The organism is Pectobacterium nicotianae (assembly GCF_023272715.1).
Classification (GTDB): Bacteria; Pseudomonadota; Gammaproteobacteria; order Enterobacterales; family Enterobacteriaceae; genus Pectobacterium; species Pectobacterium brasiliense.
Genome location: NZ_CP096821.1, coordinates 2,364,536 through 2,479,878, shown reverse-complemented (window position 1 = coordinate 2,479,878; position 115,343 = coordinate 2,364,536). Strand labels below are relative to the sequence as shown.

Genomic DNA, 115,343 nt, shown 5'->3' with positions numbered 1-115,343 from the left:
GAGAACATCTGGCTGCCGTTGCCCTTCTTCCGTTTTAATCCACCGCGCACCTTCATGGGCGGTCCGGATAACTGGGCGCGAATGCAAATTCTTGCGTTAGATAAGCCCGACCAGGACGGCAATACGCACCGTATTTGTCTGGCGTTCGATACCAAAACTTATCCGGAAGGCCACGAGTACGAGTCGCTGGCACCTAATGCCAATGACATCAAAACTGGCGGGAGTTTCGCGCTGGCTTATCACAGCGACGAACTGGGTGAATTCCTTGATGAAACCTGGGTCGACGGCTGGCTGCGCGAAGTCTTTACTCAGCGGGTTAAAGCGCTGGAAAACCGCGATAGCCACGATGTAAAAGTGGCGCTCAGAGGGTTTGAATATCAGGCACATTACCTGAATGTGTTGGATATGCTGGGAAATCAACTCGAAATACCGGAAATCCGCATCAATACCAGCACGCTGCAGGAACCGGCGGTCAACGTTGACCTGATTTTGGACGTCGGTAACTCGCATACCTGCGGCATTCTGGTTGAGGATCATGCAGACGAAAGCAACGGTCTGAAGCAGACCTATGAGCTGCAATTGCGCGATCTGAGTGAGCCACATTATCTGTACAACGAACTGTTCGAGAGCCGCGTAGAGTTCTCGCAGGCAAAGTTCGGTAAAGAAAACTTCTCGGTAGAAAGCGGTCGTGATGACGCCTTTATCTGGCCCTCAATCACCCGTGTCGGACGCGAAGCCAGCCACATGGCGCTGCTGCGTCAGGGAACGGAAGGATCGAGCGGTATTTCCAGCCCGCGCCGCTATCTGTGGGACGAAGAAAGCTATGCGCCAGGCTGGCGTTTCAGCCAGACCGACGCGCATTCGCAGACCGAACCGTTAGCGACAGCCATGCCGTTGACTATCATGCTGAATGATGAAGGTCAGCCGCTCTACAACCAGCCGCTGGAAGAGCGTTTACCGGTGTTTTCACCGCACTACAGCCGCAGTTCGATCATGACATTCATGCTCTCCGAATTGCTGGCACAGGCGCTGATGCAGATGAACAGCGCCGCTCAGCGCTTGAAGATGATCCACAGCAGCGCGCCGCGCCAGTTGCGAAATATTATTCTGACGCTACCTTCCGCGATGCCGAAACCCGAGCGTGAAATTTTCCGTCGCCGTATGCATGAAGCCATCGCGCTGGTCTGGAAAGCGATGGACTGGCATCCGATGGATGAGGATTTCACCACGCCAGCCGACAAGCAGCAGAGCCGGGTTCCAGTGCCTGACGTGCAAATCGAGTGGGACGAGGCCACCTGCGGACAGATGGTTTACCTGTATAACGAAGCGCAGGTGAACTTTGGTGGCCGTGCGGAAGATTTCTTCGCCAGTATGGCGCGCCCCGATAAAGAACTCGATGAGGGCGAACCCGCTGGCAAAACGCTGCGCATTGCCTCAATCGACATCGGCGGCGGCACCACCGACCTCGCCATTACGCAATATCTGCTCGATGACGGCGTCGGTAACAACGTTAAAATCATTCCCCGCCTGCTGTTCCGTGAAGGCTTTAAGGTCGCTGGCGACGATATTCTGCTGGATGTGATTCAGCTTTATATCCTCCCCGCGCTACAGGCTGCGCTGAAAACCGCCGGAATGGCCAGCCCGGATGCGCTGATGGCGAAGCTGTTTGGCAATGAAGGTCGTATGGACGCACAGCTCACGCTGCGCCAGCAGGTGACGTTGCAGGTCTTCATCCCGATCGGCCGCGCGATTCTGGAAGCCTATGAGCGCTTTGATCCGCTGGACACCAGCGCCGAGATCGAATCTACCTTCGGCGAATTGCTGGAACAGGCGCCAACGGAAAAAGTGCTGGAATACATCAATACAGAAGTGCAACGCGAGCTGCCAGTCAGCGACAAGGTCTTCGATATTTTGCAGGTGCCGCTGATTCTCAAACTGAGCAAGCTGCACGGCGAATTCCTGTCTAACAAGATGAACATCACGCAGAATCTGCGCCTGATGTCTGAAGTGGTATCGCTGTATTCGTGCGATGTGCTGCTGCTGACCGGTCGCCCTTCGCGCTTCCCGGGGATTCAGGCACTGTTCCGCCACCTGCAGCCGCTGCCGATTAATCGGATGCTGTCGCTGGATGGCTATCACACCAATGACTGGTATCCGTTTAACAAACGTGGGCGCATCGATAACCCGAAATCCACCGCCGCCGTCGGCGCGATGCTGTGCCTGCTGGCGCTCGATCTGCGCCTGCCGGGCTTTTACTTTAAGGTCGGTGATTTCCAGCCTTATTCTACGGTGCGCTACCTCGGCATGATGGACAGCAGCAATGCACTGACGCTGGATAACGTTTACTACAGCGATATCGATCTGGATGCGCCGGATTTCGAGCTTGACCCGACACTCAGTTTCCAGGTGCGTGGCTCACTCTGCCTCGGCTTCCGCCAATTGGACAACGAGCGCTGGCCTGCGTCCTCACTTTATATGCTCTCAATCGTCGATCAGGATTTGGCGCGTAAGGTCGTCGGCGACAGTAAGCTGCGTGTCCGACTGGCCGTAACGAAAGGCGACGATCAAGACAGCCCCGAACGCTTTGAGATTGCCGATGCGGTGCTGGAAGACGGCACCCGCGTTCCACCACAGCATTTACGACTCAAATTGAACACATTATCCGCTAACGGCTCAGGTGCGACCCATTATTGGATCGATAGTGGGAGTGTATTTAAAAAATGAAACGATTAACGCCAAAACAGCTCTCTACCCGACTTCACGGCCAGCTACAGGCCGTCGCGCAAGGTGTTGAACAGGCCATCGACTGGGTTGAAAGCACACGCCAGAACGCCCCGCGTCTGGATATCGAAGCCGACCGTCTGATCGTCAAACTGCGCCGTAATCACAATAAAGCGCAACACCTGTCCGACGTGGCGCAGAAAGAGATCGCCATCGGCTTTTTTGGCCTGTCTCAGGCGGGAAAATCTTACCTGATCGCGTCGCTGGCCGGAGGCGAAAACGGCAAGCTGGAAACCGCTTTTGAAGGGCAACAGCTGGATTTTATCGATCACATTAATCCGTCCGACCGCGCAACCGCCCTCGTCACGCGCTTTAGCCGACAGTCGGGCGTGAAGAACAAATCATTTCCCGTTCAGCTGCAACTGCTCAGCGAACTGGATATCGGTAAGATCATGGCCAACGCGTTTTTGAACGATCTCAATCAAGAGACCACGTTTGAAGAACTGGACGAGCGCCATATTGCCGAACACATTAAAACGCTGTTGATGCACCGTCAGCCAGAACCCGTTGAGGGGATGAGCCGCGATGAAGTCGTCGAACTCTGGGACTATCTCGCGCGTCACGATGTTAAACGGCAAAAACAGCTGGAAGCCCACTTCTGGCCGGTTGCGATTGAATTAGCGCCTTACCTCACCGTTGACGATCGCGCCCAGCTCTTCTCCGTACTGTGGGGCGAGCTGAATTCACTGACCACCGCATATCGTCATTTCAGCCACACGCTGCAACACCTGTCCGGTACGCGCAAGCTGTTAGCGCCGCTGCGGATACTGGTGGATGATGAGTTAAATCCGGCAGACGGTCTGATAGACGGTTCGGCGCTGGAACGTTTGCACAGTGCCGACGATCCCGGCGTGTTAGTGCGGCCGGTTCAGAATGGCCGTGCGGGGAAAACGACAGAGCTTTCGCTGGCTGAATTAACAATGCTGACAGCAGAACTGCTTATCCCGCTGCACTTGCCGCCTAAAGAAGCGCTGTTCGAGCAGGTTGATGTGCTGGACTTCCCTGGCTTTGGTGAGATCCGCGAGGCGCGGAACGAGCCACCAGCAAGACAGCAAAGCACACAGCATCCACTGGCGCACACGCTATTGCGAGCGAAACGCGCCTATTTGCTGGAGCGCTATACCGATAATCAGGAAATGAACGTACTGATGGTATGCAGCGCCGCGGGCAACCGCGCTGACGTTAAAGTGGTCGGCAAGGCGCTGGACCACTGGGTTAAACAGACGCAAGGCGAAAACGCACAGGTTCGTAGCCACCGTAAGCCGGGGCTGATTTGGGCGGTCACCCGTCACGATCGCCGTATTACGCACGGGCAAAACTATGATGCCGCGGTACAGCGCTATGTCGGTAATCCGGGTGACGCCTGGGGAACCATGCTGGCGATGGATAAACGCGGCGTGGCGCGGATGGCAACGTGGCTGGGTGCGGAAGTTCACCGGGATGTAAAACTGGGGCGCATCAGCGAACAGCTTAGCGAACTTCAACGAGAACTCAGCGATAACCTGCTGGGTAATTGGTATCTGCCCGTTGATGTTGACGATCCGGCGGAAAAACAACGCATTGCAGAGACTTTGCTCAAATCGCTCCAGACCCGCACCGGCGTGCACGGTGAACTGCTGGAACGGTTGCTGCCTTCGCGTGATGAGCTGCGCCGCCTGTACCTGCAGCAGAAAGGGGCAAACTATGGCGGTTTCCACGCTGATGCCGAAGACCTTTCCGCCCCGTCAGCGCATAGCGATCCATTTGGTGTCGGGATCGAAATCGATCTGTTCGCTGATGAACCGATCGCTATCGATCAGCCAGCACCGCCGATTTTGACAATCGATCACGGCTATGAGGCAGACTACGCGCACAGCGTTTATCGTTACTGGGTTAACTATCTACGTGGCCTGCCGGAAAATGCCCCGCTTCTCGATTTGCTGAACGTGCCGAAAGCGACGATCGAAATGCTGGTTGAAGAATTGATTACCGGCAGCATCCGTTTGCGGATCGAAGAAGCACTGGTCGATATGCTGGTCGACGGCGAGCAGTTGGGCATCAACCGCGAGAATAAAGCTGACCGTCAGGTTTCACGCGTGCTGACCATTCTTGGTGACTTCGTTGCCTGGCTCGGCTTCCAGCAGCTCGATGAATCCCTGCGCCCTGCCAGCCGCATTAATCGTGGTCATAAGATTTTCGCTAAACCTGAAAAGCAGGCTGTCAGTTTTGGTGCCTCACAGCGCTTAACCAAGTTGTCGCTCACGCCGACCAACAATACCGCATTTTATATCTATGACTGGCTGGTGGGCCTGAATGAAATGATCATCCAGAATGCGGGCTATTCCGCTGCGCGAGAAGTCAGCGATGAACAGCGTGAGCAGTTGGGCACGATTCTGGCGTTGATTAAGCCTGCTGAGAAATAACATTCGGCCTATTGCTGTCGCCCGAGGAAACATGGCGTGACATTGTCACTAAATTTTACGCCATGTTTTCTTTTTCTCTGTAATACCTTCCCTCTACGTGCCTTTACCGCCCCCTATCGTTCTGAAAAATCTTATTGACGAACGGTGGATTCAATCTATACCTAAGTTGATATCTTTCAATCAATAAGCATGGGCGTCCCTCTGGTTGTACGCCATTTTCCCTGCGTGAAAATTGGCAACCTTAACAGGAGTGATCATGATGACAGAGCAAACAAGTGAGGAAGATGACATTTCGTTAGAAAGTAGTGAGTACGACTCTATTCTACTGAAAATAAAAACGTTTTATCGTTCGTTAACACGCGAGGGATTAACCGACCTGGGGGATATCTATCATCAGGATATTCACTTTATCGATCCCGTTTCCAGCCACAATGGATTGAATGCGTTACATCGCTACTTTTCCCATGCACTGAAACATCTGAGTTATTGCCAGTTAGAGATTACCGATATCCATACCTTCCGCGGCGGTGCGATGATGTTCTGGACGATGCACTATGCACACCCGTCGTTAAAGCGTAACGCACCGCTGACATTATCTGGCTGTAGCCACCTGCTCTTCGCCGACAACAAAGTGATCTACCACCGTGACTATTACGATATGGGCGAGATGCTTTATCAGCATGTTCCCCTGCTTGGTTCGCTTATTCGCTACCTGAAATCAAGAATTCAGTCATGAAACAGCAGCAGCGTGAACGTAGTAATGGGCACAACCGCAGCGGGTTTTGTTGTGCCTATAGGTACAACGGTTTTCACAAAAATGGCGCCAGCCACCTCCATCAGAGCGTGCAAGATGAATAGCGCCTTATATGTTGGCAAGGTTCGTCATCGACGCTTCACGCCCGTCACGCATCGTTTCGACTATGCGTTATTCATGACGTTAATCGATTTAGATGAGATTCCCGCTTTGCCGCATGTCGGCATTGCGCTGGAGCGCTTTTCCCCTGCGTCATTTTGTCGTGGCGATTACCTCGGTGGCGGCGATATCAAAACCAAAGCGCAGGATCGGATTGCAGACCTAACCGGAGAACGCCTCACGGGGAAGGTGCTATTGCTGTGCCAGCTACGGTACTTGGGCTGCTATTTCAACCCGGTGAATTTCTATTATTTGTACGATGAGCATAACGAACTACGCTGGTTATTGGCAGAAGTGCGTAATACGCCCTGGAACGAACGCCATACTTATGCCGTCGTCCCCGATGGTTCTACGCCGGTTTCCAAAGCGTTTCATGTGTCGCCTTTTAACCCGATGGAGATGGTGTATCACTGGCGACTCACGCCGCCCGACGCGCGTTTGCGGATCCACATCGAGAACCACAGGCAAGGACGCGAATTTGACGCGACGCTGGTGCTGCATCGTCAGCCGCTCACTCGTGCCGCCCTGCGCGCTCAGCTTTGGTCTCTGCCGTTAATGACGATGAAAACCGCCTGTACCATATATTGGCAGGCTTTGAAACTGTGGATTAAACGCTCGCCCATTTATCCTCATCCGCAGTCTGGAAAGAAGGACAACCCATGAGTTCAACGGAAACACAGCTGGTTCGTCACCCGAGCAATACCGCTCGCTATACGCGGGCCAGAAAAGTGGTATTTCTTCTGCTTAGTCGAATCGAAGGCGGAGGGTTGCGCCTTCACGAACCAGAAGGCAATGAAACGTTATTCGGGGATCGGCACGCGGTACTGCAAGGTGACATCACGATACATAACCACCGTGTTTATCGCCGTGTCTTGCTGGGTGGCAGCATCGCTGCGGGTGAAAGCTATATCGATGGCGACTGGAGCTCAAGCAACCTCACGCTCGTCCTCCAGCTTTTGGCGCAGAATCAGGCGCTAGTCGATACGCTTGAAACGCGCTTTGGCTGGCTGACGGGGCCATTTCATCGTGTCATCCACTGGTGCCGTCGTAATCGTCCTCAGCAGGCACAGAAAAATATTGCCGCCCATTACGATCTGGGTAACCATTTTTACCGCAGCTTTCTCGATAGCGAGATGCTCTACTCCAGCGCCTGGTATCAGCAACCCGACATGACGTTGGAAGACGCACAGCGCGCCAAGCTGCGTCGCCTCTGCGAACAGTTGGCGCTCTGTGAAACGGATCACTTACTGGAAATTGGCACTGGCTGGGGAGGATTAGCCGAGCTGGCCACGCGTGAATATGGCTGCCATGTCACCACTACCACGCTGTCGCAACAGCAGTATGACTACGCGGTTGAGCGCATTCAGCACGCAGGGCTGAGCCATAAAGTCACGGTACTGCTACAGGATTACCGCGCCTTAACCGGCCAGTATGACAAACTGGTGTCGGTCGAAATGATTGAGGCGGTCGGAAAGGCTTATTTGCCCACCTTCTTCAAGCGCTGCCAGCAACTGTTGCGTCCACAAGGCCGCATGGTGCTTCAGGCGATCACGATTGCCGATCAGCGCTACCGTCACTACAGCCGCAATGTCGATTTTATCCAGCGTTATATTTTCCCCGGCGGTTTTCTGCCCTCGATTACTGCGATGACCACCACCATGACGCGGCATACCGACTTTATCACCCGCGACCTGTTTGATATCGGTCAGGACTATGCCCGCACCCTCAGCGAATGGCGGCAGCGATTTTATCAACAGTGGCATATGCTGAGTGCTCAGGGCTTTGATGAAACGTTCCAACGCCTGTGGGTGTTTTACCTTTGCTATTGTGAGGCGGGCTTTCGCGCACGCACTATTAGCACGGTACAGCTCACCGCAGAAAGGCCATGAGCACAAAGCATCGCGACTGATTCTCTACACTCAACCCTAAGAGGCAAAAGACAATGAAACTGAAGGCACTTATCCTGACAGGCGTGTTCTTTTCCTGTTCCACCTTCGCGGCAAGCACCACGGTGACGCTGAATGAAGCACTGCCAACGGGCACGGGTGGAAGTATCGGTGAGGTATCCATTGCGGAAACGCCGTACGGCCTGCTTTTCACTCCGAATCTGAAGGGATTAGAAGCGGGTATTCATGGGTTCCATGTACATGAAAATGCCAGCTGTGAACCTGCCGAGCAAGACGGCAAACCGGTTCCCGCTCTGGCGGCAGGTGGCCATCTCGATCCGAAAAAAACCGGCAAACACCTTGGCCCGTATAACGATCAGGGACATTTGGGCGACCTGCCCGGTCTGGTCGTGAATGCAGATGGCACGTCAACCTATCCGATTTTGGCTCCCCGGATAAAATCACTCTCTGAGGTGAAGAACCATGCGTTGATGGTTCACGTTGGCGGTGATAACTACGCGGACACGCCAGCAAAACTGGGCGGTGGCGGAGCCAGAATGGCGTGTGGTGTGATTAAGTAAGGCGTAACGTTTAAGACGTGCGATGCCATCTCGTTCCGACATGGCATCGCACATTAACAGCGGTAGTTAGCGGATCGCACGTTTTAATATACGGTTAGCGCTGTTCAGGAAATCATCGGCAACCTTATTCACCTCTCCGTTACCGTAATCCAGTTTTTGCAGACTGCTTGTCCACAGCTGGACCAATTCCTGATTTTCCATAAACGGTGAAACAGGCACCTTAGTCGCAGGCTGCTCCGCTGCCGCCCGATAGGCATTCGCTAACAGGTTACCGGGGTTGATCACACCGATATCCTCCAGCAGTTTTTGCGCTTTCGGGTTAGCAGGCATCCCGTTTTGCAATCCTAATGCCTTCACGCCCTCCGGGTTACTCAGCATGAAACTCATCAGCATCGCCGCCTCTTTAGGATGCTTACTGTTCTTGCTGATGGCGAACAGTGAAGACGGTTTGGAGATCAGCCCCGAATCTTTGGCATTGGGCATGGTGAGGAACGGCCCTGTTTCCAGCACCGCATCTTTCGGCATATTGCTGGAATAGGTATAGATGGCCGAATCCCATAAATACATCCCGGCTAACTCGCCGTTAATCCAGGGGCGAATTTCATAGACGTTGGTACGGCCGAATGAGGAGAAATAGCGCTGATCGGGTATCACATGGGAATCAACCAGCTTTTTATAAAAGCCGAAGAGTTCCCGTACCTGATCGCGGCTATAGGCAATGCTCTGCTTCTTCTCATCGATCATATCAATGCCGTATTTCTGTGCCATGTAACTACGGCCAAGCGTCAGAATATCCAGCACATCGCTTGAACCTTGAGCAACGCCAAGCGGATAATAATTGTCGCCTAGTTTTTGTTTAAACACCGGACCAGCGGCAAACAGCTCATCCCAGGTTTGCGGATAGGCGATGCCTGCTTTATCCCAGGTGGTTTTATTGTAAATCATGCTGCGGGACGTCATCGAAATCGGGAGACCTTGTAGCTTCCCTTTTACGTCTGCCGTTTTCAGGGCGTTAGGCGGAAAATCTCCCAGCCCCAGAATATCTTTTTGTTTATTCAAATCATAAAAGCCGTCGCCATTGCGGGAAAACTGCGGCAGCCAGTTCCAGTCGATACGAATCACATCAGGCTCTTGCCCCCCTGCCATCTGGGTTGACAGACGGGAAAGGTAGCCATCCCAGCCAGCATATTCGGCTTTGACGGTAATCGTCGGGTTGGCTTTTTGGAACGCGTTAATTGCCGCGAGTGTCGCCTCATGCCGCTGATTGCCCCCCCACCAGGAGATACGGATCTCGGCGGCGTCAGCGGAGTGAGAAAATGCCGCGCCCACGGGCAGCGCAGCACAGAGCAGGAGTAGGTGAGATAATTTGTTCCGTGTTTTCGCCATAATAGAACCCTTATAATAGTATTCGGAGGTTTCCACCTGTCTGCCGGTATGCGGACAGACAGGTACTACGGATGCGGAAGCATTTTCTGCCTGAAATGGCAGGTACTCTGATTAATTCCCTCTTTTCAGGTTAACGGCCAGTTCGCTTATTTTCACTGGCAGTTCGGTGCGTAATGATCGATTGGCAGCGATGCCAGTTAAAATAGACATGGCCCCATCACGATAATCTGCTGCGCGATGTAATGGATCGGGTTCCGGTGTACCAAACAGATCGTTCAACATGACCTGATCGCCGCCGCCGTGTCCGCCGGCTTTAAATTCAACCGGTACGACATAAGGCTCGTCAAACATCGGATAGATCTTTATTTCACATTCATTCAGCGCACCTTCATCCTCTTTTTGTCCGCCTCCGTTTACATAAGATTTTTCTACCAGTTTCATTTCTAACCGGCCCTTGCTGCCATTAAACACCACGTTCAGCCCTTCCCAGGGTAAATAGGCGTTTAATGAGTACGTCATGATAGCTTTGCTCTTATAGCGCACCATCACACCCAGTACATCTTCAATATTAATACCGTCATCGAACACGCTTTTATCGCGGTAATAACCGTCTTCATGTTCGGCGTCTAAATATAAGGCGGTCAGCTGTTCGCTTTTATTCATGTGTAGCGCAAACGGGTCGTTTTCTGCCGCCGCGCTATTATGTGAACGGGAATAAAATTCTGTGACACCGCGCGCTTCGGCATTCGCTTTACCGTAAAAACGTAAATCACCCTGCGCATAGACCGTTTCCGGTTCGCTATTCAACCAGAAATTCACCAGATCAAAATGGTGCGTGGATTTGTGCACCAACAGTCCGCCGCTATTGCGTTTGTCACGGTGCCAGCGACGGAAATAATCCGCCCCGTGCTCGGTATTCAGCAGCCATTCAAAGTGAACAGAATAGACTTCGCCAATCACCCCGGCAGCAATTAATTCACGGACTTTACTGTGATGCGGGGCGTAGCGGTAATTAAAGGTCACGCGCAATTTACGGCCAGTACGGTTAATCGCATCAATAATCGCCTGGCATTTCTCTTCATCAATCGTCATCGGTTTTTCACTGATGACATCACAGCCTAATTCCATTGCCCGGATAATATAGTGATGATGCGTCCGATCCAGAGACGTCACAATAACCACATCCGGCTTGGTTTCCGCAATCATCTGTTCAAACTGTTCGGCGCGGTAAGTTGGCACATTATCGTGTCCATATTTATGGACAATCTGGTTGGCGTAATTCATTCGCGTCTGGTTTGTATCGCAAAAAGCAACAAACTGTCCCTGATCCTGATAATCCCTGGCGATCGACTCCAGATAAAGGCCCGCGCGGCCTCCCGTTCCCACTACGGCATATTTTTTTTTCATTCTGCGCATTTCCTCCAAATAACGTAGGACACATAGCTATTCGTACATAAAAACAGGACGCTAAAACGTTTACCGGATTGACTGGCAAGGAGCTGGCTGAGTGATTTTCATTATGACAAGCCATACCCACACGCTTATGCCTTTGCCATAAAAAAATAGAGCATCCCAACATCGTTCACCTTCATATTATTGCCATGTGATGATGTTGTCTGGCAGTAGGATGAAGATTGGCATGTTCCATCTCTCATAAATACAAATTGAGCATTTCCTACATTAACGATTGATTTTATTGGCAATGTTAGCTGGAGTGCATCCCCATACCTTATGTTAGATGTGCATTGCCTCTCTTAAGTATTCGTACGTCAACGGGATTCGCTCCCACATAGTGCTACCCAACACGAGTAACGAGCGTGACGGTTTTCTCTTTTTTCACCTTACCGCGTGACATATCTCGCATTTTATTTTCAATCCGTCGGAGGATGCCGGATAATCAGCACGTAACTCATGAGAGAAGCAAGAAAGCGATAAGCGCGTAAGGAATCACTATGCAGATTTTTTTTCAGGACACTATGGCAACTCCGCTTGGGGAGTTATTGATTATTGCGGATGAAAATAATCATTTGCGTGCCGTCGAGTGGCGCGAGTATGAAGATGATTTATTTCGCCTGCTCAATCGCAGTTATCGAAATGATCCCTTTTCGTTACAGCCGCGTCATAATCCCGGTGGCCTGACAGAGAGCCTGCAACGCTATTTTGATGGTGAATTAGCGATTATTGATACGCTGCCCGTTGCTTCTGTAGGGACCGAATTCCAACAGCAGGTCTGGAAGGAATTACGTCGAATCCCCTGTGGAGAAATTACTACGTACGGCGAACTCGCAACGCTACTGGGACGCACCGGCGCAGCGCGTGCGGTTGGCATGGCAAACGGCTCCAACCCTGTCAGCATCGTGGTTCCGTGCCATCGCGTCATCGGTACAGGCGGTGCGTTGACGGGTTATGCAGGCGGCATTCACCGTAAACAGTGGCTACTCGCTCACGAAGGTTATTTACCTCGACAGCTATTTACCTAGACGGAATAGTTTACCGTTATAATTTTTACGCTTCGCGACACGCGAACATGCCCTCCGAATTGCTTATCATCGTAAGCGATTCGGATTAATCAATGTGTTAACCGTACTGTAACGTAATAGACAAAAATATTACCTCCGCACGGGCCTTATATATCGGAATATTTCCCAGAAAAATCGAAAAATTATAGTTAGTTCACTATTTATTGGTCTATTCCGGTGATTGCCGGTCTTATCAGAGCCGATAAAAGCTGTTAAAATTGACCAATATCAATTATTGCCTGAGCAAAGCCTATGATCCCGGAAAAGCGAATTATCCGACGCATCCAGTCTGGCGGTTGTGCAATCCACTGTCAGGATTGCAGTATCAGTCAGCTATGCATTCCTTTCACCCTGAATGAACACGAGCTCGATCAGCTCGACAACATCATTGAAAGGAAGAAGCCTATCCAGAAGGGGCAGGCGTTGTTTAAGGCTGGCGATGAACTGAGGTCGCTGTACGCTATCCGCTCCGGTACGATAAAAAGCTATACCATCACGGAGCAAGGCGACGAGCAAATCACTGGCTTTCATCTGGCGGGTGACCTGGTGGGCTTTGATGCTATCGGTACAGCCCAACACCCGAGCTTCGCACAGGCGCTGGAAACCTCAATGGTTTGCGAAATTCCTTTCGAGACGCTGGACGATCTCTCTGGGAAAATGCCTAACCTGCGTCAACAGATGATGCGCCTGATGAGCGGCGAAATCCGTGGCGATCAGGACATGATTCTGCTGCTGTCGAAGAAGAATGCTGAAGAGCGTCTGGCGGCGTTTGTCTACAACCTTTCCCGCCGTTTCGCTCAGCGCGGTTTCTCGCCGCGTGAGTTCCGTCTGACCATGACGCGCGGTGATATCGGCAACTATCTGGGGCTGACCGTTGAAACCATCAGCCGTCTGCTGGGGCGTTTCCAGAAAAGTGGTACGCTGGCGGTAAAAGGAAAATACATCACGATCGAGAATCTGGATGCGCTTTCCGAATTAGCAGGCTCTTCACGCAAGTAATCTTTCCAGCCTAACTATTTGACGTTGCCGCATTTTTACTGTGGCAACGTCAATGTTATCCCCCTCTTTTCCTCCCCATCCGTGATATTTCCTATTTTGTTATTCTGCGGCTTATCTCTGTTGTCCAAAACGATTCCATTGCGGTACTCTTGAATGACAGGCTGTGGAGTAACAGCTGTTTGGAGGAGCTATGGCAAAGTATCAGAACTTACTGGTAGCTATTGACCCAAATCAGGATGACCAACCAGCGCTGCGTCGGGCGGTTTACCTGGTTCAGCGACTTGGCGGCCGTATCAAGGCATTTCTGCCGATTTATGATTTCTCTTATGAAATGACAACCCTGCTTTCTCCCGATGAACGGGTGGAAATGCGTCAGGGCGTTATTCAGCAACGAACCGAGTGGATTGCGGAACAGTGCAAATACTACATCGAAGCGGGCGTTTCGATAGAAATCAAAGTGGTGTGGCACAACAAGCCCTTTGAAGCCATTATTCGGGAAGTGATTTCCGGTCAGCATGACCTGTTGTTGAAGATGGCACACCAGCACGATCGGCTGGAAGCCGTTATCTTTACGCCAACCGACTGGCAGCTACTGCGCAAGTGCCCTTGCCCCGTGTGGATGGTAAAAGACCAGCCTTGGCCAGTCGAAGGTCGCGCGTTAGTTGCCGTCAATCTGGCTAGCGAAGACCCGTATCACGATCCGCTCAATATCAAACTGGTATCGGAAACGCTGGAGCTGGCACAGCATGTTGATCAGACTGAGGTTCATCTGGTCGGTGCCTACCCTGTTACCCCCATCAATATCGCCATTGAACTGCCTGATTTCGATCCCAGCGTCTATAACGATGCAATTCGAGGGCAGCACCTTATCGCCATGAAGTCGCTACGGCAGAAATTCGGCCTGGATGAACGCGTAACGCACGTGGAAAAAGGGTTGCCGGAAGAAGTGATACCCGATCTGGCGGAGCATCTGCAGGCGGGAGTCGTAGTGTTGGGGTCGCTGGGCAGAACCGGCCTTTCCGCTGCCTTTATCGGCAACACCGTCGAGCATGTTATCGATCACTTGAAGTGCGATTTACTTGCCATCAAACCCGATGATTTCGTGTCACCGATTACGCTCGAAGACGGTGATAACAGCTGATTGCTCGCATCATCACGCTCAACATCAAATAATGCCAGCCTCAGTGCTGGCATTATTTTTTGGCGATGCTGCGCCTCACTATATTTGAGACGTAAAAAAGGGGCGACTTCGCCCCTTTCGTTATCGACTTCCCGTCACGCTTACAGCGCTTTCAGAATCGCCTCAACGCTGTCTTTGGCATCGCCAAACAGCATCTGCGTGTTCTCTTTAAAGAACAGCGGGTTCTGTACGCCAGCATAACCGGTATTCATGGAACGCTTGAACACGATAACATTCTGCGCTTTCCACACTTCCAGCACTGGCATGCCAGCGATTGGGCTGTGTGGATCTTCTTGCGCCGCCGGGTTAACGGTATCATTCGCGCCAATGACCAGTACGGTATCGGTATCGGTGAAATCATCATTAATTTCATCCATTTCCAACACGATGTCGTAAGGGACTTTTGCTTCAGCCAACAGCACGTTCATGTGACCAGGCAGACGCCCTGCAACTGGGTGAATACCAAAGCGAACGTTAATGCCACGTGCGCGCAGTTTTGCAGTGATGTCATGCACAGGATACTGCGCCTGCGCGACGGCCATACCGTATCCCGGCGTGATGATGACGGAAGTTGAGTTCTTGAGTAAATCAGCCACGTCTTCTGCTGAAGCCTCACGGTATTCACCGACTTCTTCACTCTCACCAGAGGACACGCCATCCGTACCAAAACCACCGGCAATCACGCTGATAAAGGAACGGTTCATCGCTTTACACATGATGTAAGACAGAATCGCACCCGAAGAACCCACCAGAGCACCGGTCACGATCAGCAGGTCATTGCTCAGCATGAAGCCCGCTGCCGCTGCCGCCCAACCGGAGTAGGAGTTTAGCATAGAAACAACGACCGGCATGTCCGCACCACCAATCGATGCAACCAGATGCCAGCCAAATACCAGTGCAATCGCCGTCATCAGGATCAGCGCCAGTACCTGCAATGCCACGCTGCCCGTATTGACGAAAACCAGCAGCAGCAGGAAGGACACAACCATCGCCGCCAGATTCATTTTATGGCGATGAGGCAGCATCAACGGCTTGGAAGAGATCTTGCCACGCAGCTTACCGAAAGCAACAACGGACCCCGTGAAGGTTACCGCACCGATGAAGATACCCAGAAAGACTTCCGTCAAATGGATATTGACCATCACCGGATCGGTAATTTCACCGTGATCGAGGAAGCTGTTAAAGCCAACCAGTACCGCAGCCAAGCCCACAAAGCTGTGAAGAATCGCGACCAGTTCTGGCATTTCGGTCATTTCGACCTTACGCGCCAGATAAATACCGATTGATCCACCGATCGCCATGGCGACGATGATCCAACCCACGTTGCCAGAATCCGGCCCCAGAATCGTCGCGACCAGCGCAAGCGCCATCCCGCTGATACCAAAGATGTTCCCTTGTTGCGACGTTTCGTGCTTGGACAACCCAGCCAAACTGAAAATAAAGAGAATTGCGGCAACAATGTATGCAGCAGTTACTAATCCACCAGACATGTGTTACCCCTTAGTTTTTACGGAACATTTTCAGCATGCGCTGAGTCACGGTGAAACCACCGAAAATATTGATGCTGGCGATCAATACGGCAATGAATGAGAAGAACGACACCCATCCGCCGTGGCCGATCTGCAACAATGCTCCGACAACGATAATGCCTGATATTGCGTTAGTGACTGACATCAATGGCGTGTGCAAGGCGTGGCTGACATTCCAGACAACGTAATAACCCACCACGCAGGACAGCGCAAAAACGGTAAAGTGAGACAAGAACTCTTTAGGCGCAACATCGGCCAGCCAGCCAAACAGCAGGATGGCGATCACAAGGAACGCATATTTCTTCCACGGCGACGTCGGCTTGGCGTCTTCCTTCACCGTTGCAGCGGCAGGTTTTGCCTGCTGTGGCTGTGCGGAAACCTGAATAGGCGGTGCCGGCCAGGTGATCTCACCTTCTTTAATGACGGTCACGCCACGAATCACGGTATCGTCAAAATCGACGTCGATCTCGCCGTCTTTCTCTTTGCAGAGTAATTTCAGCAGGTTAACCAGGTTCGTACCGTAAAGCTGTGAGGATTGCGTCGGCAGACGGCTAGGTAAATCGGTGTAACCGATAATTTTGACGCCGTTTTCCGTCACGGTGACGCGATCGGCTACGGTCAATTCACAGTTCCCGCCCGTTTGTGCCGCTAAATCGACAATCACGCTGCCGGGCTTCATGCTGAGCACCATTTCTTTGGTGATCAGGCGCGGTGCCGGTTTTCCAGGGATCAGTGCGGTAGTGACGATAATGTCGACTTCTTTTGCCTGAGCGGCAAACAGTTCCATTTCGGCTTTGATAAAGGCTTCAGACATGACTTTGGCATAACCGTCGCCGCTGCCAGCTTCTTCTTCAAAGTCAAGTTCGAGGAACTCAGCCCCCATGCTCTTAACCTGCTCTTTTACTTCAGGGCGGGTATCAAAAGCACGAACGATAGCACCTAAGCTACCTGCGGCACCGATCGCAGCCAAACCGGCCACGCCAGCCCCGATAATCATAACCTTAGCAGGCGGAACCTTACCTGCGGCGGTAATCTGCCCGGTAAAGAAGCGGCCAAACTCGTGAGCAGCTTCAACGATGGCACGATAGCCCGCGATGTTAGCCATCGAGCTGAGCGCATCCAGTGACTGCGCGCGCGAAATACGCGGCACGGAATCCATCGCCATCACCGTCACCTGACGGGCAGCCAGCTTCGCCAGCAGCTCTGGGTTCTGCGCTGGCCAGATAAAGCTGACAACCGTACTGCCCGCTCGGGTCAGTTCGATTTCATCATCCTGCGGCGCATTCACCTTCAGGACGATATCGGCTTGCCAGACTTCCGAACTGTCAACAATCGACGCACCTGCTTCTTCGTATGCCGCATCGTCAAAACTTGCCAGTTTTCCCGCTTCACGTTCTATCGAGACCGTAAAGCCCAGTTTCAGCAGCTGTTCAACCGTTTTCGGCGTCGCTGCTACACGGGCTTCATTGGCCAACCGCTCTCTTGGTACACCAATACGCATGCTGATACCCTTTTCGCTTATTTTAACGAAGGTTATTATTCTCACCCTATTCTGTTATACGAATTCGCCGAGACCTACTGCACCCTGTAACCCCGCATTCACGCGGTAGGAAGAAGGTCTTATCATCTTCTTACCACTCGTTTTTTGAGGCGTCTCACTGTAGGCGAACTCATTTATAACGTACTGAAAATGTGATCGATGATCCATAAATAAAATGAATTTCACAGAAAAGCCGAGTTATCACAGGTCCTGTCAGCCTTTCTTGGTCGAAAATCATGCTCTTCTCTGCCTTTTGTAGCATTATTACAGAAGTATTTTTCTGGGCTGTTTCACAAAAACGATGTGTTACAAGGTTGTTAATGCGATAAATTGTATAAATATCCCTTATGATGTTAAAACAATCATTAACCGTTATTATTAGCACTTTTCTTGTTGCAAGCCGAAGTATCATGGCTTTTCAGCCCGCTGAAAATGCTAAAGCACAAGAATTTATTCCGTGCGATAATCAGCCCTATTCCGTTACAGGTTGATTGCTATACCTTAAATAATTCGAGTGGCAGGAAGGCGAAAGGATTTTTTATGAAGCTGAAGACTACTGTTATTGCATCTACATTGTTGTTATCACTCTCGGCATTTTCAGCGCAGGCTGCACAGGAACTGACGCCTGAACAGGCAGAATCCCTGCAACCCTTTGAACGAATTACGTTTAAAGGACGTTTTAACGCGATCAATGAAGCGGTAGCCGCAGCCTCAAAACGCGCCGACAAGCTGGGCGCAGAGTCGTTTTATGTACAAGCGATGGATGACGCTAATTCGAGCGGCAACTGGAATGTCACGGTCGACCTGTATCGCAAAGATGCGCCAAAGGCGAATCAGGATGTCCAATTCCGCACCTTCTACGGTGTGAAAGAGCTGCCGAAAGATGTGGCGTACGGGTTAGAACCCTATGACACAGTCACCGTTGGCGGATTCTTCCGCAGCCAACCGGACGTGAACGACGCCATTGCGAAAGCAGCAAAAGAGAAAAATGCCGATTCGTTCTACATCGTTCGTCAGGTTGATGTGAACTCGAATAGCGGTAACCAAAAAATTACTGCCTACATTTATAAAGCCGACGCACCGAAGCGCCAGACCCAGAGCACCGACGTCATCCCTGCGGATTCTGATGCAGGCCGTGCGGCACTGGCTGCGGGTGGTGCAGAAGCCGCCAAGGTGGAAATCCCTGGTGTTGCCAGCTCTGGCAGCCCTAGCCGCAACGTAGGTAATTTCTTCGAAACACAATCGTCAAAAGGCGGACGTTACACGGTAACGTTAGCGGATGGTTCCAAAATTCAGGAACTGAACAATGCCACGGCAGCGCAGATGGTGCCTTTCGATTCGATTAAATTCCGCGGCAACTACACCAACATGACGCAGGTGTCTGAAGCCGTTGCTAAACGCGCAGGCGAGAAAGGTGCCAAGTACTACCACATTACCAGACAGTGGGAAGGTAAAGGCAACAACCTCACGATCAGCGCCGACCTTTATAAATAACAGCCATCGCGCTGTGTCGTAGAAAACGACGAACGTTATAAACACAAAAACCCGCGATATCGCGGGTTTTTTTATGGCGAGCGTCCTGCCCGCCACCCTGCGGGCCGTCGCAAGCGACGTTGAAAAACGTTCCCTACGTTTTTTTATGTCAGTAATCAATCTACCGTGAGTAAGATTACTTGCTGGTATCCAGTTCTGGGAAGCTTTTCACCAGATCGTCAATCGCTTTGATCTGTTGCAAGAACGGCTCCAGTTTATCCAGCGGCAGCGCAGACGGACCATCACACTTCGCATTCGCAGGATCCGGGTGAGCTTCAATAAACAGTCCTGCCAGACCGACGGCCATACCGGCACGCGCCAGCTCAGTTACCTGTCCACGACGGCCACCGGACGCCGCACCAAACGGGTCGCGGCACTGTAGCGCATGCGTAACGTCAAAAATCACCGGCGCGCCGTTGGAGGCATGCTTCATGACATTGAAGCCCAGCATATCGACAACCAGATTGTCGTAACCGAAGTTGCTACCGCGATCGCACAGAATCACCTGATCGTTGCCACCTTCGATGAATTTATCGACGATGTTCCCCATTTGACCTGGGCTAACGAACTGCGGTTTTTTCACGTTGATCACCGCACCGGTTTTCGCCATCGCTTCCACCAGATCGGTTTGGCGCGCCAAAAATGCAGGAAGCTGGATCACATCAACCACATCGGCAACGGGCTGAGCCTGATGCGATTCATGCACGTCAGTGATAATTTTTACACCAAAGGTCTGTTTCAGTTCCTGGAAGATTTTCATCCCTTCTTCCAGACCAGGACCTCGGTAAGAGTGAATAGAGGAACGATTAGCCTTATCGAATGACGCCTTGAACACGTAAGGAATGCCCAACTTCTGCGTGACCGTGACGTAATGCTCACAAATGCGCATCGCCAGATCGCGTGATTCAAGAACATTCATGCCGCCAAACAGCACAAAAGGCAGATCGTTGGCGACGGGGATATCCCCTATCTTGACCACTTTATTCGTCATACTTTTACCTTCATGTCGGGAAATAAATTAACGTAGCATTGCTGCAAAACGGGTTCTTAATGTAAGACTGTTTTTTTAATGCAAGACAATCTGTTTCTGCTCTATCGAGTGAATCTGCACTTTTATCATTTCACTCACCGGATCTTCCGGGCACTGTTCAACGAAATAGTTAAGATCGGATAGCGCAATATGGTCGCAGTCCAGTTGAGCATAAATCAGGCCGCGATCGCGGATTTCATAGGGATCGTCCGGGTCAAACTGCAGCACCGCTTCGCTGGCTCTCAACGCCAGCTCCATCTGTTTTTCTTCCATCAGGGCGACTTTCAGCGTGTCGAGCATTTTACGCACGATCAGGACGTTCTCAGCTTCATCCAGGTCTTCATCCAGCAGGCGGGTTGACGGGCCGATATTACCTTTCAGCCAGACTTCCAACACATGCTCGCTCAACGTATCGCCATTTAGCGGATTGATCAGCCACATCTCTTCATCGAGCCAATCGGCACGTAAAATCAGCTGCGTCGGGAAAATCACCGGCATCAGCGGCAGGCCAAGCTCATTGGCGATATGCAAAAAGATAACGCCAAGCGATACAGGCATACCCTGACGAGATTCAAGCACCTGATCCAGCCACAGCGCATCAGAAAGACGATAAACACCGCCCGCACCGCCGAATCCCCAGGTGTGATAAAACAGCTCAATCAGCTTTTCAAGCTGAAGATCTTGCTCAAGGTCGTCAGGAATAGCAGCCCGAGCGTTCTCAACCAGCTGTTGCAGATTTTGCCGCACATCCTGAGCGGGAAAGTCGCGGCGAATCGCCTGTGAAACCAACACGACACCATCACTTAGCAGTGACTGGTTGAATTCAAAATCAGCAATAGCACTCATAATTATTCCATCAGCAACGGTGACTGCGTCAGTGCCAGCAGCACGACCACACCAAAGCATATTAAAGCAGATACAAACGCCAACCAGCGAACGTTCTGGCTACGGGGGCGTTTCCCCAAGGCGATAGCGCCAAGAAGGATATAAATGATAACGCCAAACAGTTTTTCCGTCAGCCAGCTTTGCTCGGGAGTAAACGGATACGTATGGCTAAGCGTGATTAAACCAATACCGCTGATTAATAACAAGGTGTCGTTAATATGCGGCAGGATTTTCACCCAGCGCTGTTGCAGCATAGCGGATTGTCGGCACAGCCAAAAAAAACGAATCACAAACAGGGAAATACTAATGCCAACCGTTGCCAGATGCAGATATATCGTGGCTGGATAAAGAGTTATCACGTCCATTGCTCCTAATAAATTGGGGTATCCGACCAGCGTCCTAACGACACACGGTCATTGCCACCATAGTCCTGACAGGTTTCTATTTGTGTAAATCCTCGGGCCTGCAATAGCTGACACACCGCATCAGCCTGCTGCCAGCCATGTTCCAGCAGCAGCCAGCCACCGTCGTCCAAATAATGCGGCGCAGATTCAATAATGGTGCGTAAATCCGCCAGGCCATTGTCGGCGGCAATCAGCGCGCTGGCAGGTTCAAAACGGACATCGCCCTGCGACAGATGCACATCATCGGCATCAATATACGGGGGATTACTGGCGATAAGCGCAAAGCGTTTGTGATCAAGCGGCGAATACCAGCTTCCGGATAAGAAATGGGCGTTGTCGAGCCCCAATTGCTGGGCGTTTTTTGTCGCTAACGCAACGGCATCGGGTTGAACATCGACGCCAGTCACCCGGCAATCACGCCGTTCACTCGCCAGCGCCAGCGCAATCGCGCCGGTTCCGGTGCCCAGATCCAGCACGGCACACGGCGTTTGAGGCAGGCGTAGCAAGGCTTGTTCGACCAGACATTCGGTATCGGGACGAGGAATCAGCGTGGCGGGCGACACGGCCAACGGCAATGACCAGAACTCACGCACGCCGACCAAATAGGCGATAGGTTCCCCCTGTTCACGACGCAGCAGCAGCCCAGTTAACTGCTGCTGTTCAGCCGCGTTCAGCTCAGTTTCACCAAACGCCAGCAGGAACGTGCGGGACTTGCCAGTCACAAATCCCAGCAAAATTTCCGCATCTCGCTTCGGACTTTCTCCCGCCGCGAGCTGCGCCGCGGCAGAGATTAACCAATCCTGATACGTCATTATTCCTGCTCGGACAACGCAGCAAGCTGATCGGCCTGGTATTCCTGCACAACTGGTTGAATTAGCGTGTCCAGCTTCCCTTCCATGACTTCATCCAGCCGGTACAGCGTCAGGTTAATGCGGTGATCGGTCACCCTTCCCTGTGGGAAGTTGTAGGTCCGGATACGGTCAGAACGATCGCCGCTGCCGAGCAGGTTACGACGAGTTGACGCTTCTTCCTGCTGACGTTTCTGCACTTCTGCGGCACGAATACGCGCCCCCAGCACCGACAGCGCTTTGGCTTTGTTTTTGTGCTGTGAACGCTCGTCCTGACACTCCACGACAATACCGGTTGGCAAGTGGGTAATACGGATAGCAGAATCGGTGGTGTTAACGTGCTGACCGCCCGCGCCAGAAGAGCGGAAGGTATCGATGCGTAAATCCGCCGGGTTGATGTCCGGCATCTCCGCTTCCGGCACTTCCGCCATCACGGCGACCGTACAGGCCGAGGTATGAATGCGTCCTTGAGATTCCGTTGCGGGAACGCGCTGAACGCGATGACCGCCAGATTCAAACTTGAGCTGACCGTACACACCGTCACCGGAGATTTTGGCGATTACTTCTTTATAGCCGCCATGTTCGCCATCGCTGGCACTTACCACCTCAACGCGCCAGCGGCGTGATTCAGCATAACGGCTGTACATACGGAACAGGTCACCGGCAAAAATCGCCGCTTCGTCGCCGCCCGTTCCGGCGCGCACTTCCAGAAAACAGCCGCGCTCATCGTCGGGATCTTTCGGCAACAACAGCACCTGAAGCTGCTGCTCCAGTGCGTCAATTGTCGCTTTGCTTTCTTTCAACTCTTCCTGCGCCATATCGCGCATTTCAGGATCGTCCAGCATCATTTCTGCGGTTTGCTGATCCTCTTGCGCCTGCTGCCATTGCTGGAAACAGCGGGTAATATCAGTGAGCTGCGCATATTCTCGCGACAACGTGCGAAAGCGATCCATATCAGCGATGACGCTGGGCTCACCGAGTAACGCCTGGACTTCTTCATGGCGTTCTTGTAACGCTTCCAGTTTAGCAACAATAGAAGGCTTCATGCGGGCGGTTAAATCCTGTAATAGAGATGAATGCTAGTCCAGCCCAAGGCTGTCACGTAAAATTTGTAACCGATTTTGGTCGCCGTCACGAGCGGCTTGCTGAAGGGATTTGGTCGGCGCGTGAATCAGACGGTTGGTTAAACGGTGTGTCAGTTCCTGAATCACCGCTTCAACGTCATTGCCTTGTTGGATGGCAGCCAGCGCTTTGGCCGTCATTTCCGCACGCAATTCATCGGCCTGAGCACGATAATCGCGAATGGTCTCCACCGCGGACTGCGCACGCAGCCACGCCATGAAGTCAGAGCTTTCCTGCTGCACGATAGATTCAGCCTGAACCGCCGCCGCTTTGCGCTGCGCGAGGTTATGCTGAATGATGGCATGCAGATCGTCCACACTGTAGAGATAAACGTTCGGCAATTTGCCGACTTCCGGCTCAATATCACGCGGAACCGCAATATCCACCATCAGCATTGGCTGATTCCGTCTCGCCTTCAGCGTCCGTTCCATCATCCCTTTTCCGATAATCGGCAACGTACTTGCCGTTGAACTGATCACGATATCGGCCTGAACGAGCTGTTCGTCCAGCTCTGCCAGCGTGATGACTTCTGCGCCCACTTCCGTTGCCAGCGCCTGTGCGCGTTCACGGGTGCGGTTCGCAATCACCATTTTTTGTACTTTGTGCTCGCGAAGATAGCGAGCAACCAGTTCAATGGTTTCTCCGGCACCAACCAGCAGCACCGTGACATCCGACAGTGATTCAAAAATCTGCCGCGCCAGCGTACAGGCGGCAAATGCCACCGACACCGCGCTGGCACCGATATCCGTTTCCGTACGAACACGTTTGGCCACGGTAAAAGATTTCTGGAACAGGCGCTCCAGCTCGCTGGACAAGGAATGACCACGCTGTGATTCAGCAAATGCCTTCTTCACCTGCCCCAAAATCTGCGGTTCGCCTAACACCAGAGAATCCAGACCGCTGGCAACACGCATCAAATGACTAACGGCGGCATTATCCTGATGCCAGTACAGGCTGCCGTTGACCTCTTCCGGGCGCAATTGGTGATATTCACACAGCCAGCGAATCAGCTGCTCACGCTGGTTTTCCTGTTCGTCAACGCTAAGGTAGAGTTCCGTGCGATTGCAGGTAGACAGCACAACGCCGCCCTGCACCAGCGGTTGCTGTAGCAGACTGTCGAGGGCCACCCCGAGTTTATCTGGTGAGAACACAACACGTTCACGCAGAGAAACCGGTGCGGTTTTGTGATTAATACCAAGCGCAAGCAGGGTCATTAGGCTGTTTCTGAGTAATACCGGTCTTAGTATGGGTTTCGTTTGAACCGCATTCTACTTGATGCAGGAGTGCAAGAAAAGCGACAGCACGCGATACACCTCGTCTGAGGTAGTCACTTTTTGACAAAAAACAATAAACGCCATTAACGAATAACAATCATTGACGCTGAGCGGTAAGCCCGTTAGCGTGACGTATTTCACGGACTTCGTTCATTTACAGGATACGACCGACATGCCAACCAAAACCGTCCGATGCCTGCGTTTACTGCCTTTAGCCAGCGTATTGCTTGCCGCCTGTAGCATTAATCAACCGACCCAAACGGGTAAAAGCCCTACCTCGCCAGAGTGGCAACAGCATCAGCAAAAGGTCCAGCAGCTCAGCCAATATCAGACACGCGGCGCTTTTGCCTATATCTCCGATAGTAAAAGAGTATCAGCCAATTTCTTCTGGCAGGACACACCGCCGCAGCGTTATCGACTGCTGCTGACCAACCCGCTCGGCAGCACCGAATTAGAACTGCGTGCCCAACCTGACGGCGTGCAAATCACCGACAATCAGGGTAAGCGTTACGTGGGTAAAGATGCCGAATACATGATTCAGCAACTGACCGGCATGGCGATCCCGCTGAATAATCTGCGCCAGTGGATCCTCGGCATCCCAGGTGACGCCACCGAATTCACGCTGGATGAACGCTATCTGCTGAAAACCATCACTTATCGTCAGGGCAATCAAAACTGGAACGTCAGCTATCAGAGCTACAACACCGAGTTAACGCCTCCGCTGCCAACCAGTCTGGAGCTGGTTCAGGGTGAACAGCGTATTAAGCTGAAGATGAATAACTGGATGGTTAAATAAGCGATGCAACCGACGGTTATCGAGACATGGCCTGCCCCCGCCAAACTGAACCTGTTTCTTTATATTACCGGCCAGAGAAAAGACGGGTATCACCTGCTGCAAACGCTATTCCAGTTTCTGGATTACGGTGACACCTTGACGATTCGGCCGCGTGATGACGACCAGATTAACCTGCTTACCCCTGTCGACGGTGTAGAGAACGAGCAAAACCTGATCGTCCGCGCCGCACGCTTATTACAGCAGCACTGCGAACGCTACGATATTCGCCCTGCTCGGTTCGGCGCAGACATCAGTATTGAGAAATGTCTGCCGATGGGCGGTGGGCTGGGCGGGGGTTCATCCAATGCAGCGACCGTGTTGGTCGCTCTCAACCATTTGTGGCAAAGCGGGCTGAGCGTGGATACGTTGGCCGAACTGGGGCTGCAATTGGGTGCAGATGTTCCCGTCTTTGTTCGTGGGCATTCTGCCTTTGCCGAAGGCATTGGCGAGCAGTTAACCCCAGCAAATCCGCCAGAAAAATGGTATCTGGTCGCTCACCCTGGCGTGAGTATTGCCACGCCGTTGATTTTCGGCGATCCTGAGTTGACGCGGAATTCGCCAATTCGTGATTTAGAAACTTTATTAAACCAGACCTTCGTCAATGATTGTGAAGCTATCGCAAGAAAACGTTTTCGTGAGGTTGAACAGCTACTTTCATGGCTGCTAGAATATGCCCCGGCGCGCCTGACTGGAACGGGGGCTTGTGTGTTTGCAGAGTTTGACACCGAGTTCGCAGCCCGTCAGGTGCTTGACCAGGCCCCGGAATGGTTAAACGGTTTCGTCGCGAGAGGTGTTAATATCTCTCCGCTACACCGTACGCTTTCTGGGCAACGTTAGGTTTTGCCACACACCGGCTGCCATGCGGCCAGTCTGTAGCAAACTTAATTCATACACCCGTATGCATGTTGTACCTGTTGTTCTTCCTTGCTTGGCAGGTGCAATATTTCTCTGGACGCAAGCCTGAGGTTCTTCTCGTGCCTGATATGAAGCTTTTTGCTGGTAACGCCATCCCGGAACTAGCACAACGTATTGCCAACCGTTTGTACACTAGCCTTGGCGACGCCGCTGTCGGTCGTTTTAGCGATGGCGAAGTCAGCGTGCAAATCAATGAAAATGTACGCGGTGGTGATATTTTCATCATCCAGTCCACCTGTGCACCCACCAATGACAACCTGATGGAACTGGTTGTGATGGTCGATGCTCTGCGTCGCGCTTCCGCGGGACGTATTACCGCCGTTATCCCCTACTTCGGCTATGCCCGTCAGGATCGTCGCGTGCGTTCCGCACGTGTGCCAATCACCGCGAAAGTCGTTGCTGACTTCCTGTCCAGCGTGGGTGTTGACCGTGTTCTGACTGTGGATCTGCACGCTGAGCAGATTCAGGGTTTCTTCGATGTCCCGGTAGATAACGTATTCGGTAGCCCGATCCTGCTGGAAGACATGTTGCAACAGAATCTGGAAAACCCGATCGTGGTTTCTCCAGATATCGGTGGCGTTGTGCGTGCCCGCGCAATCGCTAAACTGCTGAACGATACCGACATGGCGATCATCGACAAGCGCCGTCCGCGTGCCAACGTTTCTCAGGTGATGCACATCATCGGTGACGTCGCTGGCCGTGACTGTGTGCTGGTTGACGATATGATCGACACCGGCGGCACACTGTGCAAAGCGGCGGAAGCGCTGAAGGAACGTGGGGCTAAACGTGTATTCGCTTATGCCACACACCCGATCTTCTCAGGCAATGCTTACGAGAACATCAAGAACTCTGTAATTGATGAAGTGATTGTCTGCGATACCATTCCGCTGGCGGAAAACATTCGTTCACTGCCGAATGTTCGTACGTTGACGCTGTCCGGTATGTTGGCCGAAGCGATTCGTCGTATCAGCAACGAAGAATCCATTTCTGCAATGTTTGAACATTAATCGCCGCTGATCGAGTAATCGATCAAAAACGATAATGAGAAAGCCACCTGTAACAAGGTGGCTTTCTTATTTCTCTACACGTCATACTTCAAGTTGCATGTGCGTTGGCTGCGTTCACTCACCCGAATCACTTACTTAAGTAAGCTCATCGGGATTCCTTCCCTTGCCGCTTGCCTGAAACTCGAATTATTTAGTGTATACGTGATAAAAAACAAAAAACCGCCATAGCGAGGCTACAGCGGCTCTATTGTTCATTTTCATTAATGCTTATAGCGTATTAATACTTATGGGTAATTAACGGTTATTGATGGCGTTGGCGGCGACAACGCTTATCAAAGTGTTTAACCCACCAGTAACGATCCGCGACTTCTTCACGCCCGCTAATACGAGCCCCCGCCAACCAAAATATTGCGCCAGAAAAAATACTGACCAGATCAATGTAAGTCATATATTCAGGAACATTCAGTTTCGGGAACTGGCTGGCGATAGAAAAACCGATGCCGCCAATCATCATGATCATCCCGATACCCATCAATACATTACCTAGTACTGTCACGTTCTTGCGTTTCATCTGCCACCTCCAGATTAATTCTGTGGATGAATCGGAGTGCCATTACTGTTTACTGTCTTATTATTGATGTAATTATAGACAATAACGTACTTAGATGATTGCGGGAGGGATCACAGATAAGGGGAATGATTAATATTTTTTTACGTTTAAACAAACAAATAGACAAAAATCCGAATAATCACACCACTAAACAAATAACATTATTTTTACATTCCAACACCGATATTTGGCTATACCTCATGCGGTGTGTAAACTAACGCTTTCGTTTATCACGCTACCCTGCGTCAGTTTAAGCACGTAATCTGGAATATACCGTGAGCAGCATTAAATTAATTGTCGGCCTGGCGAATCCCGGCGCTGAATACGCCGCCACCCGCCATAATGCGGGTGCCTGGTTTGTCGATCGTCTGGCGGACGCTTACCGTCAGCCGCTGAAAGAAGAAAGCAAATTTTTTGGTTACACCTCTCGCCTGAATCTGGCTGGGCAAGATGTACGTCTGCTGGTTCCCACCACGTTCATGAACCTGAGCGGCAAAGCCGTCGCGGCAATGGCCACCTTCTACCGCATCCAGCCTGATGAAATTCTGGTGGCACACGATGAGCTGGATTTATTACCGGGAATTGCCAAACTTAAGCTGGGCGGCGGACACGGCGGCCATAACGGTCTGAAAGACATCATTAGTAAATTGGGTAATAACCCAAACTTCCATCGTTTACGCATCGGTATCGGCCATCCGGGTGATAAAAGCAAAGTGACCGGCTTTGTGCTGGGCAAACCGCCGACGAGCGAACAGACGCTGATCGACGATGCCATTGACGAAGCCGTACGCTGCACAGAAATCCTGATGAAAGAAGACATGATCAAAGCGATGAATCGCTTGCATGCCTTCAAAGCGGCATAATCTGGTCAGAATGCGGATGGCAGATCGAGATAAATCGCCATTCCGTGTATAATCGGCCGAAATATTTCCATTCTGACAGGCAAGAGATAGTAATTGCCTGATTAATAAGTTATTTAAGGTGATATAAACATGGGATTCAAATGCGGTATCGTTGGGCTGCCTAACGTCGGTAAATCCACTCTGTTCAATGCGCTGACCAAAGCCGGCATCGAAGCGGCCAACTTCCCGTTTTGTACCATCGAGCCGAACACTGGCGTAGTACCGATGCCCGATCCACGTCTGGACAAGCTGGCTGAAATCGTTAAGCCACAGCGTATCCTCCCTACCACCATGGAATTTGTTGATATCGCCGGTCTGGTAAAAGGCGCGTCCAAAGGTGAAGGTTTGGGTAACCAGTTCCTGACCAACATTCGTGAAACGGAAGCCATCGGCCACGTTGTACGCTGCTTCGAAAACGACAACATCATCCACGTCAACAATAAAGTTGATCCAGCTGATGATATTGAAGTCATCAACACTGAATTAGCTCTGTCGGACCTCGACACCTGTGAACGCGCCATTCATCGTGTGCAGAAGAGAGCCAAAGGCGGCGATAAAGATGCTAAAGCTGAGCTGGCCGCGCTGGAGAAATGTTTACCACAATTGGAAAACGCTGGCATGCTGCGCTCGCTGGATTTAAGCGATGAAGATAAAGCAGCCATCCGCTACCTGAGCTTCCTGACGTTGAAACCAACGATGTACATCGCCAACGTCAACGAAGACGGTTTCGAAAACAATCCATACCTCGATAAAGTGCGTGAAATCGCGGCCGCTGAAGGTTCTGTCGTTGTGGCCGTCTGCGCCGCCGTTGAATCGGATATTGCCGAGCTGGACGATGCTGACCGTGAAGAATTCATGGCTGAGTTAGGGTTAGAAGAGCCGGGCCTGAACCGCGTAATTCGTGCGGGCTATGAGCTGCTGAACCTGCAAACTTACTTCACCGCTGGCGTGAAAGAAGTTCGTGCCTGGACTATCCCTGTCGGCGCTACCGCCCCGCAGGCCGCTGGTAAGATTCACACCGACTTCGAAAAAGGCTTCATCCGCGCCCAGACTATCGCCTATGAAGACTTCATCACCTACAAGGGTGAACAAGGCGCGAAAGAAGCCGGAAAAATGCGCTCAGAAGGCAAAGAATACATCGTTAAAGATGGCGATGTGATGAACTTCCTGTTCAACGTCTAATTTGATTTTGTTGTCTCATGCGATATCAATGCATCGCATGAAGACTGGCAAAACCTATAAAATCCACGCAACTGCGTGGATTTTCTTTTCATAACGTCTCGTCCCCTCTCGAAAGCTCATCTATATCGCAAACGACCTGAACGTAGACCAGATGATTTCCGTTGGTTAAGAATCATTACAATCAGATTGTTGACCCGATTGTTAAAGATCATATCGTTGAGAGCATCAAATCATTCGATCCTCAGGGCCTGAATGTGTCTTAGCCACGACATAGAATGTCCATACAGGAAGGGAATAGAATGCCTCTACGTTCACTGCAAGCGCTTTGCCTGCTAAATTTTTTTATGGCCGACGTGCGTGACGGACTTGGCCCTTTTCTCGGTATTTTTCTTGCACAGCAGCACTGGCTCCCAGGGGAAATCGGTCTTGTCATGACATTAGGAGGCGTTGCAGGACTACTGGCTACGATTCCCGCGGGGTTGACCACGGATTCATCTCACCATAAACGACAGATGCTGTTGATTGGATGTGTGATGATCACATCGGCCACTTTACTCTTGTGGTTCAATCAAAAGCCCTGGGTTACAGGCATCTCTCAGATAATCAACGGTATTGCCGCAGCATTTATTGGGCCGATTCTCACCGGGTTAACGTTGGGCCTGACCGGGCAAAACGGTTTTAAACAGCAGATGGGGAAAAATGAAGCCTTTAATCACGCAGGGAACATGACAGCCGCAGTTATTGCAGGGGTTTCCGTATGGTACTGGGGCATGGGTGCAGTATTCATTCTTATGACAGCAATGGCTTTCCTGTCAGCGTTAGCGCTAATGGGTATCCGTGAAAATGACATAAACCATAACGCGGCCCGTGGTATTGATTCCAATGTCACAAGAAAACCGATTTCATGGCCATCCCTATTGATAAGTCATTCGTCTCTTATGACAATCGGCATAACGCTACTTCTTTTTCATCTTGGGAATGCGGCGTTGCTACCCATGCTTAGTATACGTGTCGCTTCAGAACCCAGTTCAGTGAATCCTGGTCTCTATGCAGCGGCGACAGTGATTATCTCTCAGGCCGTCATGATCCCCGTTGCACTTTGGACGGCCAGTCGCGCAGAAAGATTAAGCTACCGCCAACTTATTATGATCGCATTACTGATACTTCCCATCCGTGCCGCGTTGGCTGCCACCTTCACATCCCCCTATTCCATCATGCCGGTCCAAATCCTGGATGGCGTCTCTGCGGGTATTCTTGGCGTCGCGGTTCCTGGCTATATCGTGAAAGAACTACAAGGAAGCGGCCATATCAACGCAGGACAGGGTATCGTTATGTTTATGCAAGGCGTTGGAGCCTCAGCCAGTCCGGCGCTTACCGGTATTGTGGTAGGGAAGTATTCATATAGCACAGCCTTCTCAGCGCTCGGTGCTATTGCCCTCCTTGCTTTGTTCATCTGGTGGCAGGCAAATCGGTCGATAGATTCATCCGTCACCCGTTGATGATAAAAAACTAAAAACAGCCACATCGGCTTCCATCTTAATATTTGTTCCAGAGAGATATAATGCGCGAATTGCTGACTCCATTTATGCGTGACAAATTTCTTCACGCTCTTGTGGTACTGGGGATCATACTCAGTTTCTTTGCTGTATTTAAAACAGACGAACTCACCGCTTCTGTTGACTGGAAAACCATTCTGACGCTGACAACATTACTTATGCTCACCAAAGGTATTGAACTCAGTGGGTATTTTGACAAGATGGGTTTGAAACTGGTGAATAAGTTCAGGAAACAGAAAACGCTGGCATTATTTATCGTGACGTTAGCAGCGTTATTATCAACGTTCCTCACGAATGATGTTGCGCTGTTCATTACGGTGCCACTCACGCTGTCGTTATCTAAATCCTCTGAGTTTCCCGTTGGACGATTAATTATCTTTGAAGCCCTCGCCGTTAATGCTGGCTCTTTACTCACGCCTATTGGCAATCCACAAAACATTCTTCTCTGGAGTAAGAGTGGATTAAGTTTTATGGAGTTTGTGATGACAATGCTCCCCCTGAGCGCCCTGCTGTTTATTGCATTACTGGTCTTAACCGCGTGCAGTTTCAGTAATAAGGAGATCGCGATACCGGATAACTCTCTCGGGGGAGATTATCGTCATGGTCTGCTTTTAGGTACGCTGGTGTTGTACGTGCTGTTTATCGTGGCACTTGAATTGGACAGAACCCTACCGATACTGATTCTTGTCCCGCTGTTTTATCTGTTGTGCGCGCGACGTGTACTGCTACAGCTTGACTGGGGCTTACTGGCCGTGTTTGTTTTGATGTTTATTGATGTATTCCTCCTGACGAAATTACCGGCCCTTAGCAACCTTATTGCATTAATACCGCATTGGAGTGATGGTGCGCATTTTCTGCTGGCGATAGGCCTTTCACAAGTCATCAGTAACGTACCTGCGACCATATTTCTGCTTCATGCCGTCCCTTCATCGGTTCTACTAACATGGGCTGTGAATATCGGTGGTTTTGGATTACTTCAAGGTTCAATGGCCAACCTTATTGCGTTGCGTATGGCAAACGATCGCCGCATTTGGTGGCAATTTCATCTATTTTCGATACCCGCACTTTTCTTCGCGATGATTGCTGGCTGGCTAATGCTTTATTGATGACTTACCAAACACAACACGGACTCTGTCATGAATACCGCCGAATGGTGAAACTCCACATTACGCCCGCTGCCTGGTACTCGCACCTGCTAACCGTTCACGCAGTAAGACGAATACCGGGCAGACTGTCAGTGCGGCGATCCCTGCCAATACGTACAGGTTGGTGGTGAGGGCGTCAATCAGATAGAAAACCCATTAGTCTGGAGTTCTTTGCGAACCCAGTCAGTGAAGGCCTTTATCTTTGGCGTTCGTTCATTCACATGCGGCATGACGATATGATGTGCATTAACAGGAATGGCATAATCTTCAGAAAGGACAGGCACCAGGGAACCTTCACGAAGGAAATCTGTGCCTAACATTTTACTTTCCAGAATAAAACCCAATCCCATTTTTGCGGCTTCAAAACTCATAAATGAACGGTCAAAGCTGAGGCTGTGATTGATATGTGACTTGGATAAATTATGGTAAGAGAACCATTTATCCCAATTAATCAGTGTACTTGTTGAGCTAATGAGTTCATAGGTCAACAAATCTTCTGGGTTTATCACCGGATGCTGTTTTAAATATGCAGGGGATGCCATAACAATCATCGTGTCTTTCTTTATCGTCAATACCTTATAGGCATCCCAATCGGCTATACCATGCCTGATATCAATGTCGATATTGTCACGGGAGAACTGAAGATTCTCATAAGAACATGTCAAATTTAGCGTAATATCAGGATATTGATCTCTAAAATAACCTAACCGCCTCATGAGCCAGGTTAATCCAAACGTTGGTGAGGAGTGAACGCGAAGGATTTCCTTCCCGCCTTCATTAATGATTTGATCTGTTGCCCGCCCTATTTCGCTTATCGCACCAGATACATCACGCAAATATTTCTCACCGGTTAACGTCAATTTAACACCCTTGCCATTGCGAATAAATAATTTCTTCCCGATAAATCGCTCAAGCGTTGATATTTGATGACTAACGGCCGATGGCGTGATGTTAAGCTGTTCTGCGGCAGTATTTATACTGTTGCAATTGGCAACCTGAAGGAAAGATTGAATATTCCTCAAAGAGGGAATGGGCAGGTTCTCGTTATTCTCTTTTTTCATGATGATAACTGGTTTTTATTTGAAGTAATAAACAGCAATAGTACCTATTTTTATAAATGGCGAATTTCTTTAGCCATAGGTTTGTGATGGATATCACAATTTATCCTTTCCATGTGTTTTCTTGCGGCTAAACAGAGCCATTTTTATGATCCAATTCATGATAAAAATTTTTCTCAACTACAAATGAGTTTTATTTAATTCCATTTTTTCATCCTGTCGTTATAGTCAGCAGTGAACCCACTTAGTGGTCCTAATAAAAATAGTTGTTCATACCATGAGGTAAAAAATGTCTCGTATAGAACAAAGCGTACCCTACTCAGAAATAAAGAAAACCAACTACCGCTTTGTGGTACTGGCATTGATTTTCATTGTCTATACAATAAATTATGCCGATCGTACAAACATTGGGGCTGTACTTCCTTTTATTATCCAAGAATTTCATATTAGTAACTTCGAAGCCGGTGCCATAGCCAGTATGTTTTTCCTGGGTTATGCACTTAGCCAGATCCCTGCCGGTTTCTTTATCGCCAAACGGGGAACACGCGGGCTCATCTCTGTATCCATTTTCGGGTTCTCAGCCTTTACCTGGTTGATGGGAACGGCAACGTCGATCCTCGGACTTAAATTCATACGTCTGGGGCTCGGGCTTACCGAAGGCCCATGTCCTGTTGGGCTGGCGTCGACAATCAACAGTTGGTTCCCTAAAAAGGAAAAAGCAACGGCAACGGGCGTCTATATTGCTGCAACCATGTTCGCGCCAATACTGGTTCCGCCATTAGCGGTATGGATCGCTGTCACATGGGGCTGGCGCTGGGTATTTTTCTCATTCGCCATTCCGGGCGTCATTGCGGCAATCGCCTGGTATTTGTTGGTGAAATCGAAACCGTCCGAGAGTCGCTTTGTCTCAGAAGCCGAGCTCGATTATATCAATTCAGATAAACAGGAAGCCTCACATCGGGAAAGCAATATTGTTCCTGATAAAAAGTTCATAACGTTGGATAAAATAATCCGCGTAAAAGCGCTGGAACCTGTTTCGACAGTAAAAGGCCTTTTGACCTCAAAAAATATAATTGGAGATTCTCTGGCCTATTTTATGATGGTCAGTGTGTTATACGGGTTATTGACCTGGATACCGCTTTATCTTGTGAAAGAAAAAGGGTTTGATTTTATGAGCATGGGGTTTGTCGCAGCCATGCCCTGCATCGGCGGATTTATCGGGGCCATCTTTGGCGGGTACGTTTCGGATAAAATATTAGGTCGCCGCAGAAAACCCACCATGATATTTACCGCTATAAGCACGGTGATTATGATGGTCATCATGCTGAATATACCGAGCAATACTTTAGCGGTATGCACAGGTTTATTTTTTGTTGGTCTCTCTTTGAATATTGGATGGCCTGCATTTACAGCCTACGGAATGGCCGTATCTGATACGAAAATCTATCCCATCGCCGCCTCCATCATTAATACTGGTGGTAACCTCGGAGGATTTGTTTCTCCCATGCTCGCAGGATTTATCCTGGACTCAACGGGAAGTTTTAATACCGTATTCTCTTATTTTGGAATTTGCGCCGCACTGGGTTTGGTTTTTATATTAATGATCGACGAACCTAAATAACCTTCTGATTATCTGAACGAAAAATGGAGTAAATAATGTTATTAAAGAATAAAGTCGCTGTTATTACAGGGGCAGCCTCCCCACGTGGTTTGGGCTTCGCTACCGCAAAACTATTTGCAGAGAATGGTGCCCATGTTGTCATTATTGACCTCGATGAAGCGGCAAGTGAAAAAGCAGCAGCGTCCCTTGGCGACAAACATTTAGGTTTGAAAGCTAACGTGTCTGATGAGCAGCAGGTACATGCAGCGATTGAACAAATCATTGCTAAGTTTGGGCGTATAGACGTTTTAGTAAACAACGCTGGCATTACACAGCCAATTAAGACGCTCGATATTAAGCGTGACAATTATGATGCGGTTTTAGATGTTAGCCTGCGTGGCACTTTATTGATGTCACAGGCCGTGATCCCTGTTATGCGGGCACAAAATAAAGGCAGCATCGTTTGTATTTCTTCCGTCTCGGCACAACGTGGCGGTGGCATTTTTGGCGGTCCACACTACAGCGCAGCAAAAGCAGGCGTTCTTGGCCTGGCTAAAGCGATGGCTCGTGAGTTCGGGCCTGATAATATTCGCGTGAACGCCATCACCCCCGGTCTGATTCAAACGGATATTACTGCCGGGAAATTAACCGATGAAATGAAAACCTCTATTCTGGCCGGGATTCCACTTAACCGACTCGGCGACGCGATTGATATTGCACAGGCCGCATTATTCCTGGCAAGCGATCTTTCCTCCTATTCCACCGGTATTACGCTTGATGTCAATGGCGGCATGCTCATCCATTAATGTGAGGACAGATAAATGTCACAAACCGATTTTCAAAAAGTGGCGACTGCCGCCTGGCGTATCCGCCGTTACGCCCTCTTGATGGGGGAAGTACAAGGCCAGGGTTATATTGGACAAGCGTTGGGGTATGCCGATGTCCTCGCCACCGCATTCGCCCATATCATGAATTACCGCCCAGACGAACCAGAATGGGAAGAGCGCGACCGTTTTCTGCTCTCACACGGCCATTACGCTATCGCTTATTACGCGGCACTGATTGAAGCCGGCATTATTCCTCGGGAAGAACTGGAGACTTACGGTTCTGACGATAGCCGTTTACCGATGTCGGGTATGGCAACGTATACCCCGGGAATGGAGATTTCAGGCGGCTCGTTGGGGCAAGGACTGAGCATTGCTGTCGGCATGGCGCTGGGCCTTAAGCAGAAGCAAAATTCGGCGCTGGTCATCAACTCGATGTCCGATGGCGAACTGGATGAAGGCTCAACCTGGGAAGCGGCCATGTCTGCTGCCCACTACGACCTGTCCAATCTCATCAATGTCGTGGATGTTAACAAACAACAGGCTGACGGCGATTCCCGGAAAATACTGGGCTTTGAGCCACTAGAAGACAAATGGTCCTCCTTTGGTTGGTATGTTCAGCGTATTGACGGAAACGATCTCGCTGCTGTGATTAAGGCGTTTGATAATGCGAAGAGTTACCCAGAAAACAAACCACGGGTGATCCTCTGCGACACACTGATGGGCAAAGGCGTACCGTTCCTGGAAACACGAGATAAAAACCATTTCATTCGCGTTGATGCTGACGAATGGCAGAAAGCGCTCTCAGTACTTGACGAAAACAAACCTGAAGGAGTGTTGTAATGAGCCAGACAGCGCAGGCCAAACCTCGTTTAACGACATCCGCCATGATTGCCTCCATTGCCGATGAAGGTCAGGAAACGGTAGCGGCCCCCTTCGGTGTCGCACTGTCAAAACTCGCGGCAGAACGACGCGAAATCGTTGGCATGACGGCCGATTTGTCCAAATACACCGATCTACATATTTTTGCTAACGCATTCCCAGAGCGCTTCTTTCAGATGGGGATGGCAGAACAGCTGCTAATGGGGGCGGCTGGCGGAATGGCAAAAGAAGGATTCATTCCATTTGTGACCACCTATGCGGTCTTTGCGACGCGTCGTGCTTATGATTTTATCCATCAGGTCATTGCAGAAGAAAATCTGAATGTGAAGATTTGTGCCGCCCTGCCAGGATTGACAACCGGATACGGCCCGAGCCATCAGGCTACTGAAGATCTGGCAATCATGCGCGGTATTCCGGGGATGACGATCATTGATCCGTGCGATGCGTTAGAGCTTGAGCAGGCCGTTCCAGCAATCGCAGAACATCAAGGCCCAGTCTACATGCGCTTACTGCGCGGAAAAGTTCCACTTGTACTGGACAAATACGACTACACGTTTGAGCTGGGTAAAGCAAAACTTCTGGAGGACGGTAATGATGTGCTGATTATCTCTTCAGGGCTGATGACAATGCGCGCGCTGGAGACAGCTGAAAAGCTACGTAAAGACAACGTCAGTGCGGCGGTACTCCACGTTCCCACGATCAAACCGTTGGATGAGAAGACGATTCTTGCTCAAGCCGCTAAGCCCGGACGGTTGGTCATCATCGCCGAAAACCACACTTGTGTAGGTGGATTAAGCGAAGCCGTTGCCGCCCTGCTGATGCGCAAAGGCGTGCACTGTGAACTGGATGTCATCGCATTGCCCGATGAGTTCTTGCATGCGGGCGCACTGCCAACCCTGCACGATCGCTATGGTATTTCCACTGCGGCGATGGTAGAAAAAATCAAAAAACGCCTCGGTTAATCCTGCAACACCGTAATGATATAGGTTACCCAGCTCTGCGCAGAGGAACCTATCAGGGACAGGAGATGTTTTCTGTCCCTGACGCTCGGGGTCTCCCTCATGCCATTTAGGCATTCCACCACTGACTAAACGTCTGCTGTGGGTTATCGACCTGAACGCGTTCACCAATGCGGGGCGTCATCAGTCGCCAGTCTTGACTTTCACTCGCCTGAGAAATGCGCTCCAGCGGATCGTTCCAGCGGTGGTGCGCCAGCTTAAATTTGCTGTTATGGCTCGGTAGTACCGCTTTAGCCTGCAAATCACTGGCCGCCTGCGCGCTCTCTTCCGGCGTCATATGAACGTGGGGCCAGTCCCGATCGTATTGCCCGCATTCCAGTATCGCGATATCGAATCCGCCCAGACGCTCAGCGATCGCTTTGTAATGCGCACCATAACCGCTGTCCCCGCCGAGATACAGACGATGTTGTTCCGTAATCAGCGCAAACGAACCCCACAGCGTTTGATTATGCTTGAGGAGTCGGCCAGAAAAATGCTGTGTCGGAAGCACATGGATATCGACCCCGTTCTCTTTCAGACAACTGAACCAGCCGCCTTCCGTAATGTCTTTCTGCGGGAAACCCCATTTTACAAAATAGGACCCCACGCCCGTTGGCGTGACAATTCGGCGGATTTTCCCGCGTAGCGCGTTCAGCGTGGGATAATCCAGATGATCCCAGTGATCGTGGGTGATCAGCAGATAGTCAATGGGGGGAACGTCATCCGGTGAATACACATTGCTGCCCTTGAAGGCGACGTTGGTGCGTGGCACTGGCGAGGCGTTGTCGCTAAATACCGGATCCAGCAGGAACGTTTTCCCTTCCAGTTGAATGAAATAGCTGGAATGGCCCATCCAGATGATGACGTTATCCGTTTTACTCAACTGGTGCAGATCAGTTTTTTCCGACGGCAAACGGGTATCTGGCAACGCGCCAGCGTCTTTCTCGAAAAGAAAGCGGTACAGCAGCGCGAATCGGTTCTGGCTATCGACCGTCGGGCGAGCCACTGGGTTATGAAATGCGCCATCGCGAAAGAGTGGGTTTTCCGGTTGGGGCTTGACCTCTGGTGATACATACTGCGGCTGTTTTAACCAGCCGTAAACGGCGACTACAATCACAGCCAAAACGAGTAACAAAAGCATAGCGTTTATCCGGTGTCGTTTCGTGATGAATATATTTCGTAATGAACGTCGTTTTGTCATGCCTGATTTCAGGCATCGACCCTTTGGCATCGGCAGTTATGCACGAACGTTAAGAATCTGGCAAGGGAGAACCGAGGGATTTTTGGTGCAAAAAAAGCGAAGGTATTCGCCTTCGCTCAGGAATGTTGATGAGAAACCATGGCGGCCTGTCACCGCTGACGTTTGCCTGCGGCGTCAGTACGGATTACTTTTTAAGCGCCAGCAGCGTTTTTCCCATCCCGATAACAAATTCATTTTGTTGCCCGATAACCTTATTCAGCCCGGCTTCATCCTGAATATTTTCAACTGTATTGATTGCCTGCACTTCCAGCACGCGCCCTTTAATCAGCGTCGAACACAGCGAATGCAGAACCTTGTTATTCAGAATCGTTTGTAAGCAGCGAAAAGGCGTCGCATCATCAATTTTTCCCGCGCGCTGGTCGGGCTTAATGCGCTGGCGCAGCATCTCTTTTTCGGTACTGGCAATCACTGCATCCAGATCGCTGGGCTTGGAGGCAATCGGGACATTGCCATCTTTATCAGGCGGCAGCATGAACAATGAAACCAACGCCTTATTGCCTGTCGTAGGGTCAACATACTCGGTCTGCACCATGTGGTTTGCCGCATCGACCACTTTCTCTCGCTGAATCATGTTCAATAGCTCCGCAGGTAATGCATCGGTAAGATCCTGCGTGGTATAGCCGACGAACAAATCTGGATCTTTTGTCTCTGCGACACCGTACAGCGGCAGCACCAGCAACAGACCCACAATCCCTTTTTTTATCACACTGATTTTCATCATATTCCCCTGCTATTCATTGTATGCATTCCCCTATCCCATCACTCGCTATTCTTATCACGCTAACGTCGATAGCCCTGGCCCTTTTACCACGTTTACACGCGACAACGCATTCTACAACTACAGGAAAGAATAGCATTTTTTATACAAAAACTTGTTGCCGGAGAATTCCTTCGCTAGAATCGCGCCGTTTACTCACCCCCAATGTGTCATTTGGAGCCCTAAAGTGCCCTGTACGTCAGCCCCCCACTAACCGCCGACGACTGCATTAAGCAGCCTCGATTCGGCGCAGTCTGCGCCAGCGTTGGCTGCGGTACGAGTTTCCTGTTTTCCCCGCTATTGTGCGGAGCAGAAAACGAACCTCCCGCTTCCTCCCCCGCGACTCTGACCTCTGGAATGCCAGTGGACAGTCTATTGACTCGCGCCAGAACACGCTCGTCGGCCCTCTTTTTTACCGTAGATGGGCCTGGCTGTGCCAATAACGCAGCAGGCGAAAAACATGTATTTACATTCAATACCGTTATTAAAGTATCCACGTACCCCGCATCTGGAAGGTTCGCGTTTACAGTCTGGCGATGATGCGTCGGACCAAATTGCACTGAAAGCGCTGGCAGGCCGTTACGTCGTGATCGAAGAAAAGATCGACGGCGCGAACAGCGGCTTGTCTTTCAATGAAACGGCGGAACTCCTGCTCCAGTCGCGCGGCCACTATCTGGCTGGTGGCTCACGGGAACGGCAGTTTAACCAATTCAAGCTCTGGGCTACCGCGCACGAAATGCGTTTTCTTGAGCTGCTGGAAGACCGTTTCGTGATGTACGGCGAATGGGCGTACAGCAAGCATTCTGTGTTTTATGACCGGTTGCCGCACTACTTTCACGAATTTGATATTTACGATCGTCGTGACGGCATTTTTTTATCGACGGCACGCCGACACGCGATGCTGGCCGGTTCGCCCGTGTTGTCCGTTCCGGTACTTTACGCCGGGGAGATGCCAACGAATCCGGCATTGCTGTGGAAGCTGGTGTTCCGTTCGCTGGCGAAAAGCCAGAACTGGAAGACCGCGTTTGAATCCACCGTGCAGCGTGAAGGTTTGCCGCTCGCGTTGTGCTGGCAGCAAACCGATAAATCGGACCGTTCGGAAGGCCTTTATTTAAAAGTTGAAGATGATGAACAGGTACTGGCACGTTACAAGCTGGTACGCCATGACTTCATCCAGACCATTTTGGACAGCGGCTCGCATCATTCCCGACGCCCGATTTTGCCGAACCAACTGGCTGACGGCGTTGATCTGTACGCGCCCTGTCCAATCGTATCTTGGGAAATGCTGGGGCTGAATACGCTGCGTTCTTTAGACGCGCTCGTCGCCGCGATGCCCGATAAGTAAGGAGTATGATTATCATGGATTGGAATATCATCAGGGGATTGGTCCCCGCCTCTGGCGCACAGCCAGATTTTGCTGACTGTCTGGACGCGTTTCCAGTGCTTCAACGCGCTAAAGAGACGCCGCAGGAACCGCGTTATCACGGTGAAGGGGATGTCTGGACACACACCATCATGGTGGTCGAGTCGCTCTTGCAGCTTCCTGATTACCAGACAGCCACGCGCGAGCAGCAGGAAATTTTGTTTTTTGCCGCGTTGCTGCATGACGTTGCAAAATACCGCACGACAGTGATTGACCCGGTAACGGGTCAGATTGGTCAGCCGGGACACTCGCGCAAAGGTGCTATCGACGCCCGGGTGCTGCTGTGGGATGCAGGCGTTCCGTTTGCGATTCGGGAAGCGATTTGTCGCTTAATTTCGGTGCATCAGGTGCCGTTTTACTGCCTTGAGGATGAACGTCGTCGGATGTCGCCGATCTTTACGATTCGCGAACTCTCCTGGCAGTTGAGCATTCCGCTGCTGGCAACGCTGGCAGAAGCCGATATGCGTGGTCGCATCTGTCAGGATCAAGCGCGCGTGCTCGACAGTATCGAGCTGTTCCGCGAGCTGGCGCGGGAAGAAGGCTGTTACGGCCAACCGAGATCGTTTGTCGATGCTCACACGCGCCTGAGCTATTTTCGCGGAGCCGATGTGCATCCAGATTATCCGTTGTTTCAGGAGCCGGGTTCGAAAGTCACCGTGATGTGCGGTTTGCCCGCATCGGGAAAAGACACCTGGGTGCGGACGCATCGGCACGATTTACCCGTGGTTTCTTTCGACGATGCGCGAACCGAGTTGGGATTGAAACACGGCGAAAACGAAGGAAAAGCGGTGCATTGGGCGACCGACAAAGCGCGTTCACTGCTGCGAACGCATGAATCGTTCGTGTGGAACGCCACACACCTGAGCCAGCAAATGCGCACCCGCACATTGGATCTGTGCTACGCCTACGGTGCAGAAGTGGAGATTGTCTATCTGGAACGTCCGCGTCAGGAATTACTGCGCCGCAACGGGAAACGGGACACCACACTGAGCAATAAAACGCTGCAAGGTATGCTGACGAAATGGGAGCTTCCCGCACCGACGGAAGCGCATACGGTTAGCTATGAAAGCTAACGCAGCCGCAACGTACTCCAACGCGAAAGCGCAGTAAATGGGATCTCGTATTCCGTAGTACCGTTTATTTCTGCACCAAGATACTGTTTTTCATAGATCAGTTTATCGTCCTCGAAACGCATGGGGACGATAAATCCTCCTGCAGCCTGAGAAACCTGGCATTGCCTTTCTTCGAGTACATCAACACAGAGTAAAGCCGTTTGCGGGCCGTCGCGTTCCGCCGTAGAGAGCCATTCTTGCACCACAAGATAACGCGAATCCGGCGACCACAGCATGTCCTTGCCGAACACACGATCGTCCAGTGCTTTCCCGTCGATGGAGAGCGAAAAATAAGGCGGACCGAACCGAATTTCACCAGCGTAAATCAGCATCGCGGTATGTTGCCGATCGAATGAAGGCATGTGCAGCATACGAAAATTCATTGTGTGCATTCCCCCTATCCCAATTCAGGCAACATCGAGTCATTAATAATACGGTTGCTCATATTCAGTCAGTGGCATCTGGCGACGCAAGCCATGTCGACATTTACTGTTATAAAACATTTCGATGTAATCAAAAACATCGGCAGGGATTTTTCCTGCACTCAGTAGATTTTTTATTGGGTTGATTTTCATACCGTACTCAGCTTTTGCAGTAAAAGGCGTCGTAGATATTTACATTCATTAATGTGATGTTATAACATTTCACTTGTTGGCGCTAAAATGGAACATTACTGAGATGACGGATTTTGCAGTACGGCTCGAAGAACTAGCCCTTGGTTACGATGGAAATCCAGCATTGAGCGCTGTCAGCGGTTCGGTACACACTGGCTCCCTGACGGCGGTCGTCGGACCAAACGGTTCAGGTAAATCAACACTCCTGAAAGGGATTGCCGGAATACTACAACCCCTATCGGGCTTCTGCCGTATCGCATCGGGTGCACGCATCGCTTATCTACCACAGCTGTCGGAACTGGATCGTAGCTTTCCTGCTAGCGTCCGCGATCTGGTATCGCTGGGGCTCTGGCAAGATCGAGGTTTGCTATGCTGGCATCGCCATGACGATCGAGTGCGTATATCTCAAGCGCTTACCGCCGTCGGGCTGGCTGGTTTTGATAATAAGCCACTCAGCGCCCTGTCCGGCGGGCAGTTTCAGCGTGCTCTGTTTGCGCGGGTGATCGTCCAGAATGCCAGTATCATTTTGCTCGACGAGCCCTTTAATGCCATTGATACAGCGACCACACAAGAGATGCTGGCGCTGATTAAAAGCTGGCACGCCCAACAGCGTACTGTCATCGTGGTGATCCACGATCCTGAACTGGTACTTCGCCATTTTCCTGACACATTGATGGTCAACGGCACGGTGGTCGCCTGGGGGAAAACCGAAGGGGTGATGAAGCATAGCCCGAATTCGCCCGTCTTCTGCCAGCATAATACCGCACGGTACGCGGCAGGGGGTCGATAATGCTCTGGCTTTACGATCTACTCGTTAATCCGTTTGTTGAATTTGGCTTCATGCGTCGAGCGTTAGTGGGTGCATTGCTACTGTCGCTCAGCGCGTGTCCGGTGGGCGTATTTCTGACCCTACGTCGTATGAGCCTGGTGGGGGATGCCATGTCCCACGCTGTGCTGCCCGGTGCCGCTATTGGTTTTCTGCTCTACGGGTTGGAAATCATTCCGATGACGCTCGGCGGCATGGTCGCCGGATTAGTGGTAGCAATAGGTGCCGGAGCCGTATCACGGCTGACGGTACAAAAGGAAGATGCCTCAATGGCGGCGTTTTACCTTATTTCGCTGGCGCTCGGGGTACTTATCGTCTCGCTACGTGGATCGAGCGTTGACTTGATGCATGTTCTGTTTGGTTCCGTTTTGGCGCTGAATGCGGAGGCGTTGATTCTGATCGCCTCAGTGTCTGCTGTTTCTTTGCTGGCACTGACGCTGCTGTGGCGTGCGCTCATTGCCGAGTGCCTGGATCCGCTGTTCCTACGCGCCGTGTCCCGACTCGGATCACCGGTTCATTTTCTATTTCTCACGCTGGTGGTGATAAACCTCGTGGCAGGCTATCAGGCGCTGGGCACGCTGCTGTCGGTAGGTTTGATGATCCTCCCTGCCGTCACCGCTCGCTTCTGGACTCGGCGCGTCATCACACTTTGTCTGGTTTCGGTGTTGATTGGCATGGTGGCCTGCATTTCCGGCCTGCTGTTCTCCTACCATTATTCGCTGCCATCAGGCCCAGCCATTATTCTCGCCAACGGCGTTTTCTATCTGGCCTCAACCGGCGTAGCGATGATGAAAAACGCCCGACGCCGTCCTCACGCTTCCTTAGTTAACACGCGCCCTTCCCGCACGGAGTAAATCATTATGAGAATTAGCACGACGCTTGGCGTCGCCGTTCTGCTTTCCCTGTCGTTGCCGCTACAGGCTAGCACCAGGCTTAACGTCATCGCCAGCTTCTCCATCCTTGGCGATATGGCGAAGAATATCGGTCAGGATCGTATTGAACTGCGTACCCTCGTCGGCCCCGACAGCGATGCGCACGTCTATGAGCCATCCCCAGCGGATGCGATTGCCATGGCCAAAGCTGACGTGATCTTAATCAACGGATTACAGTTCGAGGGCTTTATCAACCGCCTCATTCAGGCCAGTGAGAGTAAAGCGCCGGTCATTGAAGCGACAAACGGTGCGGAAATTATTCGCGACCCCGCCGGTGGTCATTACCATTTCTACAATGGCAAAGCCGTGTTTCACGCCGCGCCTTTCGATCCCCACGCCTGGCAGTCGTTGCCCAATGCGCATATCTACGTGAAAAACATTACCGCCGCGTTTTGCGCAGCGGATAAAAGCGGCTGCGAAACTTATCAGGCGAATGCTAAAACCTATGAGGAAAAACTGACCAAACTTGGCGTAAATATTAATAACGCGCTAGCCCGTATCCCAGAATCACGCCGTACCGTCGTGGTCGGTCACAATGCCTTTCGCTATTTCGAACACGAACACGGCATTCACTTTTTATCCCCTCAGGGAGTATCGACTGAGTCTGAAGCCTCTGCCGCAGATGTCGCCGGTATTCTGCGCGAGATAAAGAAAAATCATGCCGCTGCGGTCTTCGCTGAGAATATCTCAAACCCACGTCTGGTGGAGCAAATTGCCTCCGAAGTCGGTTTATCCGTCGCGGGTGTGCTCTATTCCGACGCACTCTCCGGCCCTTCTGGCCCAGCCCCGACCTATATCGACATGATGCAGCACAACGTCAACACCATCGTGTCTGCGCTGACGGACGGCAAACACGTCCCCTAACCTCATCCAAATTCGGACTATTTTATAATGGAGAACTACATGAAAAAGCGTTTATTACCGCTGTCCATTTCAGCGCTTTTGCTGGGCTCAGTTGGCTCGGCAATGGCAGCAGAAGAGGACGTTACCGCCTGGCGTTTGTTCGTTACCGATCACGATAAGCCCGTGGTGAATGTGATTGACGCCCTTGATGGCGACAAACTGACGTCCTTCGATCTGAAAGGGCCCGCGGCGCTCTATCGCAGTGAAAGTGGGGCTACGGTATATGCCGTTCAGGGCAGCGCAGGCACCGTATCGATGATCGGCTCTGGGATTTCGTTTCACGATCACGGCGATCACGCTGATATTGACATCGATGAACCCAAGCTACTGAAAACTCAGCTAACTGGCGGCAAACCGGGTCACTTCGTTGAGCGTCAGGGTAAGGTCGCTCAATGGTTTGACGGCGAACGCTACACGATGGTCTATAGCGAAGCCGCCGCGCTGGATGGCGTCAATGATGCGAAACGCGTGTTCGTCAGCGCCCCGCATCATGGTGTTGCCGTGCCATATGACAACCATGCCGTTGTCTCTGTCCCGAATCCAGAAGACGCGTCCAAACGCCCGATTGGTGCCCGAGTGATTAGTCTGGATAGTAAAACTGTCGGCAACAATGTGGCCTGCCCGGGTCTGCATGGTTCTGCCGGTTCCGGTGACACTTATGCCCTGTCCTGCGAAACCGGTCTGCTGCTGATCACTCAGAAAGGCGATACGCCTGAAATACGCCATCTGCCTTACTCCAGCACATTACCGAAAGGCAGCGTCTCCACGCTTATCGGTGGCAAAGGTATGCAGTATTTCATCGGTAACTATGGTCCAGATCGTATTGTGCTTATCGACCCAACCGAAGCCCAAAGTTTCCGCCTGGTGCAACTACCGACCCGCCGCGTACATTTTGCCGTCGACCCAGTACGTCCGAAATTCGCCTACGTCTTTACGGAAGATGGCAAGTTAAATCAGGTTGATGTGCTGAAGGGGGAAATTACCAAGTCAGTGCGCGTCACCGAGCCATACTCTATGGACGGTCACTGGAACGATCCGCGTCCACGTATCGCGGTTGCGGCTGACAACATCTACATTACCGACCCTCTGAAGAGCAAAATTCACGTGCTGAACGCCGCGGATTTGAAAGAAACCAGTACGATTACAGTACAGGGACATCCTTTCAATATTGTTGCCGTTGGCGGTTCAGGCAAAGTGCATGAACACGGTCACTCCCACGACCATGAGCATGGCCATTCCCATGACCATCAGCATTAAGACTTAGACGGCCCCCCAGCTAAGCTGGAGGGTTCTAGACACCATGAAGAAAGCCCGCGAAATATGCGGGCTTTAGACGTTGTCACCGCTCTGAAAGGTTGCCGCATGGCTACGACCTTTTCATCACGTTTTCTTACTTAGAGACTTTACCTGTCACCTTCACGCCATACAACGCGAGGGATTTACCCGCTGTGCCCGCAGTGTTCCACGGATAGATCCGGATATACAAGGATTTGCCTGACGGCACCTGAATGGCAAGGTTGTCATACTCGACGTATGTCATCACATCTTTCGCTGAAGACAAGGGTTTGCTCCCATTAAGGCGCGTCCACTTGATGTTATCGGTCGAGTACTCCATATCGGCTTGCACTGTCGAACCGCCGCTTGTCGCGTAATGCATTGATATTTTGTTCGCGTTCAACGAACCTGTCGGTGTCGCCATGAATTGCAGATATTTTGTATTGTCACGCGATGTCCAGGTATCCACGACATAGCGAACTACGCTCGTATCTTGACCATCGACTGCCATCACCTTGGCCGCGGTGGTCGTTAGATTGCTTACTGTGGCATCCGTTGCCGTCAGTATTCCATCTGTGGTAGGTGCCAGAGATGAACCCGAGCTAAACCAGGACGCGTAAGAATCAAGACCTGCTCCCGCCGGTACTCCCTTGCCCGATACGGCTAGAGAACCGATGGTAGACGACCCAAGAGTAAACGAGATTACCTTGTTGTAATCTACGGCATCGGACGGCTTGAAACGGACATACACGGTTTTTGTAAAAGAACCATTAGTGTATGGAATGTTGAGTGACGACTTCCACGCCGTTTGATCGAACGACAGTTCAAAATTCTTAGAAGGAGACTGAACCGTCACCGCGCCCACATCCGGGTTCAGATCGAAGGCGGAAACCGTCATTTCCTTAGTCGTCGCAACCCCTGTGTAGCGCGTACCCCATGCAAGAGGGTTCGGGCTGGCGATCAGCGAAGTAACAGACACCATGTAATTCTTCAAGATGCCCAACCTGGACATTCCCTCGACGGCGCGTTTGGCAATCAAATTGGCGAACAAAATTTGTGGGTGTGTACTATCCGCCGCAATATATAAATTTGCCTTGGCGGCCGCATCACCGTAAGCCTCTACTATAGTTTTGGTTTCCGTCGTGAGGTCGACGATCGGCACATTATATTTGGCAGCAACCTTTTTCATCGCTGCCGGGTAATTGCCTCGTTCATAGATCTCGCCATTCTTGACACCCACATTGTGGAGGCCTTCTGGCTTGATCGTCGTGCCTGCAAAGTATTTGCGTACAATCGGCGTCATCAGAATAGGGTATGCGCCTTTCGCTTTAATCGCAGTAATATACCTTTTCAAAAATTGATAGTACGAGTGCTCCGATTTATCTACTGTCGGATCAATTGCATCCGGCGCTCCTGAACACTTCTCACCATCGGTTGTTCCATCGCTACAATATGCATAAGTACCGTATGCAGCATAGCTAGCGTCCGTTTTTTGGTCATTGTGCCCAAACTGTATAATGACATAATCGCCAGCCTTAATTTGAGGCAAGATCTCTGGCCAACGCGTGGCTTCGTAAAAGAAACTGCGCGAACTACGCCCGCCAAGCGCCCAGTTTTTAACGGTGACGTTTGAATTGAAGAATTGGGGCATCGCTTCACCCCATCCCATTTGCGGCCTGCGGGCATCCGTATAGTGTGTCATTGTTGAGTCACCAAGCATGTGGATCGTGACGGCTTTTTGATTGCTTGGTTTAGTGGCGCTCACGCTAGATTGCGAATTGGAATAACTCACTATCGAGGAATCCCCATTACCGCCTGCTGCGTAGGCATTAACGAAAACACTCAGGGCTAATGCTCCAAATAAAGTAGGATACTTCATGTAATATTCTCTCCATTTTTTAATTATATTGTCATCAATGACCACACTGGCTACCGCTATTAACGCGTTGCCAAAACCATTATGCTGATTCACTGGAGGTCATTCACCAGTATATTCGTGCAGTCAGAGTGCGCCATAATATTTCACGATATAACTTATTATTATGTGGCGAACATCACTAAAAATAGATATCCCCTATTTTTCATATTGTTGCAGAAGCATTTCATTAGATTGCTATCCAATGCATCGTGTTTTATGGCATTCACCGTGCTACCGCTTGCGTATGTAATGACTATCCTTGGTAGAAATGGGATATGGCTTGGGCAATTGACTAATAATCACCGCAATCATTTCCGTATATCAATGATGAGGTGGCGTTCTCGTATCGTTCGCCGTGCACGAAGGCGATAATTTTATTTTTAAATAATCGTTATACAGACTGAACTAATAATAAAAACAATGATTTTTATTATTCAGCGGTAAATGTAATAAGTGAATTCATCATTAAGAAAATAAAACGACTATTTTCTTCCGAATTCAATCTGGAATGCACCTTACTCGTTGTGAAGAAGGGTTACTCTGGCACAGCCGCAGCGCGGTAAACGATATCTCGTATTCTGTGATATCGTTTTTTCTGCACCAAGCTGCAATTTTTCATCGGAAAACTTATCGTCCTCGACACGCACGGGGACGATAAATCTTCCACTACCTCATGGTGTTACATAGCTGTTCATTACAGTACTTTGCAGATGTTGGCCAACCGTATTTGCTCTAGCATGCGCAGGATGGATAACTGTAGATAATGTTGAGCTCAGAATCAGCGCAGATAGATAGAATCACCAATGGTTCGTTATGTCTGTGACCTGTTCCTCATTATCTCCAGGGATTGCTGCCAATTTACCTTTCTACTCAATAGGTTGCTCAATAGTCCTCAAAACCAGACAGGCATAAGAGAGAAATCCATCTCAATGACCAGCATATTGTGATTAAAACAACTAATAATATTAATGAACAAACGTCTGATAGACAGTCATGTCTGAAACATTTCTTACTGCATACAGGTTGAATATGCAGCCCCTGGTAAGCATAACGTTCCAGGGGCACTTTGCGATGAAGGATATTATTACAGCGTAAATTCGTTTCCGGGTTCAGTGCTCAGGTTATTTACTATATAAACATCTATTCTCTGACCATTAAATCTCCAGCAGTCAATGGCAAGATCCATCAGCAAGCGCTGCCTTGCGGTGATGTTTTCTGCGGACCAGTATTGATATTCATAACCATATTTCTGCTTAAAGCGATTTAATGCAGTGTTATCACCAATTGAGTACTGAGAGTGGAGTAATCGAGTCATGATAATTTCAGAGTTTAAATATTCCGTTTGTTTTTTCACAAACCAGTCTTCACTCAAATCATTGCAGTTATTGACAGACTGGTTAATTGTACCCTCTAATAATGTTACATTACCAAGTTTGTAGAGATAACTTGTTCGATTTGCATCAGAGAACTCCCCATTTTCAGGGACGTTTCGTACCGTCTGAGGAAGAATATGCTCAATTTGCATCTGCTGAATCGCCTGCTGACTCTTTTCCGGAAAACCGCAAAGATGGCGGATGTGATTCTCTAATCTACCCAATACATAACGTTGGCGATACTGAGGGGTAAAATTATAGTCATTAATAATTGAGAACCGCTCTTTAAATTCATCTAAACGCTCCGCAACAAAAGGGATAAGTGTTGCTGAAACAACATTTGCAACCTCTGCTTTCGTTTTCACTTCCCGAAGCTTTACTGCCCATTGAGTAAAGCGTTGCTCATATGTCTTCGATTGAATAGCCATTGTATTTGTAAAGAATAAAAAACTCTCAAGTTGGGCCCCTAAGAAATCCATTACATCATCAGAACAATTAATTTCCAATGCCATCAGTAAAACTAAATGCTGACGTGAACGATATTTATTAATATATCCGATGTTACTTACATTTGGAAAACGGGCATTTTCGCTCCAGTAGGCTGCTTCATTTGTTGCATTGACCAAGTTAGCGTATCGTTCTGATAACTTTTCCAATTCTTTGACGAGAGCCATCGGGTGTGTCTTATACTGCAACGACAGTTCTCCCTCAGCTGAAATGATCCATTTATATATATCATCTTCACGCAAAATCCCGTGATGATATCGTGCCATCAGAAAGTAACGCAAAAAACGAAGCGGGTTATCATTTTCGCCACAAGATTCCAGATTATTAGTGATTGATTTCCATGTTGTCTTTATTGCCGAAAACTGTTCCTCTTTTATCTGACTGAAAATCAAATTTTTAACAAGATCCATAGCATTAAGGCTGGCACCACGCTGATTGATCGTTTCGAAGATCTTTAATGCGCTACTTAAGTTCTCAGATTCAATGACAACCAGCTCAACTTTTGTTAAAAAAAAGCGAGCGAAGGAGATTAATCCATTCAAGCTATCTTGCAATTGGTATTTAAGATAATCACGAATGTGGTCATACGCATCAGCCATTTTTTTTACTGAAGCCGTTTCCGTAAAGGTATTGGTATGCCCTTCAATTAACCGAGAAATAAACTCTTGACTCTCTTCATATTGAAGATCTAATCGAATTAGATTTTCCTCACTATTTATATCATAACTAGAGAGCCATTCCTCGATAGTTTTAAGGTATTCCTGCCCTTTTTTGTCAAGTGTATCCAATCGTTCTTTTAATAGATTCCGTAAAGCACACATAGTGATGACAATAGTGGTCAATCTCTGCTGTCCGTCAATAACATCATGCTTTTCCCCATTCTTTACGATAATAATCGAACCGAGAAAATAACCACTTTGATCTTTCTGCTCTGGTTGGTATTCATTGTCTAAATCCATGATAAACTGTTCAACCTGATCATCAACCTTCCATACATACTCACGTTGATAATCGGGAACTAAAAAGTAATAATCACTCAATTTCGATATATTTTTTACATCAGCTTCTATTTTCATTTTATATCCTTACTTAGCTAGACGAATGCCACAGATGATACTGATCCCAGATCAAATTCACAAACGAACAGGAGAGTAGACCCCTTCTACATTACAACTATCTCCGTCATCAAACGTCAATTCTCCTGCCCTATAACCATTCATGGACAAAATAGCCTTTTCATTGAGAGCCAGACTAAGGCACATTGATGTTTTTATCATATTATCTGTACCATAAATCTCATACCAGTTATCTTCTTTTTTTGTGATTTCTACTTCATACTTTCCTGAGTCAACATTAACCATACTAAATACATTAGCTACATCACATGAATCCTTGCTATCTGTAAAAATTATTTTTTTATCATAACCATCAACCCTGAGATATGCATCTTCAGAATAAGCATAAACATAACAATATTTAGTATTAACAAAAACATCCCTCCCAGTGATTTGATACATATTACTATCTTTTCTTGTGACATTTATTTCCCACGTATCAGCATGAACATAACCTGGAGTCAAAAACAGGGTTAATAATAACAGTCCAACCTTGGCTTTAAAGTTTCTAAAGATTTTGGAAAACATAAAACGCCTTTTTATATGGTTCTGTAATATTTTAATTTAGCTGGGCTCTTACTACTAATCAGCCAACAACATCCGCGCCATCCCGTCCAGCCGTTTTTTCACTTTTTCTCAATCTGGCATAACCAGCACCATTAGTCGATAAAACTCTTTGCTGTGGTTGTGCTCAGCCACGTGGTATAACTCATGCAGTAAGACATAGTCGATCCATTCTGAAGATGCTTTTACCAGCCATGGATTTAAGGTCAGACAGCCTTTCGCAGAACAGCTTCCCTATTATGTTTGCACCGCTCGCAAACATATCGACGGACGTTCATTGACCCAAAGGATCTGGGGTATCAATATATCAAATCTGCGTTGAAAAACATCCTTGGAGCGTTTCCGGCGCCATTCAACCAGCAACACTTCTTTTTCTGCCGATTTTTGTCTGACGGCCACTTCCAGACTCCACCGCTACATTTTCATTCGTTGCGGTACTGCAGCATCTTCCATCACTTTCAACTGATACTGCTTGCCAAGATAGTAATGACTTGCTCCGCTGACATACTGACGCAGGACGATATGCGTCTGTTGCTCACTGAAATCACGGAGTTGCTGGTATATCCAGCGACTTCGTTTTTCAGCGAGGAAAAAACCTCATGCTCCGGTGTTCCTGGCGGTACAAAGGCCCCCTTGCTGTCAGGATGCGCCTTGATGAACACCTTGCCCTTAACGACCTTACGCGGAACACACTGTACGACGATGGGCTGATCACCATAAACAATGTGTACTGCTTTCATTGATAGTGACGTTTTTCCATTCATGATTTTATCAAACCAACACGCAGGATCTGGATAATAGTTTCCACAATACGGTTTACCTGATTCATTCCTGCCCCAACCTCCCGACAGGCAGTAAACAGCTGTGGCAACAGACTTATCTTAACGAGTGTCTCAATATCCTGAGGATTTAGGGAGTTTTCTGCCACCACTTTGACGATAATCCTACCCACGTCAAAGGCGAGTTTCGTCCACTTATTCTGCACCTGGACGTCGTTTACTGCAAAAACCTCGGGTATGCACAGGGTACAAAAAAACCACCCGGAGGTGGTTTCACGATACTGCTTATTACTTTAATTATTCTTGTCTTTCCCATGACAGCCGGAGTGAGATTTGAATTCACACAGCGCGAACGCCGAGGGATTTTAAATCCCCCGCGGCCTGAAAAATCAGGCCCTTTTACCTTCCCCACACGTTTATGACGCAAACCAGGGCTCGATCGGGTCTGGATAATCTACCCACACCGCCAGACCTTCGGTCATTTCTTTGTCCGTCAGCAGTGCAGCCTCCAGGCGGGTTCGCAGCGCGTGTTCATCCATATCGATACCGATAAAGACCAGTTCCTGCCGCGCATCGCCCACGCCATCCACCCAAATGGAACGAATGTAATCCAGCGACTCGCTATCTGTTGGCCATCTTTCTTTCGGCGCACTGACCCACCATGAACCTGCCAACCCCTGACGCGCTACGCCACCTGCCTGAGACCACGATCCGGCATATTCCGGACGGCTTGCCAACCAAAAATAGCCTTTAGATCTGACAACCCCGGTGAGCGAATTTTCCATGACCTGCGCGAAACGGGCAGGATGAAACGGCCGACGCGCGCGGAAAACAAAACTGGTGATGCCATATTCCTCAGTTTCAGGCGTATGCTCGCCGCGTAGCTCTTTCAACCATCCGGGAGCCTGCGCCGCTTTGTCGAAATCAAACAGTCCCGTGTCGAGCACCTCGTTCAGCGGCACAGCGCCAAATTGTGCATGAAGTATTTTTGCTCCCGGATTCAGTGAACGAATAATCGCGACCAGCTTCTGCTGTTGCGCCGCATCAATCAGGTCGGTTTTGTTGAGGATAATGACATTGCAGAACTCGATCTGGTCGATCAGCAAATCCACAACGCTGCGCTCGTCACCCTCTCCTAACGATTCTCCGCGTGAATGGATGCTGTCCACTGACGTGTAATCTTTTAAGAAGTTATATCCGTCGACAACGGTCACCATCGTATCCAGCCGAGCCACTTCAGAGAGACTTTCCCCATCGTCACCCGCAAACGTGAATGTCTCCGCGACCGGAAGCGGTTCCGCAATACCGGTTGATTCAATGACCAGCTGATCAAAACGCCCTTCTTTCGCCAGCCGATTAACTTCGATCAGGAGATCTTCACGCAGCGTGCAACAGATACAGCCGTTACTCATTTCAACCAGCTTTTCGTCCGTCCGTGAAAGCTCAGCGCCGCCCGCCCTCACCAGTGCAGCATCAATATTCACTTCTGACATGTCGTTGACGATCACCGCGACGCGGCGGCCAGCACGATTATTCAGAATATGGTTAAGTAACGTGGTCTTTCCCGCGCCGAGAAAACCGGATAGTACGGTTACAGGTAGTCTTGCATCTGCTTTCTGTCGAGCTACAACGTCAGCCATATTTCACACTCTCTAATGATTTGCATTGTTACTTTTCTGCTTCGGAATGATTCATCACCACGAATGTTTCGCTTTTAAACACGCATTGCGATAATCTTTTCACGCGTTATTTGATATGTTATAACATAACAATTAAATCATGGAAAATCATTGAGGGTTTGATTTTGTCTAATAATATTAAGAAACTTGTACTCGCCTTGGGGGCGCTCTTCGTAGCCGGTCAGGTCGCCGCGCATGGCGATCATTCGCATAGTCATTCTCATGGCCATACTCACGCTCATTCACATGGTGCGCCCATGACCGACATTGAAAAGAAAGCATCCAATGGCGTTTTCAATGACAGCGATGTAAAAGACAGAGCGCTTACCGACTGGGAAGGAATGTGGCAATCGGTCTACCCGATTATGCTATCGGGTGAGATGGATCCCGTGTTCAAAAAGAAAGCTGAAAATGATAAAAGCAAAACATTTGAACAGGTTAAAGATTATTACCGCAAAGGTTACGCCACCAATGTTTCAGAAATAAAAATCGACAATGGCGTAATGGCGTTCTACAAAGATGGCGAAGTGACCTCATGCCATTACGACTATTCTGGGCATAAGATCCTGACCTATGTATCGGGTAAAAAAGGCGTTCGCTATCTGTTTGAATGTAAAGATGCCCAGTCAAAAGCACCGAAATACGTTCAGTTCAGCGATCACACCATTGCGCCACGTAAATCCGCCCATTTCCATATCTTTATGGGCAATACGTCGCAAGAAGAGATTCTCAAAGAAATGGACAACTGGCCAACGTATTACCCCTATCAACTCACCAGCGATCAGGTTGTTGATGAGCTGCTGCATCATTAACAGACGTTGAATCCCTTATCAGAAGGCATGGTCCGTTTCAGGCTATGCATTCTGACCCAACGCCAGAATGTGACATCACGTTCAGTGAGTCATATCTGATTGCAGTACCCTTTTCGCTGATATGCCATCAATTGACAGAAACACAACCCCCATCGCACCAACGTTTCTTTCTTTAACTGTTCAAACTTTATCTAACTGGGCAAGCGAGCTACTTGGTGAGAATGTTAAGATAGACGCAGCAAGAGTTTGCCGTAGACAGAGATTAATGCGGTTTGTTGTGAAAGCTAAGCCATTACTTAAGGAGCGAAAAATGGCACGTGGTTCAGTAAATAAAAATCATCAAGTCGTCTCACCATTGCTTTCATCACACGATATCACGTGTCTTTTACAGCCCATTGCGCAGTGTATTTCGGATGAATATCCTTGGGTAAGCAATGATGAAGAGGCAATCGAAAAATATTTTAAAGGGGTTTGTGCGCAGGTCATGCGCCTGACCAACACCAAATCAAGAATAGAATGGAATCACTACGGTTCCGGCTATGCCTCTTTTATCGAAGCCTGGTTTTATAAAAACACACCGGATTTTGACGTCAAACGTCCGCTTTGCCATGGCGAAGAACACATAGGATTAACCGTTTTATTAAGCCGCTTGTCGCCCTATTTCGTTTTTATGGAGAGCGAGAAAAACTGGCACGCTCACGGTGGTTCTCAGGCGCTTCCTCAACTGGAAATGATCGATAGGCTGGAGACACCTGCCGTTATTGCATTGAGCCAGCAGGTTCAATCAGAACTGGAGAAGTGTGGGCTTGTGCGCGCTTATAAAGAACAATTGACATCGCTGCTACCCACCGGCACTCACGTGCCGACGGTTCTCACAGATCGCGGCTTCACACAGTTCGATGCACTGTTTCATTGGGAAGATTGAGTCGTTAATGTAGCTTCAACCCGCGCCAGCGTAGAATGCGCGGCAAACGGGAGCTCGTTTCGGGGGGAAGGTAAAACATGGAAACGTTGGTAAAATCGTATATACAAATACTGAAGGAGCTTAACGTCCGGTCATTCAACCTACAGGAGGATAAATATTCTGGAGTATTTTTACCTGTTCCTTCCGATGAATACTGGCGATCCACAGTAAAAATCATGCTGGTTGGACGTGAAACCTCGGGATGGAATACCTTAACTGGAAATAATACAATTTCCCGAATTCTGGGACTTATACCTAATGTCACTACAGAGCAGGCGATTGAAGAGGCTATAGCTCGTTACTGGCAGCATCTGACGGAGACACTTAATCTCAAATCACGTAGCCGCTTCATACAGTATCATTTCAGACTAGCTAGTGAGTTGAACATGGTCCCTCAGGCAATCTTATACGCCAACCTACTGGCGTGGGATTACGACCGTCTGACTCCGCTCACTCGTCCTGAGAATGAAGTACAGGAAGTGATATCGGCCTCACTGAAGCTGCTTGCTACACAAATTAGATATCTGGAGCCTGATTTCATTATCTTTGCATCCGGAGCCCGGCGAACAGACTACATCATCAAACAATTGCTTACTGGGTTAGGCGGCTATGAGACATCTTCCGTCATTCCGGGGAAGCTATGGGAATTTAAAGTGGGTAATACTATCTGTTTCAGAATAGCTCATCCGAGAGCGATGCGCGGACATCAGGAGTTCAGAGGGATGGTGATTAAGCGCATTAAAGAGGTCTGCGACCAAGGTAGATAGTTGCATCAATAGTTATGAAAATCTGATTCTATTCCACACCTCCCCTGAGGAGTACCGGCAAGGCGGCACGGTTCTTTATGGTTAGACGCAACACACCCAGTTTTACATCACTAGGCTGCAGTTTGCTTTCGTTTCATCCCATGAAGGGACTTGAACTCTCACTGCGCAAACTCCGAGGGATTTAAAATCCCCCGCAGTCTGAGAAACCTGACATTGCCTTTCTTCGAGCACATCAATACAGAGTAAAGCCGTTTGTGGGCCGTCGCGCTCCGCCGTGGAGAGCCACTCTTACACCGCGAGATAACGCAAATCCGGCGACCACAGCATGTCCTTGCCGAAAACACGATTGTCCAGTGCTTTCCCGTCGATGGAGAGCGAAAAATAAGACGGACCGAACCGAACTTCACCAGCGTAAATCAGCATCGCGGTATGTTGCCGATCGAATGAAGGCAGTTTATGCAGCATACGAAAACGTGCCGAATCAGTCTGAGGTTATCTCAATCAGGTTACCATCTGGGTCGCTGACGATCGCTTCGTAAAATCCGTCTCCCGTCATTCGCGGTTGGGCAACCAGAATGCCGCGTTCCGCTGCTTTGCTGGCTAATGCTTCGACATCCGCTTTGCTCCCGACCGAAATTGCGACGTGCGCCCAGCCGCAGCCTTCTTTATTGGTTAGCGCTTCTGCCAGCACCGGCAGCGTCATCAGCTCAATAGATGCGCCTTCACTCAGTTGAACAAAATGTGATTCAAAACCGGGGCGATTCCGGCTCACATACTTTTCCCCCACCTGAGCGGAGAAGAATTCTTGCCAAAATTCCGCCTGCGCGGCCAGATCGGCGGTCCATAACGCCACGTGTGCTACTTTCATCATGATTCCTTATTAACCGTTGTCTTTTACTGGTTTTACAAACAAGCGGTTATGACCGCGTTCCATTCAGAATGGCTAACACCTGTTGGTGTAGCTCGGGGTTACCGGTTGCGACTACCGTGCCGCCCGCTTCAACTCGTTGTCCGTTGAGATCGGTAATGATGCCGCCCGCCTGCTCAATAATCGGGATCAGCGCAACAATGTCGTAGGGCTGCAATGCAAATTCCACGCAGATATCAATCTGGCCTGCTGCCAGCATCGCCATCGCGTAACACTCGCCGCCGTAGCGCGTCATGAGCGTGCTCTCTGCCAGATCTGCGAAGCGAACTGCGGGGTGCATAGCCAGCGCTTCCGGCGCGGTGGTGTGAAGAATGGCCTGTTCGAGCGACACGCCTTTACGCGTGCTTAAACGCATTTCCCCATGCCAATCGCTGCGCCACGCCTGTGAACCATCGGCCCAGAAGCGCTCTCCGGTAAACGGCTGGCTCATCATCCCCATCACGGCGCGTTCATGGTGCAACAGGCCGATGAGCGTTCCCCACACGGGTAGCCCACATAGGAAAGGCCGGGTTCCATCGACGGGATCTAAAACCCAACGCATCGGACCTTCCCCGCTCAGGCCAAATTCTTCGCCCATAATCGCGTGATCGGGGTAATAGCGCGTGATGTGCTCACGGATGACTCGCTCAGCCTCCCGGTCGGCTTCCGTGACCGGATCAAAGCGAAAGCCCTCTTTTGGCTTCGTCTCAATTTGATTGGCGGTAAGGGAACGAAAACGCGGTAACGTTTCCTGACTCGCCAGCGTGGCGAGTTCATGAAAAAAGGCAATATCGGGAAGCGACTGACTCATGGTGTTTTACCTTCCTATCGCGTTGGCATAACGGCATTGTTGAGTACTGACGATGATAAACCGCAATGCTCACTATAGCTCGATTATGCGCTATTTTGCATAATTAACTCGCTCGATTATGCACAAAGAAGCAGGCCGCCACAATTCACGTTCTTCGCATTTTTGTAAAAAAATAGCCCCCAGACGTCTCCGTCAGGGGGCTATAGCAGGAATCGCCGAGCGGCCTTATTGCCTTTAGCTCAGGTCAGCACCGTTGCTGGCAATCACCTTTTTATACCAGTAGAACGATTTCTTTTTCTTTCTGGCTAATGTGCCTTCACCTTGGTCATCGCGATCGACATAGATAAAACCGTAGCGTTTGCTCATTTCGCCGGTGGAGGCAGAGACCAAATCGATACAGCCCCATGAGGTATAGCCGATGACCGGAATACCGTCGCCGATGGCGTCCGCCATCGCGCTGATGTGCTCGCGCAGGTAGCTGATGCGATAGTCATCATCAATCTCGCCCTGTGCGTTAATCTCGTCCTTCGCACCCAGCCCGTTCTCTACCAAAAATAACGGCTTCTGATAGCGGTCATACATCATGTTCATGGTGATGCGCAGGCCCAGCGGGTCGATTCCCCAGCCCCATTCACTCGCCTTGATGTGCGGGTTCTTTAACGACTTCACGATGTTCGCCGCGCTGCTGTTGTGCTCATTCATATCCGCAGAGGCGCAGCGGGAGGCGTAATAGCTGAAGGACACAAAGTCTACCGTGTTCTTGAGAATCTCATCATCGCCCGGCTCAGAGGCAATCGTGATGCCCTTCTCTTTAAACAGACGACCGGTATACGCCGGATAGGTACCGCGTGCCTGCACATCGATAAAGAACAGGTTTTCCCGATCTTTATTCAGTGCCGCCCAGACATCTTCCGGTTTGCACGACCACGGATAGAAATTACCACCGGCCAGCATACAGCCGACCTGATTTTCCGGGTTAACTTCATGCGCAATCTTCGTCGCCAGCGCGCTCGCCACCAGTTCATGGTGCGCCGCCTGGTATTTCACCTGCTCCTGGTTTTCCCCTTCGGCAAAAACCAGCCCCGCGCCAGAAAACGGACTATGTAGCAGAATATTAATTTCATTGAACGTCAGCCAGTATTTCACCAGCCCGTCAAAGGCTTCAAAACAGGTGCGAGCATAGCGGGCGAAAAACTCCACCATTTTGCGGTTGCGCCATGAACCGTAATCGGTGACCAGATGCATCGGCACATCGAAATGGCACAGCGTCACCAGCGGCTCGATGTTGTACTTCTTGCACTCGGCAAATACATCGCGATAAAAGGCGATGCCGTCCGCGTTGGGCGTCAGCTCATCGCCGTTCGGATAGAGTCGACTCCAGGCGATGGAGGTACGGAACACCGTGAACCCCATTTCCGCCATCAGCGCGATATCTTCTTTATAGCGATGATAGAAATCGATCGCCTGATGGCTGGGATAAAACTCATCCTCGCGCAGCGCGAAACGTGGTTCTTGCCCCAGTTTCACCGGCAGACGATTCACGCCATGGGGAATCATATCTACCGTCGTCAGCCCTTTACCGCCTTCAAGGTACGCGCCTTCTGCCTGATTGGCCGCAATCGCGCCCCCCCATAAGAACCCATTGGGAAATGTTGATGCAGACATACGCTCTTCTCCTTCGTACTTCAGCTAATTAGTGCTTAATTTAATTCGTGTTCACTGCGTGCTGCGGCGCGGAAACCTCATCGCCCTGTACGCGTTTCTCTTCCGGTTTTTCTTCGACTGGGATGTCTTCAAAGCCCAACAGCAAGGTGACGAAGAAAGAAATCACGACGGACAGAAGCATGACACCGAATACCCAGGCAATGCTCATCGGGTTGGTCGGATCAAAGAACTGCACGCTGGTAAACAGCCCCGGCGACGCCATTGAATGGCTTGCCAGCCCACCGATACCGGCAACGGCACCACAGATAAAACCAGTAATTAAACAGGCGATCAGCGGACGCTTCAGACGCAAAGCCACACCGTACAGCGCCGGTTCAGAGATCCCGGCAACAATGGCCGAGGCGGCGGCCGCCAGCGCCGTCTGGCGCAGTTCCGGGTTTTTGGTGCGCCAGGCAACCGCCAGTGAAGAACCGCCAAGCGACAGGTTTGCGCCGATTTCAGACGGCATTACCATGCCTTCTTTACCCGTTTCAGCGATGGTTTGAATGATAGTCGGGGTAAACACGCGGTGCATACCGGTCATTACCAGCAGCGGCCAAATAGCGCCCATGATGGCAACGGACAGCCAGCCCAGATAGTCATGTACGGTATACACCACCGCAGAAATACCGCTACCGATCCAGATCCCAATCGGGCCAATCAGCATAATGGCAATCGGAGAGGCAATCAGCACGATTAACATCGGTTTCAGGAAGTTTTTGGTCACCGCTGGCGTAATGCGGTCTACCCATTTTTCAATGTAAGACAAAATCCAGGTCATACACAGCGCCGGAATCACGGTGTAGGTATACTTCACCGCCGTGACGGTCAGTCCCATGAACACCACCTGCTGACCCTGCGCCGCTTTTGCCATCAGATCGATAAACGTCGGATGAACCAACACCCCGGCGATAGCAATCGCCAGCGACATATTGGTTTTGAATTTTACCGCTGCAGACGCCGCCACCATGATCGGCAGGAAGAAGAACGCGCCATCACCAATCACGTTCAGAATTGTTATCGTCGATGCACCCTTCTCAAACAGCCCGGTCATGTCGAGGATCATGGCAAGCAGTTTCACCATCGAGCCGCCGATAATCGCTGGAATGAGCGGTGACATCGTGCCAATCAGCGCATCCAGAATCCCCGCGCCGATGCGTCGCAGCGTAATTTTATTGTTCACCGGTACGGTTTTTTCAGCTTCCACACCTTCCGGCAGCAGTTTCACCACTTCGGCGTAGGCCTGAGAAACGGTGTTGCCGATGATGACCTGACACTGGTTATCATTTTTCACGACGCCCAACACGCCGCTTATCGCCTTCAATTCGGCCACATTCGCCGCATCATTATCTTTCAGCACAAAGCGCAGACGGGTCATACAGTGCGTCACGGCAGCGATGTTATCAGCACCACCGATGGCATCGACGATCGAACGGGATACAGCCGCATAATTCTTTGACATGGATAGACAATCTCTCGTAATCGCGCGCGCTACACCCAATTCAACACACCGTTCAACACGACCAAAACGGCAATATCACTTGATGCACGCACATTTATTATTCAATTTCATACAGTTATGAAAGTATTCATGCCGGTATCCCTGCTCCATGCAACGTGATGAAACGTCGATGGGTAACCGGTTCCACATGATAGTGTTTATATATGAATGCAATTTCAATAATTTTGTTATGAATATTTTTCTTATGTGATCGCGATCGTCATGAATAGCGTGTTATTCCCCTCGATCGCTTCGGTTCTGCACTCATCCCCCTGCTACCGGTCCATATCCTAAATAATTCGAGTTTCAGGCAGGCGGCAAGCGAAGGCATCCCGATGAGCTTACTCAAGTAAGTGATTCGGGTGACAAATCTGCCGGGAGCAGATTTGAACGCTGCTTGCAGCGGCCCTTCAGGGCGAGGCCCACGACGGGCCGAGTATTTGAGCGCAGCCAACGCACATGCAACTTGAAGTATGACGGATATAAAGTGTGTAAAATGACGGGAGTATTCAACGTCTCAGGATGTCCCATGTCGACAATGCAGGAAGTGGCGAAGAAAGCAGGCGTATCGAAAGCGACGGTGTCGCGCGTGCTATCGGGCAAAGGCTATACCAGTGAAGAAACCAAAACGCTGGTCTATCAGGCCATTGAGGAGACGGGATATCGGCCAAATTTACTGGCGCGGAATCTGGCGACCAGCAAATCCGCCTGTATTGGTTTGGTGGTAACCAACACGCTCTATAACGGCAGCTATTTTAACGAGCTGCTGTCACAGGCCGCCAAGAAATTGGAAGACAACGGGCGCCAGCTAATTCTGGTCGATGGCAAACACAGCGCCGATGAAGAGCGCGCCGCGATTCAATTCCTGCTGGGGTTACGCTGTGATGCGATCATCATCTATCCCCGTTTTCTCACCGTGGATGAAATGGACGACATCATCGAGAAGCACAAGCAGCCGATCATGGTGGTTAACCGTAAACTGCGTAAACACCAGAGCCACTGCATCTGCTGCGATCACAAAGGTTCCAGCTATAACGCGACGCAACATCTGATTGCGCGCGGTCATAGAGATATCGCGTTTATCACCGGTTCGCTGGATTCGCCGACCGCTATTGAACGTCTTTCCGGCTATAAAGACGCCCTGACGGCGGCCAATATCGCGGTACGGGATGAATTGATTGTGAAAGGAAAATGGACGCCGCGCAGCGGGTCGCTTGCCATTAACGCCCTGCGCGATAACCGGGTCTCGTTCAGCGCCGTTCTCGCCAGCAATGACGATATGGCGATTGGCGCGATAAAAGCGTTGGATGACGCTGGCGTTGCCGTACCGCACGACGTTTCTGTCGTCGGGTTCGACGATATTCCCACCGCCCCGTTTTTGAAGCCGTCGCTCTCCAGCGTCAAAGATCCGGTGAGCGATATGATCAACGAAGTGATTAACCGCCTGATCGCGATGCTGGATGGCGGCTATTTCTCGAAAGACAATCTGTTCTTGTCAGAGCTACAGGTCAGAGATTCCATTCAGAACGGGCCGTACAGTAACCCGCCCGTTTGAGTCCGCTACGGGGTCATTTCAGACCCCGTTTTTCACGGCAACAAACTTAGAATTGCCACTGTACACCCACGCTATAGCGCGTTTGATCGCCATCCCGATGACCGAAACGGCTACCGATTTCGGAATACAGATTCAGGTTCTCTGCCGCAAGCCACTGTACACCGACCGTCGCCTGACCAAAGTTCTTATCCTGTTTCCCTACCGCAATGCGGCGATTTGCACCATCGACGCGATCTTTCACCGTAAAGCTGGAATCAAGCCCGTCGGCCAATTCACGCACCCACGCCACCGTGGCATAAGGCTGCAACGACATTTTATTGCTGAATGCCATGTTGCCGCGCACACGCCAACCCAGACTGGCTTCCAGCGAGTCGACATCCTGTTTTTCATACCGTACGCCAGTCCGCAGATTTCCTTTATCATCAAACGCATTGATGCGATAACGTGCGTAATCCAGCCCGACAACTGGCCCGGTGCGCAGGCTACCCAGCGGGAGGTCATAACCGCCCGTGATGCGGGCACCGATGAACTGCGCTTCGGTGTTGCCGTCCAGCGTGTTGTCCAACAGAACCGGACCGCCCGCAGATTGCAGATACACCGAACGGCGGGATTCAATAGCTGCTCGCCCCACCGTCACTTCACTGCCCAACCAGGCTGGCCCGCCCTGATTCAACAAACCATAGATGCCAGCTTGCCAGGTATCGCTTTCAATATGCCCATTGCGTTCACGTTTATCTTTGCTGCGCAGCAGGCTCAGACTGCCACCAACAGTGACGTTGTCACGCAATTGATAATCCACCAATGCGTAAGCCATCGCCTGACGGGAACGCTGCGACGGCGCGCGGTCAAAGCCCTTTGACGGAATCACATCGCCCTCAATCCCAATCGCGGTATCCAACGTACCCGCGCTGCGAGTGGTATTTTGCAGCAGCAGCCAGCGCTGATTGTGCAAGTCACTCAGCGACTGGCGCTGACGTTTCAGGCTCTCTTCCATCGCCTGTTGCATCGCGGCGGCGGAATACGCCGAATGCAGTAAATCGGTATTGGAGATTTCCAGCAGCAGTCGTGTCACTACTCGCGAAACGTCACGCAGGCGCTGTTCGACACGTTCCTGCCCCAGCGCGCTGGTCAGAAAGGCTTCGTTATCAACCGTGGGGTCATGCCATGTCGCGCCACCCGGCACCGCAGGATTTGTGGTTTGCGTATAGCCGTCCTGATCGCCGATATCCCAGTTGGTCGCCTCCATATAGAGCACGGGAATATCAAACGCCGCATTGAAGCTATCACCGTCGCTGCAACAACCCGTTCCCGCCGGATACCCTGCATTCAATCCCGGATTGGTCAACAGTTCGATGCCCAGTTCATTCGCAATACGTAGCGTCTGTTCACGCAGACTTGCCAGTTCAGGATTCGCCACGCTGTTATCGCCAGCGTGAGCGTAGAGTTTGTCGCCAGTGATCATACTGTCCATATTAATCATGGCCTTAAGGTCGCCCGCAGTTCCCTGTGCAATCAGTTCGTTCACCATCGCACGCGAACCGCGCAGTCCTTCTTCTTCTGCGCCAAACGCTGCAAAGACCAGCGTTTTTTCGGTCTGAATACCGCTAAAATTACGCGCGACTTCCGTCAGGATCGAGGCGCCGGACGCGTTGTCATCCAGTCCTTGTAGCGTTGGCCGCCCGAAGAAAGTATCAAAGTGCGCGCCAGTGATAATGTATTCGCTGCTCAGCCCGACATTAGAGGCAAGCACATTCTGTGACGAACGCGTCGTACCGCCTGCCGTCCAGGAGAAATCCTGCCTGACGGTGGTGTAGCCGGGTGCCATACGCTGTGTCATCCAATCCGCCGCGCCAGCAAAATTTGCCGTACCGCGATAGCGCCCCGGATAATCATTAATGAGCGTATCCACGGTCTCTTTCGCATAATCGCCGTAATCATAAGCCCAGGCCGGCACACATAAACACGCCATCCCTACCGCCACTGCCACTTGCTTAAACATGCACACCACTCCCTTTTCTCATTATGAACATTGGTCATTCTCGCCATTTATCATTCTTAACAACGGCACCAGAGGAACCTTATTCAGGTCATGTCTTTGTTAAAGAAAGGAAAATAGCAGCAATATTCATTCCAATGCTATGGCATAGAAGAAATTGTGATGAAATATGTCAATAAGCGACAAGATGAAAGCAAGTGCTCGTTAGTGTGTATTTATGATTAATCATAGGGTTAAGCACGTATGACATCGGGGGCGGTAAGTGGCTAACAGGGAAGAAAAAGAATGGAAACGCGACGGGTTTGGTGAGGATACTCTGATGAAGAGGCTTTAATGAAAAAAAGAAGGCAACCTACGCACCGAAAACGATCGTTTACAGCACGTGATTGCCCATTTTATCCGTCTGATACCATCTTAAACGTAAACGTTAAGCTGGTTATTTTCCGTTGGGCGATTAACCCCATCGGCTATCGGTGGCTTAAAGACCGACGCGCTATTGTCGTACGTCGTCCGGGTTCGGGTAGACGCGTCCTGATTAGGGTAACCAGACAGCTGCGACGAGCGGGAAATGCCCTGAACATGATCAGGTTTGTCAGGCATGGTGCTATATGACACTGGAGAAACTAGGTTAAGACCAAGCATTTTTCTTCCCCCTATTCATCTCATCTGCCAGTAAAACTTATCTTGCTTACTACTGAGTATAGAACAATCAAGCAGGGGGAATATGTAAGGTTTTGTCTGAAAAAACACCGCGGCCGACGCTAACAAAAGGGACGAGAAGACAAACCATCAGTCCTTTCTTTTTTATTATCTATCAGTTGGTTACCTTATTTTCTCCCACGCGCGCAGTCGCCCGGCCGCATTTTTATAAGGCGAGGCGGTATTGAACTGAATCATCCGACCGCGCGTCCACTTACCGTACCAGCATTCGCCATAGAGCTGTGCATCGGTATAGCGCTCCACCAGCGCGATGAGTTCCCGTTTATTCGCGACAAGCCGAGCGACCAGTTCAGACCAATCGGTAATGTGAGCGAAGTCCTGATAGAATTTTTGCGCCAGTAAACCAAGCTGATTCCACTGGTAGCCCGTTTCTGGAAAATCGATGGCTTTACCCTGCTCTTCCTGCTGATGCCATTGCAGCACCAGATTGCCCCAGCCCAGCAAATACGCCACCAGATTTGCCGCGCTCATCTGTGTTCCCTGCGCATGTCCTGCCATTTCTGGCGAGAATGCGCGATCGACGGGAACGGCCTCGATTCGCTTCATTAACAGCGCAAACTGACTGTTGATTGCCTTAATCAAGGCTTCCTTGCTCTCTGGCACCGCCATTATTTTCCCCGATTATGTTGATATAGACAAAATCAGGTTACTGCTCAAACAGCGGCACCGCGTTGTCATTGCTCACGTTTTCAACGCTGCGCCAGCAGCCGAATCGACGCCTCACGCTCGCGTGGGGATGTCACGGGCGTATGGATGATGAACTCATCTACGCCAAAACGCTGATGGTAACTTTCCAGACGCTGATGAATGTGCTCTGGCGTACCGTAAAGCACATTGCGCGGCTCCTGCACAATACGGAAATCCGTCGCGCCCGCTTGCTGAACGAAGTTATCAGCCTGTTCCTGGCTGCCTACCGTCAGCGGCGGTTTGTTCTCAATGTAAACTTTATAGTTATGCTGCGTGCTGGCCAGCGCCTCCGCATCCTCATGGCGCTCGGCGGCAATCACCGACAGCGACAGCAGCGTCTGGGCGTTGGCGGGTTTCAACTCCCTATAACTCAAGAGAGATTCCGTCAGCAGCGTTTCACTGGCATTGATGAAACCGGCGAAGACAAAACTCCAGCCCAGCGAGGCGGCTAACCGCGCACTCTCCTGACTGGCACCCAGCAGAAAGCGCTGCGGCGTATGTTCAGGTAATGGCGTCGCATTCAGGCGCTCGCCCGTCTCGTCATGACTGTCGAGAAAGCGGTTTAACTGATGTAGCTTCTCCGTAAAGGCAACCCGCTGCGTCTCACCGATCTCCTGCTGTAGCGCCCGCGTCGCCAGCGGTAATCCGCCCGGCGCTTTGCCGATCCCCAAATCCACACGCCCGCCCGCCAGAGCGCTGATCACATGAAAATTCTCCGCAACCTTATACGGGCTGTAATGCTGCAACATCACGCCGCCGGAGCCAATGCGCAGCGTTGTCGTGTGTGCCAACAACCAGGTGATCAAGACCTCGGGAGACGATCCCGCCAATTCATCGGAATTATGGTGCTCGGAAACCCAAAAACGGTAATAGCCGAGTGCTTCTGCCACTTTCGCCAGCGACACGGTTTGCGCTAACGCCTGCGCCGCATTCATTCCTTCGGCGATCGGACTTTGATCTAATAAACTGAGCGTATATCCCACGATGTTTCCTTATTTTCAGCGATTATCCGTTAGCGCTATTTATTGCAAGGCTATGCATGTAAAAACCCGTCATTTCAAAACGCCGTTCAAATAAAGGGGCAATAAAAACCAGCCAGTGCAAAAGCAGAATAAGAAGAATGTTGCATAATAGTGTGAAATATAAATATCAATAATGGATTTTATTAGCAGATATTTTAATAAAGACGAAATTAACATCACGGGATAAAATAAATGACATCACTACGTCATTCGCGTCCCCTGCTGGCGGCGTCACGGCTAACCCAGTAACGTAAAGGTAACAATACGGGACGTTTGAAATATGACGGGATAAAAAGGCATGAAATATAACCAGACGGTATTTATCCGTAGAGTGGCTATCGGCTACCTTTATCGTGTTTAAGTTTTGTTAAGGAGGTGTATTGATATGGCTGAATCTATCCCCTGTTGTGATACGTCATTCGAGCAACAGTTAATTAACTGGCGACGGCACTTGCATCAGTACCCAGAACTGTCCAATCAGGAACACCAAACCACCGCGCATATTACCCGCTGGCTACAAGAGAAAGACATCCGTCTGTTGCCCCTTGCCTTAACCACGGGCGTCGTTGCCGAGATCGGTCACGGTAGCGGTCCAACGATTGCGCTGCGGGCCGATATTGATGCGCTGCCGATTGAAGAGTTGGTCGATGTACCGTTTCGCTCTCAGCACGCTGGCGTCATGCATGCCTGCGGACACGATTTCCACACCGCCGTGATGTTGGGTGCTGCCTGTTTGCTAAAAAAACGCGAATCTGTCTTACCGGGTAAAATCAGGGTATTTTTCCAACCCGCAGAAGAAGTTTCTACCGGCGCTAAACAGCTCATCCGCGCCGGCGCGCTCGCCGATGTCGCCGCCGTTTTCGGCCTGCACAACGCCCCTGAGCTTCCCGCTGGCACCTTCGCGACACGCAGCGGCCCGTTTTATGCCAACGTGGATCGCTTCGCTATTCACATTACGGGCAAAGGCGCACACGCGGCCAAACCCGAACAGGGCATCGACAGCATCGTCACCGCCTGCAATATCGTCAATGCGCTGCAAACGTTGCCCAGCCGCAGCTTCAGTTCGCTGGAGTCGCTGGTCATCAGCGTCACGCGCATTCAGGGCGGCAACACCTGGAACGTCCTGCCGCAAACGGTAGAATTGGAAGGCACGGTACGCACTTACAATGCCGCGATTCGCGCGGAAATCCCGGAGCGAATTGAGCAACTGATCGGCGGCATTGCCCTTGCGCTCGGCGCAAAAGCGGAGCTGAAATGGTATCCCGGCCCGCCTGCGGTTGTGAACACCAGCGAATGGGCGGATTTCAGCAAGCAAATTGCCAGAGATGCGGGCTATCAGGTAGAAAACGCCGAACTACAAATGAGCGGCGAGGACTTCGCGCTGTATCTTCAGGACGTGCCGGGCACGTTCGTCAGCATTGGCTCAAACAGCGAATTTGGCTTGCATCATCCTCAGTTCAATCCGGATGAAAGCGCGATTGCGCCCGCCTCACGCTATTTTGCTCAATTGGCGGAAGCCACACTGCATCGCCTGCGTACCACGAAAGTTACCCCACCACAGGCAGTAATGCCGATCGTTTGACGAGCGAGATACCCGGAACAACCACGGGGTGAGGCATCCCTGCGGGAACCTCATCCCCGTGTCTCTCCTAATATCGGACTGACGTAATCAACTCATCACCTCCGCCAGATTGACCTGACGGAGGCAGCAATTTTTATAAATCAATTAATTACGATGAGGGCATTAGGTGAGAAAGTTATACAGATTAACCACGAACGGCATGATAACGGCGGGAAAAATACACCAGACCATCAGTGCTTTCGCCCTGCTTAATCGCTAACACCCGGCAAATAAAGATATCGTGCGTCGCCGCGCTCACTACTTCTTCAACCACGCAGTCAAACGCCACCAGCGCATCCCGCAACACCGGTGAACCCGTATGTAACTCGTCCCACTCCGCCGCGGCAAACCGTTCTTCGGTAGACGAGCGACTGCCAAACAGCGACGACAGCGCTTCATGATGAGCGGCCAGCGTATTGATACACAAATGCGTATTCGCCTGAAACGTGGGATATACCGACGACCCGCGATTCAGACACACCAGCAGCGTACCGGGCGAATCGCTAACGCTGGACACGGCGGATGCCGTAAATCCGGCCTTACCTGCGGGGCCATCCGTCGTAACGACATTGACCGCCGCGCTCAGCTTTGCCATCGCATCGCGAAACGCCTGCTGGTCAACGCTGGCAACCGCCGCAGAGAGAGCCGCGTCATTCGCGGTAACGAGTCGTTCAGCAACAAGATCAGACATTAAATGCTTCCTTTAAATACGGCGAGAGACACGATCATTAACATTATACTAACAAAATAAGCCGCGTCATCATCTGAAATTTTCGAATTTCATTATCCATTTTTGTTGTTTTACATCACGTCGCGCCTCATCAATAGTGAAAACACGCCATTAACGACCTATTAACCTTTCATTGAATACGTGAATGCCTATTGATGGCTTGTTGATTGATAGCCGGTTTATTGACGGACTGTTTTCACTTTCATGGAAGTACGACCAATTAAGAATAAACATATTCAACGAATAACAAGCACATTCAATTAATAAAAGGTTCCTGATAATGAGTAAACAACAAACATCTTCAAACCGACAATTAAGACTGGGTTTAATATTACAAGGCGCAGCAGGAAATATGTCCGCGTGGCGACATAAAAACGTCGTACCCGACGCCAGCATTAATTTTGGTTTTGTTCTGGATGCGGTAAAAAAAGCCGAACAAGGGAAATTTGATTTTGTCTTCGTAGCCGACGGTCTGTATATCAATGAAAAATCGATCCCCCACTTTCTCAATCGCTTTGAACCTCTGACATTACTCTCTGCGCTGGCTACCGTCACCACCCATATTGGTCTGGTCGGTACGCTCTCGACGTCGTATTCCGAACCTTTCACCACTGCCCGGCAGTTCGCCAGCCTTGACCACCTGAGCAACGGTCGCGCAGGCTGGAACGTGGTGACATCGCCGCTGGAAGGATCGGCGAAAAACTTTTCCCGTGCACAGCACCCGGAACACGCGCTGCGCTACCGCATTGCCGATGAATTCCTTCAGGTGGCGAAAGGCCTGTGGGATTCCTGGGAAGACGATGCCTTTATTCGTGACAAAGCCAGCGGACAGTTCTTCGATCCTGAAAAGCTGCACACGCTGAACCATAAAGGGGAATTCTTCTCGGTACAGGGGCCGCTGAATATTGGCCGATCCGCGCAGGGTCGCCCTATTGTGTTTCAGGCCGGTGCGTCTGAAGACGGCCAAAAATTAGCCGCCAAACACGCCGATGCCATCTTCACCCATCAACACACGCTGGAAGAATCGCAACGTTATTACCGCGAGGTAAAACAGAAGCTGGAAGAAAACGGTCGCCGGGCCGATCAACTGCATGTTTTTCAGGGCGTCAGCGTGATTGTCGGCAACGACGCGGAGGACGTCGAGCGTCAGTATCAGGAAACCGCCCAGTTGGTCACGATTGAGGATGCCCTCAATTATCTGGGGCGCTACTTTGAGCACTACGACTTCTCACAGCATCCGCTGGATGAACCGTTCCCCGATATCGGCGATCTGGGGAAAAACAGCTTCCGCAGCACCACCGATGAAATCAAACGCAACGCGCAGGAAAAAGGCTTAACGTTGCGGCAGGTCGCGCTGGAAGCCGCATCGCCGCGCCCCGTCTTCAGCGGTACGCCCGAACAGGTGGCGGATGGCTTGCAGCTCTGGTTTGAAAACGGTGCCGCTGACGGCTTCATCATTCAGGGCGGCACGCCGGATACACTCAACCACTTTGTCGATCGCGTCGTTCCCCTGCTGCAACAGCGCGGCCTGTTCCGTCAGGAGTATCCCGGCTACACGCTGCGGGAAAATCTGGCGCTGGATTATCCGGTGAATCAATTCACGCGTTAATTGGCGCTACAGGAGATTCACCGTGAAGCGTTCCCCTTTTATCACCGTGACCGGTCTGGCGATATTATTGAGCGCCACGCTGGTAACCCATGCGCAGGCGCAAGATGCGGGATTCGTTAGCCGTATCGACCTGAAAGCCAACCAAACGCCTATTCGTACTGAGAAAAACGCTGAGGCTATCGCGCAGATCCCAGCTCATTTCAAATTCGTGACGCCGGGAAAACTGACGATTGCTGTCTCGGCGCTCAGCTCACCGCCGCTGTCGCTGCTGGCTGACGATAACAAAACGCTTATCGGCAGCGATGCCGATATTGCGCGACTGGTTGCCGACGGCCTCGGGCTGGAGCTGAAACTGGTGCCCGCCTCTTGGGAAGATTGGCCGCTGGGCATCACTGCAGGGAAATATGACGCCGCCATTTTTAATATCGCGGTGACAAAGCTCCGCAAAGAGAAGTTCGACTTCGCCACGTATCGCATTGATACGCTGGGTTTCTACGTGAAATCGACCAGCAAGATTACGTCGATTAACAAACCGGAGGACGTGGCGGGTCTGAAAGTGATTGTCGGTTCCGGCACCAATCAGGAAAACATTCTGCTGGGCTGGGATCGGCAAAACCGCGCCAACGGCCTTCCTCCCGTACAGCCTGTCTACGTCACCGATGATGCTGCCGCCAACCTGAGCATTCAGTCTGGGCGCGTCGATGCGTTTTTCGGTCCGCACTCCATCGGGGCCTATAAAGCGGCGCTGACAGGCAAGACACGCATGGTAGGCAAAGGCCCGACGGTTGCTTACGTCGCGGTCACCACGCAGAAAGGTAGCGGTCTGGCGCAGCCCATCAGCACCGCCATCAATGGCGCAATCCACAACGGCAGCTATGCACAAGTGCTGGATCGCTGGGGCGAAGACGATGAAAAAATCACACTGTCCGTCGTGAATCCGCCGGGTATCGGTGATTAAGTAAAAATGGCACACCATAAAGTGACAGCGTCACAATTATAACAACTCACCTGCAAGGGAAGACAAATGCAAAAAGAGCTCGCCTATTCATCCAAGACACACCGTTTACGCCCATCACTGCTGACAAGGCTATTGACGGGATCGCTGCTGCTCGGCACATTTTCCGTCACGACAGCACAGGCGGCTATCGACCTGAAAGCCAACCAGCAGCCGATCCATGCCCCGAAAAATTCGGAGGCTATCGCACAGATTCCGGCTGACTTTACCTTCGTCACGCCGGGTAAATTAACTGTCGCGATTGCCGCACTAGGGTCGTCACCACCGCTGGCGTTTCTGGCCGACGACAACAAAACCGTAGTGGGCAGCGAGCCGGATATCGCCCGGCTGGTGGCCGATAGCCTCGGGTTAGAACTGAATATCGTCCCCACCTCATGGGAAGACTGGCCACTCGGCGTCGCTTCCGGTAAGTATGACGCCGCCATCATCAACATCACCGTCACCAAAGCGCGCAAGGAAAAGTTCGATTTCGCCACCTACCGCATCGACTCGCTCGGCTTCTATGTGAAATCCACCAGTAAGATTCAGTCCATTAAGGAAGCAAAGGACATCGCTGGACTGAAGATTATTGTCGGCTCCGGCACCAATCAGGAAGCGGTGCTGCTGGCGTGGGATAAGCAGAATCGCGCTAACGGCCTGCCCGCTTTTCAGCCGGTTTATGTCACAGACGATGCGGCTGCCAACCTGAGTCTGCAATCCGGTCGTTCCGATGCCTATTTCGGCCCCAACGTGATCGGAGCCTACAAAGCGGAGTTGACTGGCAAGGTTAAGCATGTCGGTACGGTCAACGGCGGCTACCCCAATGTCGCACATATCGCGGTCACCACGCGCAAAGGCAGCGGGCTGGTGCAGCCGATTAATACCGCGCTGAACGGCGTAATTAAAAGCGGTGAATACGACAAGGTGCTGAACCGCTGGGGAGAAAGCATCGAACGTATTGACCGTTCAGAAATCAATCCGCCAGGACTGGGCGATTAATATCGCCGATGGCTATCGGGACGCCACGTTCGACACGCAATGGTTACCGATAGCTCAAATATGTTAACGAATCAGGAGCATCCCATGTCCGACGACATCTTCATTGTGACCCAGCCCGAGGATCCTATCGTGGCTCCCATTATCGACGGCCTGTTCGCGGAATATGAACAACGCTATGGCGACTTTTTTGGTGAGCGGGAAAGCGATCCACCGGGAATCTACCAGCAGCCGCACGGCATTTTTATTGCGCTGCTGCGTCGGGGCGTACCGATTGCCACCGGCGCGTTTAAACGCTACGACAGCACCACCGCTGAAATTAAACGGGTATGGACGGATAACTCACTGCGTCGTCAGGGGCTGGCGGGGAAAGTGATGCAGGAGCTGGAGCAGCACGCCCGTCGGTTAGGCTATCAGCACTTTTTCCTGACCACGGGTTTCCGCCAGCCAGAAGCGGTGAACCTCTATCTGAGCCACGGCTATACGCCTCAGTTCGATATCCGCGTCGATCCCGCGACCTACAGTATTCCGCCTTACGATGGACGGCTGCCGTTTAAGAAAGCGCTGTTTGACGTAGCAGCGCCCCAGGCTGCCCGCCAAACGGAAGTCGATCTCATCGCTCGCCATTTGAAAGTGTGTTGACCCCAGCACACCGAGACTCACCCTGTGCGGTGATTAAAAGCAAAAGGACGTTTTTCAGAATCACCTTCAAAGGGTATCGATTATGACGCAATCTCTACACACGTCTTCTCAGCAAGCGCCGCTAGGTCAGACGCAGGAACCGCCGTTGCACGTTGTGCCCGCGCGTTATCCCTTTCGTGTTGCAGGGGCACTATTCTCCCTGTTTATTTTTGCCGGGGTTATTCAGTCAATCGCGCTGAACCCACGCTGGGAATGGGCGGTCTTTGCCGAGTGGTTTTTCAATCCAGTCATTCTCGCCGGTCTGGGGCAAACGCTGCTGTTGACCGCGCTTGGCACATTATTCAGCATTATTTTCGGCACCGCTTTGGCGCTGGCTCGGCTTTCGCCGTCTTATCTGCTGTCCACGCTATCATGGCTGTATATCTGGCTATTCCGATCGCTGCCGCTGATTCTGGTGCTGATCATTCTCTACAATTTCTCGTATCTCTATGACGAGCTGGCGCTGGGAATTCCGTTTACCTCCGTGGTCTTCCTGCGCTATCCAACCATCGATTTACTGGATCAGTTTTCCGTCGCGGTACTTGGCCTGACGCTGGTGCAGTCCGCCTATACGGCAGAGATCATTCGCGGCGGTATTCTTGGCGTCGATGCCGGCCAGTTTGAAGCCTCCGCAGCACTCGGTCTGCCCGGCAGTCGCCGTACAGTGCGCATCATTCTGCCACAGGCGCTGCGTTCGATTCTGCCGACCGGTTTCAATGAGATCATCAGTCTGGCAAAAGGTACGTCGATCGTTTACGTACTGGCGCTGCCAGAGCTGTTTTATACCGTTCAGGTCATTTACAACCGTACGCAGCAGGTTATTCCGCTGCTGATGGTCGCCACCATCTGGTATCTGCTGATCACCACGGTGCTATCCGTCGTCCAATACTACGTGGAACGCTATGTGTCCCGCGGTGCCGTGCGTGAAATGCCGCCAACACCGCGCCAGAGGCTCATCCGTTTCCTCACGCGTAAGCACGCACGTTAATCTACCCGATTCTGGAGAGTCACCATGTCTGAAGCTATCGACTACTTTGCTCACGCGCGCACCACCGCGCAGCCACAGGCAGAAAGCGCTCGTGGGCTGATTGAGATCCGCAACGTGGCGAAACATTTTGGTCAGCACAAAGCGCTGGAGGATATCAATCTGACGCTGGCACCCGGTTCTGTCACGGTGATCCTGGGCCCGTCCGGTTCGGGAAAATCCACGCTGCTGCGTACCATTAATCACCTTGAACGCGTGGATGAAGGTTTTATCCGCATCGACGGCGACTACATCGGCTATCGGCGCAAAGGAAATACGCTCTATGAATTGAAAGAAAAGGAAGTACTACGCCAGCGCATCAACGTCGGCTATGTGTTCCAGAATTTCAATCTGTTCCCACACCTTTCCGTGTTGGAAAACATCATTGAAGCCCCGTTGGCGCATAAGCTGTATTCGCGTCAGGAAGCCGAAGACATCGCCTTTACCCTGCTGGAAAGCGTCGGCCTGCGCCATAAAGCACAGTCTTATCCCCGTCACCTGTCTGGCGGCCAGCAGCAGCGCGTCGCCATCGCCCGCGCGCTGGCACTGAAGCCGAAAGTGATGTTGTTTGATGAACCGACGTCCGCGCTCGATCCCGAGCTGGTTGGGGAAGTGTTGGATGTGATCAAATCGCTCGCCCGATCCGGTGTAACGCTGGTTGTCGTCACACATGAAATCGGCTTTGCGCGCGAAGTCGCTGACCGCGTGGTGTTCATGGTAGACGGGAAAATTGTCGAAAGCGGCGATTCCTGGCAGGTGCTGAACCATCCTCGCCACCCGCGGACAATCAACTTTTTGAATAAGGTGCTGTGAGGAAAAGAGAAGGCGAGTTATCGATTACATATGAATCAGGCCCACCGTAGTGAGCCTGATTAGATGATGCATGGCTTACGTTTCAACCATATTTTCTGGCGAATTCTTCATCAGAATCGCACAGGTAAATAATAAATTCCACAAGCGAAATAAGCGTTGGGATAAACGTCCAGCAAAAAAGTAAATATAAAATCCCTTGTCCGACTTTCCCTAAGTAAAATTTATGGGCGCCCAAACCGCCGAGAAAAGCAGCAAATAGTGCGGCAGAAATTCTGCTTTTCTCGCCTTTACCGCTGGCTTGCGTTGCACCACACTGCGGGCACGCTTTCGCTGTGCTATGAATTTGCTTACCGCATCCTCGGCAAAACACCATGGAAGACATAATAATTAGACTCCTAATAATATTTCATACTAATTTTAACTTTATTTACTACGATACAACCCCACCCCAGGCAATCAACAGCGTACTGCGTCGTGATTTATACACCACTGATTTTCAGTGTTCAATTTAAAACTATCATGTTAGCGGTATACATAGCACGACAGCGCTCGTAAATCGATGGCGTTGAGTAAGAACGGTAAATGATAAAAATCACACAACTCAGGATAACATTGGGAGGATTCGGTTGTTTCATTAAGTACAGCGGACTATTTAATAGCTAGACACCGTTTTTAGTGGCAATGGCTCAGCATACGGACTGCTGTAAACCTGAACCATCACGCTTTTATCTGTATCAAACGTCGCTACCGTCACAACATCATACGTACCTGCCGCTCGCCAACATTCAGCCTCAACATCGCAACGATCCTGCTTCTTATAACCCATCAACGTCAGATAAGTATGAACCTTGCTGGTATCTTCAGTGCCATAGAAGTTCACCGTCCAGACTTTAGCTTCCGGCCCCGTTACGTTCGAAAAATTGAAGTCATAGCGAGCGGTAATGCGCGGCATATTTTTCAGAATATCGGGGGTGTAGAACGCATATTCCCTTTCATCCTGTTCGGTATAGTGCGCACTGCTGGCAAAATTCATGTTGATATACGGCCATATCGTACCGATCACAGAAGCAGCAACGATGATGCCGATAACAGCAAAAATCTTCAGCGGTTTACTCATCCTTAAGTTCCTTTTCCCTCTTAGCTGAAGGTAAACAATGAATTATCCTCTTAAGACCGTATTTTACACAACTTGCTCGACCAGTTGAATCGCCCTATCACCACACCGTTCTCTTTTATCACTGCTGGCTATATTCCTTCTGTTGGTTCATCCCAAATCAGCAACTTTTTAACGCGGGCATTAAGTGTAATACAGTCTCAATCTGTTGAATAATTAATGCAAAAAAGCAAACTTTAGGAAATTATAAACAACCAATAGTCGACAAATTATATTGGAGAAAGTCAATTAATTAATAGGTTAAAACATTGACTATTCCTTTAGTGTTATGCCTTAAGATAATGGCGGTTTTTAATGGATCGATTTATTGACTATTACATGCACTGCAAAGTTGTATTAATTTACCAATAAATTACTTTTTCAGGAGATTTACTCATGCGCAATACATCCATCAGCATGTTCATGCTGGCTCTTTTTTCCTTCGCCGCAGACGCAGCAACGAGCATAGCTATCGATCCTCAGAAGAATTGTGTGAGTGCAGCGATAACGGATACCTTAGCAGGCACACCAGTAAAATTCACGTTAGAACAAGGGCGGTATGTTTTTTCTCTCGTTTCTAATAGCATGAATTGTGATGCCACTCCTAATAAATGCATTATCGATAGTGTTCTGTTACAAGGTGGATTTAAAACCACTCGATGGGGAGGCGTCGTCACCAGCACGCCAACGGTTGTGGATACCACAGGATTGCCTTTTATCGCCTATGTCAGTGACGATAATTGTTATGATAATATTGGCAAGGCAACATTATTAATACAAAAAGCAGAATAACTTGCTTCCAATTAACTTAATTTTCGGATTTGGATTTAATTTTAAACATCAAGAAAATTGATAATTTTACATCCTGAATAATTCGAAATGATGGACAATACGTTAAAATTTCGAATAACGAAAACAGTTAGCCTGTTAGCGATCACTCTACTAAATAAAATTAGGCTGCCTCTCTCCATTCCGTAATATTTGGAATATATAGACGCAGCCTATCCCTCATTCTATACAAAATAATAAGCAACGCGTATTAAATTGCGACCAGCCCCCGCACGCCGTCCTGTTCCATCGTTTCACCTCGCCCGCGCTGTATGATTTCCCCGCGTGACATCACCAGATAGCTGTCGGCCAGTTCGGCGGCGAAGTCGTAAAATTGCTCGACCAGCAGAATCGCCATGTCTCCACGCTGCGCCAGTTGGCGGATGACTGCGCCAATTTCTTTGATTACCGACGGCTGTATACCTTCTGTCGGCTCATCCAGAATCAGCAACTGCGGTTTACAGGCCAGTGCCCGCCCAATCGCCAGCTGTTGCTGTTGTCCACCGGACAAATCGCCGCCGCGCCGCTGCTTCATTTCATCCAGCACAGGAAAAAGTTGATAGATTTCATCCGGCACCTGCCGCGCCTGTTTGCCCGGAAAGCGTGACAGCCCCATCAGCAGGTTCTCTTCCACCGTCAGACGAGGAAAAATTTCTCGCCCCTGCGGCACATAGGCAATGCCAGACTGCACGCGCTGATAGGGTTTACGCGAGTTAATCGCTTCACCCTGCCAGCGAATCGTGCCTGACTTCGCAGGAATCAACCCCATCAGGCATTTCAGCAACGTGGTTTTCCCCACGCCGTTGCGCCCTAACAGACAGGTAATTTCGCCGGTTTTTACCTCAAACGACAGGCCGCGCAGAATGTGGCTGCCGCCGTAATATTGATTCAGTTCAGCAATCTCTAACATGTTAGCGCCCCAAATAAACGTCAATCACCTGCTCATTCGCCTGCACTTCACGCAGCGATCCCTCCGCCAGCACCTGCCCTTGATGCAGCACGGTCACGCGGTCAGCGATGCTCTCGACAAAGCCCATATCGTGTTCCACCACCATCAGCGAGTGTTTTCCCGCCAGACTGCGAAATAGCTCGGCGGTATAGGCCGTTTCGGCGTCCGTCATCCCCGCGGCAGGTTCATCAAGCAGCAGTAAATGCGGTTCTTGTACCAGCAGCATGCCGATCTCCAGAAACTGCTTTTGCCCGTGCGACAACAGCCCCGCGGGTCGCTGACGTTCATGGCCAAGCCGTAGCAGCGCCAGCGTTTCATCAATCCGGTCACGCTGCTCACTGTTCAGTCTGGCACGCAGACTCGCCCACACCGATTTGTCAGTTTTCAATGCGATATCGAGATTTTCAAACACCGTCAGCGCTTCAAATACCGTCGGTTTTTGGAATTTCCGGCCAATTCCCGCACGGGCGATGTCTACCGGCGACAGCGTCGTCAGATCGGTGTATTGATCGTAAAATGCCTTGCCGTTGTCCGGTCGCGTTTTGCCGGTGATGACATCCATCAACGTCGTTTTCCCCGCGCCGTTTGGGCCGATGATGCAGCGCAGTTCCCCTACACCAATCTGCAACGACAGATCGGTAAGCGCACGGAAGCCGTCAAAACTCACGTTAATCTTGTCGAGTTGCAACACCGGATCGGTCTGATGCCGATGGCGATCCGACGGGTGCGACTGCGCGAACTTTGGTTCCATCAATACAGGCTGAGCCGCGACAGTTTGTGAAGGCGCGCTTTGTGAAGGCACTGGAACCGATGGTACAGATAAAGACTCAGTCATGTTTCTTCCTCGTCAGGAATCCAATCACACCACGCGGCAAAAACAGCGTGACGAGAATAAACATCAGCCCCAAAAAGAACAGCCAGTATTCGGGAAAGGCGACGGTAAACCAGCTTTTCGCCCCGTTGACGATGCCCGCGCCGAGCAGCGGCCCAATCAGCGTTCCGCGCCCGCCCAGCGCCACCCAAATGGCGGCTTCGATGGAGTTGGTCGGCGACATTTCGCCAGGATTGATAATGCCGACCTGCGGCACATAGAGTGCGCCCGCCAGCCCGCACAGCACCGCAGAAAGTGTCCAGACAAACAGCTTGAAGCCTTTTGGATCGTAGCCGCAGAACATCAGACGATTTTCCGCATCACGCACCGCTGTGAGTACGCGGCCAAATTTACTGCGCGCCAGCGCAAAACCCACCAGCAGGCTGGAAATCAACAGCAGCACGGTAGCGACAAACAGCCCAATGCGCGTACCGGTAGCCGTAATGGGGAAACCGAGCAGCGTCGTAAAACCGGTAAATCCGTTATTGCCGCCAAAGCCGGTTTCGTTACGGAAAAACAGCAGCATGCCGGCGTAGGTCAGCGCCTGCGTCATGATTGAGAAATACACGCCTTTGATTTTAGAACGGAACGCGAACCAGCCGAACACAAACGCCAGCACGCCCGGCACCAGCACAATCAGGCACAGCGCCCAGACGAAATACTGAGTTCCCGCCCAGAACCACGGCAGTTCCGTCCACGACAGAAATGACATAAACGCAGGCATGCCCTCACCCGCCGCCTGCCGCATCAGATACATGCCCATCGCGTAGCCGCCCAGCGCGAAAAACAGGCCGTGACCAAGCGACAGTAGCCCGGCGTAGCCCCACACCAGATCCAGCGCGACGGCGACAATCGCATAGCATAGAATTTTGCCGATCAGCGTCAGCGTATAGGTCGAGATCGCGAGCGGATTCTCTGCGGGCAATAGCGCGAGAAACGGCAGGACCAGCAAAGCCAGAAAAGCGATCGAGCCAAGACCAAGCATGAGCCGCGGCGCACGCTGCGTCAGAGTTATTGTCATGGGCTGTTTAATAGATTGCGTAATAGGTTGCGTCATCAGTCAATCACCCGTCCTTTGAATGCAAACAGCCCCTGTGGCCGTTTCTGAATAAACAGCACGATCAATATCAGAATGACGATTTTTCCCAGCACGGCACCAATCTGCGGTTCGAGCACTTTGTTGAGAATGCCGAGGCTAAAGGCGGCGACCACCGTCCCCGCCAGTTGCCCAACGCCGCCCAGCACGACGACGAGGAAGGAATCGATAATGTAGCCCTGTCCCAGCTCCGGCCCGACGTTGCCCAGTTGCGACAGCGCTACGCCGCCCAGCCCGGCGATGCCGGAGCCAAGCCCAAAGGCCAGCATATCGACACGCCCGGTCGGCACGCCGCAGCAGTCCGCCATCGCCCGGTTTTGCGTCACCGCACGCACATTCATGCCAAGACGGGTTTTATTGAGGAGTAGCCAGGTGAGCAGCAGCACGCCGAGGACGAACACAATCACCGCGATGCGGTTATACGGCAGCACCAGATTCGGCAACAGGCGCAGCCCGCCAGACAGCCACGCGGGGTTCGCGACTTCCAGATTTTGCGTGCCGAACAGCATCCGCACCAGTTGGATCAGCATCAGGCTGATACCCCAGGTCGCCAGCAGCGTTTCCAGCGGTCGGCCATAAAGATGACGAATCACCGTACGCTCCAGAACCATACCGACGCCAGCGGTGATAAAGAAGGCGACAGGCAGCGCCAGCAGCGGGTAATACGCCAGCCAGTTCGGCGCAAACTGCTGGCACAGCGACTGCACCAGCCAGGTCGCATAAGCACCCAGCATCAGCATTTCGCCGTGCGCCATGTTGATAACGCCCAGTAACCCGTACGTGATCGCCAGTCCCAGCGCCGCCAGCAGCAGGATAGAGCCGAGCGATAGTCCGGTAAACGCCTGCCCCAGCAGATCGCCCACGATCAAACTTTGCTTAATCTGATCCAGACTCTCCTGCGCCGCCGCCCGCACGCCGGTATCCGGCTCGTTCTGCGCCTGCGTTAGCGGCTGTAAACGCGCCTGCATCTGCGGGTCGCCGGTCTGCCCTAAGCGTTTGACCGCCTCAAGACGCACCAGCGGATTGGGATCGCTTAACTGCCGAGTCGCAATAGCGGTATTCAGCGCGTCATGTACCTGCGCATCTTTCTCTATGCTAAGACGCTGTACCAACAGCGGCAGTTGTTCCGCACTGCTGTCGCTCTGTAGCTGTCGTACAGCATTCAGGCGCGTTGCGGCATCATCGCTGACGAGTTGATGCGAAGCCAGCGCGGTAGCAACCAGCCCACGCAAACGGTTATTCATAAACAGTTTTTTGGTCGCCCCCACCGGTTCCGCGTTCCCTTCCAGCGGGGTTAACGTGCCCTGCACGTCCATAAACGGCTGCTGGTTCCGATCAAGCACGACCGACTCGTCGCGCAGCGCCTGTAACAGCGGCAAGCGTGCGGGTTCCGGCGCAGCGGCCCATTGTTGCAGCAGTTCAGCCTGCTGCATGCGGCTGGCGGCGGCGAAATCAGCCGCAGGCCCAGCCTGCGCGAACAGGGGAAACATCAGACACAGCGACAGCACAAACGTAGATAATCGATGACTCATCATCGCAATGTCCGCCATATAAGAGAGGGAATATCCCCGTCCGACATACTGGACGGGGCGTATAGGACCGATGCTTACTGCGCAGCTTTGATTGGATGATCGGGTTTCTTATCATTGCCGGCGATGTACGGGCTCCACGGTTGGGCACGAACCGGCTGATCGGTTTGCCAGACCACGTTGAACTGACCATTTTCCTCAATCTCACCAATCATCACCGGCTTGTGCAGATGGTGGTTGGTCTTGTCCATCGTCAGCGTAAAGCCATCCGGTGCGGCAAAGGTCTGTCCGGCCATCGCGGCGCGGACTTTATCCACGTCCGTGGTGCCCGCTTTCTCTACCGCCTGTGCCCACATATGAATGCCGACATACGTGGCTTCCATCGGATCGTTAGTCACCACCGTGCCCGCGTTCGGCAGGTTTTTCGCTTTGGCATAGGCTTTGTAGGCTTCCACGAAGTCGGCATTGGTTGGGTTATCGACCGACTCAAAGTAGTTCCACGCGGCTAAGTGGCCGACCAGCGGTTTGGTGTCGATCCCGCGTAGTTCTTCTTCACCGACAGAGAACGCGACAACCGGCACATCGGTGGCTTTGATTCCCTGATTCGCCAGCTCTTTATAGAACGGCACGTTGGAATCACCGTTGATAGTGGAAACCACCGCGGTCTTACCGCCCGTCGAGAACTTCTTGATGTTGGAAACGATGGTCTGATAATCGCTGTGGCCAAACGGCGTATACACTTCCTCAATATCTTTGTCCTGCACGCCTTTGGAATGCAGGAACGCGCGCAGGATCTTGTTGGTGGTACGCGGATACACATAGTCCGTACCCAACAGGAAGAAACGCTTCGCCGCCCCGCCGTCTTCACTCATCAGGTATTCCACTGCAGGGATCGCCTGCTGATTCGGTGCCGCGCCGGTGTAGAACACGTTCGGCGACATCTCTTCGCCTTCATACTGCACCGGGTAGAACAGCAGCCCGTTCAATTCCTCAAACACCGGCAGGACCGACTTGCGCGACACCGATGTCCAGCAGCCGAACACCACCGCCGCTTTGTCCTGCGTCAGCAGTTGACGCGCTTTTTCAGCAAACAGCGGCCAGTTTGACGCCGGATCGACCACCACCGGCTCCAGTTTTTTACCCAACACGCCGCCTTTGGCATTGATTTCATCAATGGTCATCAGCGCCACATCCTTCAGCGGCGTTTCCGAAATCGCCATCGTGCCGGACAGCGAATGCATAATGCCGACCTTGATGGTGTCCGCCGCCTGCACGCTCCAGGTCAACCCCATACCAACCACTGTCGCAGAAAGCGCAAAAACTTTTAGCAATGAACGTCTTTTCATTTATTAGCCCTTAAGTCGTGTTGAGTGAGAATGGAATCGTGTGAGGCGTCAGGTGAAACAGATGCGGTTGAAACCGATTGAGGCCGCGCCTGCTGTAGCATGTGTAAGGTGATCTTTCTGACTTCGGCCTTACTGACGGCGATGTGGTCGGTCAGAATGCGCTGCGCCTCCTCGGTGTGCTGTTGCAATATCGCCAGCAGAATGCGGGCATGTTCTTTATAGGTTGCGTCGATACGATCCTCGCGGGTGAAATCGAGACGGCGAATAATGCGGATTTTCTCCGTCAGTTCGCCGTGAACCCGCGCCATTTCGCTGTTGCCCGCCGCTGTCACCAGCCCACGGTGAAACCCTTCGTCGTAGCGGGAGACGATCTTGCCGTCGTCCAGACGCGGATCCTCAATCCAGAAGCGTTTCAGGTCCGCCAATAGCTCGGTGCAGCGCCCCGGCGGCATCCCGCACAGCCGACGAATGGCTTCGCGCTCCAGCACGATGCGGAAGTCATACAGTTCTTCGAAATATTCGAAATCAAACGGGCGAACCTGCCAGCCGCTGCGGAAATAGACTTCGACATAGCCTTCCCGCTCCAGCCAGAACAGCGCCTGACGCACCGGCGTGCGGCTGACCGACATCCGCTCGGCAATTTCATTTTCACTAAAGCGGTCACCCGGCATCAGACGAAAGTCGAAAATGTCGTTTTTCAGCGTTTGATAGACCCGCTCCGCCAGCGCTTCCGGGCGATCTTTACTGCTCTTTTGTGTGCCTGCTCGCATCGTGTTCTCCGCCTCGCCGTTTATTACCGTTGGTCCGTTTATTCAGGCTTTCGCTTTCGTTTCAATCGGTTCTTACTCCAGCCACAGCAAGGCATCGCCGGGGCTGACCGGTCGTCCCGGCTGGCAACCAATGCGTTTCACCCGACCAGACTGCGGCGCGCTAATCGTCAGCTCCATCTTCATCGCCTCGACGATAATCAGCGGCTGTCCGGCTTCGATAACATCCCCCACGTTTACCAACACTTTCCAGATGTTGCCGTTCATATCCGCGCTGACCTGAAACGCGCTCTCGTCGTTCTCCACGGGCGCGGCCGAAACCACGTCCTGCGGCGTGCTGTCATCCTCCTGCTGCCACAGCGCCACTTCAGTTTCAAACGCCGTGGCCTGACGCTGGCGGAACGCGGCAATATCGTCGGCCTGCGTCGTCAGGAAGCGCGAGTGTTCAGCAAAATCAAATTGGGTTTCTTCGATACGGATCGCGGCGCGTCCTTCGCGGAAGTCATCGCGCAGCGCCGCCAGTTCGGCTTCGCTGACCGGATAAAACCGCACCTGATCGAAGAAACGCAGCAGCCACGGTTCACCCGCAATGAATTGATCGTTTTTGAGGAATTTGTTCCAGATAGGCAGCGTGCGCCCCACCAGTTGATAGCCGCCCGGCGAATCCATGCCATAGATGCACATGTACATCCCGCCGATACCGACGGTGCCTTCGGCAGTGAAAGTACGCGCCGGATTGTATTTGGAACTCAACAGACGGTGGCGCGGATCGACCGGTACCGCACAGGGGGCACCAAGATAAACGTCACCCAGCCCCAGAATCAGGTAGCTGGCATCAAAAATAATGTCGCGCACGTCATTACGGCTCGGCAAACCGTTAATGCGCTGAATGAAATCGACGTTATTCGGCAGCCAGGGTGCGCTGGCGCGTACGGTTTCACGGTAGCGTTCCACTGCGCCGAGCGTAGCGCTGTCTTCAAACGCCATCGGCAAATAGACGATGCGCGACGGCACTTTCATCTGGCTCACGTCGCCAAGCTGACTTTCCAGATGCAGCAGCACGTCCAGCAGCGCATGCTGACGGATAATTCGGCTGTCGTAGCGCACCTGTAGCGACCGCACGCCGGGCGACAGTTCTTCGATCCCCGCCGTTTCTGAGGCACGAATCGCTACCATTAGCAGGTGAACCCGCAGCCGCAGTGCCAGATCGAGCACGTTCTCACCGTATTCGATCAGAATGTAGTTATCCCCCGCCTGACGATACACGGCAGCGGGTGTCGTCGCCGTAGCGGGTACCGCAGCCAGCACCGTGGCAGAACCGTACTCTGTTGTCGCCAGCGAGGGGACGTCAAACGTGGGCGAATGCGCCGTACCCAGCGTGGACACGCAGGTAGACTGCGCCTGTTCCAGCGCCAGCGCTTCGTCCGCGCTAATGGGATGGAAACGGATACGGTCGCCCGGCTTAACCTGACCGACTTTCCACAGTTCCGCTTTGGCGATGGTGACCGGACAGACAAACCCGCCCAGACTCGGCCCGTCCCGAGTGAGGATCACCGGGAAATCGCCGGTAAAATTTACGGCGCCAATGGCGTATTCACAGTCGTGAACGTTGGAAGGATGCAGACCGGCCTCGCCGCCGTTCGCCCGCGTCCAGGTGGGTTTCGGCCCGACCAGACGTACGCCCAGCCGGTTCGAGTTGTAGTGCACCTGCCATTCCGCTGCAAAGAATTCATCAATCGCCGCATGGGTAAAGAAATCCGGTGCGCCGTGCGGACCATAGAGCACGCCAATGCGCCACTCATCGCCGTACTGCGGAATCAGTGCGGCGTCTACGGCCTGCGGGGCGCTCACCGGCGCGGGCGTGGTGCAGGCGGGCAAGTCGGGCTGAGAAATCGCCAGCATATCCGCCACCCGCAGCGTTCTTCCGGCGTGACCACCAAACTCCCCCAGCGCGAACGTCGAGCGGCTGCCGAGATATTGCGGCACATCAATGCCGTTGCGTACTGCCAGATAGGTACGACAGCCGGACCGCGCGCGCCCCAGCGTCAGCGTTTGCCCTGCCGTTACCGTCACCGGCTGCCAATACGGCACCGTTTCGCCATCCAGCGTCGCCGGACAGTCTGCTCCCGTCAGCGCAATCACCGCCTCGCGTTGAAAACGCAGCGTCGGGCCTTGCAGCGTAAACTCCAGCCCTGCCGCGGCTTCATCGTTACCGACAATACGGTTCGCCAGCCGGAACGCGAAGTCGTCCATCGGGCCAGACGGCGGCACGCCGATATCCCAATAGCCAAGGCGTCCGGGATAGTCCTGCACGCTGCTCCAGGTACCGGGTTGAATCACTTCAATCACCGAGGCAGATGGCGTAAAGCTGTCGAGCATCCGCGTCCACACGGTTCCATTACGGAATGCGTCGGTAGCGACAATCTGGCGCAGGTAATCCAGATTGGTGGCAATACCGTGCAAACGCGTGGCATTCAGCGCCTGTTGCATCTTCTCCAGCGCCAGTTCACGGGTTTCCGCGTGAACGATCAGCTTGGCGATCATCGGATCGTAATACGCCGATACTTCGGTGCCGGTGCTCACCCAGCCGTCAACCCGCACGTCATCGAGAAACGCTACTTCGGTCAGCACGCCGGGGCTGGGCTGGAAATTTTTCAGCGGATCTTCCGCGTAAATACGCACCTCAATCGCGGCGCCATGTGGAGCCTGCATCAACTGCGCCCAGTCCAATGGTTCATCCGCCGCGACGCGCAGCATGCATTCGACCAAATCCAGCCCGGTGACGCACTCCGTCACCGGATGTTCAACCTGCAAACGGGTATTCACTTCGAGGAAAAAGAACGCATCGCGCTCGGCGTCGTAGATAAACTCCACCGTTCCCGCACTGCGGTAATTAACCAGTTCGCCCAGTTTCACCGCCGAGGCCAGCAGCGCTGCTCGCGTAGCGTCCGGCAAATGCGGTGCGGGGGTTTCTTCCACAACTTTCTGGTTACGGCGTTGAAGTGAACAATCGCGTTCGCCCAGCGCGACCACGCGGCCTTTGCCATCGCCAAAAATCTGTACTTCGACGTGACGCGCCCGATCGATGCAGCGTTCAAGAAAAACGCCTGCATCGCTAAAGAACTGTTCGCCCAATCGGCGCACGCTTTCCCACGCAGCCTGTAGCGCTTCTGCATCCGCGCAGCGCGTCAGGCCAATGCCGCCGCCCCCCGCGGTACTTTTCAGCATCACCGGATAGCCGATGTCTTCGGCGGCGACCAGCGCGTCCTCCAGCGAGGCCAGCAGCGGCGTTCCTGGCGTCATCGGCACACCAGCCGCAGCGGCCAATTCACGGGCGCGGTGTTTCAGGCCAAACTCGCCAATTTGCTGCGCGGTTGGCCCGACAAACGCGATGCCAACCTTTTCACATGCGGCGGCAAACGGCAGGCTTTCTGACAGAAAGCCGTAGCCCGGCCAGACAGCCTCAGCCCCCGTCTGCTGTGCGGCAGCCAGTACCTTATCGATACACAGATAGCTGTCGCTGGCCTTCTCGCCGCCAATCGGTACGGCAATATCTGCGTCTTTCACATGCTGCGCGTTTTTATCCGCATCGGAATACATCGCCACGCTGGTTATTCCCAGGCGTTTCAGCGTGCGTATGGCGCGACAGGCAATTTCACCCCGGTTAGCGATCAATACCGTCTTAAACATGGGACGCCTCCTGACGGGTAAGCCAGTGACGCCAGCCGCCGAATTCGGTGATATCCACGGCATCGCTCAGCGCAGCCGGCTCGCAGATAAAGCCTTTAACCTGTCGCCCGTCGATTAACGTCAGCGTACCAATGCCCAGCGGTGCGGGAATTTCTGCGACAAACTCACCAAAGCGTGCCAGCGGGATGTCCCACAGCTCGACGATAATCGCCGCGCCGTCGGTGCTTTTCGCTAATCCGGGCTTGGCAGGTTGCGTATTCGCCAGCGCATAAAGACGATAGTTCTCCGCTGTGCGCGTCTCTTCTACTCGTACGGCATCGCGGCTGGTCAGTTGGTGATTTAGCGGCATGCCCGTCAGGTGTGCGCCAACAACAGCAAGGCGAACGTGCAATGCCGAAGGCGGCAAGGTGGCTGGCCCCGCAGGCAGCGATTTTCCTGTTGCCCCCAGCGTGAGCGCCAGCTGTGCCTGCCAGCGCAGACCAAAACTCGCCAATGCGCGGTCGTGCCAGGCGGGCGCAATCAGCGTGATACCCGCCGGTAAACCATCGGTACGGAAAGGTGCTGGTAGCGCCAGCGCCGAGAGATCGGCCAGATTGGTAAAGTTGGTGTAAGTGCCCAACTGAGAGTTGTAACGCACCGGCTCTTGCTTTATCGCCTCACACGTGTGGATCGTCGGTGAGGTCGGCACGACTAATGCATCGAACGACGCCAGCGTCTGCTGAATCTGACGCGCCAGTTCGGCACGCAGGTACTCAGCTTTAAAGGCCTCTACCGCGCTGAAGCGCTCACCGTTCGCCACAATACCGTGAACCACCGGATCCATATTTTCTGGCTGTTGCAGCATGTCGCCCACCGCGACCGTCCGTTCCGCTACCCAGGGGCCTTGATAAAGTTGATCGGCTAGCTGCGAGAAAATACTGAAATCGATCGGGTGCAGCGTCGCGCCCGCTGCTTCCAATTCAACCAGCGCGTGCTGCCATGCCGTCTGCGCGACAGCATCAGAAAAGAAAGTGGGATCGCTGGGAATAGCAAAACGCGGATTCGCTGGCAGCGCCGCAGGCGTACTGGCAGGATGGCTGCGCGAGTAGGCATCCGTTGCATCGTACCCGCCAGCCAGTTCAGCGACGGTAAATGCATCTTCGACGGTCAGCGCAAATACCGAGATAGTGTCATTCAGACGACAAGCCGGTACGACACCGCTTGCCGATAGCCACCCTTTCGTCGGCTTCAGGCCGACAATATTGTTAAACCCGGCGGGAACGCGCCCCGACCCGGCGGTATCGGTTCCCAGCGAAAACGCAACCAGCCCGCGCGCCAGTACCGAAGCCGATCCTGAACTGGAACCGCCGCTGATGTATTCCACATTAAAGGTGTTTGGCACCACACCGAACGGCGAGCGCGTGCCGACCAGACCGGTCGCAAACTGGTCGAGGTTGGTTTTACCAATGACAATCGCCCCCGCCGCTTTCAGTTTGGCAACGGCAGTCGCGTCCTTATCAGCCAGATAGGTAAATGCCGGACAAGCCGCACTTGTTGGAAAGCCCGCGACATCAATATTGTCTTTGACGGCAAAAGGAATGCCGAACAGCGGCAGTGCGTCTGGATTGTCACGGTACCGAGGCAACAGCGCCGCAATCTGTGCCTGAAGCAATTCAGGTGTCGCTAGTGCGATCCACGCGGGATCGTCCGGCGACAAGCTGGCGAGCAGCGCGCCTAGCGTTTCACCAACGCGATCGGCCTGCTGTTGATAATGCTGTTTCCATTCCTGAAGCGTGAGCCCTGTCATTCTTGGCATGATGTGAATCCCATCTGGTATACAAGATTGAATTCACTAAAGCGAAAACCATGCCAGCTTTTACCCTGTTGATTTTTATGAAATTAGATTGAGACGCTCAATTTCCATGCACAAAAAAGGAACAATCGTGCGCCATCGCGGAGCACGGTTGCTGTGGTTACTCCGTAGGGGAAGCGTTCGCTTAAACGATCTTCTTCGCGGCCTGCTGCGCCAGAATCGACAGTTCCGTCGCTTTGAAGATATGCGCTTGCGACATCGCGCTTTCGGTGCGTTCACGACAGTCACGAAGGAAATTCGGGAAAAAGGTGCGTTCGACGCTGCCTGCGGGAGTAAAGCGCTGTTCGCCCTCGCCATTCACCAGATAAACAACGTTGCTTTCGCCGCGCGTCAGATCGACATATTTCCTGATTTCGATATAGCCTTCCGTCCCCAGTATCGTCAGGCGACCATCGCCCCAAACGCTCAGCCCATCCGGCGTAAACCAGTCACAGCGGAAATAGCCGGTTGCCCCATTGTCGCCCAGCAGCATGGCATCGCCAAAATCCTCAAATTCTGGCTGGTGCGGGTGGTGATAATTCGCCGTCTGGCTGGTCACCACTTGCGCGTTGGTATTGCCGGTAAAATAGAGAAACTGTTCGATCTGGTGGATGCCGATATCGCAGAGGATCCCGCCGTACTGACGCCTTTGATAAAACCAGTCGGGTCGCGCGCCGCGTTCACGATGGGGACCAACGCCGATCGTCTGAATCACTCGCCCGATCTCACCCCGTTGCACCAGTTCACCGGCAAACAGCGCGCTATCCACATTGATTCGCTCATTAAAGTACACGGCAAACTTGCGGCCGGTTTCGGCCACCCGACGCTGGACGGCATCCAACTGCTCCAGCGTGGTCAGCGGCGGTTTCGCGGTGAAGAAATCCTTGCCTGCATCCAGCGTACGCAGCGCCAGTTCGGCTCGGTCACAGGGAACCACCGCACAGGCAATAAGATCGATAGATGCGTCGGCAATCAGCTGTTCCGCAGAATCAGCAAAAGGAACGGCGGGGAACAGTGAGATGAATTTTTCCCGATTATTGGGATCGGACTCGAACACGCCGACCAGTTCCGCGCCCGCATCAACCAGTTGCCGACACATGTCATAAATGTGGTTGTGCGCTAATCCAATCGCCGCAAATCGAATCTTTTTCATCTCCACCTCTGCCGATATCGTCATGCCGAGCCACTACAATAAGGCGGAAACCGAGCGGGCTAAAGACAAAAGCCACGTAACGCGTTAGAATTTTTCCTGTTTTTTTAACATATCCACATTTTCCGCAACGCAACTAAAGATAACCATGAAAAGAAAACGTATTCTGATCCCTCTCATCATTCTGATCCTGTTTGTACTCTATCTGAATCGCGATGCGCTGAATCCTTTTGCACCTGACTGTAAAAACCTCCCGGCGAATCAACCCAAGCCCGAAGAGTGTAAAAAACCAGTGAAAGAAGTTGCCCCTGGCTTTGAAATTTAAACTTTTGAAATTTAAGCAGGCGTATTAGCGCGGCTTGGGAATGTTGAACTGTTCCAGCGCGGGATTCACCGTTTTGGCAAAATCTTCCCGTCGGTTCTGGAGCTTGCTTTTGGCATTGAAGAAATTCACCAGCTCCGCAATCCCCATACCGATGCTGAGCGCCCCACTTACCGCCCAACCCACCGGACCTGCGGCCGCACCAACGGCAGAGGCGGCAGCCGCACCGGCGGCTTCACCCGCAATGGCACCTACCACCTTTCCGGCAATCGCTGCGCCCGCTTTACCCGCCAGCCCAATGGCCGTTTTGCTCCCCGCCGCCTTGGTTAAATCCTCTGCGTGTAGCGACGATTTAGCAAAATTCATTACGCTGCGTCCGGCCTCTTTCACCGCTTGTGCATCGCTTTTTGCTCCGGCTCCCGAAGGTGTTGCAGCCGAGGGCGAGGCATCCAGCCCAACAGACCGCGGTGTGGCCGGTGACGCCGTAGAAAAACGTTGGCTCATCGCCGCCTGCGCCAGCGACGGATCGGACAGCAAAATGGTGTTGATCTCGCGCGGTACCGCCTGCTCAAAATGCTGAATCACATCTCCGTCTTTCTGTAGCGTTTCAATACGTTGATTCAGCACCTTTTCTGTTTCTTCTGTATTCCGATATTCACGCCCCGCGACCACCTGTTCCAGCGTCTGTTGCAGTTTGACCAGCGCCGCCGATTTTTGCGCTCCGCTGTACTGCTGCGGTTGAGTAAAAACCGCGTCATTCAGCTTGCTGATATCGGTTTTTGCCGCCAGCCCCAATGACGCCGCGTTATGTAGCGTATCCGCCGCGTCCTGGCTGTTCGCCGGTGCCTGCTCGCGAATCCAACTTTTCATATCTTTCATCATCAGTTTGCCATCATGCGGGACTCGTGCCAGCTTCTCCCCTTTGACATCCGCATGTTCCAGAATCCCAAATAATCCAGGGTGCGACCAGATCCTCGCAGCCGCTTTTAGCTGGGGCGCTAGAGTCGGGTTATCGGTGACGATCGCGTTTAGATCGGCCAGGGTGCTGGTGCGATCGTTCTTTTGCGGTGGAGAATGCGTATAGGATTTTTTGGCATCGGCGGCATTCAGCAGCGGCTCGTTAGCCAGCAACAGCGCGGATGATTGCACTAACCGCAGCGACTGTGCATCGGCTGCCGGATTTTTCTCCCTATAGTCCTTCACGGCGTGGCTGGCATCGCTGGCGCGCCGCTCCATGTTTTTAATAAAGGATTTAGTATCGCGATTCGAGATATGTCCGTCGGCTCTGCCGCCATCTTTTGCCGTATCCATCGCCGTATAGATCGCAGGATTTTCGCGCAGATAGACAAGCGCTTTTTCCGCGTTCGTCCCGCCATCCTGTAGCATTTTCGCCGCCGCCAGTGGGCGATTCAGCGCCTTTGCCGCCTTCTCGCGTTCATTTTCTGGCAGATCGCTCAGAAGCGGCGACCACTTTTCCAATGCCTTCGCGTTACTGTACTCCGAGCTATCTATCGCCTGAAGATCGACGATCGGTTTCGGCTCCGCAATCAGCGAGCTGTCTGCAATCTGCATGGTTGGCAGCGCGCGCGTGGGTGCCATCGTTCTCAAATCAGAGGGAACCCGCGGTATGTTCGGCGACGCGTCGCCAAAATCGATTGAACGTGAACCCGACCGCATAGCTGGCGATGCTGCCTGCTGTCCACCCAGACTGCTAGCCTCTGTATTATGTTGCGCAGGCAAAGGCGCGGCACTTCCCCAACGGCTTCCGCCCTCAATACGATTGATCATTCACGTCCCCATTCTGCTGTCGTCAGGATTAACAAACGGATCTCCCGCATCATGCAAACACAGAAAGGCCGGCAAACGTGCCGATCACAGCATGACGGAGATAACTAAGCGTTGAGTGGCGTAAAACTACGATAAGTTCCTGACGATATTTAGGGGCATTTGATGGCTATTGACCGCTTATTCATTTTATGGAAATCGCTTTCCACAGAATATTCTCGGAATGATGGCGGGGAAATAAGGCAGATCACAGGTTAAGTGTTGTTCAATTACATATCACTATCATCATTAACATTCAAGAGACACCTCCTCTTCTCTGACAACCATTTTCTCCGTTACGTCTATTCCTGACGCTTACAATAACCAGACTAAATGATTACAAAAAATTTCAAAGAGTAACCAAATGTGTGATCCACATAAATGAAACAACGTTTCCTTTTCACCATAATGCCACTCACCCTAATTATCAAGTCTGCTGATAATTAGACTAACCGGTAAACGGTGGGAATTATCAACATTCACTCATCAGCATAAGCCATTTCGCTGATTGAAATACGCATAAGCTACGTCGTATATAAGGAGTCATCAATGCATTGATAGCAACCTGATTTACCAGGGAGAAAGCCCTGTCTGACATTATAAATGGCGTCATCATCATTCCTGGTGATTCTATTTTTACGCCCAAAAAATGACATCAACTGTCTGGTTTTAAAGATAGAGACTGCGCTCGCCAATAATATTATTTATTTATCAAAAAAGAGAAAGACAGAATGAAAATATACACACGTAACCTACTCATCGTTTGTGCCGGATTCACGCCGTTCCTTGTCCAGGCAGAAACCGACGGCAAAACCACCTTCCAGTATGAACACAACTGGAAGACGGAAGACCGCCGCCACTCAGACTCTATCAAGCTGATTCATAAGAAAACTAACGGCTGGTCGTACGAAGTCAAATTCAGTACGTCAGCGGGCGGGAACAGCAACTACGACGTTGCCTATGACGATATGCAAGGCGGCTCTGGAGGCATGGTGATCGGCAAAGACTTCAAGTTAAGCAAGGCCGCCACCTTAACACCGAGCTTCGAATTCTCCATCGGCAATTCCACCATGATGTATCAGCCGGGGCTGAAATATAACTACCGAATTAACAGCGACTGGTCCACTTATGGCCGCTACCGCTATGAATATAAAAAGCCCTCTCGCAGTTCGCGTTATTCGACCATTTCCACATCTGACAAATATGGTTACGCAGGGGAATCTTATTTGTCAAAATCGGACACCGGACGTCATCGTCTCGATGCGGGGGTAACGTATTCCGGTTTGGATAAAATTAATCTGACTTACGTCTTTAACTACTACATCGGTGATAACACCACAAAATCGTATAAATACAGCAAGGGTGAATTCACGGAAAGAGAATACGCGGTTTACGATAATGGGAAAACGGATTATGAACATCAGTTCAAAGTTCAATATAAGTTAAACAAACAGCTAACTCCTTACATTGAGTATGATGATATTAGCCAATCCAGCACATCATCAAGCCGTCAGGGGAAAATCAAAGTTGGTTTCAACTACGTTTTCTAACAAACACAGAATTTTATAAAGGAAATACACCGTATTTCGTGCCGTGTTGATGAAGAAAATGAATTCATGAATGAATTTTGTCTATCAGCGCACAATTTTCATAATTAACGAACAATATTAATGGTGCCCATAATGAAAAAACGCTACCTTGTGGCCGGTATTCTCTTTGCCCAAATTTATGCTATTTCCGCGTCTGCCTCTAATACCAAACTCAGCTATGAACATAGCTGGGGAACAATGAATCGCTATCATGGTGATGAAATCGGTATGCGGCATTTTATGGATAATGGCCTGTATGTTGGCGTTGAGCTGAATTTTTATAATAAGAATAAAGATCTGACCATCGATGATGTCGTCTCGAATTCTTATGCTTTTTATACCGGCTATGCCTACAACTTAACGCCTGAATTAACTCTGACGCCGAATCTGGAAGCGCGCTTCTATTCCGGCGGTACCAGCGGCGAAGGTACCGTGGGCGATATCGGTGCTAGCCAGAGTTCCGGCGCACGCTATACGCCAGGTTTGAAATTGACCTGGGCTGTGACTGATAAGACGGATCTTCATGCGCAATATCGCTATGACCTCAGAAAAATCACCCGCAGCAAACGTACCAGCACGGATGATGACACTCACCGTCACCGCTATGAAGCGGGCGTGGCCTACAAAGGTTTCGACAATTTCACGCTGGCGTACACCGCTTATTACTATCACGCGGATTACGTGCTGCAAAACAACAAAAAGCATGACTATCAACAGGATTTCGACGTGTCTTACACCATCAACGACAACTGGACTGCACACGTTGGCGTTGAAGATGTCGCCAGCGGACGCGATGTGAAATCGCGTGAAGGGAAAGGAAAAGTCGGCTTCACCTATACGTTCTAACCACGGCTTACCTTTCTAACAACAGCTTACTGCTATGCCATCTTTCTCGGGGATCCTGTTCATCAAGCGGGATCCCTTTATTACAGCTCTGGATGAATCATCATTACAGTTACAGGTAGATAACATGAAAAGATTTGCGCTGTCGCTCCTTGCGGGTCTGGTCGCTTTACAGGCCAGCGCCGCTACGCCTGACCGTCTCACCATCGTCAATCAGTATGTTGATAACGTGCTGACCAAAGCTGGCGACCACTATCACGGTCAGTCGCCTACGCCATTACTTGCGGATGGTGTCGATCCGCGTACAGGCAAACAGATGGAGTGGATTTTCCCTGATGGTCGTCAGGCCGTGCTCTCCAACTTCTCCGCACAACAGAACCTAATGCGCGTACTGGTCGGACTCAGCAACCTGAGCGGCAACCCTAGCTATAAGCAGCGTGCCGAAGCGATAGTGAAGTATCACTTTCAACATTATCAGGATGAGAGCGGCCTGCTGATTTGGGGCGGCCACCGTTTTGTGGATCTAAAAACGCTACAGCCGGAAGGCCCGAGCGAAAAAGAGATGGTGCATGAACTGAAAAATGCCTATCCCTACTACGATTTGATGTTCAGCGTCGATAAAGATGCAACCGCACGCTTTATTCGCGGTTTCTGGAATGCGCACGTTTATGACTGGAAGATCATGGAAACCAGTCGCCACGGTAAATACGGACAAAAAATGGGTGCGCTCTGGCAAAGCCCGTTTGAGCAACAGCCGCCCTTCTTCGCCACCAAAGGCCTCAGCTTCCTGAATGCGGGTAACGATCTGATCTATTCCGCCTCGCTGCTGTACAAATACAATAAAGAAGACGGCGCGCTAGTCTGGGCAAAACGTCTGGCACAGCAGTATGTGCTGCCGCGGGATAAAGCGACCGGGCTCGGCGTGTATCAGTTTACGCAGGCGCTGAAGCGCGATGAAACCACCGACGATGCCGATACGCATTCCAAATATGGCGATCGCGCCCAGCGTCAGTTCGGCCCAGAGTTCGGTCCTACCGCGCTGGAAGGCAATATGATGCTGAAAGGACGCACCAGTACGATCTATTCCGAAAATGCGCTCATGCAGCTCCAGTTGGGTAAAGATTTAGGTGCGGAAGGCAAGGAACTTCTGACGTGGACAACCGATGGCCTGAAAGCCTTTGCCAAGTATGCCTACAACGAGTCCGATAATACGTTCCGCCCGATGCTCGCTAACGGTAAAGATCTTTCCAATTACGTTCTGCCGCGTGATGGCTACTACGGCAAAAAAGGCACCGTGATCAAGCCTTATCCTGCGGATAATTCATTCCTGCTGTCGTATTCTCGTGCCTATACCGTTTTACCGGACGCCGAGCTGTGGCGTGTCGCACGCGGCATCGCTCGCGCACAGGGGCTGGGTGAGTTAGGTTCAGCGCCGGGTAAAGACGTCAAAGTGGATCTCGCTACCAAGAACAACGATCCTTATGCCCTGTTCGCGCTGTTGGATCTGTATCAGGCGAGTAAAGTGAAAGACTATCTGTCGCTGGCGGAAAAAGTGGGCGATAACATTATCAGCACGCGTTATAAGAACGGCTTCTTTATGGCCGATCCTAACCGACAATATGCTGATGTTGATACCATCGAGCCTTACGCTTTGTTAGCGCTGGAAGCGGCGGTACGCAATAAACCACAGTCCGTTGCACCGTTCCTGAATGGTGCGGGCTTCACTGAAGGCGGCTACCGTATGGAAGATGGCTCAACCCGCGTGTCCACTCGCGATAACGAGATCTTCCTGTTGAACGTTGGCGAAACCTTGAAACCCAACAACAAGAAGTAAGCGTTAACCCTCAACATGCCAATGGTGGTTCGCTGCCATTGGCAATCCCCTCATAAAATGAGACACGGCGACAATCTTGAAAATTACCAGTCAAGCAGCCAAGTCGAATGATCAACTCTCTATTCTTATCTAGGTTGACCAAAACTCAAATTATTTAAAGTATATATTTATCACAACTTAAATGCGATTTATCAGATAAAACATTAACTATCCAGTTGGTCAATAAAAGATATTATATCTACAAGATCCGCGTCATCATCATTTATATCGCCTTTCATATTTTCTATTTTTGCATTGAGTGGGGTAAGTATTTGGCTAATATCAATGATATTAGCCACGGTGCCATCCAGAGTCTTTTCCGTAAAGTTCAATCGATTTATCAAATAACCATCACAAAGCCACTCTTCATAAGACTCCTGTCCCATGCAAGCCAAAATAAACACACTTGGGTCAATAATGAATGGGGGTGAAGAAGGTACCGACTTGGTACAGCTTTCATATTTTTTTGTAAGTAAATCATATTCATGATTAAGTTCATTTAGTTTTGATTTTATATCTGAAACCCCTTGAGTTAACTTCACTCTAATATCTTTAAGCTTGCTATCGCATAGGTTTATAATTGGGATTTGTTCTTGACAAAACGCCAGCACATAAGACAGTAAGTTATTATAGATGTCCTTTGATTGCGTTTTTTTATATTCTGAAATTAAATTATTTGAATTATTTATGAAATAGACTAATTTGTTAGGCAATGCATTAAGTAAAGGAAATTGGTTGAGATTGTAGTCTAAAATAATCATATATGTACCGATATCAGAAAACATTATCTTCAACGAGTATTCTTTCCATTGTTCACAATACTCTTTTAGGCTATTTATTGTATTTCCAGGCATAACTCCCCCATTAATAAATGGATAGAATTAAGTAAGCACCAACATACACGGTGCTTACTTATTAAATTATTATTATGCAGCAGATGCTTTCGTTGCTTGTTGTAACTGGTCAGAAACAGATGTTGTTTTATCCGTTGTCGGTTGAACTTGCATATACTGGCTTTTAAGAAGCTTAGCAGAGTCTTCTATCGGTTTATGCGCCGATCTATAAGCAACAAGATGTTCTGCAAAATTATCGTCGCTGTCAGCATCGTTAAGATTTTGGTTTAGAAGTTTAAGACTTGATGCCAAATCAGTCCATTGCTTTGAGATGTCAACTAGTGCTGCCGCAGCATCATTTGCGTGCTGAACTAAGCTTAGTAGTTGACCATTTACCGCTGTGGCTTGGGAGCTTTCTTGCTTCAAGCTATAGATTTCAGCTAGAAGTGTATTTTTTTGTTTATAGCAGTCAACCAACGAAATAGTTGACGCGGCCTCCCCTGCAATGCTGGTCCCCACCACTCCCACACCTACAGCAATAGCTGCGGTTGCAGCCCCCCCCGTAAATACCTCTGTCGCTGCACCAACACAAATCAAGACTGCACCACCAAGGATGCCGACGGCACTCAGAACTGATGCTGCGGTTAGTTCATTAATTTTTTTATCAATCTCGGCAACCTGATTATTTAAATCGGTTATTTCACCTCCATCTCCCTCAACAGCGGCTTGTACCCTCTTGTTAATTACAGAAAAATCACTAGACGAATTGGTAATATTTTCCCTGAAATCATCACATTGTTTCTTATAGCTTTCAGACTGCGTCTGATATACACCACATTTTTTATGGATACTATTTATAGATTCTATAACATCGTCTTTAGTCAAAGTGTTGGGGTAGAGGCTAATCGTCTGATCCGTGCGGTTAAAAATATCTAAAAGATTGTTCAAATTGACTAAGCATTGATTTTGGACGTTATTTATATAATCATTCGCATGATTAACGGCATCAGCTAAACTATTATTTAGATCTTTCTGTAAACTTATTAAGTGAGGGTCAGCACTAAAATCAAATTTAGGTTGCTCGGTTACAGCCAAACAATAACCATTTACAATTAGAGTACTACTCACTTGATTATTGTTATCGTTAACCTGCTGATCTGCCCTTTGTCTCATATCAACGTATTGTAAAACATGTTGGGTTTTCATATATTCATCCTTTTGTTTAATTTAGTTATTACTTATATACATTTGATCACTGACGTATTTTGCATAATCACTTAAATCAGCCCACAACTTAGATAATGCATTCAAATCACGCTCATTCATACCTAATAAACTATCTTTTAGATCACTATACGTAGAGTACACATCCAACCACGATTTTTCTGTATTCTCGGCCTTTGGATGAATCTCTTTATAATAATTATTAAAATCATTCGACTGTAACTCAATTGTTGTTGCCATAGCTATGGCTGCATTTTCCTTTGCAAGGGTTTGGTATAACCTGTCTAATTCAACAATATTTTCATTTATATCATCAAATATCTTTTTAACCTCGACCTCATCAGATCCAATATCTGCAATTATTTTTATATCGTCTGTCGGATCTTTTTTTATCCCGATTTCCCCTCTGGAGAAATCACGTTTATCTACGCTGTTATCTTTTATTTTATTATCTATTTGAAGTGGCATGACAGCATACTTCAAAGGTTTAACAACCATTCTACTAATGTTTTTTCCAATATCTTTATCTATTCTTAGTATTTGATCAAGATCTGCTGACATTTTCTCCTGACATTTTTTAATGTCATCCCTTGTTTTTTCTATTCCGTCAGAACCTTGTAATTCGGATATTCTATTTTGAATGTTATCAGAGAAAAAACTCGTAATATCGCTGTAATCATTATCAAATTCAGTTGTAATTTCGGCAGAGCAAACGTAGATATCATTGATCTTTTTTATAATAGATGATGCCATTTTAGCGTCATCAGCAATATACTGAAAACCGATTGATATATAGTCACTGTTGATTCTAATCAACTGAAGAAAACTTGACACTTTAGAATAAGATATATTATTAAAATCACTCGCGTAGCGCTTGAATTTGCTTTGCGTAAATATCAGAGAATTTTTTAAGCCAAGATCGGTTACGTAGAGATCCACATTTTCTTGTTCCTCAATCAACAAAGATTGTTTGGCATTCTTTATTGTTTTTCTCATTAAAGAAAAAATGTCCTTTTTTACCTGTTCAAAATCCAAGTTAATCAGATTATTGTTATTACTCATTTCATTCACCATTAGCATAATTAAGCATTACCATAAAGATGGGGAAATCAATTTATATAAATTAATAGTTTCATTGCTATCTATTCATTCTGATTTAATTAATTTGAAAATTAGGTTGCTCTCTTTTACCATGAATAAAACTCAACCGATATCATTCTTACGGTAAAATAAGAAAGGGAGACGCCAAACTAACATTCATAAAGACACTACTTTGATAAAATGAGAAAAATTATAAATACTAGCAAACATTGTGAATTAATCAATACCGTAATAAGATATTCATTAATCCTTAGATTAATTAATAATAAGGTTGCGAAGTTAAATAACCTGTAGTGGTTTACTTAACTGTAGCTTATCAATAAATCAATAGGTCCTAGCTTCAGCCTGCTTGAGAATGTTGATGGCCTGACTGCCAGTAAAGCATGATTTTGTCATAAAGAATCCCCCATATTTAGGCAGGGTGAAAATTCCACTTATGAACACTTTGCTTTTCGGGGGAATTAGTCATTCACAGAACAAGACTGCCACTATCGGGCGTGGTATTTAATCGCGTAGTGCTTAAGTACTTACGGATGCAATGCCGGCCACGATTAACGTGACCAGCATGAAGTAACGCAATAATTTCAAGCGTTAGTTAACCAGAGGGACTTCTGGGTGCACGCCGAGCCATCCCGGAGTCGGTTCGCCTTTCGCTTCCCCCACATACAAACTCAGCTGTGAGCGAAAACGTTCTACCGCACCGCGATCGTACATGAAATCAGCAAATGCCTGAGGGCGAGTGTTACGGTATTCCCAGATATGTTTGTAGCCCACTGGCGGCTCAACATCGGTACGCACCGACCACATACGTGAGACCTGAGTTTGCGTTTGCGGATCCAGCACCCAGCTTAGGTACAACTTGGCGCTTTCCGGGTGTTTAGCCTGTTTGAAGATAGCGGCACGTTGCGCCCAGGAAACAAAAGGATCGGACTTCGGCAGAACAAAGCGGGTCACAGCATCGGCTGCCGGAACGAGCGCACCGGAACTGGTAAACGTCGCGCTATATTTTCCTGTCGCGATCTCAGCACCAGGTACGTTGGTGCCGCGCACGTAGACAGGATCCTGCTCCTGCAATTTTTTAACAAAATCCCAGCCGTATTTATCCACGGCCAGCTTGTACCAGAACAGCACCGCATCGTCGTCGTTCGGATAAGCCAGAATCAAATTACCTCTCAGATTGGGACGAAGGTAATCATTAACCTCACGCGGCCAGGATTTTTCATCGAGAAGTTGGGTGTTGACCAAATTACTGAATGCGATGACATAGGCACCAGTCCAGGCACCATCTGCATCACGAAATTCCGGGTAGATTTTGTCCCAGCCACGCGCTTTGTAGTTCAGCAGCACGCCTTCCTTTTTCCAGCGCGGGAAATTCTGCACCGTTTGCAGTTGCACCACATCAGGAATCAGGGTGCCGGTCGCCAGTTGGTTATCGATACGGGCATCATGGTATTTGCTGTAATCGACAATCACATTCAGTTTCATGCCAGGAAAACGCGTCTCAAATGCCCGCTTGAAGCCAGCCTGCTGTGACTGCACATCGCCACCGGCATATACGGTGACCGTACCGCCTTCTCTCAACGCACTCTGATAGATTTGATCCAGCGAACGCGTTTCAATTTCGACGCCCGCCTGACTTTGTCCGACGCTGAGACCGGCCATCATGGCTAGCATCAGCACTGTTTTCTTCAGGTACTTCCCAGTGTATTGCATTGTGATTTCCTTCACTTAATGAATAAAACCCGTACCGACAAACGACAGATAGCAGCCGTTAAAACGGCAACGGTGTAGCCAGCGAATCGCAAGTCAGCGACGCGCAGGATTGGATCGACGTTAGAGGATCGTCAAAAGTAAATCAGAATAGAAAGCGCATAGTCCTTCATTGATATATCTCCCATACGAGGATCATCTCCCCGTTTCCATTGGGGTATTTAGCCTTGAGTTTACAGGATTAAATAAAAACACATACGAAGAAAAAGCGAACAATATAGTTAAAAATATTGAATGGCTAAAATGATATGACACTTTCAGGTGGGGATAGATGCAATATAAAAATATAGAATTGAATTATTTATCTTATAAAATAATTACAATTTTAATGATATTGATTAATACCATGCCGATATGGAAATATTAGGATTGAAATTTATTTTTACACAGAGGGAAAAACATCACCGGAGAATACATTTTCTGGCATAACGTCAAGATAATCCGGAAGCAGACCATATTCATCCAGAAACACCCGATGCTGCGCAATAATTGTGAACGCTTGCTGCAACGGCGCTTTTATTTGTTCTGCACCGGCAATCCACTGCTGATTATACCGTAAAAACTCCGCCGTTTTTTCCAGTTCCGCTAACGACCATTGGTCGACGGGATCGTAAGCCTACTCAAGCTCGGCGATATAGGTTCGAAGCTCAGATAAATAACGCTGAAACAGATCAAAATCAGCCACGGTGGCACAAGCAGCTCGATTAAAAAAAGCGTTAAATGCCTGCTGAACCAATCCTCTATTCATATAATGCACATCCCTAATCTGTCTGATTTTCGCCACGTATTCTATATCAACTTATTGCGCGTACGGCACCGAATACACTGCAAATATTCTGCATGGCCCCGGCTCGCAGCCGTGAAAAACGCCACTTTCCAGATGTTTTTTCGCCTCATCAAAAGACGCTAGCAGGCAATGCGCATTGACCTCCAGCTCCTGTGCCATATGGTTGCAGGATAAATAGGAACACTCCGGTGATTGCTCAAGGTGGAAAGAGACAATATCAAAACCCTGCAACACTTTTTGCTGTGGTATCTTCACATCGGTATCAAAAGATGCTTCCGGCTCGAACAGGCTCCATTCTACTGTCTCTTCATCATACTGATACTCGTATGCCTCGTAATAAAACATCGTAGTATCGGCCAGATCAATTCCTTCTTCTTTTGCCAGAGAATAAATTACCTCCGGTGAATCAAACAGCCAGTAGCCATTATGTCGCCAAAACTGAATATATTCACAAAAGGCATCAGAGACACAGCAGCTCACCGAGTAAATGTCCTTTACCTGATCGGCGTTAAGCCAGTCAGGTTTTAGTGCGACTCTTTTAGCTAAATACCCGATGGGGATCATATTATTTCCATCCTTCGACTGAAGAGAACCATACCTATAGAAAACTATAAAAATGATGGCCAATTAGGATATTTTAGCCATTTTTAGCGAATGACCTTGTTATATATAGAATTACTTATCCAATATTTCAGGATCATACAAAGGTGATGCCTGCATTTTGGGCTTGATTTCTTCATGCCAAGCCTTAAAAATCCAGTCTTGTGGACGATTATTTATCACAGGATTGGCCTTAAGATCGATTTCTATTGCTTTTTCTATATTCCTATAGCATTGCATATAGTCAGGTTTCGATAGTTTAGAGAAATCTAAGGTTTGATCGTATAAATCATATGTTTCATAGATTTCCTCCATAATCTCTTTGCTTATCTGGCTGATGTAGGAGCGTAAATATTCAGCAATAACATCAATTGCTGAAGACCCCAATGACACACCGTTATTTTTTGAAAAATACAAAAATCCAGCCATTTTTACCTCAAGATAACAATCTTTGCCTTATCTGCCTGAGACAAGGTTAACCTTCTGTACGCACGACATTCATCACCTGCGCACCGATGTGCCTGTTCAGGCGTTTTTGCTCTTTCTCTTTGTTAAAGCACGTTTTTCACGTGCTCAACTTCACGGCTCAGCGTGGTGATATCCTGCACATTACCGGCCACTGAGCAGGAAAATTTGAAAATTTAGAACTTAGATGTAAATAACAAAAAACAGGATTATTATTGTCACACACATTAGCCAACTTTATATTTCAGACAAATGTCATTTGCTGTTAACTCACCATTAACCAACTGATTATATTCACTCTCTGTAATTTTCACTTTCTGTTCTCCAGCTCCCTGAGCTCCTGACAAACAGGAAAAAGTGTACTGATGATCATTTAATTTTTTGACTCTCCACCAATCAGCGGTTGAGAATTCCTCATCTCCCAGTGGCGCTTTGTCGGGATACGAAAATTGTTTCGTTGTATAATATTCACCCATGCTGTTCATTCACTATCACCATTATATTTATTTAAATCAATAAACTGAGCCTTTGGCTTATGTGAGAAATCCACTACAGCTTCAGAAATACCACCTGATGTCTGTCCTCCAGACAACCAAAATTGACTTGCCCCGAGCCCTGCTTCGCCGTATCCCGCAGCAGCAGGCTGCCGTCGCCATGCCAATCGTCATGATATGAAGCGCTATTACATGAAGGCAACGGGCTGGCAGTTGCGGGGTTTAAGACCGATACACAAGTCACCATTATCGTTGAGCACGGTCAACTGCTGATCCGTGTCGTGGCTAAATGACCGAAAAAAATCCCGACATTTTTAGGGAGCAGTGATCGTTGAGTTTATTTTGGATATGAGATTGCGATCTTATATTCATCACAGATAAATCCCTCATCTGCTTTATTGTGAGGGGTTCTATCCGTTGAAAAATATCTCAATTTAGGCTCTTCTTTCTTTATTTTCAGTTGTAATTCTTGTGACATTTTCTTAGAAAAGTATATCACTTGATCCATGTTAGACCATCCATCTGATATCTCCTTTACTGAGTTACCCTCAGCAAGCGATAATTCAATGACATGATTTATATGAGGTGAGCTTGTCATTTTACATCCTAATTTTATTTACCTATAAAATAAAGAAAAATCACATGAATTTATAAAACCAAACACATCTCACCATTGAGCACGGCCAACTGCTGATCTGCATATGTCTGAATGACAGACAAAAAGCTCCCGGCTTGTTTAGGAGTCGGGATCAACCATTTATAACTCTTGATATTTTATATCATCATTTTCGCATGATGATAAAGAGTCATAAATATTTATCTCATCACCAATATTTACAACAATTAAATTCAGACCGCCTTCAAAGACCAGTTTTATTCCTATATATGCATTCTCTACCGAAGAAAATATCGAATAAACTGTCAACAGGAACTTTCCAATATAATCAACAAATGATATTGAACTTGAAAGATCCATAATTATTTCTTTTCCATATTCTCCAAGATCATTCTCCTGAACAGGAGAGTCTGTTAACTCAAGGGTTGAACCATCTTTACCACACCTGAAACTGACTGCTTTTTCAGTATTGGAAAAAATAAGCTGTAATTGCTGAGGATGTTCAAGGTCCGGAGTTTCAAAAAAATAGATCACCCCTTTCACTCCTGAAAGCCTCTCACCAATAACATAGCTAGCCCATTCTTGATACTGTCCTAAAGGATTCATCATTTCGGGTCTCCCTTGAGTGCATTTTTCACAGATGTATTATTAATTCCGTCTTTAAGGATAGTAACAAAACTGCCATCAGGCTTAGTCACAACAACATCATCCCCTTTTATTCTAAAGAATACATCTCCACGGCTAGCACCATTTTCAATACCTTGACCTGCAAATTTACCAGAAACAACTTTATCAGGATTAGAACCAATATCATTTATTATATCCAATACACGCTGTCTATCTGCAGCATTCGATGCATTACCACCGAAATCTTCAACATGCTTTCCAAGTTTTTTACCTAATTGCGCATTGGTAACTGAGAATGCAGCATTAGAGCCGACTCCAGAGCTGGGTAAAGATATCTGTCCGGGACTCGGCAAATAACCTGATATCTCATCACTAGCCTTATTGAGCAGCTTAGACGCTTCAGCAACATCCCCTTTCTTCAGCGCCACTTCTGCTGCTTTAATCGCTTTACCCGCAGCATCACCTGCAATCGGAATTAATCCAACCATTGCTGCCAGATAATCAATAGCACTTTGCGCTTCCGCAAAGCCTTTGATATCGCCCACAACCGGTACGAAATCTACACCAAAGCCAGCTGCACCTTTCAGCAATTCATTACGATGTTCACTTATCTTGGTTGAACATGCTTCCGCACTTAATCCTGCACAATTCTGAGTTTTGAATTCTTCAACCATAGCAACAAGTTGCTTCTGCGCGCTCTGATATTTCTCCTCCTGCGATATACCGGAGACTTTATTCTCAATAATGTCACTTAGCGCATTATTCTCAACCGCATTACGCCCAGACTGTGCGCCGCTGGCGGCGGAAGCAGTGCTGTTGCTTGCCAGGCCGGATACCAGCCCAGAGGCCAGCGTGGAAAGCGCACTGACTGACTGCTTTTCCTCTTCCGTCAGGTCGTTTGCCGTCTTGCCAGGATATTGATCGGCCATGATGGCGCGAGCGATCAGTTCACCGCTGGAGGCACCAATCGCTCCCGCTGCAGCATCCTGACCCGACATCTGCGCGACTACTGCACCCACCACCGCGTGCGCCATCGCGTTGGCCGCGATATCCGACGCTGTGATTTTGCTTTCATCCTTCGGTAGCGTAGCGTCTTTCACCAGCTGTGCCAGATACGGTGATGCACCGCTGGCAATCGCTTTCTGGATGTCCCCGCCCGCCAGTGCCTGAATTGCCGCTGTCGCTGCCTGTGCTGCACGCTGGAAATCACTGCCAGTGCCGTATTTCTTCATCTCGGCCTTGTAGGTCGGTGATTCCGTCAGCGCCTTTTTATACTCCTCCCATTTCTGCGTCGGATCGCCCTCTTTCGGACGCTCGACGGTGGCATCGCCCTTGGCTTCCGCGGCTTTCTGCGCTTTCAGCTCGCCTTCCGTGCGCACGATATCCATCACCTGCGCGCCGATTTCACCAATCAGCTGCGCCTGTTTCAGGCGTTTCTGCTCTTTCTCTTTGTTAAAGATCGGGCTGAGCGCGTTGTTCGCGTGCTCAACGTCACGGCTCAGCGTAGCGATATCCTGCACCTGCTTCGCCGTATCCCGCAACAACAAGGTGCCATCGCTCACCGCCGTATAGAAGTGGCTGGAAGAACTCGGTTTTAATACCGGACAGCTTGTTATCGTCACCGTTGATCACGGTAAACTGCTGATTGAGACGGAACTGCGGTTCTGACAGGTACATGTAAAAGTCCCGCCGCTAAGATCGGGATTTTTTAATTCAACATAGCCAATCGAGAAACCTGCATACAGAACTATTTATAACGTCCGAATTACTTATCCAACATGTTAGGATCGTACAAAGATGAGGCCTGCATTTTGGGCTTGATTTCTTCATACCAAGCCTTAAAAATCCAGTCTTGTGGCCGATTATTTATCACAGGATTGGCCTTAAGATCGATTTCTATTGCTTTTTCTATCTGTTCATAGCAACACATATATTCTCTTGAGGATAATTTTGTAAAGTCAAGCAACTGAAAATAATCGAATACTTCATAAACCTTCTCCATTACCTCCATACTGACATCACTAATATATGGTCGTAGATAATCCGCAATAATATCTATCGCAGATGAGCCCAAAGACACCGTTTCGCCTTTAAAACACAATCCTCCTGCCATGAATTACCTCATAATAACAATCTGATTTTTTGACTTGCTGGAAAAGTATTCAAATGTTCTAAGATTCTCTGCTGATTTGCTGGAGTAAGATTTATAAAGTCTAAGGGAACTATATCTGCCTTTTCCAGATGCTGATGTAATGTTTTTACATTATTATCCCAACTGTTATTAAAAAACTTTTTCATTCCTTCAATTTCTTTCTCTGAGCATTTTGCTGTTGTAAACATAAAGTCAACAGTTTTCCCTTTGTTTGGTCCGCTGGAAAATACAAAATCGGCACCACTGGCATCAGGATCAACACGTTCCAATTTCCCGCCCATAGTGTTTTGCAATTCGGTGGCGACTGAACCTTCTGCAAGCTTGTTCTTACCAGCGTGATGATCAAATTTCAATCGGTTTACTTCGTCGAAAAATCACTCGCAATCGGAATTAATTCAACCATTTCTGCCAGATAATAATAGCTCTTTGCGCTTCCGCAAAGCCTTTGATATCGCCCACAACCGGCACGAAATCTACACCAAAGCCAGCTGCACCTTTCAGCAATTCATTACGATGTTCACTTATCTTGGGCGAGCATGCTTCCTCACTTAATCCTATGCAATTTTGAGCTTTGAATTCTTCAACAATAGCAACAAGTCTCTTATAATCGCTCTGATATTTCTCCTCCTACGATATACCTGAGACTTTACTCTCAATAATATCACTTAGCGCATTACGCTCCACAGTAAAAAATCAGTTCATATTCGTTTATAACTAACTAATTATATCCTGGTAGATTAAATAATTATCTATTTCAAAACATACAATATTAACTCTTTGAATATTTTCGTATAAAGATAGGCTATCTTTAATTCCTCTCAAGGCTATTTCTGCAGCTTTTTTCTTGGGGAACTTATAAATTCCCGTACTAATATTAGGAAAAGAAATACTTGTTATATTTTTTTCATTAGCAACAATAAAACAATTTAAATAACAATTATATAACAATTCACACTCACGGTTACCACCACCACTCCAATATGGTCCAACGGTATGAATAATATATTTAGCAGGTAAGTTACCTGCAGTAGTAACCACCGCCTCGCCTACCTTACAGCCCCCTTGCTTAGCTCGTATTTTTTGACATTCATCTAGAATTTGTTTTCCTCCGGCACGATGGATCGCTCCATCGACACCGCTTCCTCCCAGCAAAGACCCATTTGCCGCATTAACAATGGCATCAACGTTTATCTTTGTTATATCACCATTTATTATATGGATTTTATTTTTCATTTAATAATAACTCAAGTAATTTAGAAATTGCATACTCCTGCTGCTGAAACTCTGTTGGTTCCAAAAGTAAATTCATTATTTGCTCATCCAAAAGTAGATCATAAATATCAATATCCAGCCAACCTTTAGACCAGATATCAACACCCGCAATTTTCCCTCCCCCCTCAATTACCACTCGTTCCAGACTACCAAAATCTCCATTAGGATATGAACTGTAAGTTAATTTACACTTACTTAACTGAGGTGCAATAAATTCTTTAAAATAACTTACATTCATTTTTACCCCCTATTTTCCGTCAACAACATTAATATTACTTACACTTGGCGTTAATACCCCACCTTGCTTGTTCAATTGATATTTCTGAGATGGCTTAGCATCACTTCCTAACATTTTATACCAACCATCTTTACCTCCTTGAATCAAGCTATTACTAGGGACATCAAATTCCACATACACAGAACCCTTTGGAGCCGCCCCTTTAAAGTCGTTCACGCCATTTGTTGATATAAACGTTTGTCCTCCACTACCTTGCACAACTTTCCCTTGACTTTCCATTTTAGCCAACTCATCAGGCGACATCCAGCGACCAACCCGAGTTACACTAACCTCATTAACAATTTTTGTTTCACCTAATTTTGGAGATGAATTAGTGTTATTTGTTGGTGAATTTCCCTTTCCAACATCAGAGATTTCAACATTATTAATACCTGTTTTCCCCGGCTTAGGCACACTCCCCGTACCTAACGCCCCATACACAGCATTAGTCAGGCCATCTGCGGCTGTCTTCGCCAGCGCTGACTCCAGCCAGCCACACTTTCCTCCACACTGATCGATAATGTCGGCATACCAGTTCGCACTGTTTTCGTAGCTGCGCCCCGCCAGTGCATCCTGTACGCCAAGTTGCGCATAGGCTTTCCCGTCCGTTTCTATCTGACTGCGCATCGCTGTAACACAGGCGCTATCTCCCGCATCCCAACAGGACTTCAGCTTCTGGATATTCTCCGCCGACTCCTTCGCCATGTCCTTGCGCATACCTTGTTCACAGGACGGATCACCGTTACATGCTTTCAGTTTTTCAGCAAACGCAACCGGTCTTCCTTTGTTCAGATAGTTATTCTCAACCGCATTACGCCCGGACTGTGCGCCGCTGGCGGCGGAAGCGGTGCTGTTGCTTGCCAGACCGGATACCAGCCCGGAGGCCAGCGTGGAAAGCGCGCTGACTGACTGCTTTTCCTCTTCCGTCAGGTCGTTTGCCGTCTTGCCGGGGTATTGTGCGGCCATGATGGCACGGGCGGCCAGTTCGCCGCTGGAGGCACCAATCGCTCCCGCTGCCGCATCCTGACCCGACAGTTGCGCGACTACTGCACCCACCACCGCGTGCGCCATCGCGTTGGCCGCGATATCCGATGCCGTGATTTTGCTTTCATCCTTCGGTATCGTGACGTCTTTCACCAACTGCGCCAGATACGGTGATGCACCGCTGGCAATCGCTTTCTGGATGTCACCACCCGCCAGGGCCTGGATCGCTGCCGTGGCTGCCTGTGCCGCACGCTGGAAATCACTGCCTGTGCCGTATTTCTGCATCTCGGCCTTGTAGGTCGGTGATTCCGTCAACGCCTTTTTATAGACTTCCCATTCCTTGGCCGAATCACCGTCTTTCGGACGTTCGACTTTGGCGTCGCCCTTGGCTTCCGCCGCTTTCTGCGCTTTCAGCTCGCCTTCCGTGCGCACGATATCCATCACCTGCGCGCCGATTTCGCCAATCAGCTGCGCCTGTTTCAGGCGTTTCTGCTCTTTCTCTTTGTTAAAGATCGGGCTGAGCGCGTTGTTCGCGTGCTCAACGTCACGACTCAGCGTAGCGATATCCTGCACCTGCTTCGCCGTATCCCGCAACAACAAGGTGCCATCGCTCACCGCCGCATAGGTGGTACTGGCGGCACTGCCGCTGTTACCCAGCGACATCAGCGCCGACGGGACCGTCATCGCCAGCGTCGAGAGCATGCTGCCACTCATCGAGGGGCTGGCGCTGAGGCCGATGCCACTGTGCTCCACCTTGAACTCGGCTTTGTTGTTGAGCCCGCTCCAGCCGAGCGTCCCCGTTTCCAGCCGGTTTTTCTCTGCGCTGGCGGTGGAGCCAATCACTGCGGCGTCAAGCTGGGTGTGTTCACCGGTTTTTATACCAAATCCGTCTTTACCAGCAAAGAACCCGGTCTGCTGCTGCACGCTGTCATAGTTGCTGTGGATCTTGTCTTTGCTGGCGCTGAGGTAACCACTGCCACTCATCGATCCCCAGGTAAAGCTGCCGCCGGCGGCCACGCTGGTCTGTTTGGAATCATAACGCTCGCTGTCCTGCTGACTTTGCAGCAGCAGATGACGTCCGGCATCGACATCAATGCGCTCGCCGTTCACCTGCGCGCCAGTCAGCCGCGTGTCGCGCTCGCTTTTCAGCGTAACGTGGTTACCCGCATCCACCGTCGTTTCTGACCAGCTATTGCCCGTACCGGTTTCCCGCCCTTTCGCCGCATTAACGTTGGCGAAAATACTGAGCCCCGCGCTCCCGTTGCTTAAGCCCAGGCTGATGCCGATATTCCCGCCACTGCTGCTGTTTTTACCGCTGATATCCTCGCTGTTACGCGCCGAGAGCAGGCGGATATCCTGCGCCGCGTTCATCAGGACATCACCGCCCGCCTTAAGCTGGCTGCCCGCGACCGTGATATCCCCGGTGCGCGATTCAATGCCAATATCCCCCGCCGCATTGAGCGTCGAGCCAAAGCTCTGCTTCTGTTCGCTGGTCTGGCTGGAGCGTGAATTTTGTGCCCCGAGAGAAATACTGACGCCGACAAAAGAGGCTTCCCCTTTGTTGTTCAGTTCAGACTGGCTTCCCTGATAGGCCTGATACCCGGACAGCCCGGCCTTCATGCCCTGAAGCAGCGCCAGCCGGCCATCGCTTTCACTTTTCGCCGCCTGAATGCTCTGCACCGCGCTGTTGAGCGCCGAGCCCACCACGCCGGACAGCGCCACGGTCAGGCCCGCGGTTTTCTGCTGAAACTCCTGCTGCTGTTTGCGCGTGTCATAGCCCGGATCGATTGTGACATTGTTGCCTTGAAGGAAGATGTCTTTTCCGGCCACCATATCGGTGCCGCTGATCGTGACATCGTTCCCGGCCTTCACCGTCACCGAGTCGGTCGTACTGCCGAGGGTACTGATGCTCTGGCTTTGTGTCGCGGCCTGATCACGCAGTTTCTGGCTCGTCGAGGTTGAACCGATGGTAAAGCCAATGCCGCCGCCGCTGAACAGCCCGCTTTTTTTCTTGCTGTGCTCTTCATAGTTCTGGTAGTTCTCGATGCTGGCAGCGGTGTTGACATCATGATTCGCCAGCAGCGTGACCTGTTTGTCACCGACCACGGAGGAGCCTTGCAGGTTGATATCCTGATTGGCCGCCATCGTGACACTGTCACCCGACAGCAGGCTGCCTTTCTCATTGGTTTGCAACGTTTCCTGCAGCGTGTGCGTCACCGTCTTCGAGAAGGCCTTTTTCTTGACCTTCGTTTCTTCAAAGAAGGTGTGCTGCGTTTCGGTGGCCGACAGCAGGTTGATGTTGTTGCCCGCCTGCGCCGTCACCGCGCCGCTCGCCACGCCCTGAGCCGCCTGCAGATTGATGTCTCTGCCGGCCTGCAGGTTCAGGCCTTTGCCCGTCGTTAACTCGGTACTCTGCTGGGTGATGTTTTGCTGCCAGTCGGCGTGACGGTTCCACCAGTTGCCGCTGTAGGTCTCTTCCTCTTGAGACAGCAGATTCAGATCGCGTCCGGCGGCCAGTGTCGCATTGCCTTTGGCGTTCAGGCTGGCTGCGTCGGACAGCACATCCCGTCCCGCCACCAGACTCAGATCGCCGCCGGTCAGAAGCTGGCTGTTTGCCACGTCCTGCGTGCGGCGCTGCGCGGTGCTGCCGCCCTGATAGAGCGTCTCTTTCAGCGTATCCTGTGCCGTCAGGCGAATATCGTTACCCGCTGCCAGCGTCAGCGCCGTGCCACCGGAAAGCGCGCTGGCATCGATCTGAATATCCTGACCCGCGACGGCTTTCAGCGTACCACCCGCCGTGACGATGCTGCCCTGCACGGCCGTATTCAGCGCGGTGTTGCTGCTGCCCCAGCCGATATCGACGCGATTATTAGTCAGCGTCAGTGCCTCCATCGCCACATTGCCTTTGGCATTCAGCGCCATGTCCTGCCCGGCGTTGAGCGTAGCTGCCACGTTGCGGATATCCTTGCCCGCACTGAGCGTCAGGCTGTTGCCCGCGACGATTTCGGCGGTTTTGCCCAGTTCGGTGAAGACCAGCGAGCCGGTGCCGCTGCGCGATGAGGTCGGCTGCGCGGTCTGGAAGTTGCGGCTTTCGGTGCGGTTGATGATGTCGCCGTTGATGCTGGCGAGCTGCAGCGTGTTACCCTCAATCCGGCTGCCGCTGTTGGTGATATTGTTGAGCGCCACCAGATTCAGGCCGCCG

General features: G+C 50.5%; 101 protein-coding genes and 2 pseudogenes (2 of these 103 running past the window's edge). 43 read left to right on the top strand and 60 right to left on the bottom strand.

Translation table 11 applies throughout. The features are described 5' to 3' along the window. The 6 genes from MYB54_RS11135 to sodC all read left to right on the top strand — a co-directional run. Nucleotides 1–2,724: the 3' portion of a virulence factor SrfB gene (locus tag MYB54_RS11135; protein ID WP_039286484.1), read on the top strand. It extends 264 nt beyond the left edge of the window; 2,724 of the gene's 2,988 nt are visible here — the last part of the coding sequence; its start codon lies off the left edge, out of view; the stop codon is at nucleotides 2,722–2,724. Beyond that, nucleotides 2,721–5,183, top strand: a complete 2,463-nt coding sequence (locus MYB54_RS11130) for a putative virulence factor (protein ID WP_014915413.1) — start codon at nucleotides 2,721–2,723, stop codon at nucleotides 5,181–5,183. The genes MYB54_RS11135 and MYB54_RS11130 overlap by 4 nt, the downstream gene beginning before the upstream one ends. Before the next feature lie 256 nt (nucleotides 5,184–5,439). Then, entirely contained in the window at nucleotides 5,440–5,919 is a 480-nt protein-coding gene (locus tag MYB54_RS11125; protein WP_039511856.1) for a nuclear transport factor 2 family protein, read from the top strand. Nucleotides 5,920–6,033: 114 nt separating this feature from the next. Next, nucleotides 6,034–6,759 (top strand): DUF1365 domain-containing protein, encoded by a 726-nt coding sequence (locus tag MYB54_RS11120; RefSeq protein WP_043901866.1) that lies wholly within the window; start codon nucleotides 6,034–6,036, stop codon nucleotides 6,757–6,759. Next, nucleotides 6,756–7,985, top strand: a complete 1,230-nt coding sequence (locus MYB54_RS11115) for an SAM-dependent methyltransferase (RefSeq protein WP_014915416.1) — start codon at nucleotides 6,756–6,758, stop codon at nucleotides 7,983–7,985. Before MYB54_RS11120 ends, MYB54_RS11115 begins: the two co-directional genes overlap by 4 nt. Before the next feature lie 53 nt (nucleotides 7,986–8,038). Then, the gene (sodC, locus tag MYB54_RS11110; protein ID WP_014915417.1) at nucleotides 8,039–8,563 is read left to right on the top strand and encodes a superoxide dismutase family protein; all 525 of its coding nucleotides are present in this window, start codon (nucleotides 8,039–8,041) and stop codon (nucleotides 8,561–8,563) included. Nucleotides 8,564–8,629: 66 nt separating this feature from the next. On the opposite strand, the gene MYB54_RS11105 is transcribed toward sodC, so the two are convergent. Both MYB54_RS11105 and MYB54_RS11100 read right to left on the bottom strand, forming a co-directional pair. Further along, a complete protein-coding gene (locus MYB54_RS11105) occupies nucleotides 8,630–9,949 on the bottom strand; it encodes an ABC transporter substrate-binding protein (RefSeq protein ID WP_039463913.1) in 1,320 nt (439 codons plus the stop codon). Nucleotides 9,950–10,060: 111 nt separating this feature from the next. Then, a complete protein-coding gene (locus MYB54_RS11100; RefSeq protein WP_010274975.1) occupies nucleotides 10,061–11,356 on the bottom strand; it encodes a Gfo/Idh/MocA family oxidoreductase in 1,296 nt (431 codons plus the stop codon). A gap of 545 nt (nucleotides 11,357–11,901) precedes the next feature. On the opposite strand from MYB54_RS11100, the gene ogt reads away from it, so the two are divergent. From ogt to uspE, 3 genes are all read left to right on the top strand, one after another. Next, nucleotides 11,902–12,429, top strand: a complete 528-nt coding sequence (ogt, locus tag MYB54_RS11095) for a methylated-DNA--[protein]-cysteine S-methyltransferase (RefSeq protein ID WP_014915420.1) — start codon at nucleotides 11,902–11,904, stop codon at nucleotides 12,427–12,429. A gap of 291 nt (nucleotides 12,430–12,720) precedes the next feature. Continuing rightward, nucleotides 12,721–13,467: a fumarate/nitrate reduction transcriptional regulator Fnr gene (gene fnr, locus MYB54_RS11090; RefSeq protein ID WP_010274971.1), complete on the top strand. Its 747-nt coding sequence runs from the start codon at nucleotides 12,721–12,723 to the stop codon at nucleotides 13,465–13,467. A 190-nt stretch (nucleotides 13,468–13,657) separates the two neighbouring features. Further along, nucleotides 13,658–14,608, top strand: a complete 951-nt coding sequence (uspE, locus tag MYB54_RS11085) for a universal stress protein UspE (RefSeq protein ID WP_014915421.1) — start codon at nucleotides 13,658–13,660, stop codon at nucleotides 14,606–14,608. 140 nt (nucleotides 14,609–14,748) lie between these two features. Here uspE and pntB read toward each other — a convergent pair whose 3' ends face one another. Together pntB and pntA are read right to left on the bottom strand one after the other, a co-directional pair. Then, nucleotides 14,749–16,137, bottom strand: coding sequence for a Re/Si-specific NAD(P)(+) transhydrogenase subunit beta (gene pntB / locus MYB54_RS11080; protein WP_248721939.1), 1,389 nt, complete (start codon nucleotides 16,135–16,137; stop codon nucleotides 14,749–14,751). A 10-nt stretch (nucleotides 16,138–16,147) separates the two neighbouring features. Beyond that, nucleotides 16,148–17,677 carry a Re/Si-specific NAD(P)(+) transhydrogenase subunit alpha gene (pntA, locus tag MYB54_RS11075; RefSeq protein WP_043901867.1) on the bottom strand — a complete coding sequence of 510 codons (1,530 nt, stop codon included), beginning with the start codon at nucleotides 17,675–17,677 and terminating at the stop codon, nucleotides 16,148–16,150. Between the two features lie 579 nt (nucleotides 17,678–18,256). Here pntA and ydgH point away from each other — a divergent pair. Continuing rightward, nucleotides 18,257–19,210, top strand: coding sequence for a DUF1471 family protein YdgH (gene ydgH, locus MYB54_RS11070; RefSeq protein ID WP_039275051.1), 954 nt, complete (start codon nucleotides 18,257–18,259; stop codon nucleotides 19,208–19,210). A 175-nt stretch (nucleotides 19,211–19,385) separates the two neighbouring features. Here ydgH and kdsA read toward each other — a convergent pair whose 3' ends face one another. The 6 genes from kdsA to hemA form a co-directional block, all read right to left on the bottom strand. After that, a complete protein-coding gene (gene kdsA / locus MYB54_RS11065) occupies nucleotides 19,386–20,240 on the bottom strand; it encodes a 3-deoxy-8-phosphooctulonate synthase (protein ID WP_010274945.1) in 855 nt (284 codons plus the stop codon). A 75-nt stretch (nucleotides 20,241–20,315) separates the two neighbouring features. Beyond that, nucleotides 20,316–21,125, bottom strand: coding sequence for an invasion regulator SirB1 (gene sirB1 / locus MYB54_RS11060; RefSeq protein WP_010274939.1), 810 nt, complete (start codon nucleotides 21,123–21,125; stop codon nucleotides 20,316–20,318). 2 nt (nucleotides 21,126–21,127) lie between these two features. Beyond that, entirely contained in the window at nucleotides 21,128–21,529 is a 402-nt protein-coding gene (locus MYB54_RS11055) for a SirB2 family protein (protein ID WP_010274936.1), read from the bottom strand. Nucleotides 21,530–21,534: 5 nt separating this feature from the next. Further along, nucleotides 21,535–22,380 (bottom strand): peptide chain release factor N(5)-glutamine methyltransferase, encoded by an 846-nt coding sequence (prmC, locus tag MYB54_RS11050; protein WP_248721938.1) that lies wholly within the window; start codon nucleotides 22,378–22,380, stop codon nucleotides 21,535–21,537. Beyond that, the gene (gene prfA, locus MYB54_RS11045; RefSeq protein WP_039529161.1) at nucleotides 22,380–23,462 is read right to left on the bottom strand and encodes a peptide chain release factor 1; all 1,083 of its coding nucleotides are present in this window, start codon (nucleotides 23,460–23,462) and stop codon (nucleotides 22,380–22,382) included. Before prfA ends, prmC begins: the two co-directional genes overlap by 1 nt. Nucleotides 23,463–23,495: 33 nt before the next feature. Continuing rightward, nucleotides 23,496–24,752: a glutamyl-tRNA reductase gene (gene hemA, locus MYB54_RS11040; protein WP_039480675.1), complete on the bottom strand. Its 1,257-nt coding sequence runs from the start codon at nucleotides 24,750–24,752 to the stop codon at nucleotides 23,496–23,498. Between the two features lie 232 nt (nucleotides 24,753–24,984). Here hemA and lolB point away from each other — a divergent pair, with 232 nt between their 5' ends. From lolB to prs, 3 genes are all read left to right on the top strand, one after another. Next, the gene (gene lolB / locus MYB54_RS11035; protein ID WP_039288033.1) at nucleotides 24,985–25,608 is read left to right on the top strand and encodes a lipoprotein insertase outer membrane protein LolB; all 624 of its coding nucleotides are present in this window, start codon (nucleotides 24,985–24,987) and stop codon (nucleotides 25,606–25,608) included. A 3-nt stretch (nucleotides 25,609–25,611) separates the two neighbouring features. Further along, nucleotides 25,612–26,484 (top strand): 4-(cytidine 5'-diphospho)-2-C-methyl-D-erythritol kinase, encoded by an 873-nt coding sequence (gene ispE, locus MYB54_RS11030; protein ID WP_205595154.1) that lies wholly within the window; start codon nucleotides 25,612–25,614, stop codon nucleotides 26,482–26,484. A gap of 137 nt (nucleotides 26,485–26,621) precedes the next feature. Then, entirely contained in the window at nucleotides 26,622–27,569 is a 948-nt protein-coding gene (gene prs / locus MYB54_RS11025) for a ribose-phosphate diphosphokinase (RefSeq protein ID WP_010274915.1), read from the top strand. Between the two features lie 301 nt (nucleotides 27,570–27,870). Here the strand turns inward: prs and ychH are convergent, their stop codons facing one another. Then, the gene (gene ychH, locus MYB54_RS11020; protein WP_014915433.1) at nucleotides 27,871–28,140 is read right to left on the bottom strand and encodes a stress-induced protein YchH; all 270 of its coding nucleotides are present in this window, start codon (nucleotides 28,138–28,140) and stop codon (nucleotides 27,871–27,873) included. A 314-nt stretch (nucleotides 28,141–28,454) separates the two neighbouring features. On the opposite strand from ychH, the gene pth reads away from it, so the two are divergent. The 4 genes from pth (at nucleotide 28,455) to MYB54_RS11000 (ending at nucleotide 32,925) form a co-directional block, all read left to right on the top strand. Continuing rightward, nucleotides 28,455–29,042, top strand: coding sequence for an aminoacyl-tRNA hydrolase (pth, locus tag MYB54_RS11015; RefSeq protein ID WP_010274897.1), 588 nt, complete (start codon nucleotides 28,455–28,457; stop codon nucleotides 29,040–29,042). 129 nt (nucleotides 29,043–29,171) lie between these two features. Then, nucleotides 29,172–30,263, top strand: a complete 1,092-nt coding sequence (ychF, locus tag MYB54_RS11010; RefSeq protein ID WP_039275079.1) for a redox-regulated ATPase YchF — start codon at nucleotides 29,172–29,174, stop codon at nucleotides 30,261–30,263. A gap of 299 nt (nucleotides 30,264–30,562) precedes the next feature. After that, nucleotides 30,563–31,762 carry an MFS transporter gene (locus MYB54_RS11005; RefSeq protein WP_248721937.1) on the top strand — a complete coding sequence of 400 codons (1,200 nt, stop codon included), beginning with the start codon at nucleotides 30,563–30,565 and terminating at the stop codon, nucleotides 31,760–31,762. A 62-nt stretch (nucleotides 31,763–31,824) separates the two neighbouring features. Next, on the top strand, nucleotides 31,825–32,925 hold the full coding sequence (locus tag MYB54_RS11000) for an SLC13 family permease (protein WP_110163306.1): 1,101 nt from the start codon (nucleotides 31,825–31,827) through the stop codon (nucleotides 32,923–32,925). Between the two features lie 179 nt (nucleotides 32,926–33,104). On the opposite strand, the gene MYB54_RS10995 is transcribed toward MYB54_RS11000, so the two are convergent. After that, nucleotides 33,105–34,025 (bottom strand): LysR substrate-binding domain-containing protein, encoded by a 921-nt coding sequence (locus tag MYB54_RS10995; protein ID WP_014915465.1) that lies wholly within the window; start codon nucleotides 34,023–34,025, stop codon nucleotides 33,105–33,107. 286 nt (nucleotides 34,026–34,311) lie between these two features. Here MYB54_RS10995 and MYB54_RS10990 point away from each other — a divergent pair, with 286 nt between their 5' ends. The 4 genes from MYB54_RS10990 to MYB54_RS10975 are packed head-to-tail and all read left to right on the top strand — an operon-like array spanning nucleotide 34,312 to nucleotide 38,290. Further along, entirely contained in the window at nucleotides 34,312–35,643 is a 1,332-nt protein-coding gene (locus tag MYB54_RS10990; protein ID WP_203448997.1) for an MFS transporter, read from the top strand. A 35-nt stretch (nucleotides 35,644–35,678) separates the two neighbouring features. Next, nucleotides 35,679–36,428, top strand: a complete 750-nt coding sequence (locus MYB54_RS10985; RefSeq protein ID WP_039286415.1) for an SDR family NAD(P)-dependent oxidoreductase — start codon at nucleotides 35,679–35,681, stop codon at nucleotides 36,426–36,428. A gap of 15 nt (nucleotides 36,429–36,443) precedes the next feature. Continuing rightward, nucleotides 36,444–37,289, top strand: coding sequence for a transketolase (locus MYB54_RS10980; protein ID WP_248721936.1), 846 nt, complete (start codon nucleotides 36,444–36,446; stop codon nucleotides 37,287–37,289). Next, complete coding sequence (locus tag MYB54_RS10975; RefSeq protein ID WP_014915469.1) at nucleotides 37,289–38,290, top strand: transketolase family protein; 1,002 nt, start codon at nucleotides 37,289–37,291, stop codon at nucleotides 38,288–38,290. Before MYB54_RS10980 ends, MYB54_RS10975 begins: the two co-directional genes overlap by 1 nt. 106 nt (nucleotides 38,291–38,396) lie before the next feature. On the opposite strand, the gene MYB54_RS10970 is transcribed toward MYB54_RS10975, so the two are convergent. Together MYB54_RS10970 and MYB54_RS10965 are read right to left on the bottom strand one after the other, a co-directional pair. Then, the gene (locus MYB54_RS10970) at nucleotides 38,397–39,467 is read right to left on the bottom strand and encodes an MBL fold metallo-hydrolase (RefSeq protein WP_039519628.1); all 1,071 of its coding nucleotides are present in this window, start codon (nucleotides 39,465–39,467) and stop codon (nucleotides 38,397–38,399) included. A gap of 244 nt (nucleotides 39,468–39,711) precedes the next feature. After that, entirely contained in the window at nucleotides 39,712–40,305 is a 594-nt protein-coding gene (locus MYB54_RS10965; protein WP_205533175.1) for a hypothetical protein, read from the bottom strand. Nucleotides 40,306–40,804: 499 nt separating this feature from the next. Here MYB54_RS10965 and MYB54_RS10960 point away from each other — a divergent pair, with 499 nt between their 5' ends. Next, nucleotides 40,805–41,689: an RNA ligase family protein gene (locus MYB54_RS10960; RefSeq protein WP_119874274.1), complete on the top strand. Its 885-nt coding sequence runs from the start codon at nucleotides 40,805–40,807 to the stop codon at nucleotides 41,687–41,689. Between the two features lie 5 nt (nucleotides 41,690–41,694). Next, nucleotides 41,695–42,840, top strand: coding sequence for an AAA family ATPase (locus MYB54_RS10955; RefSeq protein WP_371928286.1), 1,146 nt, complete (start codon nucleotides 41,695–41,697; stop codon nucleotides 42,838–42,840). Here the strand turns inward: MYB54_RS10955 and MYB54_RS10950 are convergent. Next, nucleotides 42,837–43,250, bottom strand: a complete 414-nt coding sequence (locus MYB54_RS10950) for a hypothetical protein (protein WP_371928295.1) — start codon at nucleotides 43,248–43,250, stop codon at nucleotides 42,837–42,839. The two genes, MYB54_RS10955 and MYB54_RS10950, sit on opposite strands and share 4 nt — an antisense overlap. A 54-nt stretch (nucleotides 43,251–43,304) precedes the next feature. Next, the gene (locus MYB54_RS10945; RefSeq protein WP_205566040.1) at nucleotides 43,305–43,454 is read right to left on the bottom strand and encodes a hypothetical protein; all 150 of its coding nucleotides are present in this window, start codon (nucleotides 43,452–43,454) and stop codon (nucleotides 43,305–43,307) included. 103 nt (nucleotides 43,455–43,557) lie between these two features. Here MYB54_RS10945 and aztA point away from each other — a divergent pair, with 103 nt between their 5' ends. The 4 genes from aztA to aztD are packed head-to-tail and all read left to right on the top strand — an operon-like array spanning nucleotide 43,558 to nucleotide 47,411. After that, nucleotides 43,558–44,283 (top strand): zinc ABC transporter ATP-binding protein AztA, encoded by a 726-nt coding sequence (aztA, locus tag MYB54_RS10940; protein ID WP_248721933.1) that lies wholly within the window; start codon nucleotides 43,558–43,560, stop codon nucleotides 44,281–44,283. Next, on the top strand, nucleotides 44,283–45,173 hold the full coding sequence (aztB, locus tag MYB54_RS10935) for a zinc ABC transporter permease AztB (RefSeq protein WP_248721932.1): 891 nt from the start codon (nucleotides 44,283–44,285) through the stop codon (nucleotides 45,171–45,173). Before aztA ends, aztB begins: the two co-directional genes overlap by 1 nt. Nucleotides 45,174–45,179: 6 nt before the next feature. After that, nucleotides 45,180–46,115 carry a zinc ABC transporter substrate-binding protein AztC gene (gene aztC, locus MYB54_RS10930; protein ID WP_248721931.1) on the top strand — a complete coding sequence of 312 codons (936 nt, stop codon included), beginning with the start codon at nucleotides 45,180–45,182 and terminating at the stop codon, nucleotides 46,113–46,115. 39 nt (nucleotides 46,116–46,154) lie between these two features. Further along, complete coding sequence (aztD, locus tag MYB54_RS10925) at nucleotides 46,155–47,411, top strand: zinc metallochaperone AztD (protein WP_248721930.1); 1,257 nt, start codon at nucleotides 46,155–46,157, stop codon at nucleotides 47,409–47,411. 133 nt (nucleotides 47,412–47,544) lie between these two features. On the opposite strand, the gene MYB54_RS10920 is transcribed toward aztD, so the two are convergent. The 6 genes and pseudogenes from MYB54_RS10920 to zigA all read right to left on the bottom strand — a co-directional run bounded on the left by MYB54_RS10920 (nucleotide 47,545) and on the right by zigA (nucleotide 55,325). Next, the gene (locus tag MYB54_RS10920) at nucleotides 47,545–49,401 is read right to left on the bottom strand and encodes a rhamnogalacturonan acetylesterase (RefSeq protein ID WP_248721929.1); all 1,857 of its coding nucleotides are present in this window, start codon (nucleotides 49,399–49,401) and stop codon (nucleotides 47,545–47,547) included. Between the two features lie 1,030 nt (nucleotides 49,402–50,431). After that, entirely contained in the window at nucleotides 50,432–52,303 is a 1,872-nt protein-coding gene (locus MYB54_RS10915; protein ID WP_039518244.1) for a DUF262 domain-containing protein, read from the bottom strand. A 57-nt stretch (nucleotides 52,304–52,360) separates the two neighbouring features. Beyond that, entirely contained in the window at nucleotides 52,361–52,870 is a 510-nt protein-coding gene (locus MYB54_RS10910) for a hypothetical protein (protein ID WP_248721928.1), read from the bottom strand. 108 nt (nucleotides 52,871–52,978) lie between these two features. Further along, a pseudogene (locus MYB54_RS10905) lies at nucleotides 52,979–53,670 on the bottom strand (M48 family metallopeptidase). After that, nucleotides 53,667–53,924: pseudogene (locus tag MYB54_RS10900) on the bottom strand (hypothetical protein); the annotation flags it as partial. The pseudogenes MYB54_RS10900 and MYB54_RS10905, both read right to left, overlap by 4 nt. A gap of 177 nt (nucleotides 53,925–54,101) precedes the next feature. Further along, nucleotides 54,102–55,325 carry a zinc metallochaperone GTPase ZigA gene (gene zigA / locus MYB54_RS10895; RefSeq protein WP_104212154.1) on the bottom strand — a complete coding sequence of 408 codons (1,224 nt, stop codon included), beginning with the start codon at nucleotides 55,323–55,325 and terminating at the stop codon, nucleotides 54,102–54,104. Between the two features lie 197 nt (nucleotides 55,326–55,522). Between zigA and zinT the strand changes: the two genes are divergently transcribed. The 3 genes from zinT to MYB54_RS10880 all read left to right on the top strand — a co-directional run bounded on the left by zinT (nucleotide 55,523) and on the right by MYB54_RS10880 (nucleotide 57,907). Beyond that, a complete protein-coding gene (gene zinT, locus MYB54_RS10890; protein ID WP_248721966.1) occupies nucleotides 55,523–56,176 on the top strand; it encodes a metal-binding protein ZinT in 654 nt (217 codons plus the stop codon). 310 nt (nucleotides 56,177–56,486) lie between these two features. Continuing rightward, nucleotides 56,487–57,101: a hypothetical protein gene (locus MYB54_RS10885; protein WP_248721927.1), complete on the top strand. Its 615-nt coding sequence runs from the start codon at nucleotides 56,487–56,489 to the stop codon at nucleotides 57,099–57,101. Nucleotides 57,102–57,178: 77 nt separating this feature from the next. Then, a complete protein-coding gene (locus MYB54_RS10880; protein ID WP_205595164.1) occupies nucleotides 57,179–57,907 on the top strand; it encodes a hypothetical protein in 729 nt (242 codons plus the stop codon). Nucleotides 57,908–58,195: 288 nt separating this feature from the next. Here the strand turns inward: MYB54_RS10880 and MYB54_RS10875 are convergent, their stop codons facing one another. The 5 genes from MYB54_RS10875 to ascF all read right to left on the bottom strand — a co-directional run bounded on the left by MYB54_RS10875 (nucleotide 58,196) and on the right by ascF (nucleotide 62,791). Beyond that, on the bottom strand, nucleotides 58,196–58,372 hold the full coding sequence (locus tag MYB54_RS10875; protein WP_240347181.1) for a hypothetical protein: 177 nt from the start codon (nucleotides 58,370–58,372) through the stop codon (nucleotides 58,196–58,198). Between the two features lie 16 nt (nucleotides 58,373–58,388). Beyond that, nucleotides 58,389–58,775, bottom strand: coding sequence for a VOC family protein (locus tag MYB54_RS10870; RefSeq protein WP_206555648.1), 387 nt, complete (start codon nucleotides 58,773–58,775; stop codon nucleotides 58,389–58,391). A 49-nt stretch (nucleotides 58,776–58,824) separates the two neighbouring features. Further along, nucleotides 58,825–59,625, bottom strand: coding sequence for a histidinol-phosphatase (gene hisN, locus MYB54_RS10865; protein ID WP_248721926.1), 801 nt, complete (start codon nucleotides 59,623–59,625; stop codon nucleotides 58,825–58,827). A 234-nt stretch (nucleotides 59,626–59,859) separates the two neighbouring features. Then, nucleotides 59,860–61,290 carry a 6-phospho-beta-glucosidase gene (locus tag MYB54_RS10860; protein WP_248721925.1) on the bottom strand — a complete coding sequence of 477 codons (1,431 nt, stop codon included), beginning with the start codon at nucleotides 61,288–61,290 and terminating at the stop codon, nucleotides 59,860–59,862. 40 nt (nucleotides 61,291–61,330) lie between these two features. After that, nucleotides 61,331–62,791, bottom strand: coding sequence for a PTS cellobiose/arbutin/salicin transporter subunit IIBC (gene ascF, locus MYB54_RS10855; RefSeq protein WP_014915489.1), 1,461 nt, complete (start codon nucleotides 62,789–62,791; stop codon nucleotides 61,331–61,333). A gap of 568 nt (nucleotides 62,792–63,359) precedes the next feature. Between ascF and MYB54_RS10850 the strand changes: the two genes are divergently transcribed. Continuing rightward, nucleotides 63,360–64,385: a LacI family DNA-binding transcriptional regulator gene (locus MYB54_RS10850; protein ID WP_014915490.1), complete on the top strand. Its 1,026-nt coding sequence runs from the start codon at nucleotides 63,360–63,362 to the stop codon at nucleotides 64,383–64,385. A 46-nt stretch (nucleotides 64,386–64,431) separates the two neighbouring features. On the opposite strand, the gene MYB54_RS10845 is transcribed toward MYB54_RS10850, so the two are convergent. The 4 genes from MYB54_RS10845 to MYB54_RS10830 form a co-directional block, all read right to left on the bottom strand. Next, the gene (locus tag MYB54_RS10845) at nucleotides 64,432–66,384 is read right to left on the bottom strand and encodes an autotransporter domain-containing protein (RefSeq protein ID WP_014915491.1); all 1,953 of its coding nucleotides are present in this window, start codon (nucleotides 66,382–66,384) and stop codon (nucleotides 64,432–64,434) included. Between the two features lie 411 nt (nucleotides 66,385–66,795). Further along, nucleotides 66,796–66,981 (bottom strand): hypothetical protein, encoded by a 186-nt coding sequence (locus MYB54_RS10840; RefSeq protein ID WP_226300792.1) that lies wholly within the window; start codon nucleotides 66,979–66,981, stop codon nucleotides 66,796–66,798. Nucleotides 66,982–67,203: 222 nt separating this feature from the next. Further along, nucleotides 67,204–67,710, bottom strand: a complete 507-nt coding sequence (locus MYB54_RS10835) for a ClbS/DfsB family four-helix bundle protein (RefSeq protein WP_248721924.1) — start codon at nucleotides 67,708–67,710, stop codon at nucleotides 67,204–67,206. An 80-nt stretch (nucleotides 67,711–67,790) separates the two neighbouring features. After that, entirely contained in the window at nucleotides 67,791–68,771 is a 981-nt protein-coding gene (locus tag MYB54_RS10830) for an LLM class flavin-dependent oxidoreductase (RefSeq protein ID WP_248721923.1), read from the bottom strand. 424 nt (nucleotides 68,772–69,195) lie between these two features. On the opposite strand from MYB54_RS10830, the gene MYB54_RS10825 reads away from it, so the two are divergent. Further along, complete coding sequence (locus MYB54_RS10825; RefSeq protein ID WP_248721922.1) at nucleotides 69,196–70,392, top strand: M20 peptidase aminoacylase family protein; 1,197 nt, start codon at nucleotides 69,196–69,198, stop codon at nucleotides 70,390–70,392. Between the two features lie 184 nt (nucleotides 70,393–70,576). Here the strand turns inward: MYB54_RS10825 and MYB54_RS10820 are convergent, their stop codons facing one another. Further along, on the bottom strand, nucleotides 70,577–71,122 hold the full coding sequence (locus tag MYB54_RS10820) for a flavin reductase (RefSeq protein WP_248721921.1): 546 nt from the start codon (nucleotides 71,120–71,122) through the stop codon (nucleotides 70,577–70,579). A 319-nt stretch (nucleotides 71,123–71,441) separates the two neighbouring features. Between MYB54_RS10820 and MYB54_RS10815 the strand changes: the two genes are divergently transcribed. The 6 genes from MYB54_RS10815 to MYB54_RS10790 all read left to right on the top strand — a co-directional run bounded on the left by MYB54_RS10815 (nucleotide 71,442) and on the right by MYB54_RS10790 (nucleotide 77,278). Next, nucleotides 71,442–72,770 carry an LLM class flavin-dependent oxidoreductase gene (locus MYB54_RS10815; protein WP_039319517.1) on the top strand — a complete coding sequence of 443 codons (1,329 nt, stop codon included), beginning with the start codon at nucleotides 71,442–71,444 and terminating at the stop codon, nucleotides 72,768–72,770. A gap of 22 nt (nucleotides 72,771–72,792) precedes the next feature. Then, a complete protein-coding gene (locus tag MYB54_RS10810; RefSeq protein ID WP_248721920.1) occupies nucleotides 72,793–73,728 on the top strand; it encodes an ABC transporter substrate-binding protein in 936 nt (311 codons plus the stop codon). A 66-nt stretch (nucleotides 73,729–73,794) separates the two neighbouring features. Beyond that, complete coding sequence (locus MYB54_RS10805) at nucleotides 73,795–74,763, top strand: ABC transporter substrate-binding protein (RefSeq protein WP_248721919.1); 969 nt, start codon at nucleotides 73,795–73,797, stop codon at nucleotides 74,761–74,763. Between the two features lie 84 nt (nucleotides 74,764–74,847). After that, on the top strand, nucleotides 74,848–75,402 hold the full coding sequence (locus MYB54_RS10800; protein ID WP_205537803.1) for a GNAT family N-acetyltransferase: 555 nt from the start codon (nucleotides 74,848–74,850) through the stop codon (nucleotides 75,400–75,402). Nucleotides 75,403–75,484: 82 nt separating this feature from the next. Continuing rightward, nucleotides 75,485–76,429, top strand: coding sequence for an amino acid ABC transporter permease (locus MYB54_RS10795; protein ID WP_248721918.1), 945 nt, complete (start codon nucleotides 75,485–75,487; stop codon nucleotides 76,427–76,429). A gap of 24 nt (nucleotides 76,430–76,453) precedes the next feature. Further along, a complete protein-coding gene (locus MYB54_RS10790; protein ID WP_014915501.1) occupies nucleotides 76,454–77,278 on the top strand; it encodes an amino acid ABC transporter ATP-binding protein in 825 nt (274 codons plus the stop codon). Between the two features lie 82 nt (nucleotides 77,279–77,360). Here MYB54_RS10790 and MYB54_RS10785 read toward each other — a convergent pair whose 3' ends face one another. Next, on the bottom strand, nucleotides 77,361–77,660 hold the full coding sequence (locus MYB54_RS10785) for a TM2 domain-containing protein (protein WP_014915504.1): 300 nt from the start codon (nucleotides 77,658–77,660) through the stop codon (nucleotides 77,361–77,363). 270 nt (nucleotides 77,661–77,930) lie between these two features. After that, nucleotides 77,931–78,395, bottom strand: coding sequence for a hypothetical protein (locus MYB54_RS10780; protein WP_248721917.1), 465 nt, complete (start codon nucleotides 78,393–78,395; stop codon nucleotides 77,931–77,933). Between the two features lie 432 nt (nucleotides 78,396–78,827). Between MYB54_RS10780 and MYB54_RS10775 the strand changes: the two genes are divergently transcribed. Then, nucleotides 78,828–79,223 (top strand): hypothetical protein, encoded by a 396-nt coding sequence (locus MYB54_RS10775; protein ID WP_014915506.1) that lies wholly within the window; start codon nucleotides 78,828–78,830, stop codon nucleotides 79,221–79,223. Nucleotides 79,224–79,470: 247 nt separating this feature from the next. Here MYB54_RS10775 and urtE read toward each other — a convergent pair whose 3' ends face one another. The 9 genes from urtE to MYB54_RS10730 form a co-directional block, all read right to left on the bottom strand. After that, nucleotides 79,471–80,169 carry an urea ABC transporter ATP-binding subunit UrtE gene (urtE, locus tag MYB54_RS10770; protein ID WP_043901871.1) on the bottom strand — a complete coding sequence of 233 codons (699 nt, stop codon included), beginning with the start codon at nucleotides 80,167–80,169 and terminating at the stop codon, nucleotides 79,471–79,473. Nucleotide 80,170: 1 nt separating this feature from the next. Next, a complete protein-coding gene (urtD, locus tag MYB54_RS10765; protein WP_148276433.1) occupies nucleotides 80,171–80,959 on the bottom strand; it encodes an urea ABC transporter ATP-binding protein UrtD in 789 nt (262 codons plus the stop codon). 76 nt (nucleotides 80,960–81,035) lie between these two features. Then, a complete protein-coding gene (urtC, locus tag MYB54_RS10760; RefSeq protein ID WP_248721965.1) occupies nucleotides 81,036–82,112 on the bottom strand; it encodes an urea ABC transporter permease subunit UrtC in 1,077 nt (358 codons plus the stop codon). Between the two features lie 23 nt (nucleotides 82,113–82,135). Beyond that, entirely contained in the window at nucleotides 82,136–83,707 is a 1,572-nt protein-coding gene (gene urtB / locus MYB54_RS10755; protein WP_371928294.1) for an urea ABC transporter permease subunit UrtB, read from the bottom strand. Nucleotides 83,708–83,781: 74 nt separating this feature from the next. Then, nucleotides 83,782–85,050, bottom strand: a complete 1,269-nt coding sequence (gene urtA / locus MYB54_RS10750; RefSeq protein ID WP_039286352.1) for an urea ABC transporter substrate-binding protein — start codon at nucleotides 85,048–85,050, stop codon at nucleotides 83,782–83,784. Then, nucleotides 85,047–85,820: a GntR family transcriptional regulator gene (locus MYB54_RS10745; protein ID WP_039518294.1), complete on the bottom strand. Its 774-nt coding sequence runs from the start codon at nucleotides 85,818–85,820 to the stop codon at nucleotides 85,047–85,049. Before MYB54_RS10745 ends, urtA begins: the two co-directional genes overlap by 4 nt. Nucleotides 85,821–85,892: 72 nt before the next feature. Further along, a complete protein-coding gene (uca, locus tag MYB54_RS10740; RefSeq protein WP_248721915.1) occupies nucleotides 85,893–89,507 on the bottom strand; it encodes an urea carboxylase in 3,615 nt (1,204 codons plus the stop codon). Further along, nucleotides 89,500–91,302: an allophanate hydrolase gene (gene atzF / locus MYB54_RS10735; protein WP_248721914.1), complete on the bottom strand. Its 1,803-nt coding sequence runs from the start codon at nucleotides 91,300–91,302 to the stop codon at nucleotides 89,500–89,502. The genes uca and atzF overlap by 8 nt, the downstream gene beginning before the upstream one ends. A gap of 181 nt (nucleotides 91,303–91,483) precedes the next feature. Then, nucleotides 91,484–92,491, bottom strand: coding sequence for a Gfo/Idh/MocA family protein (locus MYB54_RS10730; RefSeq protein ID WP_014915515.1), 1,008 nt, complete (start codon nucleotides 92,489–92,491; stop codon nucleotides 91,484–91,486). Nucleotides 92,492–92,636: 145 nt separating this feature from the next. Here MYB54_RS10730 and MYB54_RS10725 point away from each other — a divergent pair, with 145 nt between their 5' ends. Continuing rightward, the gene (locus MYB54_RS10725; RefSeq protein WP_010285665.1) at nucleotides 92,637–92,813 is read left to right on the top strand and encodes a hypothetical protein; all 177 of its coding nucleotides are present in this window, start codon (nucleotides 92,637–92,639) and stop codon (nucleotides 92,811–92,813) included. Between the two features lie 24 nt (nucleotides 92,814–92,837). Here MYB54_RS10725 and MYB54_RS10720 read toward each other — a convergent pair whose 3' ends face one another. Beyond that, a complete protein-coding gene (locus tag MYB54_RS10720) occupies nucleotides 92,838–94,598 on the bottom strand; it encodes a type III effector HrpK domain-containing protein (RefSeq protein WP_014915516.1) in 1,761 nt (586 codons plus the stop codon). Between the two features lie 767 nt (nucleotides 94,599–95,365). Between MYB54_RS10720 and MYB54_RS10715 the strand changes: the two genes are divergently transcribed. From MYB54_RS10715 to MYB54_RS10705, 3 genes are all read left to right on the top strand, one after another. Next, entirely contained in the window at nucleotides 95,366–96,184 is an 819-nt protein-coding gene (locus tag MYB54_RS10715) for an oligogalacturonate-specific porin KdgM family protein (RefSeq protein WP_014915517.1), read from the top strand. 132 nt (nucleotides 96,185–96,316) lie between these two features. Beyond that, complete coding sequence (locus MYB54_RS10710) at nucleotides 96,317–97,069, top strand: oligogalacturonate-specific porin KdgM family protein (protein ID WP_014915518.1); 753 nt, start codon at nucleotides 96,317–96,319, stop codon at nucleotides 97,067–97,069. A 124-nt stretch (nucleotides 97,070–97,193) separates the two neighbouring features. Further along, on the top strand, nucleotides 97,194–98,900 hold the full coding sequence (locus tag MYB54_RS10705; protein ID WP_014915519.1) for a pectate lyase: 1,707 nt from the start codon (nucleotides 97,194–97,196) through the stop codon (nucleotides 98,898–98,900). Between the two features lie 203 nt (nucleotides 98,901–99,103). On the opposite strand, the gene MYB54_RS10700 is transcribed toward MYB54_RS10705, so the two are convergent. The 16 genes from MYB54_RS10700 to MYB54_RS21980 form a co-directional block, all read right to left on the bottom strand. Continuing rightward, nucleotides 99,104–99,793, bottom strand: coding sequence for a hypothetical protein (locus MYB54_RS10700; protein WP_014915520.1), 690 nt, complete (start codon nucleotides 99,791–99,793; stop codon nucleotides 99,104–99,106). 72 nt (nucleotides 99,794–99,865) lie between these two features. Further along, on the bottom strand, nucleotides 99,866–100,978 hold the full coding sequence (locus MYB54_RS10695) for an HBL/NHE enterotoxin family protein (protein WP_014915521.1): 1,113 nt from the start codon (nucleotides 100,976–100,978) through the stop codon (nucleotides 99,866–99,868). Between the two features lie 21 nt (nucleotides 100,979–100,999). Continuing rightward, nucleotides 101,000–102,058, bottom strand: a complete 1,059-nt coding sequence (locus MYB54_RS10690) for a hypothetical protein (RefSeq protein ID WP_148276403.1) — start codon at nucleotides 102,056–102,058, stop codon at nucleotides 101,000–101,002. 630 nt (nucleotides 102,059–102,688) lie between these two features. After that, complete coding sequence (locus tag MYB54_RS10685; RefSeq protein ID WP_014915523.1) at nucleotides 102,689–103,810, bottom strand: ABC transporter substrate-binding protein; 1,122 nt, start codon at nucleotides 103,808–103,810, stop codon at nucleotides 102,689–102,691. Nucleotides 103,811–104,666: 856 nt separating this feature from the next. Next, nucleotides 104,667–105,218, bottom strand: coding sequence for a hypothetical protein (locus MYB54_RS10680; protein ID WP_248721913.1), 552 nt, complete (start codon nucleotides 105,216–105,218; stop codon nucleotides 104,667–104,669). A 111-nt stretch (nucleotides 105,219–105,329) separates the two neighbouring features. Beyond that, the gene (locus MYB54_RS10675) at nucleotides 105,330–105,683 is read right to left on the bottom strand and encodes a hypothetical protein (RefSeq protein WP_180791788.1); all 354 of its coding nucleotides are present in this window, start codon (nucleotides 105,681–105,683) and stop codon (nucleotides 105,330–105,332) included. Nucleotides 105,684–105,946: 263 nt separating this feature from the next. Further along, on the bottom strand, nucleotides 105,947–106,204 hold the full coding sequence (locus MYB54_RS10670) for a hypothetical protein (RefSeq protein WP_205595180.1): 258 nt from the start codon (nucleotides 106,202–106,204) through the stop codon (nucleotides 105,947–105,949). A gap of 346 nt (nucleotides 106,205–106,550) precedes the next feature. After that, nucleotides 106,551–106,811 (bottom strand): hypothetical protein, encoded by a 261-nt coding sequence (locus MYB54_RS10665; RefSeq protein WP_180791784.1) that lies wholly within the window; start codon nucleotides 106,809–106,811, stop codon nucleotides 106,551–106,553. Between the two features lie 159 nt (nucleotides 106,812–106,970). Further along, complete coding sequence (locus tag MYB54_RS10660; protein ID WP_014915527.1) at nucleotides 106,971–107,438, bottom strand: hypothetical protein; 468 nt, start codon at nucleotides 107,436–107,438, stop codon at nucleotides 106,971–106,973. Next, on the bottom strand, nucleotides 107,435–108,976 hold the full coding sequence (locus tag MYB54_RS10655; protein ID WP_305883915.1) for a VENN motif pre-toxin domain-containing protein: 1,542 nt from the start codon (nucleotides 108,974–108,976) through the stop codon (nucleotides 107,435–107,437). The genes MYB54_RS10660 and MYB54_RS10655 overlap by 4 nt, the downstream gene beginning before the upstream one ends. Further along, nucleotides 108,948–109,133, bottom strand: a complete 186-nt coding sequence (locus tag MYB54_RS22145) for a hypothetical protein (protein ID WP_248721996.1) — start codon at nucleotides 109,131–109,133, stop codon at nucleotides 108,948–108,950. The genes MYB54_RS10655 and MYB54_RS22145 overlap by 29 nt, the downstream gene beginning before the upstream one ends. Before the next feature lie 88 nt (nucleotides 109,134–109,221). Beyond that, a complete protein-coding gene (locus MYB54_RS10645) occupies nucleotides 109,222–109,569 on the bottom strand; it encodes a hypothetical protein (protein WP_039512139.1) in 348 nt (115 codons plus the stop codon). 8 nt (nucleotides 109,570–109,577) lie between these two features. Then, entirely contained in the window at nucleotides 109,578–109,961 is a 384-nt protein-coding gene (locus MYB54_RS10640) for a hypothetical protein (protein ID WP_248721912.1), read from the bottom strand. A gap of 361 nt (nucleotides 109,962–110,322) precedes the next feature. After that, nucleotides 110,323–110,841, bottom strand: a complete 519-nt coding sequence (locus MYB54_RS10635; RefSeq protein ID WP_248721911.1) for an O-acetyl-ADP-ribose deacetylase — start codon at nucleotides 110,839–110,841, stop codon at nucleotides 110,323–110,325. Beyond that, a complete protein-coding gene (locus tag MYB54_RS10630; protein ID WP_248721910.1) occupies nucleotides 110,831–111,118 on the bottom strand; it encodes a hypothetical protein in 288 nt (95 codons plus the stop codon). Before MYB54_RS10630 ends, MYB54_RS10635 begins: the two co-directional genes overlap by 11 nt. A 9-nt stretch (nucleotides 111,119–111,127) precedes the next feature. After that, nucleotides 111,128–115,343, bottom strand: partial view of a hemagglutinin repeat-containing protein gene (locus tag MYB54_RS21980; protein ID WP_305883914.1) — the 3' end only. The gene runs 13,460 nt beyond the window's last position; only the last 4,216 of its 17,676 coding nucleotides appear in the window; the start codon falls outside the window, past its right edge — the gene reads right to left on this strand; it ends in the stop codon at nucleotides 111,128–111,130.

What these genes read in the sequence shown, in the direction of transcription:
- MYB54_RS10995 (WP_014915465.1), bottom strand. Translation starts at nt 34,025, where the DNA reads ATGAAAAAAGAGAATAACGAGAACCTGCCCATTCCCTCTTTGAGGAAT.
- prmC (WP_248721938.1), bottom strand. Translation starts at nt 22,380, where the DNA reads ATGACGTATCAGGATTGGTTAATCTCTGCCGCGGCGCAGCTCGCGGCG.
- MYB54_RS10745 (WP_039518294.1), bottom strand. Translation starts at nt 85,820, where the DNA reads ATGCGAGCAGGCACACAAAAGAGCAGTAAAGATCGCCCGGAAGCGCTG.
- MYB54_RS10695 (WP_014915521.1), bottom strand. Translation starts at nt 100,978, where the DNA reads ATGAAAACCCAACATGTTTTACAATACGTTGATATGAGACAAAGGGCA.
- MYB54_RS10675 (WP_180791788.1), bottom strand. Translation starts at nt 105,683, where the DNA reads ATGGCTGGATTTTTGTATTTTTCAAAAAATAACGGTGTGTCATTGGGG.
- MYB54_RS10685 (WP_014915523.1), bottom strand. Translation starts at nt 103,810, where the DNA reads ATGCAATACACTGGGAAGTACCTGAAGAAAACAGTGCTGATGCTAGCC.
- uspE (WP_014915421.1), top strand. Translation starts at nt 13,658, where the DNA reads ATGGCAAAGTATCAGAACTTACTGGTAGCTATTGACCCAAATCAGGAT.
- MYB54_RS10645 (WP_039512139.1), bottom strand. Translation starts at nt 109,569, where the DNA reads ATGGCAGGAGGATTGTGTTTTAAAGGCGAAACGGTGTCTTTGGGCTCA.
- MYB54_RS10670 (WP_205595180.1), bottom strand. Translation starts at nt 106,204, where the DNA reads ATGAACAGCATGGGTGAATATTATACAACGAAACAATTTTCGTATCCC.
- sirB1 (WP_010274939.1), bottom strand. Translation starts at nt 21,125, where the DNA reads ATGAGTGCTATTGCTGATTTTGAATTCAACCAGTCACTGCTAAGTGAT.
- MYB54_RS10725 (WP_010285665.1), top strand. Translation starts at nt 92,637, where the DNA reads ATGAAAAGAAAACGTATTCTGATCCCTCTCATCATTCTGATCCTGTTT.
- MYB54_RS10875 (WP_240347181.1), bottom strand. Translation starts at nt 58,372, where the DNA reads ATGCTGCATAAACTGCCTTCATTCGATCGGCAACATACCGCGATGCTG.
- MYB54_RS10665 (WP_180791784.1), bottom strand. Translation starts at nt 106,811, where the DNA reads ATGACAAGCTCACCTCATATAAATCATGTCATTGAATTATCGCTTGCT.
- MYB54_RS10985 (WP_039286415.1), top strand. Translation starts at nt 35,679, where the DNA reads ATGTTATTAAAGAATAAAGTCGCTGTTATTACAGGGGCAGCCTCCCCA.
- fnr (WP_010274971.1), top strand. Translation starts at nt 12,721, where the DNA reads ATGATCCCGGAAAAGCGAATTATCCGACGCATCCAGTCTGGCGGTTGT.
- MYB54_RS10990 (WP_203448997.1), top strand. Translation starts at nt 34,312, where the DNA reads ATGTCTCGTATAGAACAAAGCGTACCCTACTCAGAAATAAAGAAAACC.
- MYB54_RS10945 (WP_205566040.1), bottom strand. Translation starts at nt 43,454, where the DNA reads ATGAAAATCAACCCAATAAAAAATCTACTGAGTGCAGGAAAAATCCCT.
- MYB54_RS10980 (WP_248721936.1), top strand. Translation starts at nt 36,444, where the DNA reads ATGTCACAAACCGATTTTCAAAAAGTGGCGACTGCCGCCTGGCGTATC.
- urtE (WP_043901871.1), bottom strand. Translation starts at nt 80,169, where the DNA reads ATGTTAGAGATTGCTGAACTGAATCAATATTACGGCGGCAGCCACATT.
- MYB54_RS10630 (WP_248721910.1), bottom strand. Translation starts at nt 111,118, where the DNA reads ATGAATGTAAGTTATTTTAAAGAATTTATTGCACCTCAGTTAAGTAAG.
- ogt (WP_014915420.1), top strand. Translation starts at nt 11,902, where the DNA reads ATGCAGATTTTTTTTCAGGACACTATGGCAACTCCGCTTGGGGAGTTA.
- MYB54_RS10785 (WP_014915504.1), bottom strand. Translation starts at nt 77,660, where the DNA reads ATGTCTTCCATGGTGTTTTGCCGAGGATGCGGTAAGCAAATTCATAGC.
- MYB54_RS10825 (WP_248721922.1), top strand. Translation starts at nt 69,196, where the DNA reads ATGGCTGAATCTATCCCCTGTTGTGATACGTCATTCGAGCAACAGTTA.
- uca (WP_248721915.1), bottom strand. Translation starts at nt 89,507, where the DNA reads ATGTTTAAGACGGTATTGATCGCTAACCGGGGTGAAATTGCCTGTCGC.
- MYB54_RS10845 (WP_014915491.1), bottom strand. Translation starts at nt 66,384, where the DNA reads ATGTTTAAGCAAGTGGCAGTGGCGGTAGGGATGGCGTGTTTATGTGTG.
- MYB54_RS10975 (WP_014915469.1), top strand. Translation starts at nt 37,289, where the DNA reads ATGAGCCAGACAGCGCAGGCCAAACCTCGTTTAACGACATCCGCCATG.
- aztB (WP_248721932.1), top strand. Translation starts at nt 44,283, where the DNA reads ATGCTCTGGCTTTACGATCTACTCGTTAATCCGTTTGTTGAATTTGGC.
- MYB54_RS11005 (WP_248721937.1), top strand. Translation starts at nt 30,563, where the DNA reads ATGCCTCTACGTTCACTGCAAGCGCTTTGCCTGCTAAATTTTTTTATG.
- hemA (WP_039480675.1), bottom strand. Translation starts at nt 24,752, where the DNA reads ATGACCCTGCTTGCGCTTGGTATTAATCACAAAACCGCACCGGTTTCT.
- MYB54_RS10730 (WP_014915515.1), bottom strand. Translation starts at nt 92,491, where the DNA reads ATGAAAAAGATTCGATTTGCGGCGATTGGATTAGCGCACAACCACATT.
- MYB54_RS10915 (WP_039518244.1), bottom strand. Translation starts at nt 52,303, where the DNA reads ATGAAAATAGAAGCTGATGTAAAAAATATATCGAAATTGAGTGATTAT.
- MYB54_RS10700 (WP_014915520.1), bottom strand. Translation starts at nt 99,793, where the DNA reads ATGCCTGGAAATACAATAAATAGCCTAAAAGAGTATTGTGAACAATGG.
- MYB54_RS10835 (WP_248721924.1), bottom strand. Translation starts at nt 67,710, where the DNA reads ATGGCGGTGCCAGAGAGCAAGGAAGCCTTGATTAAGGCAATCAACAGT.
- MYB54_RS10885 (WP_248721927.1), top strand. Translation starts at nt 56,487, where the DNA reads ATGGCACGTGGTTCAGTAAATAAAAATCATCAAGTCGTCTCACCATTG.
- kdsA (WP_010274945.1), bottom strand. Translation starts at nt 20,240, where the DNA reads ATGACGAATAAAGTGGTCAAGATAGGGGATATCCCCGTCGCCAACGAT.
- MYB54_RS10840 (WP_226300792.1), bottom strand. Translation starts at nt 66,981, where the DNA reads ATGCCTGACAAACCTGATCATGTTCAGGGCATTTCCCGCTCGTCGCAG.
- MYB54_RS10950 (WP_371928295.1), bottom strand. Translation starts at nt 43,250, where the DNA reads ATGCTGCACATGCCTTCATTCGATCGGCAACATACCGCGATGCTGATT.
- prfA (WP_039529161.1), bottom strand. Translation starts at nt 23,462, where the DNA reads ATGAAGCCTTCTATTGTTGCTAAACTGGAAGCGTTACAAGAACGCCAT.
- MYB54_RS10870 (WP_206555648.1), bottom strand. Translation starts at nt 58,775, where the DNA reads ATGAAAGTAGCACACGTGGCGTTATGGACCGCCGATCTGGCCGCGCAG.
- MYB54_RS10795 (WP_248721918.1), top strand. Translation starts at nt 75,485, where the DNA reads ATGACGCAATCTCTACACACGTCTTCTCAGCAAGCGCCGCTAGGTCAG.
- MYB54_RS10690 (WP_148276403.1), bottom strand. Translation starts at nt 102,058, where the DNA reads ATGAGTAATAACAATAATCTGATTAACTTGGATTTTGAACAGGTAAAA.
- MYB54_RS11100 (WP_010274975.1), bottom strand. Translation starts at nt 11,356, where the DNA reads ATGAAAAAAAAATATGCCGTAGTGGGAACGGGAGGCCGCGCGGGCCTT.
- MYB54_RS10635 (WP_248721911.1), bottom strand. Translation starts at nt 110,841, where the DNA reads ATGAAAAATAAAATCCATATAATAAATGGTGATATAACAAAGATAAAC.
- pntB (WP_248721939.1), bottom strand. Translation starts at nt 16,137, where the DNA reads ATGTCTGGTGGATTAGTAACTGCTGCATACATTGTTGCCGCAATTCTC.
- MYB54_RS11115 (WP_014915416.1), top strand. Translation starts at nt 6,756, where the DNA reads ATGAGTTCAACGGAAACACAGCTGGTTCGTCACCCGAGCAATACCGCT.
- atzF (WP_248721914.1), bottom strand. Translation starts at nt 91,302, where the DNA reads ATGCCAAGAATGACAGGGCTCACGCTTCAGGAATGGAAACAGCATTAT.
- ascF (WP_014915489.1), bottom strand. Translation starts at nt 62,791, where the DNA reads ATGTCAAAGAATTATGCGGCTGTATCCCGTTCGATCGTCGATGCCATC.
- aztD (WP_248721930.1), top strand. Translation starts at nt 46,155, where the DNA reads ATGAAAAAGCGTTTATTACCGCTGTCCATTTCAGCGCTTTTGCTGGGC.
- MYB54_RS10960 (WP_119874274.1), top strand. Translation starts at nt 40,805, where the DNA reads ATGTATTTACATTCAATACCGTTATTAAAGTATCCACGTACCCCGCAT.
- aztC (WP_248721931.1), top strand. Translation starts at nt 45,180, where the DNA reads ATGAGAATTAGCACGACGCTTGGCGTCGCCGTTCTGCTTTCCCTGTCG.
- sodC (WP_014915417.1), top strand. Translation starts at nt 8,039, where the DNA reads ATGAAACTGAAGGCACTTATCCTGACAGGCGTGTTCTTTTCCTGTTCC.
- MYB54_RS10910 (WP_248721928.1), bottom strand. Translation starts at nt 52,870, where the DNA reads ATGTTTTCCAAAATCTTTAGAAACTTTAAAGCCAAGGTTGGACTGTTA.
- MYB54_RS11000 (WP_110163306.1), top strand. Translation starts at nt 31,825, where the DNA reads ATGCGCGAATTGCTGACTCCATTTATGCGTGACAAATTTCTTCACGCT.
- MYB54_RS10780 (WP_248721917.1), bottom strand. Translation starts at nt 78,395, where the DNA reads ATGAGTAAACCGCTGAAGATTTTTGCTGTTATCGGCATCATCGTTGCT.
- MYB54_RS11130 (WP_014915413.1), top strand. Translation starts at nt 2,721, where the DNA reads ATGAAACGATTAACGCCAAAACAGCTCTCTACCCGACTTCACGGCCAG.
- MYB54_RS10800 (WP_205537803.1), top strand. Translation starts at nt 74,848, where the DNA reads ATGTCCGACGACATCTTCATTGTGACCCAGCCCGAGGATCCTATCGTG.
- MYB54_RS10880 (WP_205595164.1), top strand. Translation starts at nt 57,179, where the DNA reads ATGGAAACGTTGGTAAAATCGTATATACAAATACTGAAGGAGCTTAAC.
- MYB54_RS10705 (WP_014915519.1), top strand. Translation starts at nt 97,194, where the DNA reads ATGAAAAGATTTGCGCTGTCGCTCCTTGCGGGTCTGGTCGCTTTACAG.
- MYB54_RS11125 (WP_039511856.1), top strand. Translation starts at nt 5,440, where the DNA reads ATGATGACAGAGCAAACAAGTGAGGAAGATGACATTTCGTTAGAAAGT.
- ychF (WP_039275079.1), top strand. Translation starts at nt 29,172, where the DNA reads ATGGGATTCAAATGCGGTATCGTTGGGCTGCCTAACGTCGGTAAATCC.
- MYB54_RS10965 (WP_205533175.1), bottom strand. Translation starts at nt 40,305, where the DNA reads ATGAAAATCAGTGTGATAAAAAAAGGGATTGTGGGTCTGTTGCTGGTG.
- MYB54_RS10680 (WP_248721913.1), bottom strand. Translation starts at nt 105,218, where the DNA reads ATGATCCCCATCGGGTATTTAGCTAAAAGAGTCGCACTAAAACCTGAC.
- urtB (WP_371928294.1), bottom strand. Translation starts at nt 83,707, where the DNA reads ATGAGTCATCGATTATCTACGTTTGTGCTGTCGCTGTGTCTGATGTTT.
- MYB54_RS10710 (WP_014915518.1), top strand. Translation starts at nt 96,317, where the DNA reads ATGAAAAAACGCTACCTTGTGGCCGGTATTCTCTTTGCCCAAATTTAT.
- aztA (WP_248721933.1), top strand. Translation starts at nt 43,558, where the DNA reads ATGACGGATTTTGCAGTACGGCTCGAAGAACTAGCCCTTGGTTACGAT.
- MYB54_RS10970 (WP_039519628.1), bottom strand. Translation starts at nt 39,467, where the DNA reads ATGCTTTTGTTACTCGTTTTGGCTGTGATTGTAGTCGCCGTTTACGGC.
- MYB54_RS10955 (WP_371928286.1), top strand. Translation starts at nt 41,695, where the DNA reads ATGATTATCATGGATTGGAATATCATCAGGGGATTGGTCCCCGCCTCT.
- MYB54_RS10790 (WP_014915501.1), top strand. Translation starts at nt 76,454, where the DNA reads ATGTCTGAAGCTATCGACTACTTTGCTCACGCGCGCACCACCGCGCAG.
- MYB54_RS10850 (WP_014915490.1), top strand. Translation starts at nt 63,360, where the DNA reads ATGTCGACAATGCAGGAAGTGGCGAAGAAAGCAGGCGTATCGAAAGCG.
- ychH (WP_014915433.1), bottom strand. Translation starts at nt 28,140, where the DNA reads ATGAAACGCAAGAACGTGACAGTACTAGGTAATGTATTGATGGGTATC.
- MYB54_RS10775 (WP_014915506.1), top strand. Translation starts at nt 78,828, where the DNA reads ATGCGCAATACATCCATCAGCATGTTCATGCTGGCTCTTTTTTCCTTC.
- MYB54_RS10715 (WP_014915517.1), top strand. Translation starts at nt 95,366, where the DNA reads ATGAAAATATACACACGTAACCTACTCATCGTTTGTGCCGGATTCACG.
- ispE (WP_205595154.1), top strand. Translation starts at nt 25,612, where the DNA reads ATGCAACCGACGGTTATCGAGACATGGCCTGCCCCCGCCAAACTGAAC.
- zigA (WP_104212154.1), bottom strand. Translation starts at nt 55,325, where the DNA reads ATGGCTGACGTTGTAGCTCGACAGAAAGCAGATGCAAGACTACCTGTA.
- MYB54_RS10660 (WP_014915527.1), bottom strand. Translation starts at nt 107,438, where the DNA reads ATGATGAATCCTTTAGGACAGTATCAAGAATGGGCTAGCTATGTTATT.
- urtD (WP_148276433.1), bottom strand. Translation starts at nt 80,959, where the DNA reads ATGGAACCAAAGTTCGCGCAGTCGCACCCGTCGGATCGCCATCGGCAT.
- hisN (WP_248721926.1), bottom strand. Translation starts at nt 59,625, where the DNA reads ATGAGTCAGTCGCTTCCCGATATTGCCTTTTTTCATGAACTCGCCACG.
- MYB54_RS22145 (WP_248721996.1), bottom strand. Translation starts at nt 109,133, where the DNA reads ATGTACCTGTCAGAACCGCAGTTCCGTCTCAATCAGCAGTTTACCGTG.
- MYB54_RS10820 (WP_248721921.1), bottom strand. Translation starts at nt 71,122, where the DNA reads ATGTCTGATCTTGTTGCTGAACGACTCGTTACCGCGAATGACGCGGCT.
- pntA (WP_043901867.1), bottom strand. Translation starts at nt 17,677, where the DNA reads ATGCGTATTGGTGTACCAAGAGAGCGGTTGGCCAATGAAGCCCGTGTA.
- lolB (WP_039288033.1), top strand. Translation starts at nt 24,985, where the DNA reads ATGCCAACCAAAACCGTCCGATGCCTGCGTTTACTGCCTTTAGCCAGC.
- MYB54_RS10720 (WP_014915516.1), bottom strand. Translation starts at nt 94,598, where the DNA reads ATGATCAATCGTATTGAGGGCGGAAGCCGTTGGGGAAGTGCCGCGCCT.
- MYB54_RS11055 (WP_010274936.1), bottom strand. Translation starts at nt 21,529, where the DNA reads ATGGACGTGATAACTCTTTATCCAGCCACGATATATCTGCATCTGGCA.
- MYB54_RS11120 (WP_043901866.1), top strand. Translation starts at nt 6,034, where the DNA reads ATGAATAGCGCCTTATATGTTGGCAAGGTTCGTCATCGACGCTTCACG.
- MYB54_RS11105 (WP_039463913.1), bottom strand. Translation starts at nt 9,949, where the DNA reads ATGGCGAAAACACGGAACAAATTATCTCACCTACTCCTGCTCTGTGCT.
- urtA (WP_039286352.1), bottom strand. Translation starts at nt 85,050, where the DNA reads ATGAAAAGACGTTCATTGCTAAAAGTTTTTGCGCTTTCTGCGACAGTG.
- MYB54_RS10805 (WP_248721919.1), top strand. Translation starts at nt 73,795, where the DNA reads ATGCAAAAAGAGCTCGCCTATTCATCCAAGACACACCGTTTACGCCCA.
- MYB54_RS10815 (WP_039319517.1), top strand. Translation starts at nt 71,442, where the DNA reads ATGAGTAAACAACAAACATCTTCAAACCGACAATTAAGACTGGGTTTA.
- ydgH (WP_039275051.1), top strand. Translation starts at nt 18,257, where the DNA reads ATGAAGCTGAAGACTACTGTTATTGCATCTACATTGTTGTTATCACTC.
- MYB54_RS10860 (WP_248721925.1), bottom strand. Translation starts at nt 61,290, where the DNA reads ATGTCTGCATCAACATTTCCCAATGGGTTCTTATGGGGGGGCGCGATT.